Origin of the sequence: Lysobacter dokdonensis DS-58, assembly GCF_000770795.1 — a bacterium.
Taxonomy (GTDB): Bacteria; Pseudomonadota; Gammaproteobacteria; order Xanthomonadales; family Xanthomonadaceae; genus Noviluteimonas; species Noviluteimonas dokdonensis.
The window spans coordinates 113,255-196,534 of sequence record NZ_JRKJ01000006.1 but is presented as its reverse complement, the minus strand read 5'-3'; the positions used below and the strand labels follow the sequence as shown (position 1 = coordinate 196,534).

Annotated in this window: 81 protein-coding genes and 7 tRNA genes (1 of these 88 running past the window's edge); 39 read left to right on the top strand and 49 right to left on the bottom strand. The window is 67.6% G+C overall.

Annotated elements, in window-relative coordinates:
- From LF41_RS06520 to LF41_RS06475, 10 genes are all read right to left on the bottom strand, one after another.
- The coding region (locus LF41_RS06520; RefSeq protein ID WP_036167523.1) for a SurA N-terminal domain-containing protein at window positions 1-1,672 on the bottom strand (1,672 nt) is incomplete at its 3' end.
- 103 nt (window positions 1,673-1,775) lie between these two features.
- Window positions 1,776-1,852, bottom strand: a tRNA-Asp gene (locus LF41_RS06515).
- Between the two features lie 92 nt (window positions 1,853-1,944).
- Window positions 1,945-2,019: transfer RNA gene (locus tag LF41_RS06510), tRNA-Val, on the bottom strand.
- Between the two features lie 16 nt (window positions 2,020-2,035).
- Window positions 2,036-2,308: an HU family DNA-binding protein gene (locus tag LF41_RS06505; protein ID WP_036167520.1), complete on the bottom strand. Its 273-nt coding sequence runs from the start codon at window positions 2,306-2,308 to the stop codon at window positions 2,036-2,038.
- Between the two features lie 252 nt (window positions 2,309-2,560).
- On the bottom strand, window positions 2,561-4,987 hold the full coding sequence (gene lon / locus LF41_RS06500; RefSeq protein ID WP_052116196.1) for an endopeptidase La: 2,427 nt from the start codon (window positions 4,985-4,987) through the stop codon (window positions 2,561-2,563).
- Window positions 4,988-5,261: 274 nt separating this feature from the next.
- Window positions 5,262-6,548 (bottom strand): ATP-dependent Clp protease ATP-binding subunit ClpX, encoded by a 1,287-nt coding sequence (clpX, locus tag LF41_RS06495; protein WP_036167517.1) that lies wholly within the window; start codon window positions 6,546-6,548, stop codon window positions 5,262-5,264.
- Between the two features lie 115 nt (window positions 6,549-6,663).
- Window positions 6,664-7,290 carry an ATP-dependent Clp endopeptidase proteolytic subunit ClpP gene (gene clpP, locus LF41_RS06490; RefSeq protein ID WP_036167511.1) on the bottom strand — a complete coding sequence of 209 codons (627 nt, stop codon included), beginning with the start codon at window positions 7,288-7,290 and terminating at the stop codon, window positions 6,664-6,666.
- A gap of 35 nt (window positions 7,291-7,325) precedes the next feature.
- Window positions 7,326-8,621, bottom strand: coding sequence for a trigger factor (gene tig, locus LF41_RS06485; protein ID WP_036167508.1), 1,296 nt, complete (start codon window positions 8,619-8,621; stop codon window positions 7,326-7,328).
- A gap of 109 nt (window positions 8,622-8,730) precedes the next feature.
- A tRNA-Leu gene (locus LF41_RS06480) sits at window positions 8,731-8,812 on the bottom strand.
- A gap of 50 nt (window positions 8,813-8,862) precedes the next feature.
- On the bottom strand, window positions 8,863-9,186 hold the full coding sequence (locus tag LF41_RS06475) for a hypothetical protein (protein WP_036167505.1): 324 nt from the start codon (window positions 9,184-9,186) through the stop codon (window positions 8,863-8,865).
- 177 nt (window positions 9,187-9,363) lie between these two features.
- Between LF41_RS06475 and LF41_RS06470 the strand changes: the two genes are divergently transcribed.
- Window positions 9,364-9,660, top strand: a complete 297-nt coding sequence (locus tag LF41_RS06470; RefSeq protein WP_036167504.1) for a carboxypeptidase-like regulatory domain-containing protein — start codon at window positions 9,364-9,366, stop codon at window positions 9,658-9,660.
- Here the strand turns inward: LF41_RS06470 and LF41_RS06465 are convergent.
- From LF41_RS06465 to LF41_RS06440, 6 genes are all read right to left on the bottom strand, one after another.
- The gene (locus tag LF41_RS06465; protein ID WP_036167501.1) at window positions 9,653-10,165 is read right to left on the bottom strand and encodes a hypothetical protein; all 513 of its coding nucleotides are present in this window, start codon (window positions 10,163-10,165) and stop codon (window positions 9,653-9,655) included. The two genes, LF41_RS06470 and LF41_RS06465, sit on opposite strands and share 8 nt — an antisense overlap.
- Window positions 10,165-11,166, bottom strand: coding sequence for a hypothetical protein (locus LF41_RS06460; protein WP_036167498.1), 1,002 nt, complete (start codon window positions 11,164-11,166; stop codon window positions 10,165-10,167). The genes LF41_RS06465 and LF41_RS06460 overlap by 1 nt, the downstream gene beginning before the upstream one ends.
- A gap of 185 nt (window positions 11,167-11,351) precedes the next feature.
- Window positions 11,352-11,427: transfer RNA gene (locus LF41_RS06455), tRNA-Lys, on the bottom strand.
- Between the two features lie 41 nt (window positions 11,428-11,468).
- Window positions 11,469-11,545: transfer RNA gene (locus LF41_RS06450), tRNA-His, on the bottom strand.
- A gap of 128 nt (window positions 11,546-11,673) precedes the next feature.
- A tRNA-Arg gene (locus tag LF41_RS06445) sits at window positions 11,674-11,750 on the bottom strand.
- A gap of 8 nt (window positions 11,751-11,758) precedes the next feature.
- Window positions 11,759-11,835, bottom strand: a tRNA-Pro gene (locus LF41_RS06440).
- A gap of 114 nt (window positions 11,836-11,949) precedes the next feature.
- On the opposite strand from LF41_RS06440, the gene LF41_RS06435 reads away from it, so the two are divergent.
- Window positions 11,950-12,708 (top strand): Bax inhibitor-1/YccA family protein, encoded by a 759-nt coding sequence (locus LF41_RS06435; protein WP_036167494.1) that lies wholly within the window; start codon window positions 11,950-11,952, stop codon window positions 12,706-12,708.
- 69 nt (window positions 12,709-12,777) lie between these two features.
- Here the strand turns inward: LF41_RS06435 and LF41_RS06430 are convergent, their stop codons facing one another.
- From LF41_RS06430 to grxC, 3 genes are all read right to left on the bottom strand, one after another.
- Complete coding sequence (locus LF41_RS06430; protein ID WP_036167491.1) at window positions 12,778-13,806, bottom strand: isocitrate dehydrogenase; 1,029 nt, start codon at window positions 13,804-13,806, stop codon at window positions 12,778-12,780.
- Between the two features lie 103 nt (window positions 13,807-13,909).
- Window positions 13,910-14,302, bottom strand: coding sequence for a carboxymuconolactone decarboxylase family protein (locus tag LF41_RS06425; RefSeq protein ID WP_036167488.1), 393 nt, complete (start codon window positions 14,300-14,302; stop codon window positions 13,910-13,912).
- Entirely contained in the window at window positions 14,299-14,562 is a 264-nt protein-coding gene (gene grxC, locus LF41_RS06420) for a glutaredoxin 3 (protein WP_036167485.1), read from the bottom strand. The genes LF41_RS06425 and grxC overlap by 4 nt, the downstream gene beginning before the upstream one ends.
- 217 nt (window positions 14,563-14,779) lie before the next feature.
- Here grxC and LF41_RS06415 point away from each other — a divergent pair, with 217 nt between their 5' ends.
- The 5 genes from LF41_RS06415 to LF41_RS06395 all read left to right on the top strand — a co-directional run bounded on the left by LF41_RS06415 (window position 14,780) and on the right by LF41_RS06395 (window position 22,157).
- On the top strand, window positions 14,780-16,351 hold the full coding sequence (locus LF41_RS06415; protein ID WP_036167482.1) for a M48 family metalloprotease: 1,572 nt from the start codon (window positions 14,780-14,782) through the stop codon (window positions 16,349-16,351).
- 111 nt (window positions 16,352-16,462) lie between these two features.
- Window positions 16,463-17,152 carry a phosphate regulon transcriptional regulator PhoB gene (phoB, locus tag LF41_RS06410; protein WP_036167479.1) on the top strand — a complete coding sequence of 230 codons (690 nt, stop codon included), beginning with the start codon at window positions 16,463-16,465 and terminating at the stop codon, window positions 17,150-17,152.
- A gap of 9 nt (window positions 17,153-17,161) precedes the next feature.
- Window positions 17,162-18,541 carry a phosphate regulon sensor histidine kinase PhoR gene (gene phoR / locus LF41_RS06405; RefSeq protein WP_084073426.1) on the top strand — a complete coding sequence of 460 codons (1,380 nt, stop codon included), beginning with the start codon at window positions 17,162-17,164 and terminating at the stop codon, window positions 18,539-18,541.
- The gene (gene ppk1 / locus LF41_RS06400) at window positions 18,538-20,622 is read left to right on the top strand and encodes a polyphosphate kinase 1 (RefSeq protein WP_036167477.1); all 2,085 of its coding nucleotides are present in this window, start codon (window positions 18,538-18,540) and stop codon (window positions 20,620-20,622) included. Before phoR ends, ppk1 begins: the two co-directional genes overlap by 4 nt.
- A 92-nt stretch (window positions 20,623-20,714) precedes the next feature.
- Window positions 20,715-22,157: a Ppx/GppA phosphatase family protein gene (locus LF41_RS06395; RefSeq protein ID WP_084073434.1), complete on the top strand. Its 1,443-nt coding sequence runs from the start codon at window positions 20,715-20,717 to the stop codon at window positions 22,155-22,157.
- Here LF41_RS06395 and LF41_RS06390 read toward each other — a convergent pair.
- Genes LF41_RS06390 through LF41_RS06375 form a run of 4 tightly spaced genes read right to left on the bottom strand, consistent with a single transcriptional unit; the run spans window position 22,154 to window position 27,416 of the window.
- Window positions 22,154-24,226: a S9 family peptidase gene (locus tag LF41_RS06390; RefSeq protein WP_036167474.1), complete on the bottom strand. Its 2,073-nt coding sequence runs from the start codon at window positions 24,224-24,226 to the stop codon at window positions 22,154-22,156. The genes LF41_RS06395 and LF41_RS06390 overlap by 4 nt on opposite strands.
- A gap of 10 nt (window positions 24,227-24,236) precedes the next feature.
- Window positions 24,237-26,075, bottom strand: a complete 1,839-nt coding sequence (locus tag LF41_RS06385) for a hypothetical protein (RefSeq protein WP_152599915.1) — start codon at window positions 26,073-26,075, stop codon at window positions 24,237-24,239.
- A complete protein-coding gene (locus LF41_RS06380; RefSeq protein WP_036167471.1) occupies window positions 26,072-26,992 on the bottom strand; it encodes an ABC transporter ATP-binding protein in 921 nt (306 codons plus the stop codon). Before LF41_RS06380 ends, LF41_RS06385 begins: the two co-directional genes overlap by 4 nt.
- Window positions 26,993-27,005: 13 nt before the next feature.
- Window positions 27,006-27,416 carry a GntR family transcriptional regulator gene (locus LF41_RS06375; RefSeq protein WP_052116195.1) on the bottom strand — a complete coding sequence of 137 codons (411 nt, stop codon included), beginning with the start codon at window positions 27,414-27,416 and terminating at the stop codon, window positions 27,006-27,008.
- 153 nt (window positions 27,417-27,569) lie between these two features.
- Here LF41_RS06375 and LF41_RS06370 point away from each other — a divergent pair, with 153 nt between their 5' ends.
- The gene (locus tag LF41_RS06370) at window positions 27,570-28,721 is read left to right on the top strand and encodes a glycosyltransferase family 4 protein (protein WP_036167467.1); all 1,152 of its coding nucleotides are present in this window, start codon (window positions 27,570-27,572) and stop codon (window positions 28,719-28,721) included.
- Window positions 28,699-29,229: a phosphatase PAP2 family protein gene (locus tag LF41_RS06365; RefSeq protein WP_036167464.1), complete on the top strand. Its 531-nt coding sequence runs from the start codon at window positions 28,699-28,701 to the stop codon at window positions 29,227-29,229. The genes LF41_RS06370 and LF41_RS06365 overlap by 23 nt, the downstream gene beginning before the upstream one ends.
- Here the strand turns inward: LF41_RS06365 and creD are convergent.
- From creD to creB, 3 genes are all read right to left on the bottom strand, one after another.
- The gene (gene creD / locus LF41_RS06360) at window positions 29,226-30,563 is read right to left on the bottom strand and encodes a cell envelope integrity protein CreD (RefSeq protein WP_036167461.1); all 1,338 of its coding nucleotides are present in this window, start codon (window positions 30,561-30,563) and stop codon (window positions 29,226-29,228) included. The genes LF41_RS06365 and creD overlap by 4 nt on opposite strands.
- Before the next feature lie 87 nt (window positions 30,564-30,650).
- Window positions 30,651-32,063 carry a two-component system sensor histidine kinase CreC gene (gene creC, locus LF41_RS06355; protein WP_036167460.1) on the bottom strand — a complete coding sequence of 471 codons (1,413 nt, stop codon included), beginning with the start codon at window positions 32,061-32,063 and terminating at the stop codon, window positions 30,651-30,653.
- A gap of 7 nt (window positions 32,064-32,070) precedes the next feature.
- The gene (creB, locus tag LF41_RS06350; protein WP_084073424.1) at window positions 32,071-32,763 is read right to left on the bottom strand and encodes a two-component system response regulator CreB; all 693 of its coding nucleotides are present in this window, start codon (window positions 32,761-32,763) and stop codon (window positions 32,071-32,073) included.
- A 26-nt stretch (window positions 32,764-32,789) separates the two neighbouring features.
- Here creB and LF41_RS06345 point away from each other — a divergent pair, with 26 nt between their 5' ends.
- The gene (locus LF41_RS06345; RefSeq protein WP_036167457.1) at window positions 32,790-33,644 is read left to right on the top strand and encodes a 23S rRNA (adenine(2030)-N(6))-methyltransferase RlmJ; all 855 of its coding nucleotides are present in this window, start codon (window positions 32,790-32,792) and stop codon (window positions 33,642-33,644) included.
- A 6-nt stretch (window positions 33,645-33,650) separates the two neighbouring features.
- On the opposite strand, the gene LF41_RS06340 is transcribed toward LF41_RS06345, so the two are convergent.
- Window positions 33,651-34,598, bottom strand: a complete 948-nt coding sequence (locus tag LF41_RS06340) for a cation diffusion facilitator family transporter (RefSeq protein ID WP_036167454.1) — start codon at window positions 34,596-34,598, stop codon at window positions 33,651-33,653.
- A gap of 115 nt (window positions 34,599-34,713) precedes the next feature.
- On the opposite strand from LF41_RS06340, the gene LF41_RS06335 reads away from it, so the two are divergent.
- From LF41_RS06335 to LF41_RS16715, 6 genes are all read left to right on the top strand, one after another.
- Window positions 34,714-35,292: a GNAT family N-acetyltransferase gene (locus tag LF41_RS06335; protein ID WP_052116194.1), complete on the top strand. Its 579-nt coding sequence runs from the start codon at window positions 34,714-34,716 to the stop codon at window positions 35,290-35,292.
- A gap of 98 nt (window positions 35,293-35,390) precedes the next feature.
- Window positions 35,391-36,440 (top strand): class I SAM-dependent methyltransferase, encoded by a 1,050-nt coding sequence (locus LF41_RS06330; protein WP_036167451.1) that lies wholly within the window; start codon window positions 35,391-35,393, stop codon window positions 36,438-36,440.
- 76 nt (window positions 36,441-36,516) lie between these two features.
- On the top strand, window positions 36,517-40,023 hold the full coding sequence (gene mfd / locus LF41_RS06325) for a transcription-repair coupling factor (protein ID WP_036167448.1): 3,507 nt from the start codon (window positions 36,517-36,519) through the stop codon (window positions 40,021-40,023).
- A 39-nt stretch (window positions 40,024-40,062) separates the two neighbouring features.
- Window positions 40,063-40,494 (top strand): DUF3592 domain-containing protein, encoded by a 432-nt coding sequence (locus tag LF41_RS06320; protein WP_036167445.1) that lies wholly within the window; start codon window positions 40,063-40,065, stop codon window positions 40,492-40,494.
- A gap of 48 nt (window positions 40,495-40,542) precedes the next feature.
- Window positions 40,543-41,232 carry an endonuclease V gene (locus LF41_RS06315; RefSeq protein WP_036167442.1) on the top strand — a complete coding sequence of 230 codons (690 nt, stop codon included), beginning with the start codon at window positions 40,543-40,545 and terminating at the stop codon, window positions 41,230-41,232.
- A 124-nt stretch (window positions 41,233-41,356) separates the two neighbouring features.
- On the top strand, window positions 41,357-41,557 hold the full coding sequence (locus LF41_RS16715; RefSeq protein WP_152599914.1) for a hypothetical protein: 201 nt from the start codon (window positions 41,357-41,359) through the stop codon (window positions 41,555-41,557).
- A gap of 14 nt (window positions 41,558-41,571) precedes the next feature.
- On the opposite strand, the gene LF41_RS06310 is transcribed toward LF41_RS16715, so the two are convergent.
- The 5 genes from LF41_RS06310 to LF41_RS06290 form a co-directional block, all read right to left on the bottom strand.
- Window positions 41,572-42,021 (bottom strand): hypothetical protein, encoded by a 450-nt coding sequence (locus LF41_RS06310; RefSeq protein ID WP_152599913.1) that lies wholly within the window; start codon window positions 42,019-42,021, stop codon window positions 41,572-41,574.
- A 39-nt stretch (window positions 42,022-42,060) separates the two neighbouring features.
- Window positions 42,061-42,891 (bottom strand): hypothetical protein, encoded by an 831-nt coding sequence (locus tag LF41_RS06305; RefSeq protein WP_036167437.1) that lies wholly within the window; start codon window positions 42,889-42,891, stop codon window positions 42,061-42,063.
- Window positions 42,892-43,004: 113 nt separating this feature from the next.
- Window positions 43,005-43,865: a pirin family protein gene (locus LF41_RS06300; protein WP_036167434.1), complete on the bottom strand. Its 861-nt coding sequence runs from the start codon at window positions 43,863-43,865 to the stop codon at window positions 43,005-43,007.
- 9 nt (window positions 43,866-43,874) lie between these two features.
- Complete coding sequence (locus tag LF41_RS06295) at window positions 43,875-44,291, bottom strand: hypothetical protein (protein WP_036167432.1); 417 nt, start codon at window positions 44,289-44,291, stop codon at window positions 43,875-43,877.
- Window positions 44,292-44,364: 73 nt separating this feature from the next.
- Window positions 44,365-45,225, bottom strand: a complete 861-nt coding sequence (locus tag LF41_RS06290) for a pirin family protein (RefSeq protein WP_036167429.1) — start codon at window positions 45,223-45,225, stop codon at window positions 44,365-44,367.
- Window positions 45,226-45,365: 140 nt separating this feature from the next.
- Between LF41_RS06290 and LF41_RS06285 the strand changes: the two genes are divergently transcribed.
- From LF41_RS06285 to LF41_RS16085, 3 genes are all read left to right on the top strand, one after another.
- Window positions 45,366-47,108: a tetratricopeptide repeat protein gene (locus LF41_RS06285; RefSeq protein WP_036167426.1), complete on the top strand. Its 1,743-nt coding sequence runs from the start codon at window positions 45,366-45,368 to the stop codon at window positions 47,106-47,108.
- A gap of 93 nt (window positions 47,109-47,201) precedes the next feature.
- Complete coding sequence (locus LF41_RS06280) at window positions 47,202-47,684, top strand: hypothetical protein (protein ID WP_052116193.1); 483 nt, start codon at window positions 47,202-47,204, stop codon at window positions 47,682-47,684.
- A gap of 96 nt (window positions 47,685-47,780) precedes the next feature.
- Window positions 47,781-48,269: a hypothetical protein gene (locus tag LF41_RS16085; protein WP_052116192.1), complete on the top strand. Its 489-nt coding sequence runs from the start codon at window positions 47,781-47,783 to the stop codon at window positions 48,267-48,269.
- Here the strand turns inward: LF41_RS16085 and LF41_RS06270 are convergent.
- The 4 genes from LF41_RS06270 to LF41_RS06255 are packed head-to-tail and all read right to left on the bottom strand — an operon-like array spanning window position 48,263 to window position 52,046.
- The gene (locus LF41_RS06270) at window positions 48,263-48,844 is read right to left on the bottom strand and encodes a class I SAM-dependent methyltransferase (protein ID WP_036167424.1); all 582 of its coding nucleotides are present in this window, start codon (window positions 48,842-48,844) and stop codon (window positions 48,263-48,265) included. The two genes, LF41_RS16085 and LF41_RS06270, sit on opposite strands and share 7 nt — an antisense overlap.
- A gap of 7 nt (window positions 48,845-48,851) precedes the next feature.
- Window positions 48,852-51,008, bottom strand: coding sequence for a bifunctional 23S rRNA (guanine(2069)-N(7))-methyltransferase RlmK/23S rRNA (guanine(2445)-N(2))-methyltransferase RlmL (rlmKL, locus tag LF41_RS06265; RefSeq protein WP_036167421.1), 2,157 nt, complete (start codon window positions 51,006-51,008; stop codon window positions 48,852-48,854).
- Between the two features lies 1 nt (window position 51,009).
- Window positions 51,010-51,534, bottom strand: a complete 525-nt coding sequence (locus LF41_RS06260; protein WP_036167418.1) for an alpha/beta hydrolase — start codon at window positions 51,532-51,534, stop codon at window positions 51,010-51,012.
- Between the two features lie 8 nt (window positions 51,535-51,542).
- Entirely contained in the window at window positions 51,543-52,046 is a 504-nt protein-coding gene (locus tag LF41_RS06255; RefSeq protein WP_036167415.1) for an MOSC domain-containing protein, read from the bottom strand.
- Between the two features lie 55 nt (window positions 52,047-52,101).
- Between LF41_RS06255 and LF41_RS06250 the strand changes: the two genes are divergently transcribed.
- The 5 genes from LF41_RS06250 to LF41_RS06230 all read left to right on the top strand — a co-directional run bounded on the left by LF41_RS06250 (window position 52,102) and on the right by LF41_RS06230 (window position 56,409).
- A complete protein-coding gene (locus tag LF41_RS06250) occupies window positions 52,102-52,671 on the top strand; it encodes an N-acetylmuramoyl-L-alanine amidase (RefSeq protein WP_036167628.1) in 570 nt (189 codons plus the stop codon).
- Window positions 52,672-52,700: 29 nt separating this feature from the next.
- Window positions 52,701-53,585 carry an acyl-CoA thioesterase II gene (tesB, locus tag LF41_RS06245; protein ID WP_036167412.1) on the top strand — a complete coding sequence of 295 codons (885 nt, stop codon included), beginning with the start codon at window positions 52,701-52,703 and terminating at the stop codon, window positions 53,583-53,585.
- Window position 53,586: 1 nt separating this feature from the next.
- Window positions 53,587-54,420 (top strand): hypothetical protein, encoded by an 834-nt coding sequence (locus LF41_RS16710; protein WP_052116191.1) that lies wholly within the window; start codon window positions 53,587-53,589, stop codon window positions 54,418-54,420.
- A 34-nt stretch (window positions 54,421-54,454) separates the two neighbouring features.
- On the top strand, window positions 54,455-55,597 hold the full coding sequence (locus tag LF41_RS17105; RefSeq protein ID WP_052116190.1) for an RNA polymerase sigma factor: 1,143 nt from the start codon (window positions 54,455-54,457) through the stop codon (window positions 55,595-55,597).
- 71 nt (window positions 55,598-55,668) lie between these two features.
- Window positions 55,669-56,409 carry an arginyltransferase gene (locus tag LF41_RS06230; RefSeq protein WP_036167410.1) on the top strand — a complete coding sequence of 247 codons (741 nt, stop codon included), beginning with the start codon at window positions 55,669-55,671 and terminating at the stop codon, window positions 56,407-56,409.
- Here the strand turns inward: LF41_RS06230 and LF41_RS06225 are convergent.
- Complete coding sequence (locus LF41_RS06225; protein WP_036167407.1) at window positions 56,406-56,822, bottom strand: hypothetical protein; 417 nt, start codon at window positions 56,820-56,822, stop codon at window positions 56,406-56,408. The two genes, LF41_RS06230 and LF41_RS06225, sit on opposite strands and share 4 nt — an antisense overlap.
- Window positions 56,823-56,826: 4 nt before the next feature.
- Window positions 56,827-58,017, bottom strand: coding sequence for a formate-dependent phosphoribosylglycinamide formyltransferase (gene purT, locus LF41_RS06220; protein ID WP_036167404.1), 1,191 nt, complete (start codon window positions 58,015-58,017; stop codon window positions 56,827-56,829).
- Between the two features lie 65 nt (window positions 58,018-58,082).
- On the opposite strand from purT, the gene LF41_RS06215 reads away from it, so the two are divergent.
- The 7 genes from LF41_RS06215 (at window position 58,083) to LF41_RS06190 (ending at window position 62,379) form a co-directional block, all read left to right on the top strand.
- The gene (locus LF41_RS06215) at window positions 58,083-58,973 is read left to right on the top strand and encodes a hypothetical protein (RefSeq protein ID WP_036167401.1); all 891 of its coding nucleotides are present in this window, start codon (window positions 58,083-58,085) and stop codon (window positions 58,971-58,973) included.
- Window positions 58,974-59,063: 90 nt separating this feature from the next.
- Window positions 59,064-59,927: an SPFH domain-containing protein gene (locus LF41_RS06210; RefSeq protein ID WP_036167398.1), complete on the top strand. Its 864-nt coding sequence runs from the start codon at window positions 59,064-59,066 to the stop codon at window positions 59,925-59,927.
- Window positions 59,927-60,118, top strand: a complete 192-nt coding sequence (locus LF41_RS06205) for a type II toxin-antitoxin system antitoxin (RefSeq protein WP_036167395.1) — start codon at window positions 59,927-59,929, stop codon at window positions 60,116-60,118. Before LF41_RS06210 ends, LF41_RS06205 begins: the two co-directional genes overlap by 1 nt.
- Window positions 60,108-60,287, top strand: coding sequence for a DUF4177 domain-containing protein (locus LF41_RS06200; RefSeq protein WP_036167392.1), 180 nt, complete (start codon window positions 60,108-60,110; stop codon window positions 60,285-60,287). Before LF41_RS06205 ends, LF41_RS06200 begins: the two co-directional genes overlap by 11 nt.
- 11 nt (window positions 60,288-60,298) lie before the next feature.
- On the top strand, window positions 60,299-60,490 hold the full coding sequence (locus LF41_RS16700) for a hypothetical protein (RefSeq protein ID WP_152599911.1): 192 nt from the start codon (window positions 60,299-60,301) through the stop codon (window positions 60,488-60,490).
- Window positions 60,491-60,512: 22 nt separating this feature from the next.
- On the top strand, window positions 60,513-61,316 hold the full coding sequence (locus LF41_RS06195; RefSeq protein WP_036167390.1) for a M15 family metallopeptidase: 804 nt from the start codon (window positions 60,513-60,515) through the stop codon (window positions 61,314-61,316).
- On the top strand, window positions 61,306-62,379 hold the full coding sequence (locus tag LF41_RS06190) for an acyltransferase family protein (protein ID WP_036167387.1): 1,074 nt from the start codon (window positions 61,306-61,308) through the stop codon (window positions 62,377-62,379). Before LF41_RS06195 ends, LF41_RS06190 begins: the two co-directional genes overlap by 11 nt.
- A 14-nt stretch (window positions 62,380-62,393) precedes the next feature.
- Here LF41_RS06190 and LF41_RS06185 read toward each other — a convergent pair whose 3' ends face one another.
- From LF41_RS06185 to LF41_RS06165, 5 genes are all read right to left on the bottom strand, one after another.
- Window positions 62,394-63,080, bottom strand: coding sequence for a DNA-3-methyladenine glycosylase family protein (locus LF41_RS06185; protein WP_036167384.1), 687 nt, complete (start codon window positions 63,078-63,080; stop codon window positions 62,394-62,396).
- Window positions 63,081-63,090: 10 nt separating this feature from the next.
- Window positions 63,091-63,459, bottom strand: a complete 369-nt coding sequence (locus tag LF41_RS06180) for a DUF423 domain-containing protein (RefSeq protein WP_052116189.1) — start codon at window positions 63,457-63,459, stop codon at window positions 63,091-63,093.
- 85 nt (window positions 63,460-63,544) lie between these two features.
- Entirely contained in the window at window positions 63,545-64,618 is a 1,074-nt protein-coding gene (locus tag LF41_RS06175) for a polyketide cyclase (RefSeq protein ID WP_036167381.1), read from the bottom strand.
- A gap of 128 nt (window positions 64,619-64,746) precedes the next feature.
- Window positions 64,747-65,400 carry a response regulator gene (locus LF41_RS06170; protein WP_036167378.1) on the bottom strand — a complete coding sequence of 218 codons (654 nt, stop codon included), beginning with the start codon at window positions 65,398-65,400 and terminating at the stop codon, window positions 64,747-64,749.
- Window positions 65,397-66,665 (bottom strand): sensor histidine kinase, encoded by a 1,269-nt coding sequence (locus tag LF41_RS06165; protein WP_084073423.1) that lies wholly within the window; start codon window positions 66,663-66,665, stop codon window positions 65,397-65,399. The genes LF41_RS06170 and LF41_RS06165 overlap by 4 nt, the downstream gene beginning before the upstream one ends.
- A gap of 142 nt (window positions 66,666-66,807) precedes the next feature.
- Here LF41_RS06165 and LF41_RS06160 point away from each other — a divergent pair, with 142 nt between their 5' ends.
- Genes LF41_RS06160 through LF41_RS06140 form a run of 5 tightly spaced genes read left to right on the top strand, consistent with a single transcriptional unit; the run spans window position 66,808 to window position 69,793 of the window.
- Entirely contained in the window at window positions 66,808-67,410 is a 603-nt protein-coding gene (locus LF41_RS06160; RefSeq protein ID WP_036167375.1) for a GNAT family N-acetyltransferase, read from the top strand.
- On the top strand, window positions 67,407-68,180 hold the full coding sequence (gene minC, locus LF41_RS06155) for a septum site-determining protein MinC (RefSeq protein WP_036167608.1): 774 nt from the start codon (window positions 67,407-67,409) through the stop codon (window positions 68,178-68,180). Before LF41_RS06160 ends, minC begins: the two co-directional genes overlap by 4 nt.
- A gap of 43 nt (window positions 68,181-68,223) precedes the next feature.
- Window positions 68,224-69,033, top strand: coding sequence for a septum site-determining protein MinD (gene minD, locus LF41_RS06150; protein WP_036167373.1), 810 nt, complete (start codon window positions 68,224-68,226; stop codon window positions 69,031-69,033).
- 3 nt (window positions 69,034-69,036) lie between these two features.
- Window positions 69,037-69,300, top strand: coding sequence for a cell division topological specificity factor MinE (minE, locus tag LF41_RS06145; RefSeq protein WP_036167371.1), 264 nt, complete (start codon window positions 69,037-69,039; stop codon window positions 69,298-69,300).
- Between the two features lie 4 nt (window positions 69,301-69,304).
- On the top strand, window positions 69,305-69,793 hold the full coding sequence (locus tag LF41_RS06140) for a hypothetical protein (RefSeq protein WP_036167368.1): 489 nt from the start codon (window positions 69,305-69,307) through the stop codon (window positions 69,791-69,793).
- On the opposite strand, the gene LF41_RS06135 is transcribed toward LF41_RS06140, so the two are convergent.
- Both LF41_RS06135 and LF41_RS06130 read right to left on the bottom strand, forming a co-directional pair.
- Window positions 69,790-71,754, bottom strand: a complete 1,965-nt coding sequence (locus LF41_RS06135) for a M2 family metallopeptidase (protein ID WP_036167364.1) — start codon at window positions 71,752-71,754, stop codon at window positions 69,790-69,792. The two genes, LF41_RS06140 and LF41_RS06135, sit on opposite strands and share 4 nt — an antisense overlap.
- Window positions 71,755-71,834: 80 nt before the next feature.
- The gene (locus LF41_RS06130; RefSeq protein ID WP_036167361.1) at window positions 71,835-73,862 is read right to left on the bottom strand and encodes a protein-L-isoaspartate(D-aspartate) O-methyltransferase; all 2,028 of its coding nucleotides are present in this window, start codon (window positions 73,860-73,862) and stop codon (window positions 71,835-71,837) included.
- A 92-nt stretch (window positions 73,863-73,954) separates the two neighbouring features.
- On the opposite strand from LF41_RS06130, the gene LF41_RS06125 reads away from it, so the two are divergent.
- The 3 genes from LF41_RS06125 (at window position 73,955) to LF41_RS06115 (ending at window position 76,706) form a co-directional block, all read left to right on the top strand.
- On the top strand, window positions 73,955-75,055 hold the full coding sequence (locus LF41_RS06125; protein WP_036167358.1) for an aromatic ring-hydroxylating oxygenase subunit alpha: 1,101 nt from the start codon (window positions 73,955-73,957) through the stop codon (window positions 75,053-75,055).
- 95 nt (window positions 75,056-75,150) lie between these two features.
- Window positions 75,151-75,444, top strand: coding sequence for a hypothetical protein (locus LF41_RS06120; RefSeq protein ID WP_036167355.1), 294 nt, complete (start codon window positions 75,151-75,153; stop codon window positions 75,442-75,444).
- A gap of 41 nt (window positions 75,445-75,485) precedes the next feature.
- Complete coding sequence (locus LF41_RS06115; RefSeq protein WP_036167606.1) at window positions 75,486-76,706, top strand: multidrug effflux MFS transporter; 1,221 nt, start codon at window positions 75,486-75,488, stop codon at window positions 76,704-76,706.
- Here LF41_RS06115 and LF41_RS06110 read toward each other — a convergent pair.
- From LF41_RS06110 to LF41_RS06100, 4 genes are all read right to left on the bottom strand, one after another.
- The gene (locus LF41_RS06110; protein ID WP_036167352.1) at window positions 76,639-79,752 is read right to left on the bottom strand and encodes an efflux RND transporter permease subunit; all 3,114 of its coding nucleotides are present in this window, start codon (window positions 79,750-79,752) and stop codon (window positions 76,639-76,641) included. The genes LF41_RS06115 and LF41_RS06110 overlap by 68 nt on opposite strands.
- A complete protein-coding gene (locus LF41_RS06105) occupies window positions 79,749-80,843 on the bottom strand; it encodes an efflux RND transporter periplasmic adaptor subunit (RefSeq protein WP_036167349.1) in 1,095 nt (364 codons plus the stop codon). The genes LF41_RS06110 and LF41_RS06105 overlap by 4 nt, the downstream gene beginning before the upstream one ends.
- Window positions 80,844-80,862: 19 nt before the next feature.
- On the bottom strand, window positions 80,863-81,060 hold the full coding sequence (locus LF41_RS16695; RefSeq protein ID WP_152599910.1) for a hypothetical protein: 198 nt from the start codon (window positions 81,058-81,060) through the stop codon (window positions 80,863-80,865).
- An 87-nt stretch (window positions 81,061-81,147) separates the two neighbouring features.
- Window positions 81,148-83,280: the 3' portion of an AfsR/SARP family transcriptional regulator gene (locus tag LF41_RS06100; RefSeq protein WP_036167346.1), read on the bottom strand. It continues 1,029 nt past the right edge of the window; the window shows 2,133 of its 3,162 coding nt (coding positions 1,030-3,162); its start codon lies beyond the right edge, outside the window; the stop codon is at window positions 81,148-81,150.

The window sequence follows — 83,280 nt, the reverse complement described above, 5'->3', positions numbered from 1 at the left end:
GCATGGCCATCGGCGCCAGGCCGCGTTCGGCGGCGACGGCGGCCATCGGCGTGCCGGCCTTGAGCTTGGCGACCATCGCATCGGCGGCGGCTTGCGCGGCCTTCTGCGTGCGTTCGACGCGGATCGCCGCGACGACCTGGTCGCGCACCTGCGCGGCCGGCAATTCGCGCGCCGGCATGTGCTGCGTGACGCGCAGCATGACGACGTGGTCGGGGGCGATTTCGATCGTGTCGCTCACCAGCCCGTCCTGCGTGGCCGAGTCGGCGAACGCCGCGCGCTGCACCGCGCGATTCCCCGCGATGCCGGCGCCGCCGCCGCGCGGGAACGGCCCGAGCGTCTGCACGGGCAGGCCTACGGCCTTCGCCGCCGGTTCCAGCGCAGTGGGATTCTTGTTGACGATGTCGACAAGCTTGGTGCTGATGTCGTTGAACGCGCGTTCGCGATCGGCTTCGGCCTGTTCGGTCACCAGGCGCTCGCGCACCTGGTCGAAGTTCGCTTCCGTCGCGCCCTTCACTTCGCGCACCTGCACCACGTGCCAGCCGAACTGCGTGCGCACCGGGCCGGCGACCTGGCCGCCCTGCATCGCGAACACCGCATCTTCGAACGGCTTTTCCATCACGCCTTTGGCGACCCAGCCCAGATCGCCGCCCTGCGTCTTCGACATCGGATCGTCGGAGTTGGCGGTGGCGAGCTTGGCGAAATCGGCGCCCGGCGCCTTCGCTTGGGCGGCGAGCTTGTTCGCCTTCGCTTCGGCAGCCTGTTGCTGCGCGGGCGTCGCATCGGCGGCCACGGCGACGAGGATGTGCGAGACGAGGCGTTCGCCGCCGCCGCCGAGGCTACCCTTTTCCTTTTCGAAACGTTCGCGCAGCGCGGCTTCGCTGGCCGGCGGCACGGTGAGCGTCTTCGCGTCGATGTCGACGTATTCCACCGTCACCTGTTCCGGCGCGCGGTACTGGTTGCGGTGCGCGGCCCAGTACGCGTCGATTTCCTTGCCCGACACGGGGCCTGCGTCCGGCGCGGGCGCGGGCAACTGCACGAACGCCACGCTGCGCTCTTCGGAGAGCAGCTTGAGCAGGCGATCCATTTCCGAGTTGGTGACGAACGCCGAGTCGTTGAGCGCGCGCGGCAGCGTTTCGAGTTCCAGCCCGCTGCGCACTTCGTTCTCGAAGCCCTTCGCGCTCAGGCCTTGCGAGGCGAGCGCGATCTGGTAACGCTCCTTGCTGAACTTGCCGTCGACCTGGAAGGCCGGCAACTCGAGGATCGCCTTGCGGATCTGTCCGTCGCTGACCGACACGCCGGCGCGGCCGGCGGCCATCTTCATGACGCGCTGGTCGATCAGTTGTTCGAGGATCGCGCGCTTGTTCTCGACCGAGTCGAACGCGAGCGGATCGTAGTTCTCGCCCTGTTCCTGGCGCTGCTGCGCGCGGGCGTTCTCGAGTTGCAGGCGCCAGTCGCGCGAGGTGACTTCCTCGCTCGTCCACAGATAGGAGGCCGGCCAGAATTTCGGCGCGCCTTCCCACCACGTCGGCGGTGCTTCGACCTTCGCGACCCAATCGGGGTTCTGCTGCTGCATGTACGACTCCACGCCGAAGAAGGCGAAGGGAATCGTGAGCAGGCCGAGGATGACCGAAGCGATCCAGCCGGAGGTTTTCTCGCGGAGTTTCTGCAGCATTGGGCGGGTCGTGAGGATGCGTGAGCCGCGCAGTTTAGCCGCTTCGGGCGATTGCCGCAGAAAAACGAAAGCGCCCACTGGGGGCGCTTTCGATTCGAACAAATGGCGGAGTGGACGGGACTCGAACCCGCGACCTCCGGCGTGACAGGCCAGCATTCTAACCGACTGAACTACCACTCCGCGCTGAGCCCGAAATGATACATGGGCGATGTTCGCGCATGCAACACTTCGGCCGAACTTGTTTGCGAACTACATCATCGAGCGGCATCGGGTGGTGGGTGCTGAGGGGATCGAACCCCCGACCCTCTCCGTGTAAAGGAGACGCTCTACCGCTGAGCTAAGCACCCAATCCGACGATTCGAATCAGTTGACCGCGTCCTTCAGCGCCTTGCCGGCCTTGAACGCGGGGTTCATCGACGCGGCGACCTTGATCGTTTCGCCCGTACGCGGGTTGCGGCCTTCGCGCGCGGCGCGCTTGCGCACGGCGAACGTGCCGAAGCCCACGACGGTGACGGTGTCGCCCTTCTTCAGGGCCTTGGTGATCGCAGCGATGACGGCATCGACCGCGCGGCCGGCATCGGCCTTCGTCAGTTCGGAGCCTTCGGCGACGGCATCGATCAATTCGGCTTTATTCATTTGACTGGAACTCCCGGATGGAAACCGCGGATAGGGACCGGGGCAGGCCGATGCGCGCGCGGGTTGCGCGGGCGCATCCTGGCTGGCGTTCCCCGGTCGACGAGCCGCAATGCGTTCACGCATGGCGGCGGACGGCGTCGTTATACCAGTGGGGTATGCGGGGGGCAACCTGAAAACCGCGCAACTGCGCGGTTTCCGGGATGCGGCGATTGTCAATGGGCCCCGCGGGTCAGGTTGTACGGGGCCGTCCGTTCAGTGTGTGACGTCGTGCTGCTGCGCCGGCGGCGTCGCCGGCGGCACCACTTCGCCCTCGCCCGCCACGGGCGTGCCGGCCGCCTGCGGCGCCAGCGGGCGCTCCAGGGCGAGGTCGAGCACCTCGTCGATCCAGCGCACGGGCACGATCTTCATCCCGGTGGTCACCGCCTTGGGGATGTCCGCGAGATCCTTCCGGTTTTCTTCCGGAATGATCACGGTGCGGATGCCGCCACGCATCGCCGCCAGCAGCTTTTCCTTCAGGCCGCCGATGCCGAGCACCTTGCCGCGCAACGTGATTTCGCCGGTCATCGCGACATCGTGCTTGACCGGCACCTTCGTCAGCGTCGACACCAGCGCCGTCGCCATCGCGATGCCCGCGCTCGGGCCGTCCTTCGGCGTCGCGCCTTCGGGTACGTGCAGGTGGACGTCGTAGCGCGTCAGGAAGTCCAGGTCGATGCCGAAACGTTCGGTGCGCGCGCGCACGACCGACAACGCCGCGGCGGCCGATTCCTTCATGACGTCACCGAGCTGGCCGGTGAGGATCAATTGCCCCTTGCCCGGGACGAGCGTGGATTCGATCTGCAGCAGATCGCCGCCGACCTCGGTCCACGCCAGGCCCGTGACCAGGCCGATCTCGTTTTCCGCTTCCGCGCGGCCGTAGTCGAAGCGGCGCACGCCGAGATACTTGTCGAGGTTCTTGCCGGTGACGTTGACCGTGCTGGTCTTCTTCTTGGGGCCTGCGAGCGCGAGTTCCTTGACGACCTTGCGCGAGATCTTCGCGATTTCGCGTTCGAGGTTGCGCACGCCCGATTCGCGCGTGTAGTAGCGCACGATGTCGCGGATCGCGTTCTCGGAAATCTTCAGCTCCTCGCCCTTCAGGCCATTGGCCTTCAGTTGCTTGGGCACCAGGTAGCGCAGCGCGATGTTGAGTTTTTCTTCCTCGGTGTAGCCCGGGATGCGGATCACTTCCATGCGATCGAGCAACGGGCCCGGGATGTTGAGCGAGTTCGACGTCGCGACGAACATCACTTCCGACAGGTCGAGGTCGACTTCGAGGTAGTGGTCGTTGAACGCGTTGTTCTGCTCGGGATCGAGCACTTCGAGCAGCGCCGAGGACGGATCGCCGCGGAAGTCCATCGACATCTTGTCGATCTCGTCGAGGACGAACAGCGGGTTCTTGCTGCCGACCTTGTTGAGGTTCTGCACGATGCGGCCCGGCATCGAGCCGACATACGTGCGGCGATGCCCGCGGATTTCCGCTTCATCGCGCACCCCGCCGAGCGACATGCGCACGAACTTGCGGTTGGTCGCCTTCGCGATCGACTGGCCCAGCGAGGTCTTGCCGACGCCCGGCGGGCCGACGAGGCACAGGATCGGGCCGCGCAGCTTCTGCACGCGCGCCTGCACCGCGAGGTATTCCAGGATGCGTTCCTTGACGCGCTCCAGGCCGTAGTGGTCCTGGTCGAGCACGTCCTGGGCGACCTTGAGGTCCTTGCGCACCTTGGTCTTCTTCTTCCACGGCACGCCGAGCAGCCAATCGAGGTAGTTGCGCACGACGGCCGCTTCGGCCGACATCGGCGACATCTGCTTGAGCTTGCCCAGCTCGGCGCGCGCCTTGGCTTCCACGGCCTTCGGCATGCCCGCTTCGGCGACCTTGCGCGCGAGTTCGTCCAGGTCGTTGGGCTGGTCGTCGATCTCGCCCAGCTCCTTCTGGATCGCCTTCATCTGTTCGTTGAGGTAGTACTCGCGCTGGCTCTTCTCCATCTGCGACTTCACGCGGCCGCGGATGCGCTTTTCCAGCTGCTGCACGTCGATCTCGCCTTCGACCAGGCCGACCAGGAGTTCCAGGCGGCCGCCGATGTCCAGCGACTCCAGCAACTTCTGCTTGTCGGACATGCGCACGCCCAGGTGCGCGGAGATGGTGTCCGCAAGGCGGCTCGGATCGTCGATGCCGCTCAGCGTCTGCAGCAGTTCCGGCGGCAACTTGCGGTTGGTCTTGACGTACTGCTCGAACAGCGACATCAGCGAGCGCGCGATCGCTTCGACTTCGCGCGTTTCGCGTGCGGATTCGGATTCGACGACGGCGCCGGCGCCCTTCAGCGCGCCGTCGCGCTCCTCGACATCGGTGACACGCGCACGCGACAGGCCTTCGACCAGCACCTTGATCGTGCCGTCGGGCAACTTCAGCAACTGCAGCACCTGCGCGAGCGTGCCGATTTCGTGGAGGTCCTTCGCACCGGGCGCATCGGTGTCGGCGGACTTCTGCGCGACGAGGAGGATGCGCTTGTCGGTTTCCATCGCCTGGTCGAGGGCGCGGATGGATTTGTCGCGCCCGACGAACAAGGGGATGACCATGTGCGGAAACACCACGACATCGCGCAGCGGCAGCACCGGCAGGTCGAAGGTTTCGGCGGTCTGGGTCATGGGATCTCCGGCTGTGGAAACGCAAGGGATGGGATGGCGCGCGACCGTCCCCGGACGTTACCGGGGGGCGAGTCAACGCGGCGCGCAGTGCGCGTCATGGTTTCGGTTATGGGGCGCGGGGGACGGGGATGCAAGCGTCCGCTGGCGCATCCGTGACCACGTCCGAACGACTTCAGGGATGTCAACGGACGAACGGCGGCCGCACCCGTCCGATGGACGGGCGAGCTCATGCGTGGGTGGGAGGGACCGGCGGGTTCCACGCCGGTCCGGGGACTCATTCGGCGCCTGCGGCCTTGGGCGTGGCGGGCGGCGTCTGGTAGATCAGGTACGGTTCGGACTTGTGCTCGATGACCGACTCGTCGACCACGACCTTGCTGACGTTCTCCAGCGAGGGGAGCTCGTACATCGTGTCCAGTAGCACCGATTCGACGATGGTGCGCAAACCGCGCGCGCCGGTCTTGCGCTTGAGCGCCTTCCGGGCGATGGCAGTGAGCGCGTCGGGGCGGATTTCGAGTTCCACGCCTTCCATTTCGAACAGCTTGCGGAACTGCTTGCTGATCGCATTCTTCGGCTCGGTGAGGATCTTCACCAGCGCCGGCTCGTCGAGCTCCTCGAGCGTGGCGACCACCGGCAGGCGGCCGACGAACTCGGGGATCAGGCCGAACTTGATCAGGTCTTCGGGTTCCACTTCCGACAGGATCTTGCCGACGTCCTGCTTGCGCTCGGCGCTCTTGACCTTCGCGCCGAAGCCGATGCCGCCGGCTTCCGTCGAACGCTGCTGGATGATCTTGTCCAGGCCGGCGAACGCACCACCCACGATGAAGAGGATGTTGCGCGTGTCGACCTGCAGGAATTCCTGCTGCGGATGCTTGCGGCCGCCCTGGGGCGGCACGCTGGCCACCGTGCCTTCGATGAGCTTCAGCAGCGCCTGCTGCACGCCCTCGCCCGACACGTCGCGCGTGATCGACGGGTTTTCGCTCTTGCGCGAGATCTTGTCGATCTCGTCGATGTAGACGATGCCCTGCTGCGCCTTCTCGACGTCGTAGTCGCACTTCTGCAGGAGCTTCTGGATGATGTTCTCGACGTCCTCGCCGACGTAGCCGGCTTCGGTGAGCGTCGTGGCATCGGCGATGGTGAACGGCACGTTGAGCAGGCGCGCCAGCGTTTCGGCCAGCAGCGTCTTGCCCGAGCCCGTCGGACCGACCAGCAGGATGTTGGACTTCGCCAGTTCGACGTCGTCGTTCTTCTGCCGGCTCTCGATGCGCTTGTAGTGGTTGTACACGGCCACGGCGAGCGTCTTCTTCGCGCGCGACTGGCCGATGACGTACTGGTCCAGCACGTCCAGGATCTCGCGGGGCTTGGGCAGGTGGCTGCGGGCCGACTGCGCCTTCTCCTCGAGCTCCTCGCGGATGATGTCGTTGCAGAGCTCGACGCATTCATCGCAGATGAACACGCTCGGGCCCGCGATCAGCTTGCGGACCTCATGCTGGCTTTTCCCGCAGAACGAGCAATACAGGATCTTGTTGCTGTCGCCGGATCGGCCTTGACGGTCTTCGCTCATTCCCCACACCTGCTTAGGCCACACGGTAGCGGCCCGAGAATAGCATCCGGGGCCCGGTTGTCCACCGAGCCGCGGAGGCAGTTGATTGGTTCCACGATCAGGACGCTGACGCGGTTCACGCCGCCTGGATCGAATCGTCCGGCCGGCGTTCCAGCACCTGGTCCACCAGGCCGTATTCACGCGCGGCTTCGGCGCTCTTGAAGTTGTCGCGCTCGGTGTCCCGGGCGATGGTCTCGAGGGCCTGGCCCGTATGGCGGGAGAGGATCTCGTTCAGGCGCTGGCGCAGGGTCAGGATTTCGCGGGCATGGATGTCGATGTCCGTGGCCTGGCCCTGGAAGCCGCCGAGCGGCTGGTGGATCATCACGCGGGAGTTCGGCAACGCGTAACGCTTGCCCTTGGCGCCCGAGGCCAGCAGCAGCGCGCCCATCGAGGCGGCCTGGCCCACGCAGATGGTGCTCACGTCCGGCTTGATGTACTGCATGGTGTCGTAGATCGCCATGCCCGCCGTGACGATGCCGCCCGGCGAGTTGATGTACAGGCTGATGTCCTTCTCGGGGTTTTCGGCCTCGAGGAAGAGCATCTGCGCGACGATCACGTTGGCCACGTGGTCGTCGATGCCGCCCACGAGGAAGATCACCCGCTCCTTGAGCAAGCGCGAATAGATGTCGTACGCGCGCTCGCCGCGGCTGGTCTGTTCGACCACCATCGGCACGAGGTTCAGGGCTTTCGTTTCGAGGCTCATGGGGTTCCGGTTCTCGTTGTCGGGCGCCGCCCGCCTTACTGGCGGATGGCGTCCTGGAAGGATAGCGCCTGCTCCGTGTGCTTCGCGCGCTCGGCGATCCAATCGATCACCTGCTCTTCCATCACGCGGCTCTGCAGACCAGCCATGAGCTGGGGATCGTTGCGATACAACTCAATGACCTGCTCGGGCTCTTCGTAGGTGGATGCGATCAGGCGCATCGTCTCGTTCAGACGGCGCTGGTCGAGGCGAAGTTCATTGCGGCGGGCGATCTCGCCCACCAGCAGCGCGACCAGCACGCGCTTGCGCGCCGGTTCCATGAACTGCGACTGGTCCACGGCGACCTGCTGGCCCTGGCGGCGGGCCTGCTCGGCCATGCCGTTGGCCAGCGCGCGGGCTTCGTTTTCGACCAGGCGCGGCGGCATTTCGACGTGTTCGAACTTGGCGACGAGCTGCTCACCCACTTCCTTGCGCAGGCGCTGCATCAGCGCGCCCTTGAGCTCGCGCGCCAGGTTGCTGCGGATCTCGGCGCGGAACTGGTCCATTTCGCCCGACTTCACGCCGAAGCTGCGGATGAAACCGGCGTCGACTTCCGGCAGTTGCGGCTCGGAGACTTCCAGCGCCTTGACGGTGATGGAGACGGTCTTGCCGGCGAATTCGGCGATGCGCCATTCGGCCGGGAAGTCGACCTGCACGGTCTTCGTCTCACCGGGGGCCATGCCGATCACGGCGTCTTCGATTTCCTTGAGCATCGCGCCGGAACCGACGACGGTGCTGCCCTTCTCGGCGCCTTCCGGCGGACGGCGCACGCCGTCGACTTCGGAGAAGTTCTCCATCGTCACCAGGTCGTGTTCCTTCGCGGCGCGCTCGACCTTGTTCCAGCCCTGGCGCTGCATGCGCAGGTTGTCGATCATGCGGTCGATGTCGGCGTCTTCGACTTCCGCGGTGTGGCGGACGACTTCCAGCCCTTCGACATCGACGTCGCCGAAGTCCGGCACGATCTCGAACGTGGCGACGAACGCCAGTTCACCCTCGCCGGCGGCATCGCTGCTCGGCTCGATGCGCGGGTTGCCGGCCAGGCGGAGTTCGTTCTCGCGGATGGCGCCGTCGAAGCTTTCGCGCAGCATGCCGTCGAGGATTTCCTGCCGGACCTGGTCGCCGTAGCGCTGCTCGATGACCTTGGTCGGCACTTTGCCCGGGCGGAAGCCCTTGATGCGCGCGGTCCGCGCGATTTCCTTCAGGCGGCCACCGACCTGGGTGTCCACGCGCTCCGCCGGCAGGCGGAAGGTCAGGCGGCGTTCGAGGTTGCCGAGGGTTTCGACCGAGACTTGCATTGCTGGGAGCTCTTCTGATGGGTGGCAGGCCGGCCGCGGAGCGCGGCGGGCGGAACGGGGTAGTTTGGCCGAAAGCGGTCCGCGCCGCCACTCGGCGGCGTCCGGGGAATGCGAAAGGCGGGACTCGAACCCGCACGCCTTGCGGCGCTGGAACCTAAATCCAGTGCGTCTACCAATTCCGCCACTCTCGCGCCGGCGCATTGTGCCCGGCCGCGGCGGGGATGCGCCACGGCGGGCGCGGCTACTCGCGATGGACCTTGGCGCGGTAGGCGATGCCGTCGCGGAAATCGACCTGCAGGACCACCGGGGCGCCGGTGTCCTTGTCCAGGGCGACGTTCCAGGTGGAGGCCTCCTGCCCCAACGTCCGCCCGGGGCCCAGCATCTGGTTCACCTCGTGCCACTTCTTCCCGATCAGCAGCCGGCGGCCGATGAGGTCGGCGGTGAATGCGTTGCGCTCGAACTGGTCCACCTGCCGCCAGGCTTCCGGGGTGAACCGGCGCCCGTCGGACATGCAGGCGGCAAGCAGGAACATCAGGGGCAGGACGAGCAGGAAGCACCGGCGCATCGGGGGATCTCCGGAACGGCGCGCAATGCGCACATCCAATAGCCACGCAACCTACCGTTCCGGGCGGCCCTGTCCGTGTCGCGTGTCTCGGTGAGTGATGGTCACCGGTGACCTCCGGCACAGTTTCCGGACGAGATCGCCCGCCTACGCTCGGCACGTCCAACCGGAGGTTCGTGCATGTCGCGCAGTCGCTTGGCCGCCACGCTGGCGGTGGTGTTGTTCACGATGGCGTTTTTCGCCCACGCCCAAAGCCCGTCGGGCAGCATCAGCGGGAACGCGACGACCGGCGATGTCGTCGACATCAAGGGCGCCGACACCGGGTTCCACCGCGAATTGAAAATCGAGAAAGACGGCAAGTACTCGGTGCGGCAGGTGCCCGCCGGCAGCTACATCGTCACCGTCACGCGTCCGGATGGATCGCAGGTCGAATCGGTGATCGAAGTGCGCGTGGGATCGGCCGCACGCGTCAAATAGCGGGGCATCCGCGATTCAACCGCGCCACCAGGCCGCGGTTGGCTTCGCGCAACGCCAGTGCGAGCGCACCGGCCGATTCGGCGTCGGTGCCCCACCACGTCATGCTCGCGGGCTGGCCCCGGATGACGACGGGCTCCGCATTCCCGATCTTCGCCTCGTACACCGCGACCGGCACGTTCGTGACGCGGTTGGTGGCGATATACAGCTGCATCAGACGGATCGACACGTCGGGGCCTTCGCCGGCCTCCGACAAACCGATGGTGCGCAACTGATCGCGCACCATCCGCGCGGGATCTTCGATGACGAATGCGGTCCTGCCCATCGTCCCGAACCCGCTGTTCGCGGGGCGCGCGTCCACGACGTCCTTCAGCCGATACGGGCACTGCACCGCCATTTGCGCATCGAGGTTCAGCCGCGCCGGATCGACGGTCACCTTGCGCATCGGCATCGAGCCGCAGCCGGCGAAGGACAGCGCGACCACGAACGCGGCTGGAACCGCGCGCATTACTGGCTGCCACCTGCGGCGGCGGGCGACGCTGCGGGCGCTTCGACCGGCTGCGCATCGTTCGCGGCGGGCGCAGCGGGCACGGCGACGACCGCGGGTGCATCGGCTGCGGGCGCATCGACCGAGATCGGACCGGTGACGATCTGATACCCCTGGATCGTTTGCGCGAGCTTCTTGCCGGTGCGCGCCCAGACGAAATCGGGCTCGGACTTCAGCGTCATGCCGTGATAACGGCGGCCCTTGAGCGTGGTCTCCATGCCGCGGTTGGGCTGCTCCCACTGCGCGCGGCCCGCATCGGAGAAGTCGAACACGAGCATGTCGATCGACTGCGCGATGCCCTGGTCGAGCAACGCGGTGAGTGTCGGCTTGCCGAGATCGACCCACTGCTTCGCATTGGTCTCCGACGCCGCGTCGAGCGGCATGTTGAACTTGTACACGCGCGTGAACCGCACGAAGTCGCGGAACTTGCCGCGCGGCGAGACATCGCGCTCGATCACCTGCGCGGTGATGCTCACCGACAGCGTCGCCAGCGTGTTGTCCATCGCGTAACGCGGCGTCAGCACGAGCGCCTTCGCCGCGCGCGGCGCATTTTTCTCGGCGCGCTCGGCCAATGCGGCGGGCGACAGGAACAGGAACTGCGGCGCGTTCGACAAGCCCTCGGACGGCAGCTTCGCGCGCAGTTGCGCTTCCAGGCGCGCGTTGAAGTCGTAACCGATGAGCACGTCGCGGATGGGCGCGACCGTCGATTCAGCCTTCTTCGCCGCGGAATTCTCGATGGCCGACTCGACGACCGAACCGACCAGCGCACCGAGCAAACCGAACTGCATGCCCGCCGCGCCGGCATTGCTCTCGGGAACGTCGACCGCGATTTCCTGCTGCGGCTGCGACACCTCGACCACGAGATCGGGCGCGACCGGCTTGGTGATGAACGGAATGCCGCCGGCGAAAACGGCGAACGAAGACACGGCCAGGCCGAAGGCCAGGCAGACGCGAGCGAGCATCGATTTCCCCTGTGCGTGATTCGAGATTCGCGGACATCGCCGCGCGGGCTCCCCAGCCCGGCGGCGATCTTACGGCGTGAAGCGGGAAAGAAAAAAGGCAGCCACCGATAGTCACCGCCGCGCGGCTGCGAATCGGGATCGCGGGCAATAAAAAAGGCACCTGGGAAACCAGGTGCCTTCGTTATTGGTGGGCCGTCAAGGATTCGAACCTTGGACCTATTGATTAAGAGTCAACTGCTCTACCAACTGAGCTAACGGCCCGTGCGGCGCGCATTGTAAACGAAGCGAGTCGCGAAACGGAATGGGGTGGCTGAGGGGACTCGAACCCCCGACATCTGGAATCACAATCCAGTACTCTAACCAACTGAGCTACAGCCACCACAACGCACGCGATCCACTGCGAGCGGCCGGCTATTCTTCAGGATGCGGCGCAGGGTTGCAAGCCGCACGGACACTCCCAGTCATCTCCCCCGGCAAATCGCAGCGCGCCCGAGGCGCTGCGCGCTTTGGCGCGCCCGGCAGGAATCGAACCTGCAACCGCCGGCTTAGAAGGCCGGTGCTCTATCCGATTGAGCTACGGGCGCTTCGAAAGTGGTCGGGGTAGAGGGATTCGAACCCCCGACATCCTGCTCCCAAAGCAGGCGCGCTACCAGACTGCGCTATACCCCGGTGGTTCCGCCCCGGAAGGCCGGGGACGCGGGATTCTGGGAACGGCCGGCCCCGCCTGTCAACGCAAGCGTGTCGCGGTATGCTCGGCCTTCGTTCACACACGGGGAGAGATGCATGCTTCGCACGGGTAATCCGGCGCTCAAGGAATCCACGTTCCTCGACATCGGCAGCGGCACGGTCGTCACGCGCGACGGCCAGGCCATGACGCTCAACGGCACGGTCCACAAGACGGGCCTGCTCCTCCTGCTCGCCGTCCTGACCGGCGCCTTCGCCTGGAACAGCGCCGCGCCCACCGCGGAAGGCGTCTCGCCCAGCGCGCTCATCTTCCTGATCGGCGGCCTCGTGGGCGGCCTGGTGTTCTCGCTCGCGACCATCTTCAAGAACAACTGGGCGCCCGTCACCGCGCCGCTGTATGCGTTGTTCGAAGGCCTGTTCCTCGGCGCGATCTCCGCGTTCATGGAATTCCAGTATCCGGGCATCGTGCTGCAGGCGGTGATGCTGACGATGGGCACGCTGTTCGCGCTGCTCATGGCGTATCGCTCGGGCCTGATCCGCGCGACGGAGAACTTCAAGCTCGGCGTGGTCGCGGCCACCGGCGGCATCGCGCTGATCTACCTGGCGACGATCGTGCTGCGCCTGTTCGGCACCGACATCCCGTACATCCATGAGTCGGGCGTGATCGGCATCGGCTTCAGCCTGTTCGTCGTTGTCGTCGCCGCGCTGAACCTGGTGCTGGATTTCGACTTCATCGAGAAGGGCGTCGACGCCAGTGCGCCGAAGTACATGGAGTGGTACGCCGCGTTCGGCCTGATGCTCACGCTGGTGTGGCTGTACATCGAGTTCCTGCGCTTGCTCGCCAAATTGCGCGACTGAACGCACCTGCGCTCCAAACAAGAACGGCGCCTCGAAGGCGCCGTTCTTGTTTCATCCCGCAAAAGACGATTACGCAGCGGCGCGCTTTGCGATCGCCTTGGCGAACGACATCGTGTTGCCCTCGCCGCCCAGGTCCGGCGTCAGCGAATCCTTCGCTTCCAGCGTGGCGATGATCGCCTCGCGCAGCTTGGTCGCCTTGTCCGTCATGCCCAGGTGGTCGAGCATCTGCCCGGCCGCCAGCAGCAGCGCGCACGGATTGGCCACGCCCTTGCCCGCGATGTCAGGCGCCGAGCCGTGGACCGCTTCGAAGATGGCCGCATCGGTGCCGATGTTGGCGCCCGGCGCGAGGCCCAGGCCGCCGACGAGGCCGGCGCACAGGTCGGAAATGATGTCGCCGAACAAGTTGGTGGTCACGATGATGTCGAACTGCTCGGGCTTCATCACCAACTGCATGCAGCAGTTGTCGACGATCATCTCGTTGCACTGGATGTCGGGATATTCGGCGGCCACGGTGCGCGCGGTGCGCAGGAACAGGCCCGACGTCGACTTCAGGATGTTGGCCTTGTGCACCACGGTGACCTTCTTGCGTCCGGTGCGGCGCGCCAGCTCGAAGGCGTAGCGCACGATGCGCTCGGAACCGCGGCGCGTCACCTTCTGCGTCAGCACGGCGGTCTCGCCGTCTTCCGACAGCGCCTGGCCTTCGCCGATGTACGCGCCTTCGGTGTTCTCGCGCACGGTGACCAGGTCCACGCCCGTCGGGAAGCGCGACTTGGTGTTGGGGAAGCTCTTGGCCGGGCGCACGTTGGCGTAGAGGTCGAAGCGCTTGCGCAGCTCGACGTTGATCGAGCTGAAGCCCTCGCCGACCGGCGTGGTCAGCGGGCTCTTCAGCGCGATGCGGTTCTTGCGGATCGAGTCCATCGTCGCCGCCGGCAGCAGCTCGCCGACCTTCTCCAGCGCCGTCATGCCCGCGTCGGCGTACTCGTACTGCAGGCCGAGGTTCATCGCATCCAGGACGTGCAATGCCGCGTCCATGATTTCGGGGCCGATGCCGTCGCCCTTGAGGACGGTGATCGTGTGCTGCGCGGGGGTCTGCGTCATTGAGGCGTCCGGACGTGCGGACGGCACGCGGGCGCGTGCCGTCGGGTTTTGGGAGCCCGCAATTATGCCAGAGGCCGCCGGCGTTCCGTCCGGCCCCGTAGGGTCAGGCGTGGTCGTGGGCTGACGCGCCCGCCGCTTCCCCGGATTCGAGCTTGTCGAGGAAATCCACCGCGCGGCGCATGTGCGGGATCACGATGGAGCCGCCGACCACCAGCCCGACCGAGAAGGCCTCGAACATCTCGTCGCGGTTGACCCCCGCTTCGCGGCATTGCGCCACGTGGTAGCTGATGCAGTCGTCGCAGCGCAGGACCATCGAGGCCACCAGGCCCAGCAGCTCCTTGGTCTTCACGTCGAGCGCGCCAGCCTGGTAGGTCTGCGTGTCGAGCGCGAAGAACCGGCGGACGACCTGGTTGGGTTCGGCCAGGATCCGCTCGTTCATGCGCTTGCGGAACTCGGTGAATTCGCGGACGCGGTCCGCTTCGTCGCCGCCGCTCATGCGCCGGCCACCATCGGTTCGAACTTGCCCGCGCGGTGCAGCGCCATCATGTCGTCGTAGCCGCCGACGTGCGTCTCGCCAACGAAGATCTGCGGCACGGAGGTGCGGCGCGTGCGTTCGACCATCTTTTCGCGCTCGCCGGGCGCGGTGTCGATGCGCACTTCGGTCCACGCCAGGCCCTTGCTCTTCAGGAAATTCTTGGCCGCGACGCAGTACGGGCAGATCGCCGTGCTGTAGATGGTGATGATGGGATTGGTCATGAGGGGCTCCGGAACCTTGTGCGCCCCGGAAGGGTCGGAACGCGATGGTCGGAAATATGGGACGCGCCGGCCGGCATTTCCACCCCTTCGGGGGAACGCCGGTGCAACACTGCGTGCGCGTCCACGGTTCGAAGCGTGCTGAAATGAGTTAACCGGTGGTTCACCGGTCCCGTGCGAGGAAGCCTGCGTGAACTCCATTTTCCGATCCGCCCCGCGCATGGCCACCCTCGGCCTCGCCGCGTTGGCCACCCTCGCCCTCGCCGCGCCCCTGATGGCGCAGAACAAGTCGCGCCTGCCCGACATCGGTTCGTCCGCCGGCCAGGTGCTGGGCCCGGCGCAACAGGCCGAATACGGCGCGATGACGCTCAGCCAGCTGCGCCATTACGGCTACGTGCTGGACGATCCGTTGGTCGAAGAATGGCTGCAATCGGTCGGCCACCGCCTCGCCGCCAACAGCGACAAGCCGCGCCAATCCTTCACCTTCTTCATGTTGAAGGACCGGCAGATCAATGCGTTCGCCACGCTTGGCGGCTACGTCGGCACCAATGCCGGCCTGGTGCTTGCCGCCACGCGCGAAGACCAGGTCGCCAGCGTGCTGGGCCATGAAATCGCGCACGTCACGCAGGACCACGTGCTGCGCGGCGTGGAGCGCGCGCAGCGCGACAGCGTGCCGATCCTGCTCGCGATGCTCGGCGCGATCCTCGTGGCGCAGCAGGCGGGCGGCAATTCCAGCGACGACGCCTCGATGGCCGCGCTCTCGGCCGGCCAGGCGCTGATGTACCAGCGCCAGATCGACTACACGCGCGACAACGAAGCCGAGGCCGATCGTGTCGGCATGCAGACGCTCTCGCGCAGCGGCTACGACCCCAAGGCGATGGCCGAATTCTTCACCACGCTGCAAGGCTGGGTGCGCGCCAACCAGGGCGGCTCGCGCGAACGCACGCCCGATTACCTGCAGACGCACCCGATCACCGTCACGCGCATCAGCGAGGCGAAGGAGCGCGCGGCGACGATGAAGTCCTCCAGCAGTTTCGTCGCGCCCAGCGCCAGCAACCCGATGCTGCCGGGCAACCTCAAGCTGCCGCAGAACTCGCTCGGCGCCGCCGGCACCGGCCAGTTCGGCTGGGCGAAGGAACGCGTGCGCGTGCTCAGCGCCAACACGCCGGCCGAAGCCATCCGCGAATACGAGCAGATGCGCAACAAGGCCCCGCTCGACGACGCGCAGCAATATGGCCTCGCCCTCGCCCGCCTGCAGGCCGGCCAGCCCTCGGGCGCGATCACCGAACTCGCACCGCTGCTCGAAAAACGCCCCGGCGATACCTGGCTGCAACTGGCGATGGGCGAAGCCGAAGCGCGCGCGGGCAAGAAGGCGGAAGCCGACGCGCGTTTCCAGAAGCTCGTCGACCGGATGCCGCGCAACCGCCCGGTGGTGCTGACCTATGCGCAGATGCTGGGCGAACGCGGTGACGCGGCGTCGGGCAAGAAAGCGCAGGGAATCCTGCGCAACCTCGCCTCGATGGCCGGCGACGACCCGGTCTACCAGGAGACCTTCGCCCGCGCGAGCGACCTGGCCGGCGATCCCATCCGCGCCGGCGAAGCCCACGCCGAGGCCGAATACCTGAACGGCCGCCCGGAACGCGCGCTCATCCAGCTCGAAAACCTCAAGAAGCGCAGCGACCTGGACTATTACGCGCGCGCCCGCATCGACGCCCGCATCGCGCAGATCACCCCGACGGTGCTCGAACTGCACCGCCAGGGCGTCAAGGACGAGACGCTCAATCGGAACTAGGCAGGCGACACGGATGTGACGGTGTCACCCGACGGTCACAAAACCGTCGTCCAATGGCACCATGGCCCGCAGACGCGGGCGCCAAGGGGCGATCCCCCGCTCGCCAACCCCATGCTCAAGCGCATCCTCATCGTCGACGACGAACCGGCCATCCGCGACATGGTGGCCTTCGCCCTGCGCAAGGCCGAGTTCGACCCGGTGCACGCGGGCGATGCCCGCGAGGCGCAATCGGCCATCGCCGACAAGGTCCCCGACCTGATCCTGCTCGACTGGATGCTGCCCGGCACCAGCGGGCTCGAGCTCGCCCGTCGCTGGCGCAAGGAACTCCTGACCCGCGAAGTGCCGATCATCATGCTGACCGCGCGCGGCGAAGAGAACGACCGTGTCGGCGGCCTGGAAGCCGGCGTCGACGATTACGTCGTCAAACCTTTCTCCGCCCGCGAGCTGCTCGCGCGCATCCGCGCCGTCATGCGCCGCTCGCGCGAAGACGACGAAGACGGCAGCGTCAAAGTCGGCGGCCTGCGCATCGACGGCGCCGCGCATCGCGTGTTCGCCGACGACGCGCCCGTGCAGATCGGCCCCACCGAATACCGCCTTCTGCACTTCTTCATGACGCACCCCGAGCGCGTTTACACCCGATCGCAATTGCTCGACCACGTGTGGGGCGGCAGCGTGTACGTCGAGGAACGCACCGTCGACGTCCACATCCGGCGCCTGCGCAAGACGCTGGAACCGCACCAGCTCGACCCGATGGTGCAGACCGTCCGCGGCGCGGGCTACCGATTCTCCGCCGCGGTCTAGACTGGCGGCATGCCACCGCGCGCACGACAGACCTGGATCCGCACGCTCGGCCAGCTCGCCGCCGTCCTCGGCGGCGCAGTGGTCGTCGGCGTGCTCGTCGGCCACCCGTGGCCCGTCGTGACTTCTGCCGCGCTGGGCATCGTCGCGTGGCACTACACGCGATTGCACGGTGTCCTCTCGCGTCTGTCGAAAGGCAATCGCGTGCCGCCGCCCGACGGCGATGGCGTGTGGAACGAACTCGACCGCCTGCTGCATCGCAGCCAATCCGACGTGCGCGCGCGCAAGCGCCGCCTGGTCGCGATGCTGCGCGCGTATCGCGCCGCGGCGATGGCGCTGCCCGACGCGGTCGTCGTGATCGAACGCAACAGCCAGCGCGTGCAATGGTTCAATCCGGCGGCGACCACGTTGCTCGGCCTGCAGTACCCGCGCGATGCGGGCGCGCCACTCGGCGAGCGGTTGCACACGATGTCGCTTTCGCGCTGGCTCGCCGCCGGGCGCCATGCCGAACCGTTGTCCGACACCGCCTCGCCCGTCGATGCCACCACGCGCCTGAGCCTGCGCCTGATCCCGTATTCGGAAGAGTTGTGGCTGCTCGTCGCGCGCGACGTCACCAAGCTCATGCGCCTGGAACACATGCGCCGCGACTTCGTGGCCAATGTCTCCCACGAATTGCGCACGCCGCTGACCGTCGTGCACGGGTATCTCGATCTGCTCGATCCGGCCGACCAGCCCGAATGGGCGCCGATGCTCGCCGAAATGCAGCGCCAGTCGCAGCGCATGACGCAGCTCGTCGAAGACCTGCTCACGCTGTCGCGGCTCGAGGCGCAGGACGGCGTGGTCGATGATCCGGTGTCGATGGCCTCGATGCTCGCAACGCTCCGCCGCGAAGCCGAAGCGCTCAGCCAGGGCCGCCATCGCATCGTCATCGACGATCAGACGCTCGCGTCCAACACGCCCCTCGACCTGCGCGGTTCGACGAAGGAACTGCACAGCGCCTTCTCCAACCTCGTCAGCAACGCGGTGCGCTACACGCCCGCCGGGGGCACGATCACCGTGCGCTTCGCCCCCGACGGCGATGGCGCGGTGCTCGCGGTCAACGATACCGGCTACGGCATCCCCGCCGCGCACCTGCCCCGCATCACCGAACGCTTCTATCGCGTGTCCACGAGCCGCTCGCGCGAGAGCGGCGGTACGGGCCTGGGCCTGGCCATCGTGAAGCACGTGCTGAACCTGCACGGCGCGCGCCTGTCGATCGACAGCGAAGTCGGGCAAGGCAGCACGTTCGCGGGCCACTTCCCCGCCGATCGCGTGCTCCCGCGAGACGCCCACGACGGATTCGACGCCCCGGCTGAGGCAGAATCCATGGACGCCCCGTTGCAGAAGCCATGAACGCCGCCCTCGACACGCCGCAGGACCTCGACCCGCTCCGCGACCCCGCGATGTACTTCAATCGCGAGCTCTCGCAGCTCGACTTCAACTTCCGCGTGCTCGCGCAGGCGCGCGACCCGAGCGTGCCGCTGCTCGAACGCCTGCGTTACCTGTGCATCTCCTGCACCAACCTCGACGAGTTCTTCGAGATCCGCGCGGCCACCGTTCGACACGCGCAGGACTTCGGCGTGCCGCCCGGCCCGGACGGCATGGCGCCCGCGACGGTGCTGAAGGAAATCCACGCGCGCGCGCAGGACCTGGTCGACGCGCAATACCGCTGCTGGAACGAAGAACTGCGCCCGCAACTCAACGATGCCGGCGTCCGCATCGCGCCGCGCGATGCGTGGAGCGCCAAGCAGACGCGCTGGCTGCGCGACTACTTCCGCGACGAAATCCTGCCCGTGCTCTCGCCGCTGGGCCTCGACCCCGCGCATCCGTTCCCGAAGATCCTCAACAAGTCGCTGAACATCGTCGTCGTGCTCAAGGGCAAGGACGCGTTCGGCCGCGCCGGGCACCTGGCCATCGTGCGCGCGCCGCGTTCACTGCCGCGCATCATCCAGATCCCGCCGGAAGTCTCGGGCGGTCCGACGGACTTCGTGTTCCTCTCCGCGGTGCTCTCGGCGTTCGTCGACGAGTTGTTCCCCGGCATGGAAGTCAAGGGCGCGTACCAGTTCCGCGTCACGCGCAATTCCGAACTGATCGTCGACGAAGAGGAAGTCGAGAATCTGGCGCTGGCGTTGCGCGACGAACTCGTCGGCCGCGGCTACCTGCGCGCGATGCGCCTGGAGATCGCCGAACAGTGCCCGACCGAAATCGTGCGCTCGCTGTTGGTGAACTTCGACCTGCCCGAAAACGCGGTGTATCGCATCAACGGGCCGGTGAACCTCAACCGCGTGATCCAGGTGTACGACCTGGTGCAGCGCCCGGACCTGAAATACACGCCGTTCCAGCCGCGCAACCTGCGCGACATGGACGGGATGTTCGAGCGCGTCGCCGAGAGCGACGTGCTGCTGCACCATCCGTTCGATTCCTTCGCGCCCGTGCTGGAGCTGATCAAGCAGGCGGCCGAAGACCCCAACGTGCTCGCGATCAAGCAAACGCTGTATCGCGCGGGCAAGGATTCGCCGATCGTCGACCAGCTGGTGCAGGCCGCGCGCAACGGCAAGGACGTCACGGTCGTCGTCGAGCTGCGTGCACGCTTCGATGAAGAGGCCAACCTCGGTCTGGCCGATCGGTTGCAGGACGCGGGTGTGCAGGTCGTCTACGGCGTCGTCGGTTACAAGACGCACGCCAAGATGCTGCTCATCGTGCGTCGCGAAGGCCGCAAGCTGCGCCGTTATTCGCACCTCGGCACCGGCAACTACCACTCCGGCACCGCGCGCGCGTACACCGACTTCGGATTGATCACGGCCGACCCGGACATCGGCAACGACGTCGACCTGATCTTCCGCCAGCTCTCGGGCCTGGCGCCGGCGATCAAGCTCAAGCGCCTGCTGCAATCGCCCTTCACGCTGCACGCGGGCGTGCTGGCGCGCATCGATCGCGAAACGCGCCACGCGAAGGCCGGCAAGCCGGCACGCATCGTCGCCAAGATGAACGCGTTGAACGAGCCGCAGGTGATCCGCGCGCTCTACACCGCGTCGCAGGCGGGCGTGGAGATCGACCTGATCGTGCGCGGCGCCTGCGCGCTGCGCCCCGGCGTGCCGAGCGTGTCGGAGAACATCCGCGTGCGCTCGATCGTCGGCCGCTTCCTCGAACATCACCGCGTGTACTGGTTCGGCAACGACGGCGATCCGGAGTTGTTCTGCTCCAGCGCGGACTGGCTGGAACGCAACCTGCTGCGCCGCATCGAAACCGGCTTCCCGCTGCTCGACCCCGAACTCGCCGAGCGCGTACGCGAAGAAGCGCTGGTGAACTACCTGGCCGACAATTGGAACGCATGGTCGCTGGATGCCGACGGCCGCTACGAGCGCGTGCGTCCGGTCGGTGACGACATGCCGCATTCCGCGCAATCGTGGTTGCTGGCGAAACTCTGCTCGTGAACGAAGTCCTCGCCCGCCCCCGCGCCACCGCGTTGCCGTTGCGGGACGGCGACCTGCTCGCCGCCGTCGACCTGGGGTCCAACAGCTTCCACATGGTGGTCGCGCGTTACGTGCTCGGCCAGCTGCGCGTCGTCGACCGCATCCGCGACATGGTGCGGCTCGCCGAAGGTCTCGACGGCAAGGGGGGCCTCGACCCTGCCGTGATGCGCCGCGCGTTGGTGAGCCTGGAGAAGTTCGGACAGCGCCTGCGCGACATCCCGCCGCAGCGCGTGCGCGTGATCGCGACCAACACCGTGCGCCAACTCGCGATGCCGCAGGTGTTCCTGCTGCCGGCGGAAACGGCGCTGGGCCATGCGATCGAAGTGGTCTCGGGCCGCGAAGAAGCGCGCCTGGTGTACCTCGGCGTCGCGAACGCACAGCCGCCAAATCCGGGCGAGCTCCGCCTGGTCATCGACATCGGCGGCGGGTCCACCGAATGCATCATCGGCAGCGGGCTGGAGGCGATCGAACGCGAAAGCCTGCAGGCCGGTTGCGTCGCGAGTACGCGCCGCTTCTTCCCCGACGGCAAGTTGTCGCGCAAGCGCTGGAACAAGGCGCTGACGGAAGTCTCGGCGGAGTTCCAGCAATTCGCCACGACGTATCGTGCGTTGGGCTGGCAGGAAGCGCTCGGTTCGTCGGGCACCAACAAGGCCATCGGCGATATCTGCGCCGCGATGAAACTGACGAAGGGCGCCGTCACCTCGGCCGCGCTGCCGCAGGTACGCGATCGCCTGCTGCAGGCGCAGACGATCGACCAGATCGATCTGCCGGGATTGTCGAACGAACGAAAGCCGATCATCGCGGGCGGGCTGCTGGTGCTCGAAGCGGCGTTCGACGTGTTGGGCCTGGAGCGCATGGCGGTGAGCAAGGCCGCGCTGCGCGAAGGCGTGCTGTACGACATGCTTGGCCGCGGTGGTGCGGACGATCCGCGCGATGCGTCCGTCGCGGCGCTGATGCAGCGCTACGGCATCGACGTGGCGCAGGCGCACCGCGTGCAATCCACGGCGCTGCACCTGTTCGACCAGGTGGCCGGTGAATGGAACCTGCCGCCGGAAGCGCGCGCGATGCTCTCGCGCGCGGCCCTGTTGCACGAACTCGGCCTGGCCATCGCGCACAGCCAGTACCACGTGCATGGCGCCTACGTGCTCGAACACTCCGACATCGCGGGCTTCTCGCAACAGGAACAACGCGTGCTCGCCTCGCTGGTGCGCACGCATCGGCGCGGCATCCCGAAGTCGGCGTTCGACCAGATCCCCGACCGCCTGCTCGCGCGCACCAAGCGCAACGCCGCGCTCCTCCGCCTCGCCGTGCTGCTGCACCGCTCGCATGAAGCCGATGCGATTCCCCGCGCCGAGGCCGTCGCCAACGGCGACAACCTCCTGCTCACCCTCGACAAGCGCTGGCTGGACCAGCGTCCGCTCGCGCGCGAGGACATCGGCGGCGAACCGAAGGACGCCGCCGACCTGGGCGTGAACCTGAAGATCGGCGCGGACTAGTCGGCGAAGTTGCTTCCGCGCAGCCGCAGATCCTTCGCCAACGTCGCGCGCAACCCCGCATCCGGCGCCGCCGGCGCACCGCCGCCCAGGCGGCGATGCAGCATCCGTTCGATGAGATACAGATACGCCTCGCGCGTGCGTGGGTCGCTTACCGAATGGCGCGCGGCCTGATCGACCAGCAAGGTCACGTCCTTCCCGTGCGACTGCAACGCCGCGGCGTAATGCAGCACGCTGCGGATCGGCACGCGTTCGTCGTCGCCGCCTGCCAGCAGCAACACCGGCCGCGTGAGTCGCGACGCATGCAGGATCGGCGATTGCGCGCGCAACCGCGCGGAGACCTTCGGATCCGCGGGATCGAGGTCGAGCAAGCGCATGCTGGTCGACATCGGGATGCCGGGCGCCATCTGGTCGACCGTGCGCGAATACCAGCGCAGCACCCAGCCCAGGTCGGCGGGCGGCACCGCGGCCACGCCGACGCGGAACAACTCGGGCTGGAACGTCACGCCCAACAACGCCGAATATCCGCCGAACGACGCGCCGACGATCCCGGCGCGATTCGCATCGCCGATGCCTTGCGCAGCGAGGAAACGCACGCCTTCGACGATGTCCTGCTGCACGCGCCCATTGCCGAAGTCGCCCTTGCCCGCCCGCATGTAGCTGCGGCCGAAGCCGGTCGAACCGCGGAAGTTCGGCTCGTACACGACGTAGCCGCGGTTGGCGAGCATCTGCGACACGCTCGAGAACTCCGGGCCGAAGTGCGCGAACGGACCGCCATGCACGTGCGCGACGATGGGCGCGCGCGTCGGGTCGACGCCATGCGGCACCAGCACGTAGCCGTGGATCGGCATGCCGTCCGATGCGCGATACGTGAACGGGATCTTGCGCGCCATGGTCGACTCGGCGATGGCGGGCGCGGGCTTGTCGCGCCAGAACGTGCCGGGGTCGCCGAGCAGATCGCGGAACGCGCCGGTCGCCGGATCGTAGGCGTGCAGGCGCTCGCCCTTCATCGTCGCCGCGCGCTCGTGCACCAGCCAATGCGTGGCGCCGACATCGATGCGCACGTTGCGCTGCGGCCAGCGCGCTTCGATGCGCGCGACGTGGCGTTGCGCATCCGGCGTGAGGCCGTAGTTCGCGCCGACCATCGTGCGGTAACCCGCGATCACCGGCTGCTGCGTGCGCACATCGAGTGCGACGTCCTGCAAGTCGTCGCTGCCGCGCGGGTCGACGTGCACGGTCGTCAGTGTGTCGTCCGCTTCCAGGCGCGCGAGGCGGCGGAGGTCGGAGCCCACATCGGTCAACAGCGTCGCCGTGCGGCCGTCGGCCGACGCCGCGAGCAATGCGCAGCGTTGCAGATCGACGCAACGCAGCGCCGGCGTCGCCTTCCCGCCCTGCATGCGATAGACGGTGTACCGCGTCTCCTCGACCCGCGTGAAGAATGCCAGGCGGCCGCGCGCATCGAAGGCGACATCGACGATCTGCTTGCCCTCTTCGCGGATCAATGTTTCCTTGCCGTTCGTGTCGATGCGGAACACGCGCCAGCGTTTCGCCAGGCGCGAGACGACCGGCGGGCTTTCGAGCACGAGGATCGCCGCGGGCGTCACGGGATCGGCGCCGAGCGACGTGCGCGCCCAGCGTCCGCCGAGTTTCGCGATCGCGCGTGAGCCGCCCTGCCCGTCCACTGCCATCGCGAACACTTGTCGCGGCGATTCGAGGAACAACCAGCGGCCATCGCGCGACCACGCCAACGCTTCGGCATCAGTGTTCGGCAACATCCGCCGCGGCGCACCGCCCGCCATCGGCGCCACCCACAACGTGCGGTTGCGGCCTTCATCGCGCAGCCATGCCACGCGGCCGCCATCGGGCGAGAGCCACGCGCCCCGCAGGCTCGACGAGGCGAGGAACGCGACACGCGGCACCTGCGGTGCGCGCGGCTGCGCGCTTTCCGATGCGACGGCCGCACGCAACGCGCGCACGTCGCCCATGTCCTGCGCGTTCGCCGGTCCGCACATCGCCATCGCGAAGGCGAGCACCACCAGCCCGAACCGCGTCGGGGGCTTGATCATCGTCATGTCTGCGGCCTCAGGCGATGGCGGGCTGTGCGACGAATTCAGTCTCGTCGACGGTCTCGCGCTTCGGATACAGCAGCCACAGCGCCATCAGCGCCGGCAGGCTGATCAATCCGCACGCGACGATCCACGCGATCCGCGCAGGCGGCGACAACGCCGTCTGCCGCGTGCGCCACACCGCGCCGAGCAGCGAGAACAGCATCAGCACGCCGGCCACCACCTGGATCGCGAGCGGCACCGGCGGCGCGCGCTTCTCCAACGGCGCCATGCCGTCGGCGAACGCCGTCTTCGCGGCCTTCTGCACGGTGTAGACGACCGGCGACGGGAACCAGTTCTGGTAACGCCACGCGTCCACGTAGTCGGGCGTGATGTCGCGTCGCGCGACCGGATGCACGCCGCCCGATTCATCGACGCGCAGGACCACCTGGAACGGCAGCGCCCCTTCGGCGTTGTACGACGAGCGCACGAATGCGAACGACAGCAGCCAACCGTCGAGCAGCTCCATCGCGTCGATGCGTTGCAGATCGCCGGCGGCGGCCGGCAACGGCACGCGCTGGCGCGGGACGAGGACGCCGTCGTCGTTTTCGAGCTCACGCGCGTCGTAGAAATACAGCGCGCGATCGCTGAGCAGCGCGACATCGTCGCCCGCCTCCCCGAAACCCGCGAGGCGCTCGCCCTGCGGCAACCGCGCACGGGGCAAGACCAATCGCGCATCGGCGTCGTACTGGTAAACGGTGGAGCGGTCGAACAACACGTTCTTCGGCCCCGGCAACACCGGCGCGGGGAACGGCGCATCACCCGCGACGCCGAGCGCACCCGCCGGCCGGCGATCGACCAGGCTGTAGCCTTCGAAGCGCATCGTGTCGTGGCTGAAGACCCAGCGCACGCGGCGCTCTTCGTCGTCGAATTCCATCGGCGCCAGGTTCATCAGCTGCCCGCGCGCGGGCACGGTGCGCCAGTTCGGCCCGACCGAGAAGATCTCGGAGATCTTCGCCTGCTCGCGCCACAGCGCCGCTTCCGGATCGGTGCTGCCCGCCAGGCCCAGGCGGAAGACGTCCTTGCCTTCGGCGTTCTCGAGTTCCTTCTCGCCACCGGCCTGCGGCACTTCGAGGTTGTTCGGATGCGAACCCTGCGCAATCCACACGAACTCCACGCCGAACCCGACGAGCACCAGCGCGATCCACATCGCGATGTTGAGCGGCGCGCCGATGATGGCGATGCGCGCGAATCCGCGCGGCGCCGCGCTCAGGTCTGGCTTGAACGCGACCAGCACCATCGCGGCGAGCCATGCGAGCGCAAGCCCTTGCAACAACAACGCCCCAAGGCCCGTCGCTTCGGAGGCCGCGAACAGGCACAGGAACACGCCCGCGCAGAAACCGATGCGGCGATCGGCGAGCATCACGAAGCACCCCGCGAGATACCCGCACGTCGCGACCATCCACGCCGACACGATCAGCAGCACGTGGCGCGTGTCGACGACGCGCGGCGTCATCCATTCCTGCCAACCGGCGACCACGAGCGCGGGCAACAGGATGCCGATCGCGAGCAACACCGCACCCGCGCCGGTCAGCGCGACGGCGATCTTCCAGGGTGCGAGCGGACGATGCAGCAGGTTGAGCCACGTGTTCGGGCGTCGATACCCGCCCATCTGGTACAGGCCCAGCAACAGGCCCAATGCGCCGTAGGTGCACGCGAACACCTGGTAGACCATCTCCGGTTGCTGCGCAAGGTCCACCACGCGCGTGAGGAATCCGAGCACCACCAGTTGCACGGCCACGCATCCGGCGGCCCACCAGCGGAAGCGGAGCAATTCGGCTTTGAGCAGATCGATCATGAGTGCGTACCCGGTCATGCGTGCTGCGCCTGTGCGGGCGCGGCGTGGTTCTTGGCGAGGAAGCCGTTGACGGCGCGGTCGAGGCTCACCGGCATGCTCTGCACCGAGCGTGCACCGCTGGCCCGCAGGAACTCGGCGAAGTCGTCGTCCTGGTCGAGCACCAGGTAGTGGTGCAGGCCGTCGAGGCGTTGCAATTGCAGCAGGCCGGGGACCGTCTGCGGATCCGGGCCCTTGAACGGGATGTCCGCCACCCAGTGCGTCACGCGCGCGCAGAAATCGTCGGGCGCGGACATGTGCATCAAGCGACCGCGTTCGAGGATGATCAGGTTGTCGGCAACGCGCTCGATCTCCTCCATCTGGTGCGAGCAATAGATCACCGTGCAATCGTCGGTGGCGTTGCTGTACATCAGCGACTCGAGGAACGCGCGCTTGGCGACGACGTCCAGGCCGAGGGTGGGTTCGTCGAGCACCAGCAGTTCGGGCCCCTGCGCGAGTGCGAGCGCCAGGTTGAAACCGGCGCGTTCGCCGCGCGAGAGCTGCGCGACTTTCTGTTCGGGCAGCACGTGGTAGTGCCCGAGCACGCTCTGGAATGCCTGCTCGTTCCAGCGCTTGTACTGGCGGCGGTGCATGTCGATCACCGCGCTGATGCGCATCCAGCCCGGCAAGGTGTGTTCTTCGTTGACGAAGCCGATGCGGCCGCGGTCGTCGGGTGTCAGGCGCTGCGAATCGCGCCCGAGGATCTGCGCGCTGCCCGCCGTCGGCGGCAGGAAGCCGAGCAGGATGCGGAAGAGCGTGGACTTGCCGGCGCCGTTCGCGCCGACCACCGCGTGGATGCGGCCGCGCGGCACGCGCAGGTCGAGGTGGTCCAGTGCGAGCTTGCGCCCGTAGCGCTTGCTCAGCGCCTGCGTCTGGATGACGTAATCGTTCGAAGTCATGTCTTAGGTCCGGTCAGGCGGACTTGCGGGGCGCAAGCGCGAGAAATTCGTGGTGGAGGCGCGCCTGCACCTCGTCAGGCGCGAAGTCGAGCGCGATGACGTCGTGCAGGAAACGCTGGATCGCCTCGTCGAGCCGGCGGCTGCGCTCGGCATCGCTCAATCGCTGGCGCGGGGGCGCCACGTAAAGGCCGAGCCCCTGGCGCGACTCGACCCACCCTTCCGCGGTGAGCTCGGCATAGGCCTTGGCGACGGTGTTCGGGTTCACCGTCAGCTGCTGCGCCAGGCCGCGCACGCTCGGCAGCTGGTCGCCCGGCTCGAGTTCGGCCGTGGCGATCTTCATGCGCACGGCGTCGACGATCTGCTTGCTGATCGGCCGGGGGTCGCCGGTGGCGATCTGCAGCATCAGGGCCTGGGTGCGGGGCATCGAGGTGTCCTATCTGTACTGTGGCCACTAGTACAGTAGGAACAGTGGCGGGTGTCAAGCACTCCCCCGCCGAACGGCAGCGACGTCATCCCCGCGACGAGATGTCACCCGCCCGCAACCGCCGCGTCATGTCCGAAACACACCCTGCGCCCCATGCGCTACGCCATCGTCACCGAAACGTATCCGCCGGAAATCAACGGCGTCGCGCTGACCGTCGAAGGGTTGGCGCAGGGGCTGCGCGCACGCGGCCATTCGATCGATCTCGTACGTCCACGCCAATCCGGCGACGGGGACGCGCACCAGGACGCCCTCCTCGTCCACGGCTTCCCGCTCCCGCGTTACCCCGGCCTGCGTTTCGGCGCACCCGCACTCCGCACGCTTGCACGGCATTGGAACGCATGGCGGCCGGACGCCGTCTACATCGCCACGGAAGGTCCGCTGGGGTGGGCGGCGCGCAGGGTCGCGCGCCGCCTGCGCGTGCCGGTCGCCACTGGATTCCACACGCGCTTCGACCATTACATGCGCGATTACGGATTCGGCGTCCTCGAACCCATCGCGTTGCGCTGGATGCGCCGCTTCCACAACGCCGGCGATGCGACCCTCGTCGCCACGCGGCAGTTGCAGGACGAACTCGCACAACATCGCTTCGCCAATCCGATGCGCCTGGCGCGCGCGGTCGATGGCGCGCAATTCCATCCCGCCAAACGCGACGCCCGCTTGCGCGAATCGTGGGGCGCGGGCGACGGCACGCTCGTCGCGCTCCACGTCGGCCGCATCGCCGCGGAAAAGAACCTCGGGCTTGCGATCGCCGCCTTCCGCGCAATGCAGCGCGTGCGGTCTGGATCGAAGATGGTATTCGTCGGCGACGGCCCGTTGCGCGCATCGCTCGCGCAAGCCAACCCCGACATCGTGTTCGCCGGTTTGCGCCGTGGCGAAGACCTCGCGCGGCACTTCGCGAGCGGCGATGTGTTCCTGTTCCCGAGCCGCAGCGAAACCTTCGGCAACGTCACGCTCGAAGCGATGGCCAGCGGCGTGGCGACCATCGCCTTCGACTACGGCGCCGCGCGCGAACACCTGCGCCACGGTCAGAGCGGCCTGCGCGTGCCCGACGGCGATGCCGCCGCGTTCATCACCAGTGCAACGCAGCTCTCGGTAGACGACGTCGGGTTGCGCCGCATGCGCGTCGCCGCGCGCGCCGGCATCGAACACCTGCACCCCGACCAGGTCGCCGCGCAGTTCGACGCCCTGCTCCAGATGCTCGCCAACCGCAGGAGGATCGCCGATGCCCAGCTTGCCCCGGATTGATTCGGCCTGGTGCCTCAAGGCCAACCACTGGTGCGAACGTCGTGCCACGCGCGCGCTGTTCGCGACGATCAGCCGCCTCGGAGACGGCATCGCCTGGTACGCGCTGATGGCGGCGATGGTGATCGCCGATGGCTTCGATGGCCTCTTCGCCGCGGCGCATCTCGCGGTGACCGGCGCGATCGCGCTCGGCTTGTATGCGCTGCTTAAGCGCTGGACGAAACGCCCGCGCCCCTTCGCCTCAGATGCCCGCATCCATGCGTGGATCGCACCGCTCGACGAGTTCAGCTTCCCGTCGGGCCATACGTTGCACGCGGTGGCCTTCACCCTCGTCGCGCTGGCGCACTACCCGGTGCTCGCGTGGCTCCTCGTGCCGTTCGCATCGAGCATCGCCGTCTCGCGTGTCGTCCTCGGGTTGCATTACCCCAGCGACGTCCTGGCAGCGACGGCGATCGGCAGTGCGATCGCCTCGCTGTCCTTGTGGATCGTGCCGGGTGCAACGCTGTTCTAGCGTTGCAACGCGTACCAATCGACCTTGCGCGTCACCACCATGATCGTCGCGAGCACGACGAACAACAGCCCGGCGCCGAGCACGAGCGCGTTGTCCTCCGACACCAGCACGCCGTACAACGCGGCGTACAGCGTCGCGAGCATCACCGAGAACCCGAGTCCGCGCACGAGGCTGTGCAACACCGCGCTCAGGTAGAACCCGAGCAGCCCGATGCACGCGGCGGCCGAGGCGAGGTAGGCGGTACCGAACGGGACGTGTTCGCTCAGGCTCACCAGCAGCAGGAAGAAGATCGCCAGCGCCAGGCCGACGAGGCCGTACTGGATCGGGTGGATCGGCAGGCGCTTGATCAGCTCGAACATGAAGAAGCCGACGAACGTCAGCAGCACGAACAGGATCCCGTACTTCGTGGCGCGGTCGGCCAGCGTGTAGCTGTCCACCGCGTCGAACAAGGTCACGCCGACCGCGTCGATGCCTGCGGTGGACGTGTCCGCGCCGCGCATCGAGGCCAGTTGCAGCAGCTTCGCGGCGTCGTCGGTTTCCAGGAACGTCGTCTGCGCGCTGGTCGCCAGGGAGGAGATCTCCCAGTTCGCGCGGAAGCCCTTGTCGCTCACCGTGCGCGCGCGTGGCAGGAAGCTGCCGCCGAAGATCGGATCGGGCCAGGTCGACTTCAGCGAGAACCGGTTGTCGCGCGCGATCGGCACCAGCGCGAGCGCTTCGGTGCCACCGATCACCGCGTCGAACGTCAGATCCATCGCCAGCGCCTGCCCCGCGACGGGCGCATCCAACCGCGCGTGCACCCCGCCGATCGGCTCGCTTCCGAATCCTGCCTTCAGCGGCAACGCACGGCCCCCGAGCTTCAACGTCGGAGTGCCGACGAATCCGCGCACATCCGAGGCGCCGACACTCAGGAACGGCCGCCCGATGCGACGCGGACGCGCGCCATCGGCCGGGATCTGCGCGCGGATCGCCGCGATGGCATGCACGTCGAGCTCGTACACCGGCACGCGATACAGGCCGCGCTTGCGCGTGTCGGGTTTCATCGTGCCGTCCATCGAGAGCGTTTCGGGGAAGAATGTCCACGCCCCCGCGCGTTCCTTCAGCACCTTCCGCGTTCCTTGCGGTGTCACCTCGTCTTCTTCGACGAGCTCGGTGTACGGCACCACCAGCACCGGCCCGAGCAAGGCCTGCTTGCCCGCGCTGGTGGCGGCGACGTTCGCCACCGCCTGCGCGCGATAAGCCTCGCGCTCGCTGATCGTGCCGCGAATCAGCATCAAGGGAATCAACAGCAACAACATCAGGAAAAACACGACGACGGATTTGAAGGCGAGGCGCATGGCGGGTCCTTTCCGGCCAGGAAGACAGGCGCAGCCTCGCCCCGGCGCGTGCGGCGCCGATGGCGGATGTGTGTGGCGACGGTGAAGTCAGGCTTCGGGGAGTTCGAGCGTGGCGATGGCGCCGCCGTTCCGGAAGTTCTCGAGGGTCGCCCGCCCGCCGTGCAGCTTGGCGACTTCGGCGACGAAGCACAGGCCCAGGCCGCTGCTGCGGCTGCCGCCTTCCGGCCGCGGGAGCGAATAGAAGCGTTCGAACACGCGTGGCAAGGCGTAGTCGGGAACGCCGGGGCCGGCGTCGATGACGCGGACGTGGCACAGACCGTCTCCTCCGGAGACATCGACATTGACGATGCGCCCCTTCGGCGAAAACGACACGGCGTTGTCGAGCATGTTGACGATGGCCTGCCGCAACAGGAATGGATCGCCTTCCACGTAGCACAGGCCGCCGTGGTGCTGGATCTCCACGTCGCCTTTCGCGCAATGCGCGATCGCATCCTCGGCGACCGCGTTCAACTCCATGCGCTCGCGCACTTCCAGCTGCTGTTTGTGCTCGACCGCCGCCAACGCGAGCAACTTGTCGATCATCTGCGCGAGCCGCTCGCTCTGCGCGCGGATGGCCGCCGCGAAACGCTGCCGGTCGGCCTCCGCCATCGGCCCTTCCAGCAACTCCGCGCTGCCGCGGATCGCGGCCAGCGGGCTCTTCATCTCGTGCGTCAGCGTGTGGACGTATTGCTCGACGTATTGCTTGCCTTCCAGCCGCGTGCGCATCGTTTCGAGCGCCTGCCCCAGGTCGCCGAACTCGCCGGCGGCCTTCGGCGGGCTCGCGCGTTCGCCCGCCGTCACGGCGTGCGCGTAACGCTGCAACGCACCGAGCTGGCGCGCGAACCACCACGCCGTCGTCAGGCCGATCAGCAAGGCCACGCCCATCAGCAGCCAGCCCCACTTCATCACCTTGGCCTGGCTGCGCGCGATGAACGGTGCGAGCGTCTGGTTCGGCTTGGCGACTGTAAGCACGCCGACGATGCGCCCGTTCGCATCGCGCAAGGGCGCGGCGACGTGCATCACGGTGGAATTCGGATCGTCCGGATCGCTGCGCGTCGAACGCGCGCCGTACTTCCCGCGCAGCGTGAGATAGACGTCGTTCCAGCGCGAATAGTTCTTCCCGACATCGCGCCCCGCACTGTCGAACACCACGACGCCGCGCGCATCGGTGACGTAGATGCGCGTGGTCGCCGCACGCTTCGAAAAGCCCCAGATATCCGCGCCGAGATCACGCGCGCTCACCGCTTCCACGCGTTGCGCGAAGCGCCCATCGGCGATGTGCCCGGCGAGGAAATCGTCCGTGGCGATTTCCGCGAGCATGTTGGCCGTCTCGTTGAGCGTGTCCTCCATGGCCTGCCGCACGCCGGGCTTCACTTCGGCAACGAATACCCGCGCGAGCAGCAACGCCGCCAGCGCGACGATGGCGAAGTAACCGAGGAAGACGCGCAGTCCGATGCGCATGCCGGCCTCAGTGGTCGATCGAGTACCCGAGCCCGCGATGCGTGCGGATCGGGTCGACGGCGGGGTCGAACGCGTGCAGCTTGGCGCGCAGCGTCTTGACGTGCGTGTCCACCGTGCGGTCGCCGCTTTCCAGCGCATCGCCCCACACGCGATCCATCAATTGCCTGCGCGTGAGCACGGCGCCCGGGCGTTGCAACAGGGCCGCGAGCAGCCCGTATTCGTAGCGCGTCAGGTCGAGCCAGCGGCCGCGCCAGCTGATGCGGTGGCCTTGCGCATCGTGTGCGAACCCGTGGCCCGGTGCCGGTTCCGGATTCGTCGCCACGCGCCGCAGCACCGCGCGCACGCGCGCGACCAGCTCGCGCGGCGAGAAGGGCTTGGTGACGTAATCGTCGGCGCCGAGTTCGAAGCCGAGCACCCGTTCGGCCTCCGCCGCGTGCGCGGTGAGGAAGATCACGGGCAGGTCGCCGCTACGGCGCAGTTCGCGGCAGAGCGCAAAACCGCCGAGGTCCGGCAGGCCGACATCGAGGATGGCCAGCTCGAAGCGTCCGTCCTTCGACGCACGCAGCGCATCGCCCGCGGTCAGGCAATGGTGGACCTCGAACCCGTCCTCGCGCAGGGCGTAGGCGACGGTGTCGGCGATGGCGGCTTCGTCTTCGACCAGGAGCAGGGGCATGCGCGGAGCATAGCTGGCGGCCGTCATGGTGCGCACCCGTCATACTGCCCGCCATGAACTACCGCCACGCCTTCCACGCCGGCAACCATGCCGACGTGCTCAAGCACGTCGCCCTGCTCGCCCTGTGCGAGTCGCTGCGCGCCAAGCCCGCCGCGTGCTTCGCGCTCGACACGCACGCCGGGCGCGGGTTGTACAGCCTCGACGCGGCGGCCGCCCAGAAGACCGGCGAAGCCGAAGGCGGCGTCGCGAAGCTCAAACGCACGGGCGATGCCAACATCGCGCGCTACCTGTCGGCCATCGAGGCCTGCCGCGCCGCGCACGGCGCGCGGTCCTATCCCGGTTCCCCCTGGCTGCTCACGCACGCGCTGCGCGAACAGGACCGCATCGCCTGCTGCGAGCTGCAGCCCGACGAAGCGGCGATCCTCAACCACAACTTCCGCGACGACCCGCGCGTGATCGTGCATGCGCGCGACGGCTACGCGGCGATGAAGGCGTTGCTGCCCCCGCGGTCGGGCGAAACGCGGTTCGCGCGCGGGCTGGTGTTGATCGATCCGCCCTACGAGGCGCAGCTGGAGGAATTCGACCTGGCGATCGCCGCGCTGCGCGACGGCCTGCAACGCTGGCCGCAAGGGATGTTCGCGCTGTGGTATCCGATCAAGCTGCGGCGGTCGTTGCCGCCGTTCTACCGGCGCGCGGCGGCGATCGAAGCCAAATCGGCGCTGGTGATCGAGTTGCTGGTGCGGCCCGACGACTCGCCGCTGCGCATGAACGGCAGCGGGCTGCTGATCCTCAATGCGCCGTGGAAGTTCGACGTGCTGTTCAAGCCGACGCTCAACGCATTGCGCAACGCGATGCAGGAAAGCGGCGGCGGGAACGCGCACATGGAGTGGTTGCGCGCACCCGCCTGACGGCGCTTACGTCGTCGCGGGGCCGTAATCCTGATCGCCCGCCACCGCGCCCGACATCTCGGGTTCGAAGAAACTCCAGCGCACCTGCGGGAATTGCGCCTTCAGCGCCTTCTCGCAGGCGTTGATCGCGTCGACCAACTGGCGGGACGTCGGCTGCTCATGCATCTCCGCATGCACCGACACCATCATCTCGTTGCCCAGTTGCAGGGTGATCAGGCTGATCACGCGCGCGATTTCCGGGCGCCCTTCCAGCAACTTGCGGATGTCGGCCTGCACGTTGAGGTCCACGCTCTGCCCGATCAGCAGCGCCTTGACCTCCACCGCGACGAACACCGCCACGACGATCAGCAACGCGCCGATGGCGATCGTGCCGTAGGCATCCCACGTCGGGTCGCCGGTGATCACGGCCAGCATGACCGCGATGAGCGCGAACACCAGGCCGAACAACGCCGCGAGGTCTTCGCCGAAGATCACCACCAGTTCGGCCTGGCGGCTCTCGCGGAACCAGCGCCACAGCGAACGATCCCCGCGCGCCTTGTTGACTTCCTGCATGCACGCGCGCATCGACACGCCCTCGGCGATGATGCCGAACACCAGCACGCCGGCGGCCCATCCCCAGTTCGACAATTTGCCGGGGTTGTGCAGTTTGTGCACGCCTTCGTAGAGGCTGAACATGCCGCCCACCGAGAACAGCATCAGCGCGACCAGGAACGACCAGAAGTAGATCGCCTTGCCGTATCCGAGGGGGTAATCCTTGTTCGGCGGGCGCTTGGCCTGCTTCAGGCCCAGCAACAGCAGCAACTGGTTGCCGCAGTCGGCCAGCGAGTGGACGGTCTCGGCGATCATGGCGCTGGAGTTCGTCATGTACGCCGCGAAGCCCTTGGCGCAGGCGATGGCGAAATTGGCCCCGAGGGCGAAGAGGATCGCGCGGTTGGAGTCGCCGCTGCCGGCCATGGCGTTCCGTTACATGAATGGGAGAGCGCGCAAGGATAGCAATTGCGCGCGTGAGGCCCGGTGTTCGGCCCCCGTCTAGAGCTGGGCTTCACTTCGCCTCTGGCATAAGAGCTGAATGGCGGCCCGTAACCGACTTCCCCCGTGGCACGAGCAGATCCGGCTCAGCAATGGCCGAGAGGTGCTCATCCGTCCCATCCGGCCGGCCGATGCCGACCCGCTGCGGCAGGGCTTCGCCTTGCTCGAGCCCGACGAAATCCGCCAGCGCTTCCTGCACGCGGTGCGCGAGCTCACGCCGGAGATGGCCGACAAGCTCTCGCGCCCCGATGCCAAGCGCGAGTTCGCACTGGTGGCCGCAGAGCCCTTGCCGCCGGGTGAAGCGCTCGTCGGCGCGGTTGCGCGCGCATCGATCAACGACAACGGCCGCGAGGCTGAATTCGCGATCCTCGTGAGCCACTACATCGCCGGCATGGGCCTGGGCCGGCATCTGATGCGCCGTCTCGTGCGCTGGGCGAAAGGCCGTCGCCTCGAAAAATTGTGGGGCGACGTGCTGGAACACAACCAGCCGATGCTCGCGCTCGCACAGTCGCTCGGCTTCCGTCGCGAAGCCTCGCCGCATCCCGGCCTGGTGCGCATGGTGCTCGATCTGCAGCCCACGCGCGGCACGCACGTGCACGACGAACCGCAAGCGGCCTAGGCCGCAAAATCCGAATCATTGCGTTGATTGTCGTCGGGGAGCCGGCGACGGGCCGCTGTCGCATGTCTCCCACGGATGGGAACGATCGGATTCATTTCATGCCCATCGACGAACAACGACTCAACACGTTTCTCGGCAAGGCGGTCGGCGATCTCGGCGCCGCCATCTCTTCCACGCTCATGCTGGTCGGCGACCAACTGGGCTTCTACAAGGCGCTCGCGAAAGAAGCGCTGACACCGGCCGAACTCGCCAAACGCACCAACACGCACGAACGCTACGTGCGCGAATGGCTCGGCAACCAGGCCGCCGGCGGTTACGTCGACTACGACGCAGGCAGCGGCCGCTATCGCCTCAACGACGAACAGGCGCTGTGCCTGGCCGATCCGAACGGACCGGTCGATCTTCCCGGTGCGTACGGCCTCGTCGAAGACGCCTTCCACATGCTCGACCGCACCATGGACAACTTCCGCACCGGCAAGGGCCTGGAATGGGGCGAGCACCACAAGTGTCTGTTCACCGGCGTCGAGCGTTTCTTCCGCGCCGGCTACCACGCGCACCTATTGACCGAATGGATCCCGGCGATGGAAGGCGTGAAGGAGAAACTCGAACGCGGCGCACGCGTGGCGGATGTGGGCTGCGGCCATGGTGCGAGCACAACGCTGATGGCGAAGGCGTTCCCCAACTCGCAGTTCGTCGGCATCGACTATCACGCACCGTCCATCGACGTCGCACGGCAGCGCGCGAAGGAAATGGGCGTGGGCAACGCGAGCTTCGAAGCGGCGGACGCCACCGGTTATCGCGACGCGGGGTTCGACCTCGTCTGTTTCTTCGACTGCCTGCACGACATGGGCGACCCCGTGGGCGCGGCGAAACACGCGCACGATGCGCTCAAGCCCGACGGCCACGTGCTGCTGGTCGAACCGTGGGCGACCGACACCGTCGAGGGCAACCTCAACCCCGTCGGCCGCGTGTACTACGGCGCGTCCTCGCAGATCTGCGTGCCGGTGTCGCTGGCGCGCAACGGCCCGGCGCTCGGGGCGCAGGCCGGCGAATCTCGCCTGCGCGAGGTGATGAACGACGGCGGCTTCACGCGCTTCCGCCGCGCCACCGAAACGCCCTTCAACCTGGTCCTGGAAGCGCGGCCCTAACGCCCGGGTCCGCTAAACTTGCGCTCCCTCCGCTGGGCGCGAAACGCGCCCGGCGGTGCCAGCTATTTGCGAGCGCATGAACAAAGACGCCAGCGGCACCCACGACACCCTCCCCCTTCCCCGCGCGGGCCAGTCCCGCGCGTGGTGGCGCGCGTCCGCGTCGGCCTCGGCGCTGGCCTTCCACATCGCGCGCGCCGCGCGCGTGCACGACGGTCCCGTACTCGCCATCGCCAAGGACAACCACGGCGCGCACCAGCTGGAATCCGACCTGCGCACGCTGCTCGGCGATGACGCCTCCATCCCCGTGCTGCCCTTCCCCGATTGGGAAACGCTGCCGTACGACCAATTCAGCCCGCACGCCGACATCGTGTCGCAGCGCCTTGCTGCATTGCTGCGTTTGCCGACGCTCAAGCGTGGCATCGTCGTCGTGCCCGTGCAGACGCTGCTGCAGCGCGTGGCGCCGGTGCGCTACGTCATCGGCAATACCTTCGACGTGCGCGTGGGCCAGGTGCTCGACCTCGATGCGGAAAAGCGCCGTCTCGAAAGCGCTGGCTACCGCAACGTGCCGCAGGTCTTCGATCCGGGCGATTTCGCCGTGCGCGGCGGCTTGCTCGATGTCTACCCGATGGGCGCGCACGAGCCGTATCGCGTGGAGTTGTTCGACGAGCAGATCGATTCGATCCGCGCGTTCGATCCAGAATCGCAGCGCTCGCTCGACAAGGTCGATGCCGTGCAGCTTCTGCCCGGCCGCGAAGTGCCGCTCGACGACGAGTCGCGCAAGCGCGCGCTCGATGCCTTGCGCGATCGCTTCGACATCGACACGCGGCGCAGCGCGTTGTTCCAGGATCTGAAGGTCGGCCTGACGCCCGCCGGCATCGAGTACTACCTGCCGCTGTTCTTCGAGCCTTCGCGCAATGAAGGCGCGACGGCGACGCTGTTCGATTATCTCGGCGATCGCATGTTGCCCGTCGTCGGCGATGGTTCGATGGCGTGCGCCGATGCCTTCTGGACGCAGACCGCGGAGCGTTACGAACAACGCCGGCACGACATCGAACGCCCGCTGCTCCCGCCGAACGAGCTGTACCTCACGCCCGACCAATTGCGCGAAGCGCTCAACGCGCGGCCGCGCATCGATGTCGTCGGCGGCGCCGATGCCAAGGCCGAGAAGGCGCACGCCCTCGGCGACCAACCAGCTCCTGACGTCCCCGTCGCCGCACGCGAAGCCGGCGCCGGTGCGCTGCAATCGTTCCTCTCCACCTATCCGGGCCGCGTGCTGATCGCCGCCGATTCCGCCGGCCGCCGCGAAGCCCTGCTCGACGTGTTGCACGCCGCAGGCCTGAAGCCGGAGACAGTCTCCGACTGGCACGCGTTCCTGAAAAGCGACGTGCGCTTCGCCATCGCGGTCGCGCCACTGGAAGATGGCTTCGCGTTGGATGGCGATGTCATCGGCGGCACGCCGATCGCGCTGCTCACCGAACGCCAGCTCTTCCCCGAACGCGCCTCGCAACCGCGCCGCCGCAAGCGCGCAGGCCGCGAACCCGAACAGATCATCCGCGACCTCGGCGAACTCACCGAAGGCGCGCCGATCGTCCATGAAGACCACGGCGTCGGCCGCTATCGCGGGCTGATCACGCTGGAAGCCGGCGGCACGCCCGGCGAATACCTCGAAATCGAATACGCCAAGGGCGACCGCCTGTACGTGCCGGTCGCGCAACTCGACCGCATTTCGCGTTACTCCGGCGCCTCGCCGGAAACCGCGCCGCTGCACAACCTCGGCGGCGAGCAATGGACCAAGGCCAAGCGCAAGGCCGCGGAGAAGGTGCGCGACGTCGCCGCCGAACTGCTCGAAATCCAGGCCAAGCGCCAAGCGCGCGCGGGCATCGCGCTGGACCTGGATCGCGCGATGTACGAACCGTTCGCCGCGACCTTCCCGTTCGAAGAAACCCCCGACCAGCACGCCGCCATCGAAGCGGTGATCCGCGACCTCGCCTCGTCGCAACCGATGGATCGCGTGGTGTGCGGCGACGTGGGCTTCGGCAAGACCGAAGTCGCGGTGCGCGCGGCGTTCGTCGCCGCCGCCGCGGGCAAGCAGGTCGCGGTGTTGGTGCCGACGACGTTGCTCGCCGAACAGCACTACCGCAACTTCCGCGATCGCTTCGCCGATTGGCCACTGAAGGTGGAAGTGCTCTCGCGCTTCAAGAGTACGAAGGAGATCAAGGCCGAACTGGTGAAGCTGGCCGAAGGCAAGATCGACGTCATCGTCGGCACGCATCGCCTGTTGCAGAGCGACGTGCGGTTCAAGGACCTGGGCCTGGTCATCGTCGATGAAGAGCAGCGCTTCGGCGTGCGCCAGAAGGAAGCGCTGAAGGCGCTGCGCGCGAACGTCCACTTGCTCACGCTCACCGCCACACCAATCCCGCGCACGCTGAACATGGCGATGGCGGGCCTGCGCGATCTGTCGATCATCGCCACGCCGCCGGCGCATCGCCTCGCGGTGCAGACCTTCGTCACGCCGTGGGACCCGGCGTTGCTGCGCGAAGCGCACCAGCGCGAACTCGCGCGCGGCGGCCAGGTGTATTTCCTGCACAACGACGTGGAAACCATCGGCCGCATGCAGCGCGACCTGCAGGAACTGGTGCCCGAAGCGCGCATCGGCATCGCGCACGGCCAGATGCCGGAGCGCGAACTGGAACGCGTGATGTTCGATTTCCACAAGCAGCGCTTCAACGTGTTGTTGTGCACGACCATCGTCGAGTCGGGCATCGACATCCCGAACGCCAACACCATCATCATGAACCGCGCCGACAAGCTGGGCCTGGCGCAGATGCACCAGCTGCGCGGCCGCGTGGGCCGTTCGCACCATCGCGCGTATGCGTATCTGGTGGCGCCCGACAACCGCAGCATCACCGCCGATGCGCGCAAGCGCCTGGAAGCCATCGCGTCGATGGACGAGCTGGGCGCGGGCTTCACGCTCGCCACGCACGATCTCGAAATCCGCGGCGCCGGCGAGCTGCTTGGCGAAGACCAGAGCGGCCAGATGGCCGAAGTCGGTTTCAGCCTGTATACGGAACTGCTGGAGCGCGCGGTGCGCTCGATCAAGCAGGGCAAGCTGCCCGACGAAGACCCGAACTTCGAACATCGCGGCGCCGAAGTGGTGCTCAACGTGCCTGCGCTGATCCCCGACGATTACCTGCCCGACGTGCACGCGCGCCTGACGCTCTACAAACGCATCAGCAGCGCGCGCAACGCGGACGAGTTGCGCGATCTTCAAGTCGAGATGATCGACCGTTTCGGATTGCTTCCCGATGCCGCGAAGCACCTGTTCGCAATCGCCGAGATGAAATTGCAGGCCACGCGCATCGGCATCCGCAAGATCGACCTCGGGCCGGCGGGCGGGCGTCTGCAGTTCGAAGCCAAGCCCGACGTGGATCCGATGACCGTGATCCAGATGATCCAGAAGCAACCGCAGCATTACGCGATGGACGGGCCCGACAAGCTCCGCCTCAAGCTGGACTTGCCCGACGCCGCCGCCCGGGTGCAGGCTGCGCGGGGGTTGCTGACCGCGTTGCAGCGGGCGGCGTGAGCGAAGGGGATCAGGGGAGTGGAGTCTGTGAATGTCTGGATGCCGCTCATCATCCTGGGGCTGCTCGCGCTCGCCGCGCGCGAGGTGTGGCACCTTCGGCTCGGCTTCGCGTCGCTGCACTGGATGCATACGACCGGCACGTTGCAGCACATCTGGCAGGAGAGCGACATCGGCCCGGCGGACAGCGACGGCCGGCATTCGGTGTACGCGCACTACACCTACAGCGTGGATGGCCGCGCCTACGAGGGGCGGCGCCTGAGTTATCGGCCCATGGCGTTGGTGCCTTTCGCCGAGGCCATGGATCTGCTGTACGGGCTGCGCAAAGGGAGCGAGATCGACGTGTATTACGACCCGGCGCGGCCCGAGCGGGCCGTCATGATCCCGGGCACGGGGACCGGCAACATCGTGGGCCTGGCCACCCTCCTCGTGCTGGCCGTGCTGTGCGCCTGGGCCTGGGTGGCCCGGTTCTGACGGCCGCTTGGCCGGCGTCTTCGCACGCGGCCGGTATGCTCTGACCTCATGGCCCATTCCGACCCCAATCCGAACCCCCTCGACCCCTGGGACGGCAGCGTCGCGCACGCGCGCGCCATGCAGGACCTGATGGCCAAGCGCGTGCTGGCGCGCGACGGGTTCCGGTCCCCGCTCCGCGCAGTGGCCGGGTTCTCGACCGCGATGGAAGACGACGGCACGCGCACGCGCGCGGTGGCGGTGCTGGTCGATGCGGTGACGCTGGACCTGATCGACGCGCAAGTGGCGCATGTGTCGGCGTCGACGAAGTACGTGCCGGGGTTCCTCTCCTTCCAGGTGATGCCCGCGCTGCTGCGCGTGCTCGACATGCTTCCGCAGGCCCCGGACCTGGTGTTGTTCGACGGCGACGGCATCGCGAACCCGCAACGCTTCGGCATCGCCTCGCACTTCGGCGTGGTCACCGGGCTGCCGACGATCGGCATCGGCAACAAGCTCCTGCTCGGCACCGCGGCGGACCTGCAACAAGTGCGCGGCGCGTATACACCGCTGCGCGATTACGGCGAACAGATCGGCTGGGTGTTGCGCAGCCAGAAGGACGTGGCGCCGATCATCGTTTCGCCGGGGCATCGCGTCGCGATGGCATCGGCGGCGGATCTGGTGATGCGGTTCACCGCGGAGGAGCGCATGCCGGAGCCGGTGCAGATGGCGCAGCATCTTGGGGCGAGAGGCGTACGCGTCTGAGGCGTCCCCTTCGGAACGAAGGCTCGCCACGTGAGGCGGTGTGGTTCTGGTAGCGCACTCGGCGGCTGGCCGAGGTCCGCTATCGCGCAGGCACGCGCGATGTCCTCACTACCTGTCGCCGGGGATGCAGATCGGTTGCTGGTCGCGCACCGGCGTGCCGATGGATTGCGACGACGAAGCGGCGCAGCCCGACCTCGATGCGTGCGCGGCGGATCTCGCGCGCACGCATTCGGCGTTCCTCGCCGAGCATATCTGGCGGGAGCTAGGGACCTGCATGTCGGAGAAGGGGTGGCGTGTGGGAGACGGCGGGCAGCTCTTCATGTAGCGCGCGCCTCAATCTCAAAACTCCCAATGCCCGATGTACCTGGCGTGCAAAGTGCTTGCGCCGGGGCATGTCTTCATCACGACGACGCCGGGCGGGATCGGCTGCGCTGCCTCGAATGTGCCGATGGCAAGGACGTACTTGCCCATCAGCGCGCGTAGCTTCGGCGCTTCGGGCGTCAGCGCGTCCGGCAGTTCGATGTCGACCAGCGCGCAGGTGGAGTGATCCTGGTCGTCGCGCGTGGCGTAGAGCGCCCATCGGTTCTCGTTGCCGAAGGCCAGTTCGAAATATCCCAGGCCGATGACCGAAATCGTCTTGCCGTCATAGCGTTCGGGCGTCGCGATCAATTGGTACATCGTGACGTCGAGAACGTCCTCTCCCTGCGAAACGCCGCCCCCTCCCACCGCAGGCAAAGGTGTGTCGGCCGGCGTGGAAGCGCATGCGGCGAGCACGAATGCGCAAGCCATTGCCAGGCATGCCATCGAGATCCGAACCCCTGCCATCGCCTACGACTTCCGCATGAACGCGAACAACGCCACCAGCCCGGCGATCAACGCGACCGCCGCGCCGATGCCCAGCGTCCGCTTCCAATCGAAGTGCAGCGTCGATGCCGTCGGCACTGGCCCGGGGTTGGCGGCGACCACCGCTTGCACCCACGCGTGCAATGCGTCGCGCGACCACTGCAGGTCGTTTTCGTCGCCGTAGGCGTAGAGGAACAGCACCTTGCCGTGAACGTGGACCAGCGCCATCGAAGCGTTGACGGTGAAGCGGTCGGCGTGGCCGCCCACTTGCCGTGCATAGACCGAGCGCATCGAGAGTTCGAAGGCGCGCTCCGAGCTCGCATGCACGGGCATCGGCGTCATGCTTTCCATGGTGATGGCAGTCTGTGCGTCATTGATTTCCGACGCGACCCCATCGACGCGATGCATCTGCGCATTGACCTGCGATTGGATGGTGGCGGCTTGTTCCACCATCTGCTTCTCGACCATCGGGCGCAGCGTGGCGAAGTCGTCGCCCGAGACCGTCGCGCTTTCGATGGCGCGCATGATCTGCGCGTCGAAGTGCCGCGGCATTTCGTGGATGTCGCCGCGTTCGGCATCGGCCAGGTCTCCGTCGGAGAGCCAGGCGGCGATGAGGCGGTTGGTCGGCGTCACGGAGGCGTCGAGCAAACGATTCAGCGCGTCGTCGCGTGCCGGGACGGCGGTGTAGCCCGCCTGTGGTGCGGGCAACTCGATCGTCTTGCCGCCGACGGTGGCCTGCACTTGCGCAAAGGCGGGCGTGGCCGCCATCGCGAACAGGACGATGGCGATGCCGAGGCTTCGCTTGCCGTATTGCATCTGTTTGTCCCCTAGAAGTCCCGCCGTCGATTCTGGGGTACGGCTGGGGCTTCTCCAAGTCCAGGAGAGAGTGCGCGCCTGGATCCCCGCGTTCGCGGGGATGACGCGTCAGGTCAGCGCTCGGGCAGCGGGATGAACTCGGTTTCGCCTTCGATCTTGCCGAACTTGTCGTCCAGCCAATCCTGCTTGGCCTGGTCGATGCGCTCCTGCGACGAGGACACGAAGTTCCACCACATGTGGCGGGGGGCGTCGAGCGGTTCGCCGCCGAGCAGCATCGCCTTGACGTACCCCAGCGCGCGCACGCGGTGCTTCACGCCGCGGTCGAGGACAACGAGGTGTTGCTCGGGGATGTCGGCGCCGTCGAGTTGCAGTTTGCCTTCCAGCACGTACAACGCGCGTTCCACCGCGCGTGCGTCGACTTCGAATTCGGCGTCGGGCGCCATGTCGATGGCGACGTTGAACGTGTCGGTGAACACCGCCACCGGGGACTCTTCGCCGAACGCGCGGCCGGCGATCACGCGCAGCGTGACGCCGGGGCGCGTGATCAGCGGCAAGGCATCGGCGCCGTGGTGGTAGAACGCCGGGTCGGTTTCTTCGTGCGACTTCGGCAGCGCGATCCACGTTTGCATGCCGTGCACCGGGTGCGGCGCTTCGCGCGTGCCGGCGGGCGTGCGTTCGGAATGCGCGATGCCGCGGCCGGCGGTCATCCAGTTGACGTCGCCGGGGCGGATGTCCTGCACGTAGCCGAGCGTGTCGCGATGCGTGATCGTGCCGGCCCACAGGAACGTCACCGTCGCCAGCCCGATGTGCGGGTGCGGGCGCACGTCGATGCCGCGGCCGGGCTCGAAGATCGCCGGGCCCATGTGGTCGACGAACACGAACGGCCCCACGCTCCGCGCCTGGATGGACGGAACGGCGCGGCGGACCTGGAATCCGCCGAGGTCGTGGACGCGGGGGGGGACGATCGTGGTCATCTTTTCACCTTACTGCGCCTTGTCGACGCGAACGGTTACAACCGGGTTTTCGTTGAATTCCAGCGCTTCGACGGTGAGCCGCCACGCGCCCATGTTCTTCGACGGGGCTTCGGGCAGGTTCGCCTTCACCGTCGCCTGCGGACCACCGCCGGTGGCGAAGACGAACTCGATGTCGGCATCGCCGGCGCGGATGCAGCGTGCGTTCGGCGGGCAGCGCGAATCCTGCGTCACCGCGACGTATTGCAGCGTTGCGCCGTCGGGCAGCTTCACCGTTTCCTTCGGCGACAACGTTTCCGAACTGCCGGCGGTGATCGAACGCATCGTGCTCTCCTGCGAAGTCGTCGTGCCGCCGCCTGCGTTGGTGTTGCTGGCGCAGGCGGTGAAAGCGCAGGCCGCGACCAATGCGGCGAGGGTGGTGCGAATCATGGGCAAGCTCCCTTTGCGGATGGTGGCGCCGAGTTTTGGGGGCGAATCCTGAATGGCGGCGTCACGTAGCGCTCTAGAACTTGCCGCTCTGGAAGTCGACGAAGGCCTGCATGATTTCTTCCTTGGTGTTCATCACGAACGGGCCGTAACGCGCCACCGGTTCGCGCAGCGGGCGGCCCGCCACGAGGATGAAGCGCGCGCCCTGCCCGCCCGCGGTCGCGACCAGCGTTTCACCGCCGCCGAGCACCGCGAGTTCCTGCGAGGCCAGCTCGCGTGCGTCGTCGCCTTCGCCCACCGACGCGCCGCCTTCGAACACGTACGCGAACGCGTTGTGCCCTTCCGGCAGGACGTACGTCCACGCGGTATTCGGGGCGAGCGTGATGTCGAGGTACACCGGCGACGTGGCCGGCTGTTCGATCGGCCCGCGCACGTCGCCCACACTGCCGGCGATCACCTTCACCGACACGCCCGGCGCAGGCGTCGCCACCGGGATGCGATCCGGCGCGAACTCCTGGTACTGCGGCGCGTCCATCTTGTTGGCCTTCGGCAGGTTCACCCACAACTGGAACCCGCGCATGCGGCCTTCCTGCTGTTCGGGCATCTCGCTGTGCACGAGCCCGCGGCCCGCGGTCATCCACTGCACGCTGCCGGGCACCAGCAGACCCTCGTTGCCGTGGTTGTCGCGATGGCGCATGCGGCCGTCGAGCATGTAGGTCACTGTCTCGAAGCCGCGATGCGGGTGGTCGGGGAAACCGGCGAGGTAATCCTCCGGCTTGTCGGTGCCGAACTCGTCGAGCATCAGGAACGGGTCGAGCATGTCGAGCTGCGGCGTGCCGATGACGCGCGTGAGCTTCACGCCAGCGCCGTCGGACGCCGGCTGGCCGCGCAGCTTGCGGGCGACGCGGGCGTGGGACTGGGTAGCGGTGGTGGACATGGGCAGCTCCTGGTTGCGAAGCCGAAACGATGGCGCCGGAGCGCTCGCGAAGCCAGTGCCGTTCGTGGAACGCAGGGTTTGGCACGCCACCTGCTTCCGGCGGCGGCCCGTTTGCGCTGCTGCTTGCGTTTGCCTTCTTCATGTTGACCATCCGCCAGCTACGCAAGCGCAAGGTCGCGCAATGGGTGCTCGGGTACACGGCGGTCGCGTGGGCCTTGTTGCAGGGCGTCGGGCTGTTGTCGGACACCTATGGCTGGTCGGCGATCCCGATGCGCGTGGGCGTGGCGCTCGCGGTACTCGGGTTCTTCCTGACACTGGTCATCGCGTGGTTCCAGGGCGAGCGCGGGCAACAGCGGGTCACGCGGCTGGAGGTCGTGTTGATCGCGCTCGTCGTGATCGTCGGCGGCGCATGGTTGTGGCAGACGGTGCGCTCGACGGCGGATACGTCCGCGACGATGGCGAACACCGGCATCCCGACCATCGAGAACGATCCTTCGATCGCCGTGCTTCCCCTGGCCAACATGAGCGCCGACAAGGAGCAGCAATATTTCTCCGACGGCGTATCCGAGGAACTGCTCAACGTGTTGAACAAGGTGCCGGAGTTGCGCGTGATTGCGCGCACCTCGAGCTTCGCGTTCAAGGGCCAGGACCTGCCCATCCCGGAGATCGCGCGCCGCCTCAACGTGGCTTCGATCCTGCAGGGCAGCGTGCGCAAGGCGGGCGAACGCGTGCGCATCTCGGTGCAATTGGTGCGCGCCACCGACGGCGCGCAGCTGTGGACGGAAACCTACGACCGCAAGCTCGACGATATCTTCCAGGTGCAGGACGAGATCGCCGCGTCGGTCGTGGAGGAATTGAAGCTCAAGCTGCTGAAGGCGCCCACCGTCACGCCCGTGGATCCGCGCGTCTATGCGCTGGTCCTCCAGGCGCAGGCCCTGCTCGACCAGCAGAGCAAGGAAGGGCGCGCGCAGGCGCTGGTCGTCTTCAAGCAGGCGCTGTCGATCGCGCCGAACGAAGCGCGCGCATGGGCGGGCCTGGGGCGCGTGTACATCAACCAGTCCATCTACAGCGAGATGCCGCCGGCGGAAGCGGCGAAGCTCGCACGCGAAGCGCTGGACAAGGCGCTGCGCATCGACCCGCGCAACGTCATCGCAATCACCGGGCTGGCGCGCCTGGCCGCGGACTTCGACTTCAACGCGCAGGCCGCCGCCGACTACAACCGACGCGCGTTGCAGATCGAACCGAACAACCTCGTCGCCATCAACACGCTCGGCATCCTGCTCAGCAACGTGGGACGGTTCGACGAAGCGCTGCCGCTGTACGACTACCGCGTCGCGCACGATCCGGCGAACCCCACTGCCTACAACAACCGCGGCATCACCCGTTACTACGCGCGCCAGTGGGATTCAGCGATCGACGACTTCCGCACGGCCTTGCGGCTGAGTCCGGCGTTCGTCGGCGCACGCAACGGCATCGCGGTGTCGCTGCTGGTCGGGAAAGGCGACGCGGCCGGCGCGCTGCGCGAGATCGCGGGCGAACCGGACGAGGCGTCGCGGCTGCAGGTGCGCGCGCTGGCGCTCCATGCGCTCGGCCGCACGCGCGAGTCCAATGCGGCGCTGCAAGCGCTCATCAAGACGTACGGCGAACAACAGCCCACGCTGATCGCGCTGGCGTACAGCTATCGCGTCGATCGCGACGAAGCCTTCCGCTGGCTCGACGAAGCCGCGCGCATGCGCGACCCCGCCGCCACGTCGGTGGCGTTCGACGTGTTGAGCGACTCGCTGCGCGACGATCCGCGGTGGCTGCCGTTCCTGCGCAAGATCGGTTACGCGCCCGAACAACTCGCGGCCATCCGCATCGACGTGCCGAAGCCGGGAACATGACGCGCAAGGGTTAGCCTCCCCCGCCCGGAGGAGCCGGTGCGCGCGATTTCCACGTTCTCTCTAATTTGGAGGCCACTTCGGCCGGAGAACGAAATGCAGCACAAACATGCGCTCTGCCTGCTCGGCCTGACGGTGGTCGCGACAACGGCCATCGCCTTGGGTCGTCCCCAATTCCTCCGCGCGCCCAGCGCATCGCTCGGTTCGCCCAAAGTCATCGTGAAGTGGACGGAAGTCGGCCTGGGCAGCGTCGATACCGTGAGCTACGTGGCGAACGCAACGGCAGCCGCGCGTTACCAGTGCGTCAACCGCGGCAACAACTGCCCGGCTGCTTCGAACAAGCAGGACGTGCTGGCGAACGTTTCGGTGGGCGGCACCTTCTCCGTCGACAAGAACGGGCGGATTTCCGAATCGCTGATCATCCCGGCGCCGCCCGGCAGTTTGGTCTGTCCGGGCAACCAGGTCGTCGGCGTGGAATCGGTCGTCTTCACCGACATCCGTCTGACGGACGTGACCAATGGCGTGTCGTCGCCGACCAATCCTTCGTCGCTGAGCTACAACGCGCGCGTTTGCCCTTGAGTCGTGCGACGCGCCCGGCCGGGGCGGGTTAACCCCACCCGGTTGGGGGAGTCGCGCCGCGCGATTCCGTCGTTCTCCTTTGAAACGGAGGACGCCATGCAGACCCGATACAAGCTGTGCCTGCTCGCCCTGGTCGTCGTCGTGACGGCAGCGCCGGGCGGCCGCCCGCATTTCCTGCGCGCGCCCAGCGCGTCGCTCGGCTCGCCCAAGGTCATCGTCGATTGGACGGAAGTCGGCTTGGGCAACACCCAGAACGGCATCACGTACGTGGCGAGCGCCAAAGCGGGCGCCCATTTCCAGTGCGTCAAGCGCGGGCATGTGTGCCCGAAGCCCGGCGCCAAGGAAGAAGTGCTCAAGAACGTCTACGTCAGCGGCACGTTCACCATCGACAAGAACGGGCGGATCAGCAACACGCTCACCATCCCCGCGCCCGAAAGCTCGCTGGTGTGTCCGTATGGTCAGTCCGTGACGCTGGTATCCGTCGTGTTCACCAACATCACGCTGAAGGACACCACCAATGGCCTGACGGCTCCGGCCAATCCGTCGTCGCTGTCGTACAGCACGACCGGGTGTCCCGACTACTGACGCTCGTAGACGTACACCGTCGCTGGCGGCACGTTGCGCAGCACGAAGCCGTCGCGGCGCACCTTCAAGCGTAGCGCCTTCTGGACGGCATCGCTCACCGGCGCCTGCGCGCCGTAGGTGAACTGGATGAAGCGGCCGCCGCGGCGCAGGCACGCGAACGACGCCTCCAGGATGCGGCGCTGCAAGTCCTCGGGCATGTTGAGCAGGCCGAGGCTGGAGACGATCGCGTCGGCGCAGCCGCCGGACAGGAACCCGCAATGCGCGGCGATCCGTTGCAGGTCGGCCGCGTCGCCCTGCGCGACGTGCGCGCCGGGAAAACGCTTGCGCAAGTGGGCGGCGAGCGACTCGTTGAGTTCGAGGATCAGCAAGGCGTGGCGTTGGATGCCGTGCGCGATCAGCGCGCGCGTCATCGAACCCGTGCCGCCGCCCAGTTCGATCACGCGGTGCGCATCGTGCGGGAGTTCGTCGACCATCGCCTGCGCAAGGTCGCGGCCCGACGGCGCGACCGCGGCGGTCTGCAGCGGATTGCGCAACCACTGCCCGATGAACGCGAACCAGTCCGCGCGCGCGCTCATGCCGATCTCAACGTGCGTCCACGCCCAGGCGGCGCAAGCGCCAGCAGCGGTGGATGCGGGCGTCGCGTGCGAAGTCCGGCGGAATCGTCTCGCTGGTGATGTCTTCGATGGACGCGAACTCGGACAGCGCCTCTTCGTCCAGCTTGAAGCGGCGGTAGTTGTTCGAGAAGTAGAGCGAGCCGCCCGGCGCCAGGCGCATCAACGCGGCGCGCAGCATGCGGACGTGTTCGCGCTGCACGTCGAAGTCGGCGGCGCGCGCGGAGTTCGAAAAGGTCGGCGGGTCGCAGAAGATCAAATCGTAGTCGCCGCGGTCGGACAGCAACCATTGCATCGCGTCGGCCTGTACGAGGCGGTGACGGCCGCCGCCGATGCCGTTCTCCTGCAGGTTGTCCGACAACCATTGGAGGTAAGTGCCGCTGAGGTCGACGCTGGTGGTGCTCGATGCCCCACCCTGCGCGGCCTGCACCGTCGCCGCGCCCGTGTAGCAGAACAGGTTGAGGAAGCGCTTGTTGCGTGCCTCATGGGCGATGCGCAGCCGCAACGGGCGATGGTCGAGGAAGACGCCGGTGTCGAGGTAGTCGAACAGGTTCACGCGCAGGCGCGCATCGCCTTCCTTCACGACGAGGTATTCACCCCGGCGGTCGAAGCGACCGTACTTGCTGCCGCCCTTGCCGATACTGCGCGTCTTGAGCGCGATGCGTTCCTTCGGCAAACCGAAGACCTCGCGCGCGGCGGCGAGCAATTCGTTGAGGCGCTTGCGCGTGGTGGCTTCGGGAATCTCCGCTGGCGCGGCGTATTCCTGCACGTGCAGCCAGTGCTCGCGCGAATCGGCGGTCGTGTAGACATCGATGGCGGCGGCGTATTCCGGCAGGTCCGCGTCGTAGGCGCGGTAGTTGTCGATGCCGTCCTTCTCGCGCCAGGACTTGAGCTTCTTGAGGTTCTTGCGCAGGCGGTTGGCGACCATCTGCGCGCCTTCGCTCAACACCGGCGGCGGCGCGTCGACGTGCCGCTGCGGCGGTGCGATGGGGTCGCACACGATCAGCGTGCATTCGATCGCACCGTTGAAGAGCTGATAGCGCTTGTTCGCGCGCAGGCCGGTGGCGCGGGCGAGTTCGTCGTCGCCGCACAGCAGGCTTGCGCGCCATTCGGGCGTATTGCGGCGCAATGCATCGCCGAGTGCGCGATAGAGCGCGGGGTCGGCGGCCAGGCGTGCGTCGTACGGCGGATTGCACACGACGAGGCCGCGTGGCCCGAAGTCGGTCGCGCGCGTCAGTGTTTCGACCGGCGTCGGACGCAGGTCGAGCCCGTGCGTCACGCCGGCGGCCTGCGCGTTGCCGCGCGCGGCTTCGAGGATGCGTCCATCGGCATCGCTGCCGAAGAACGCGGGACGCAGTGCGAGCAAGCCGGCATCGCGGCGTTGCCGTGCATCGTCGACCAGCGATTGCCATGCGGCCTTGTCGAAGCCGTACCAGCGCGTCGGCGTCTGGGCGCCGTGGCGTTGCAGGCCCGGCGCCACGTCGGCCGCCATCAATGCGCCTTCGATCAGCAACGTGCCGCTGCCGCACATCGGATCGAGCAGCGCCGCGCCATCGCGATACAACGTCGGCCACTGCCCGCGCAGCAACACCGCCGCCGCGAGGTTTTCCTTCAACGGCGCTTCGCCCTGCGCGCGGCGCCAGCCGCGGCGATGCAACGGGCCCCCGCCGAGGTCGATCGACAAGGTCGCCTTGTTCTTGCGCACGACGAGGTTCAATCGGACGTCGGGGGATTCGATGTCGACATCCGGGCGCGCGCCGGTGCGCTGGCGCAGCACGTCGACCACCGCGTCCTTCACGCGTTGCGCGGCATAGCGCGCATGCGTGAGCGCTTCGCCGGACACGTGCGCATCCACCGCAAGCGTGTGGCCCGGGCCCAGGTGTTGTTCCCAATCGACGGCGGCGACACCGGCGTAGAGCGCGTGTTCGTCGGGACAATCAAATTCGGCGATCGGCCACAACACGCGGCTGGCCAGGCGCGACCACAGCACTGCGCGCTGCGCGTCGATCAGTTCACCTTCGACATTGGTGCCGGCCATCGTCGCGGTCGCGCGCGTGCATCCGAGCGCCAGCATTTCGTCGGCCAGCAGGTATTCCAGGCCCTTGCCGCAGCTTGCGAAGAACTTCATTTCAGAGTTTGCCCAGCAGTGCCGCGAAGGCGTCGGCACTGGCTTGTACGTGCGCGGAGAGGCGATGGGTGTCGTCGACCATCAGCAGGTTCGCGCGGCGCCCTTGCGCCCAGGCGATGACGTCGCGCGCGGGAATGAGTTCGTCGTCCCATCCGTGGATGATCGACGTAGGGATGCCGGCGGCGTCGAAGGGATGCGCGGCGTTCAAGGCGATCGGCGGCGCCATCAGGAACAGTCCGGCGACCGGCACCTGCAACGAAACGTGCCCCGAAATCCACGCGCCAAGACTGGAACCGGCGAGCACGAGCGGGCCGTTGGCCGCCGCGTCCTTCGCCAACCCCATCAGGCGCTGCACGCGTGCGGCGACATCGCCGAGGTCGCTGATGTCGCGCTTGGCGTCGAGGTCGGTGAAGTCCGGGCGTTCGTGCGTCCAGCCGAAGCGCTCGGCCACGTCGGCGAGCGCCGTGACTTTGGTGGCGTCGGGTCCGCTTTCGAACCCGTGCGACAAGATGCAATGACCGCGCATGACCGTCCTTAGTCTTCGATGGCCGATACGGCATCGCCGATGCGGAACATCCCGCCTTCGACGATGCGCGCGCACAAGCCGCCCATGTTGCGCATCGCATTGAAGCCGCCGGGGCCGAGCGCTTCTTCCATGCGCGAGCACGGGTCGCAGCTGTCGGTGCCTTCGAGGATCACATCGCCGATGCGGAAGCGCCGCCCCTTCAACGCGATCAGCGGGATGCCCGAGACAACGACGTTGCGACGGAGCAACACCGGCGAGACCGAATCATGGCCCGACAACGCCGCGATGGCCGGCAGGTGCTCGGCCTGGATCAGCGTGACGCCGCGCTTGCCGCTGCCGCCGGTGTAGCGGTCGCCGACCAGGCCCTTGCCGGTTTTCGCTTCCGCGGCATCGGCGGGGGCCATGGGGACGTCGCGCTTCGGGCGCAGGCCGATCCATTCCACGCGGCCGGCGCGCGGCAATGTCGCCATGAGGCGGCCGAGGGCGGATCCGGGCGGGGGAATGGCGGGCATGCGGCACGTGCGGGGGAGGCAACACGGCGATGCTAGCATCGCGGCCATGGTGCCCATGCCGCCGCCGGAGCTTCCGGTCGAATCCACGCCCCTGCCCTACGAAGCCCGTCTCGACGCGCGCCCGCGCGCGCAGATCGACCTCGTGGTCATCCATTGCACCGAACTGCCGGACCTGGCCACCGCGCGCGAGTACGGCGAGCGCGTGCTCTATGCCGACTCGGGCCAGGGCAACAGCGGGCACTTCTACATCGACCGCGACGGCGCCGTTCACATGTGGGTTGCGCCCGAACGCGTGGCGAACCACACGCGCGGCTACAACCCGCGGTCGATCGGCATCGAGCTGGTGAACACCGGGCGCTATCCGCGCTGGCTCGACGCGAACCACCAGGCGATGGACGAGCCGTATACGGAAGCGCAGATCGTCGCGCTCATCGCGTTGCTGAAGGTGTTGTCCGACGACTATCCGGCGCTGCAGTTCATCGCCGGGCATGAAGACCTCGACACGACGACGGTCGCGGCCGAAGACGACCCGGCGCAGACCGTGCGCCGCAAGCGCGATCCCGGGCCGTTGTTCCCGTGGGACCGCGTGCTGCGGCAGGTGCGATTGAAACGACTGGAGCCGTGATTCCAGCGGGCCGCCCCTATACTGCGGCCATGACCGCGCCCGTTTCCGAACTGATCGAACTGCTGTCCCTCGAACGCCTCGAGGACAACCTGTTCCGCGGCCAGAGCCGCGACATCGGCACCAAGTACGTCTTCGGCGGACAGGTGCTCGGGCAGGCGCTGTCCGCGGCGCAGGCCACGATGGATGCGGTGAAGGAGCCGCGCAGCGCGCATTCGCTGCATGCCTATTTCCTGCGCGCGGGCGACATCGAAGCGCCGATCGTGTACCTGGTCGACCGCACGCGCGATGGCGGCAGTTTTTCCGTGCGCCGCGTGACGGCGGTGCAGCACGGACAGCCGATCTTTTTCCTCGCCGCATCGTTCCAGCGCGAGGAAGGCGGCCAGGGCCAGCATCAACTCTCGATGCCCGAAGTGCCGATGCCCGAAGACATCGCCGCCACGACGGACCTGGCGCCCGAGCAACTCCAGAAGCTGCCGTCGAAAGTGCAGCGGTGGCTTTCGCGCCAGGGGCCGTTCGAATTCCGCCACGTGTATCCGCGCGACGAGTTGAATCCGCCCAAGCGCCCGCCGTTCCAGCACGTGTGGTTCCGATTGAGCGAACGCGTCGGCGATGCGCCGGAACTGCACCGTGCGTTGCTCGCGTACGCGTCGGATTTCCACCTGCTCGGCACGGCGACGTTCCCGCACGGCATCAGCTATTACCAGCCGAACGTGTTGATGGCCTCGCTCGATCACGCGCTGTGGTTCCATCGCCCGTTCCGCGCGGACGAATGGTTGCTGTATTCCATCGACAGCCCGAGCGCGCAGGACGGCCGCGGCCTGGCGCGCGGGCAGATCTACGACCGCCACGGCAAGCTCGTGGCGAGCACCGCGCAGGAAGGCCTGATCCGCGTGGCCAACGAGACGAAGGACTGACATGCGGCAGGTGTTCTCCAGTCCCCGCATCGCCAACGTCGAGGGCATCGCGAAGATGCTCGAGGCCGACGGCATCGAGGTGCGTATCACGCACGGGCGTTCGTACAAGAGCGGCTGGAGCGGTCGGCGCACGTACAAGGATTCCGAAACCGGAGGCCCGTTGCCTGCTGTGTGGGTGGTGCGGTCCGAAGACCAGCCGCGCGCGCGGCAGATCCTGCGCGAGGCCGGCTTGCTCGATTCCACGCGCGGCGGCAGCGACAGCTTCCTGCCCGACGCGGTCCTGCATGTCAGCGAACGCACCACGGCCACGCCGACCAAGCGTGCGTTCCGCTACAAGATCGGGTTGCTGATCGCGATCGTGCTGGCGGTGGCGCTGGCGTGGATCGCGGCGCATCGGGCAGGCAAGGCGCCGACGGCGGCCGCGCCGACGGCGAAGCCCGCTGCGACCGCGCCGGTCGCCGTGCAGACGGCGCCTGTCGATCCGGTGCCCGGCGCCTATCCGGTGGAAACACCACCCGCGCTCGCGACGATGCTCGCGGGCGTGGAGCTCGCGGCGGACGCACCGAAAATCGCGTGCCTGCAGATCGACGGGGCGGCCGCTTCGAAGGACGTCACCGCGGCCCTGCCCGCTTCGACCCAGCTCGATTGCACGGACACCACCGGCACGAAGTCGCTGGTGATCGACGTCCGGGGCTATCGCACGGATGGCTCGGGCACGGGTACGGTCGAGCTGGCGGTGACAAGCGCGGGGGCGCAGGCCACGCAGGTCCGCACGCTGCTGGTCCGCCGCACCGAGAACGAGTGGCGCGTGTTGCGCGTCCTCTCGGTCCGTTGAGTCACATCCGGCGCGCGGCGACGTCCTGATCGGCATGGACACGACAATCGACCAGCTGATCCGCCTGAACCTCCCCGCCGCCCGCGACGGGGACCGCGACGCCTACGGGCGCATCGTCGCCGCCTGCCAGAACACGATCACCGCGATCGCACTGGCGATCACGCGCGACGTGCCGAGCAGCGAGGACATCGCGCAGGACGCCTTCCTCAGCGCGTGGCAACACCTGCGCCGCCTGCACAACGCCGACAGTTTCCTGCCGTGGCTGCGGCAGATCACGCGCAACCTGGCGCGCGACCACCTGCGCGCGAAGGTGCGCGGGCCGTTCCAGGGCGACGACGTGGAAGCCGCGATCGCCGCGGCGGCGGATCCCGCGCCTTCGCCGATGCACGCGCTGATCGATGAAGAACAACATCGCGCCGCCGCCGACGTGATTTCCGCGTTGCCCGAGGACAGCCGCGAAACCTTGTTGCTGTTCTATCGCGAAGGCCAGAGTTCGAAACAGGTCGCGGCCTTGCTCGGGTTGTCGGACGCGGCGGTGCGCAAGCGCCTGTCGCGTGCGCGGCAACAGGTACGCGACGATCTGCTCGCACGCTTCGCCGAATTCGCGCAGGGCTCCGCACCTGCGGCGGCGTTCGCGACCATCGTGACGAGTGCACTCGTGGTCGCCAGCCCGCCCGCCGCGGCGGCGACGCTGATCGGCGGTGCGGGCCTCGGCGCCAAGACCCTGGGCCAGGTGCTGCTCGGCGCCGCGACCGGCATGGGCATCGGCCTGGCGGCGGCGAGCGCCAGCATCTTCTGGGGCTGGCGCAAGCAGATGCGCGAAGCGATGGATGCGCAAGAACGGCGCGAACTCACCCGTTCGGCCATCGTGAACGTCTTCGCGATCTTCGGTTACCTGGTCGCCATGTTGCTGACCACGACGTGGACGCGCGGTTGGGTCGTGGCGAGCGTGGCGACGTGCGTGTTCATGGGCATGGTGTTCTGGCAGACCGGCGTGGTGCAGCCGCGGGCGAAGGCGCGCCGGTTCGCGCAGGAAGCGCGCGTGGACCCGGAGGGCGCGGCCAAGCGCCGCCGCCGCGAGCGCATCCAGTGCCGCATCGGGCTGGTGGTCGGGTCCATCGGCGGGTTCGGCGGGCTGATCGCCGGGCTGGTGGCCTCCGGCCGCATTGCGTTCTGACGCGAGCCCCGGCACTTCGTCCGGCGAGGACGCGACGGCGCCTTCGCATTCGATGGGTTTATGCTCGGGCCATGGGCGCCAACAACACCCCGGACCAGGACGAGCTGCGCGTCTTCCACACCGGCGACCACGCGTGCGGCTACTGGCCCACGCGCATCGCGCGCGACCTCGTCCTCGACCCCCGCGACCCGCGCATGCCCAACCTGTATCCGTTGGCGCTGGGCTGGGGCTTCCGCCGTTCCGGCGACATCGTGTATCGCCCGCATTGCCAGGGGTGCCGCGCGTGCGTGGCGGTCCGCATTCCCGTGTCGCAGTTCGTGCCCAACCGCAGCCAGCGGCGGTGCCTGGCGCGCAACGCGAGCGTCGAGGCGCGCATCGTGCCGGCCGAACGCACCGAAGAACAATTGGCGTTGTACCAACGCTACCTGCGCGCGCGCCATCGCGGCGGCGGCATGGACGAACACGGCGGCATCGAGTTCGACCAGTTCCTGATCGGCAGTTGGTCGCACGGACGCTTCATGGAGTTGCGCGAGCGCACCGAAGGCAAGGGACCGGGGCGGTTGTTGTCGGTGGCGATCACCGATGTCGTCGAGAACGCACTGTCGGCGGTGTACACGTTCTTCGATCCGGATCTCGCTGATCGCGGGCTTGGCACGTTGTCGCTATTGCGGCAGATCCAGTGGGCGCAACGCGACAACCGCGCGCACCTGTACCTCGGCTACTGGATCGAGTCGCACGACAAGATGGATTACAAGCGCCGGTTCCGTCCGCTCGAAGCGTTCGACGGGCGGGCGTGGCACCCGATGGATTAGCCTTCGGGCGGCAGGTTCGAGGATTCGGCTTTCGTCGTGACCGCGGGCGCGTCACCCGATTGCGGGACGGCTTGCGTCGGTGCACTCGGTGCAGGCGCCTGTTCGGACACCGGCGGCAGCGAGGCCATCAATGCCGGCGCCACGCGCGGCGAGAAACCGAAGCCGGCTTCGCTGCGCGCGGAGACGACCATCTTCACCATCGAGCCCGGCACCATGAGTTCCAGCGCGACCGAACGGCCGTCGTTGGTCTGCGCCATGATCGTCATCTCGATCAGGCCGCCGCCGGTGTCGATCTCATGGCAGAGCACGTGTTCGCCGCCCGGGCCTTCGCGCAGGTACGGCTTGATCGCCTCCCCCAGCGCTTCGAGCGCCTGCGGGAAGAAGTAGACGACGTAGCCTTCGGATTCGTTCATCGCGTCATTGTTCCAGACGAATGGTGATGGCCGCGGCGGCGTCGCGCGCAAGGGCGCGGGCCTGATCGATATCACTGCCGCGCGCGAGCGTCACGCCAACGCGGCGGTGCCCTTCCACGCGCGGCTTGCCGAACAGGCGCAGCGCGGTATCGGGTTGCTGCAACGCGCCTTCGACGTTGTCGAACACGGGGATGCCGTGCCCCGTGGCGAGCATCGCGCAGGAGGCCGTCGGGCCGAGTTGGCGAATGACGGGAATCGGCAGGCCGAGGATCGCACGCGCATGCAGCGCGAATTCGCTCAGGTCCTGCGAGGCCAGCGTCACCAGGCCGGTGTCGTGCGGTCGCGGCGAGACTTCCGAGAACCACACCTGATCGCCCTTGATGAAGAGCTCGACGCCGAACACGCCCCAACCGCCGAGGTTGTCCGTCACCGCCTGCGCGACCTCCTGCGAACGACGCAGCGCCTGCGCCGACATCGCCTGCGGCTGCCAGCTTTCGCGATAGTCGCCGTCGCGCTGCAGGTGACCGATGGGATCGCAGAAACTCGTGCCGCCGGCATGGCGCACGGTGAGCAGCGTGATTTCGTATTCGAAGTCGATGAAGCCTTCGACGATGACCCGCCCTGCGCCGGCGCGCCCGCCGGTTTGCGCATACTCCCACGCCGCGTCGATGTCGGCGTCGGTGCGCACGAGGCTCTGCCCCTTGCCCGACGAGGACATCACCGGTTTGACGACACATGGCAACCCGACGGCGCGTACGGCGTCGCGATAATCGTCGAGCGTGTCGACGAAGCGATACGGCGACGTCGGCAGGCCGAGCGTTTCGGCGGCGAGGCGGCGGATGCCTTCGCGGTCCATCGTCAAGCGCGCGGCGCGCGCGGTGGGGATGATGCGCGGGCCGTTGCCTTCGGCTTCGATGTCGACCAGCGTCTGCGTGCTGATCGCTTCGATCTCGGGCACGACGATGTCCGGGCGTTCGCGCTCGATCAGCGCGCGCACCGCGGCGCCGTCGAGCATGTCGAGCACGTGGCGGCGATGCGCGACCTGCATCGCCGGTGCATTCGGATAGCGATCCGCGGCGATGACTTCCACGCCGAAGCGTTGCAGTTCGAGGGCGACTTCCTTGCCCAATTCGCCCGAGCCGAGCAGGAGCACGCGCGTGGCGTGCGGCGATGACGGTGTGCCGATGGTGGGCATCGTTCAGGGCCTGGTGGCGAAGGCGCGTAGTGTACCCGCGCCGGCCATGCCATCCTGCGCGCCTCATGCGCCCGATCCCTGCCCTCGCCGCCCTGGCCTGTTGCGCGCTGCTCGCCGCGTGCGAAGGCAGCAAGGTCCCGCAACCGAGGCTCACGGGCGTGATCCTCGATGGCGCGATCGACGAGACGAGCGGCCTTGCGTCCTCCACGCACCATGGCGATACGTTGTGGTTGTTGCAGGATGGCGGCAACGGGGCGTTCCTCCACGCGATCTCGCGACGCGGCTCGCGGATCGCCACCGTGCGCATCGCCGGTGCGCGCAACACCGATTGGGAAGACCTCGATTCGTTCGAATACCTGGACCGGCATTGGTTGTTGATCGCCGATACCGGCGACAACGGCGGCCTGCGCCGCACCGCGCAATTGCACGTGGTGGCCGAACCCGATCCGATCCGCGACGGCGCGACGTTGCGGCCGTCGTGGTCCATCGCCTTCCGCTGGCCCGACGGCCCGCGCGATTGCGAGGCCGTCGCGGTCGATGCGCGCGCTGGCGAAGTGCTGCTGATTTCGAAGAAGCGCAAACCCGCGCAGTTGTTTTCCGTGCCACTGCGGCCTGCGCGCGGGGTGGTCGTCGCGCGCCGCATCGGCACGCTGGCCGAAGCGCCTGCGCCGACGACGGGCGACGCGCGGCGCGATGCACTCGGCCGGCAGATCACCGGCGCCGATCTCTCGCCCGACGGCCGCACCCTCGCGGTCCTCACCTACGACCGGCTGCTGCTCTACACGCGCAGCCCCGGCGAACCGTGGGCGCGCGCCGTCGCGCGCATGCCCGCCGCGCAACCGCTGCCGTGGCTGCACCAGGCGGAGGCCATCGCCTGGGCACCCGACGGCAAGGGCCTGATCGCGACCGGCGAGTTCAGCCCGGCGCCCCTGGTCTGGTTGCCGGCGAGCCGCTGACCGCGCCATTCGTCGCCCGACCATTGCGGGTCTGATATCAAAGTGATATCAAATGAGCGCGCCCCAATCCCGGGGCTTGCGAGGCCTTCGATGAAAGAGAACCCCATCCGTTCCGCCGCGGGCATCCCCATGCTGCTCTTGCTGCTGGCGGTGCTGCTGGTCGGCGGTTTCCTGATGTTCAACGGCGTCCGCACGGCCGCCCCCGCCTGGATCATCGCGGGCATCCTCATCAACCTGCTCGCCTTCTTCTGCCTGTTCGGCCTGTACATGGTCGAGCCCAACCAGGCCGCGGTGCTGAGCCTGTTCGGCAAGTACGTGGGCACGGTCAAGGAGAACGGCCTGCGCTGGAACAACCCCTTCTTCGGCAAGAAGAAGGTCAGCCAGCGCGTCCGCAACTTCGAGAGCGGCAAGCTCAAGGTCAACGAGCTGGATGGCAGCCCGATCGAGATCGCCGCGGTGATCGTGTGGCAGGTCGTGGATTCGGCCGAAGCCGTCTACAACGTCGACGACTACGAAAGCTTCGTGCACATCCAGTCCGAGTCCGCGCTGCGTGCGATGGCCACCAGCTATCCCTACGACCAGCACGAGGAAGGCCAGTTCGCACTGCGCAGCCATGCCGCCGAGATCTCGCAGCACCTGGAGAAGGAGCTGTCCGAACGCCTCGCCGACGCCGGCGTGCAGGTGCTCAACGCGCGCATCAGCCACCTGGCCTACGCGCCGGAAATCGCGCAGGCGATGCTCCAGCGCCAGCAGGCCAACGCGATCATCGCCGCGCGCACGCGCATCGTCGCCGGCGCCGTGGGCATGGTCGAAATGGCGTTGGCCGAACTGCAGAAGAACGGCGTCGTGCACCTGGATGAAGAACGCAAGGCGCAGATGGTCAGCAACCTGCTGGTCGTGCTGTGCGGCGAACGCGCCACGCAGCCCATCGTCAACGCGGGCACGCTGTACTGATGGCTGAAAAGAAGGCCTATCCGCTGCGCATCAACGCGGACGTGCTGAACGCCGCGCAGCGGTGGGCCGACGACGAATTGCGCTCGCTCAACGCGCAGATCGAATACGTGCTGCGCGAAGCGCTGCGCAAGGCGGGGCGCCTCCCGGCGCCGCCGCCGACGGACGAAGAGGAACGCAACGATGGCCGGTGATCGCTGGAACTACCAGGTCGTGGAAGTGAAGCCCGGCTTCATGGGCCTCTCCCGCGAAGTTGTGCAGGAAAAGCTCGTGCAACTCGGCCTGCAGGGCTGGGAACTGGTGAGCGTGGTGCAGTCGCACCCGTTCAAGCCCGTGCAGATGTACCTCAAGAAACCCATGTGAGGAGGCGCGCCATGGCGACGTCGCATCGAGGGTATGTCACCGCTTCGGCGGTCGTGTTCACCGTGGTCGCGTTGGCGCAGGCCTGGCGCGCAGCGGTCGGTGCGCCGGTGGAGATCGGCGGACAGGCGATTCCGGTCGCGTTTTCTTGGATCGCCGCGGTGTTCGCCGGGGGCCTGGCGGCATGGGGCTGGCGCACCCGTTGACGGTGTCGGGTAACCTTGGCGGATGCGAGGCATCGCCCGAGTGTTGCTCAATACGCCGGACATCGAACTGTGGCCCGGCGGCCTGCTGCGCGCGCGCAGCAACCACGATGCGCGCCTCCTGGCGCGCGCCACGCGCGTGTTGCGACGCAAGCGCGACGGCCGCTATCTCGCGGCGGAACTGCCCGAAGGCCTGATGCCGCTGGTGCCTTCGCTCCATCGCGAGGCAGGCATCGAAACGGCGCTGGATCTGCTCGAAGCCTTCTCGCCGCACACGCGATGGGGCATCGAACGTGTTTATGAACTGCCCCTCGCTCGCCTGCACGAACGCCTCGACCAGCTCGGCATCGAGGAAGGCGACTATGCCGGCCGCACGGGGTTGGAGTTGGTCGCCGAACCCGACCGCCTCGACTTCGCCGGCTTCGACATGTTCCGCCGTCCGCTGTGGCTGCTGCCCGGCGCTGCGCGCGCGTGGCTGCACATGCAGGGCGACGCCTTGCGCGCGGGCGTCGTACTGGATTCGATCAGCGGCTATCGCTCGCACGATTACCAACTCGGCATCTTCGAGCGGAAACTCGCGCGCGGGCAGTCCGTCGACGAGATCCTCAACGTCAATGCCGCGCCCGGTTTCAGCGAACACCACGGCGGGCGCGCGCTCGACATCGGCACGACGGACGAGCCGCCGGCGGAAGAATCGTTCGAGAAGACGCGCGCATTCGAATGGCTGCAGGCGAACGCCGAAGGCCACGGTTTCGCGTTGAGCTATCCGCGCGACAACCCGCACGGCATCGTCTACGAGCCGTGGCACTGGTGCTGGCGTGGGGTTTGATCCGCGGCGCGCGCCGACGGTCGGCGCGGCCTGGGACGCGGGGCGCAATCATTTCAACCTGATCCGCCTCGTCGCCGCATGGATGGTGATCTACGGCCACGCATGGGCGATCACCGGCGCGCCAGGCGGCGACGTGCTGGCGCACCTGACGGGGTTCAAGTTCGCCGGCGGCATCGCGGTGGATATGTTCTTCGTGATCAGCGGGTTCCTGATCGCGGCGAGTTTGTCGCGAAACACGGTCCGCGGTTATCTCACGTCGCGCGCCTTGCGCTTGTTGCCGGGATTGGCGGTGTGCGTGGGGCTGACGACGTTCGTGATGGGCGGCTTGCTCACGACGGCGCCCGATTTCTGGACGACGGGCTGGGCGTATCAGTACGCGCTGTCCAACGCCACGCTGTGGCAGGCGCTGTACGACTTGCCGGGCGTGTTCAAGGACCTGCCGCGCACTGCGGTCAACGGCTCGCTGTGGACGCTGCCCATCGAAGGGCGGTTGTATCTCGCGTTGCTCGTGCTGGGCGTCGTCGGGTTGTTGCAGGCGCGACGCTACGTGTTCGTGTGGGCCGCGCTGATGAGCGGCGTGTGCGGCGCGTTGCTCGCGGGCGTCGTATTTCCAGAGCATCGCGTGAACCTGATCTGGTGCGCGTTGTTCTTCGCGACGGGCACGCTGTGCTGGGTGTATCGCGAACGCGTGCGGCTGACATGGGTGGTCGTCGTCGCCCTGCTCGTGTGCGCGGCCGCGCTGCGCGGGACGCAATGGTTCGCCGTGCCCTACTTCGCCCTTGTCGTGTACGGCACGTTGTGGCTCGCCTTCCTGCCGCACGCGCCGCGGCTGGCGCACCATGATTTCTCGTACGGCTTGTATCTCTACGGCTGGCCGGCGGCGCAACTCGTGCAGACGTATTCACCCGGCGCGCCGATGCACAACGTGCTGTGGGCGAGCGTGCTGGCGTTCGCGTGCGCGGTGGCGAGCTGGTTCCTCGTCGAGCGTCCCGCGCTGCGGTTGAAGCGGCGCTTCGGCACGCGCTCGCCGATCGAATCCCCGGCTCGCGCGACGAACGCCTGATCGGGCAGCGCGGCTCAGCCCTGCGAGCGCTTCACCGGTTTGGCGTCCTTCGCCTTCGGCGCATTGGCCATGTCGGCGATGCGCCACAGGTACAAGCTCGCGTAGGTGCGGTACGGGCCCCACTTTTCGCCGCGCGCCATGAGCACTTTCGGCGCCGGCATTTCTTCCAGCTTGTCGATCGCCTGCGCGCCCTTGCGGATGCCGAGGTCGTCGACGGGCAGCACGTCGGGGCGGCCGAGGCGGAACATCAGCATCATCTCCACCGTCCAGCGCCCGATGCCACGGACCGGCACGAGCGCGGCGATGATCGCGTCCTCGTCCATCGTCGCCATCTGCCTGAGCGTGGGGATTTCGCCGCGTTCCTCGCGCAGCGCGAGGTCGCGCAGCGCGAGCGATTTGTTGCCCGACACGCCGCACGCGCGCAACGCGGCATCGTCGATGCGCGCGAGCGTGTCGCAGTGGAAGCGGTCGCTGGCGATTGCGGTTTCGACGCGGCCGACGATCGTCGCCGCGGCCTTGCCGCTCAACTGTTGGTAGAGGATCGCGCGCGCCAGTGCGTCGACGGGGTCGAAGGGCTTGCGCCAGCGCGGATCGGCTTCGATCGGGCCGATCTTCTCCATCCATTTCCCGAGCTTGCGGTCGCGCTTGGTCAGGTGCGTCCAGGCCGCGTCGGTGTCGAATCCCCTCGTGCGTCGCGCCATCGTGTCTCCTTCAGCGTCGCAGGCAATGCAGGGCGAACAGGATCCACCCCGCGATCGCGATCATGCCGCCGAGCGGCGCGAATGTCGTGGGCCATCCGGCCACCGCGGCGCCGACGAGGCTGCCGGCGAAGAGCACCACCGATGCGAGCAACGCGAGCAATGCGGTGGCGCCGACCCAATGCGCGCCGTGGCGCGCGAGCGCGGCCAGCGCGACGCCGTGACCGAAGGCGAAGCACGTGGCGATGATCAATTGCTCGCGTGCATGCGGTTGCAGCGTGGCGTGCATCGCGTAGGCGGAGAGCGCGACGGCGCAGGCGGCGAAGAGCGCGCCGGAGAAACCGGTGAGGCGGATCAACAACGTGCGGTCGCCGGTGCGCATGCAGCTCCTCCAAAAGACGAACGCCGCACGGGGCGGCGTTCGTCGTGGTTCCGGACCCCCGCCTTCGCGGGGATGGCGGCTGAAATTACTTCAGCTGCCAGTAAAGCTGGTAGTGGCCTTCGTCGGTGAAGCCCTGGTCCACGCCATTGGTCCACGCTTCGAACGGGCGACCCGTCGTTTCGTAACCGTGCGTCATCGTCCAGGCGCGCAGCGAGTCGCGGACCTTGGCGAGGTTGATCATGTGGCCGGTGAAGCCGGCGGTGGCGTAGCGCGCGGGCGTGGTGCGCACGAACTGCACCTGCTGCTCCAGCTTCGGCGCCGGGATTTCCGTGGCCGGGCCGGTCTCGCCCTTCTTGCGCACCGGCATGGCGGTGTCGAAGGAATAGGCGTCGGCGGCGAACTCGGTGGTGATCACGCGCAGCGGGCCGGCGGCTTCGAGACCGTTGGCGTCCATGACCTTGCGGATCCACTGGACGTTGGCGTTGATCGCCAGCTGGATCTTGTCGGGGTCGCGTTCGACGGTAGCCGGGGCGAAGAGCAGGTTCTCCGCCGGGACGTCGACGACCTTCGGCAGGTCCGCCTGGTCCTTGCGGCCGAAGTCGGCGTTGTAGTCGTAGTTGGGAACGCTGGCGAGCGTGTTGGTCAGCTTGCCCAGGCCCAGCTTGATGTCGTCGCCGACCGAACGGATGTACAGGCCCGAGTAACGGCCCATCAGGTCGAAGCCGTAGTCGACGTCGTAGGTCTGCGTGATTTCGACGTTGCGGTTGTTGCGGCCCGTCGGCTTCAGCGTGAACTTGGTCTTCTTGTCGGTGCCGCGCGAGCTGTCGACGATGTCGTATTCGATCAGGCTGGGCTCGCTCTTGGTGAGCGTCCACTTGCCCGTGCCGACCTGCTTGTTGTTGGAGGTGTATTCGAAGCCGGCGCCGACGCCCGAATCCGGACCGAAGAACTTCCAGTCCATGCGGGGGTCGCGCAGCGCGAGGGTGTTCCATTCCTTGAAGCGGCGCGGGCTCGTGAGCGTGTCGCGCACGATCACCATCTTGCGATTCGTCTCGATGCTTTCGGACACGTGGCGCGAAGACGGCAACGCGATGCCGACGACGACGAACAGCACGGCGACGATCGCCAGGGAAATCAGGATCTCGATCAAACGGGTCATTCGGAAGGTCTCCAGACCGGGCCGCCGCCGGGCGGCCCGCACAGACCGGCGATCCTAGCAGGAGAGCGGGTGTACCTGCGAGCCACCGGCGCGCACGACCGGCGCGCCGCGCCGGGCCGTGCCATCCATCACACCAATTGCAGTTCGAACGCCTTCAGCACCGCACGGGTGCGGTCGCGCACGCCGAGCTTGGACAGGATGTTGGACACGTGGTTCTTGATCGTGCCCTCGGCCACGCCCAGCGAATTGGCGATCTCCTTGTTGGAAAAGCCGCTGGCCATCAGGCGCAGGATCTCGGTCTCGCGGTCCGTGAGGGGGTCCGGCCGGTCGAGGCTGACGAAGTCGTTGCGCATGTGCTCCAGGCCCGACAAAAGCCGCTGTGTCACGGCCGGTTGCACGAGCGAGCCGCCTTCGGAGACGGTCTTGATTGCGCCGACGAGCTGCTCCAGCGTCACGTCCTTCAGCAGGTAGCCCTTGGCGCCGGCCTTCAGCCCTGCCAGGACCAGCTGGTCGTCATCGAAAGTCGTGAGGATGATGGTCGGCGGAAGGGCATTGGCGCGGCCCAGCGCCTGCAGGGCTTCCAGGCCCGACATCACGGGCATGCGCATGTCCATGAGGACCACGTCGGGCTGGACCTGCGGGATGAGTTCGACGGCCTGGCGCCCGTCCCCGGCCTCGGCGACGACTTCCATCCCCGGGGCGAGGGCCAGCAACGAACGGATGCCCTGCCGCACGAGGGTCTGGTCGTCGACCAGGCAGATGCGGATGGTGGCGGTGTTCATGACGCGGTGGCTCCTTCGGGGGTGGTCTCGCCCGGCGCGGGCGGGGTTTGCGTGGGATTGGACACTTCGGCGGGCGCGATGTTGCCCAGCGGCGCGCCCAGCGTGGTCACCGGCAGGGCCAGCCGCAGCCGGAACCCGGAACCGTTGCCCGAGTCGACCTGCAACTCGCCGCCGTGCTGCGCCAGGCGCTCGCGCATGCCGCGCAGGCCGTTGCCGGGCACGAGCGATTCGGCGCCCGTGCCATCGTCGCGCGCATCGATGAGGATGCCGCCGTCGATCCGGCGCGCATCGATCCACAGATTGCGCGCGCCGGCGTGGCGCACGGCGTTGGTGATGATTTCCTGCGTGCAGCGCAGCAGCACGTGCGCGCGCTCGGGATCGTCGAGCGTGAGCGGCTCCTCGATGTCCATGTGGATCGCGAGCGAAGGCACGTTTTCCGCCAGTGGCCGCAGCGCGGCGCCCAGGTCGATCGCCCCGCCCTCGCGCAGCTGGCTCACCGCTTCGCGCACGTCGGTCAGCAACAGGCGCGCGAGCGTGTGCGCCTGCTGCACGTGTTCCTTCACCCGTCCGTCGGACAGATGGCCCGCGACTTCGAGGTTCAGGCTCAGCGCGGTGAGGTGGTGCCCGAGCAGGTCGTGCAGCTCGCGCGAGATGCGCGTGCGCTCGTTGACGCGCGCGCTTTCGGCGAGCAATGCGCGTGTCGCGCGCAATTCGGAATTCAGCCGTCGTTGCTCTTCGCGCGCCTGCGCCTGTTGCCGCGCGACCAGGCTGGTGACGAACACGAATCCGGAGAAGCCGGCGTACAACACCGACTGCATCAGCGCTTCGAGCAGCGGGAAGTTCAGGCCGTGCACGAACACCGGCACCACCGCGAGCTGGCTCAGGACCAGCCACGCCACGCCCAGCGGCAAGGGCAACAGCCACGGCAGCACGCACGCGGCCACCATCAACAGCACGCTGCCCAGGCCGCTCTCGTTCCAGTAGCTCACGCCCACCGCGGCCAGGGTGAGGACGAGCAGCAGCGCGAAGTCGCCCACGGTGCGCCGCCGCACGCCCAGGCCGCGCGTCAGCCACGCATAGCTGACGCCGAAGGCGAAGTACGACACCCAGCCCTGCCACGGCATCGGGCGCAGCGCGAGTTGTTCCTCCGCGCCCTCGCCGATGAGCGGCACGAGCCAGGAATAGACGAGGGGCAGGCTGACGACGGCCCAGGTGAACAGGCCGGCGTAGCGCAGGAGGCGGTCATGGCCGAATCGGGCGAACATGCCCAATCCTAGCCCTCCGGGGCAATCGGTGCGGGAGGCCAGAAGTCATGCCCCCGCCGCCGGATCGCGTGCGATAATCCGCGCCAGCGCCGGGGACAGCGCGTCCCTCCCGCCGTACGACCCAGGAAGACCGGAGCCGCCGATGTCGATTGTTGTCCGCGACGTGCGAGAGCACGAGCTGGATTCCGTCCTTGCCCTCAACAACGCCGCCGGCCCCGCCATCCTGCCGCTCGACGCGGCAACGCTCCGCAGCTCCTTCGATTCCGCCGAATACTTCCGCGTCGCCGAGCGCGACGGGACGATCGCCGGCTTCCTCGTCGGGTTCGGTTCGGACAGCGGTCACGTGGGCGACAACTTCGCGTGGTTCCGCGCACGCACGCCGGCGTTCTTCTACATCGACCGCATCGTCGTGGCCTCGCGCCGCCGCGGCGGCGGCGTGGGCCGCGCGCTGTACGCCGACGTGCAGAGCTATGCCGAACTCCGCCATCCGCACCTGTGCTGCGAAGTGCTGCTGGAACCGGGCACCGACCACGCCCTGCTCTTCCACGGCAGCTTCGGCTTCCGCGAAGTCGGCCAGAACGTCATGCACAACGGCCACCGCGCCGCGATGCTCATGAAGGAGCTGTGCAGCTACGCGTGGGTGCGCGAAACCTACGGCGACGCCCTGCCCGACGCGCCCTGGATGCCGATGCCGCGCGCGCAGTCGCGCATGCTCGCGCACCGCCCCACCGGGACGTGCGCGTGAGCACGGCCATCGATTACGAACAGGCAGGCGAACTCAAGATCGGCCAGGTCGGCATCGCCAACCTGCGCGTGCGCACGCTCGACGTCGCGCAACTCGCGGCTGAAATGCGCGATCGCGTGCAGCGCGCGCCCAAGCTGTTCGCGCGCGCCGCGGTGATCCTGGATTTCGGCGGCCTGTCGAAGACCCCCGACGTGGACACGGCGCGCAAGCTCGTCGCCGGCCTGCGCGAGGCCGGCGTGCTGCCGGTGGCGCTGGCCTACGGCACGCGCGAGATCGAAGAACTCGCCGCCGCGCTCGAACTCCCGCTGCTCGCCAAGTTCCGCGCGCAATACGAGCGCACCGGCGATGCACCGGCCGAACCCGCCGCGCCCGCGCCGCGCGCGTCGTCGAAGACGGCGCCCGAACCGCCGCCCGCGCCCGCCGTGTCGCAACAAGGCGCCGCACCGGGCATGATGCAAGCCGCGCCCGTGCGCAGCGGCCAGCAGGTGTACGCGGAGAACAGCGACCTCACCGTGCTCGCCACAGTCGGCGCAGGCGCGGAAGTGATCGCGGACGGCTCCATCCACATCTACGGTGCATTGCGCGGTCGCGCGCTCGCCGGCGCGCAGGGCAACGAGAAGGCGCGGATCTTCTGCCGCGAGTTCCACGCCGAGCTCGTCGCCGTGGCCGGCCACTACAAGGTGCTGGAAGACATTCCGAAGGACCTGCGCGGCAAGGCGGTGCAGGTGTGGCTCGAGCAGGGGCAGCTCCGCATCGCGGCGCTGGACTGAAACCTTAGAACAACAACAATAAATTTCAGAGGGAGGACATCACTTGGCCGAAATCATCGTAGTCACCTCCGGCAAGGGCGGCGTGGGCAAGACCACGACCAGCGCGAGCCTGGCGTGCGGTCTGGCGAGGCAAGGCAAGAAAGTCGCCGTCATCGACTTCGACGTCGGCCTGCGCAACCTCGACCTGATCATGGGTTGCGAGCGCCGCGTGGTGTACGACTTCGTCAACGTGATCCACGGCGAGGCCTCGCTCAAGCAGGCGCTGATCAAGGACAAGCGGTTCGACACCCTCTTCGTGCTGGCCGCGTCCCAGACGCGCGACAAGGATGCGCTGGCGAAGGAAGGCGTCGAAAAGGTTCTCAACGACCTCGCCGAAGACGGTTTCGATTACATCGTTTGCGACTCGCCGGCCGGCATCGAGAAGGGCGCGTTCCTCGCGATGTACTTCGCCGACCAGGCCATCGTCGTGGTCAATCCGGAAGTCTCCTCGGTGCGCGACTCCGACCGCATCCTCGGCCTGCTGGCGTCCAAGACGCGCAGGGCGGAGAACGGCGAGCGCGTGAAGGAATTCCTGCTGCTCACCCGTTACAGCCCTTCGCGCGTGGAAACCGGCGAGATGTTGTCGATCACCGACGTCGAGGAAGTCCTCGGCCTCAAGACGATCGGCGTCATCCCGGAATCGGGCGACGTGCTCAATGCATCGAACAAGGGCGAGCCGGTCATCCTCGACCTCGAATCCAACGCGGGCCAGGCCTACGACGATGCCGTCGCGCGCCTGATGGGCCAGGAGCGGCCCATGCGTTTCACCACCGCCGAGAAGAAGGGATTCTTCAGCAAGCTGTTCGGGGGCTGACGCATGTCGATCTTCGATTTCCTGAAGCCCAAGAAGAACACCGCCGCCGTCGCGAAGGACCGCCTGCGCATCATCATCGCGCAGGAACGCAGCGCCTCCGGCGGCCCCGATTACTTGCCCCTCCTGCGTCGCGAGTTGCTCGAGGTGATCCGCAAGTACGTCAACGTCGACGCGGATGCAGTGAAGGTCGACGTGGTCAAGGACGGCGAGCACGACGTGCTGGACATCTCGGTCGCGTTGCCGGAGGAGCGCGCGGCGGTGGGCTGACGCGATGTCGGTGCTGACGCTGGCCGACATCGACCACGGGCACGTCGCCGCCCTGCTCGGCGCGTACGGGTTGCAACTCGTGCACGTCGACGATGGCGAACCGATTCCCGGCAGTTACTGGGGCGAGCCCGAAGCCGGGCTCGTCGGCGCGACCGTGTTCGCACGCGCCGACACGCCGGTGCATTCATTGCTGCACGAAGCCGCGCATCTGATCGTGTTGCCGCCCGAGAAGCGGGCGTTGGTGCATACCGACGCCACCGATTCGATCGCCGAAGAGGACGCCGTCTGCGTCCTGCAATCGCTGCTCGGCGATGCGATCCCCGGCGTCGGCGCCGCCCGCGTGTTCGCCGACATGGACGCGTGGGGCTACACGTTCCGCCTGGGCTCGGCCCGCGCGTACGTCGAACAGGACGCGACCGAAGCCTGGGACTGGCTCGCCCGCCGCGGGTTGGTCGACGCCGAATCGAAATCCCTCGTCGACCCGGCGATTTAACCCTTCGCCGACGGCGACGCGTTCCACCCGCAGGTCTTGCCTTCGTTCTGCTTCTTCAGCCAATCCTGCAACGGCGCGAAGTATTCGAGCACGGGGGCGGCGTCCATCTTGTCGCTGCCGGTCATTTCCTTGAGCGTGGCCTGCCACGGCTGGCTCGCGCCGCGCGCGAGCATCGCCTGGAATTTCTGCCCGGCGGCCTTGTTGCCGTAGAAGCTGCACCCGTGCAGCGGACCCTTGTAGCCGGCGGTGTCGCACAGCGCCTTGTAGAACTGGAACTGCAGGATCTTCGACAGGAAGTAGCGCGTGTACGGCGTGTTGGCCGGCACGTGGTACTTCGCGCCCGCGTCGAAGAACTCCTCGCCGCGCGGCGCGGCGGGCGCGACGCCCTGGTACTTCGCCTTCAGGTCCCACCACGTCTTGTTGTACTGGTCGGGCTTGATCGAACCATCGAACACGCCCCAGCGCCAACGGTCGATCATCAACCCGAACGGCAGGAACGACACGTTCGCCAACGCCATGCGCATCTGCGCGTTGATCAACGCCTGGTCGCTCTGCTGCTGCTCGTCGACCAGCCCGATCGAATGCAGGTACTGGGGCGTCATCGCCAGCACGATCGTGTCGCCGATCGCTTCATGGAACCCATCGTGCGCGCCGCTCTGGAACAACGGCGGCAGGTTCTTGTACGCGGTGTAGTAATAGACGTGCCCGAGCTCGTGGTAGATCGTCGTGAAATCTTCTTCGTTCGGCTTGATGCACATCTTCGTGCGCACATCGTCGGCCATGTCCATCGGCCACGCACTCGCATGGCACACGACATCGCGATCGCGCGGCTTGATGAACTGCGAGCGCTCCCAGTACGTCGCCGGCAACTTCGGCATGCCGAGCGAGTCGTAGAAATCCTCCGCGCGCTCGGTCATGTGCTTGGCCGTGGCGAGCTGCCCGGTGTAGCGCATGTCGGCGAGCTGCTCGGCGGTCGGGGAACCGTTGTGCTGCGCGAGCGCGAGGTTGTAATCCTGCGTCGCCATTTCCTGCAGGTTCGCCGTGACGTTGAGGTCGCCGCCGTCGGGATACGGCTGCAGGATGTCCCACAGGTTGCTCCAATCCTGCTGCCACATGTTGCCCATCAGGTGCGCGGGCAGCATGCCGCCGGCGACTTCGCCGCGCTCGCCGTACTTCGCGTCGAGCTGCGTGCGCGCGTAGCAATGCAACTGGTCGTACAACGGCTTGACCTGGCCCCAAAGGCGATCGGTGTCGGCCGCGAATTGCGCGGGCGTCATGTCGTAACCCGAACGCCACAGCTCGCCGGTGTCGGCGTACCCCATGTCGCGCGCGCCGATGTTCGACAGCTCGACGAACTTGACGTAGTCGGCCTTGATCGGCTGCGCGACGGTGTGCCAGCCCTGCCATGCGTCGAGTTGTTCGTCGTAATCGCGGCTGCTGCGCAGCACGTCCTCCAGCTCGCCCAGGTTGCGGCACGACTTCGACGTTCCGGTGGTCTTGCAGTACGTGCCCTTGCCGTACATGCCTTCCATCTTCGTCGCGACTTTCGTCAGCGCTTCGAGTTGCGCCGGATCCTTCGGCGGGGGCAGGTCGGCCTGCAGCTTCAGCAACTGGATCGCGCGCGCGGTCTGCGGCGAGAGTTGCTGGCCTTCGTACTTGCGCGATTGTTCGATCCAGCCCAACAGGCGCGTGAGGTTGCGCTCCTCGGCCTTGGATGCCACCAGCTCGCTGTCGACGGTGATGTCGGTCTGCGACAGCCACTGCGCGGCCGACAGCTCCGCGTAGTTCTTTTTCATCTCCGCGTTGACGCGCGCGACGAACTGGTCGGCGGTCTCCCCTTCCGGCGCCGGGCTCACCACGCCGGTATGGGTCGGTGCGGGCTCGGCGGGCTTCTTGCAGCCGGCGAGCGCGAGCACGCCGGCGGACACGGCGACGGCGAGCAGGAGGTGGCGTGGCTTCACGGGGCGGTCCTGGGTCGGGCGCCGGGCGGGCGCGAGGAACGGCAGGCTAGCAAAGCGGCCGTCGTCCCGTCATGCGCGCGCTACAGGCCGAAGGGGTATGTCTCCGGCACGGCGTCCGTCGCATGCCGGTCGGCGCCCAATGGGCGCACAGCGCGCGTTTCGTCGAACCACACCCAGGCGTCGAACTGTGCCGGCAACACCGCCTGCGCGTAGTGGCTGAAACGCTCGGTCTCGGGCCGGTAAACCACGCCGATGAAACGCTCCAGCCGCGGCTTGTCGAGTGCCTCGCGCAGCGGGCCATGCACGCCCTCGCGCAAGTCGAGGAGGAAACGCAGCACACGCGCGCCCTCGCGCACCGAGTCGTGGCACTGTGCCTCATAGCTGTCGGCGAGCGACGGGCGCACGCTCATGACCTGCATGGGCGCGTCCCAATCCGAAGCGGCCGCCACGGTGCCGGTATGCGTGCCGAACCCGATCGTCGACGCCGCGCTGCCCCAGCGCTTCTTGCACAACTGCCCGAGGTTGAACTCGCCCCGCATGCCCATTTCGGTGAACCGCGCATCGCCGATGTGCGAGTTGTGCGCCCACACCACCGCGCGCGATTGCGGCCCGCCCGCATCGAGCAATTGCTGCAGCGTGTCGAACATGTGCTGGTCGCGCTGGTTCCAGGATTGCGCGGCGCCTTCGTACATCGTGCGGTAGTACTTCTCCGCGTTGCGCACCAGGCGCGCGTTCTGCGTGGCGTCGAACCATTCGGTCGCCTCGCCCGGCCCGTCGTCGGCGATGTACTCCCGGTGCTTGTCGAGCAGCGCCATCAGCGTCTTCATCACCGCCGGCTCGCACAGCGCGTGCCCCGCGCGCACGGACATGCGCCCGTATTCGGCTGGGTCGCGGGTCCACGGCGTGAGGCAGGCGTAGCGCTCGCGGGCCGCGTGCGCGGCGTCGGGGTCGACGTCGTCGAGGTAATCGATCACCGCGCGCATGGAGGCGCCCATGCTGTACAGGTCCAGGCCGAACAACCCCGCGCGGTCGCCCATCGCACGATCGGCGTTGAAGCGATGCAACCATTGCACCACGGATTCGAATTCGCGATTGCGCCACATCCACGTCGGGAAGCGCTGGAACGGCTTCTCCGCGTTCTCGCGCGGCGGGCGATGCCGCACGTAACGGTCCAGCGTAGCCATGTCGGGCCAATCGGCTTCGGCCGCGACGATGCGGAACCCGTGATGCTCGACCAGCCGCCGCGTGATCGCCGCACGCGCGCGGTAGAACTCCGACGTGCCATGACTCGCTTCGCCGAGCAGCACGACCCGCGCATCCGCGAAGCGGTCGAACAGCGCGCCGAACGCAGGATCGTCGAGGTTCGGCAACGGCTCGGCGGCCTTCGCGATCTTTTTCGGCAAGGTCGTCACGGGCGCGTCGTCGCGGTCGCGCGGCGTCGGCATCGGCCGCGATCCATCCTCGGCCCATCCGTAGGTGCCGATCAGCGGCACGAACGCGACATCGTCGAAGTCCTGCTGCTCGAAGCGGAACTCGCCCGTCCGGATCACGCGCACCAACCGCTGGTGATGCAACGTGCGTCCCACGGGCATCACCAGGCGCCCGCCGATCGCAAGTTGCTGCTTCAGCACTTCGGGGACGTCGGGGCCGCCGGCCGCGGCGAGGATCGCGTCGAACGGCGCCACTTCCGGCCATCCGCGCGTGCCATCGCCGGTGCGCACTTCGATGTTGCCGTAGTGCAGTGAGTCGAACCGGCCGCGCGCCAGGGCGGTCAATTGCGCGTGGCGCTCGATCGTGTAGACGCGCGCCGCGATCTGCGCCATCACCGCCGCCGCATAACCGGATCCCGCGCCGATTTCCAAAACGCGATCCCCGGGAGCGACACGCGCGATCTCGATCATCCGCGCGACGATGTAGGGCTGCGAAATCGTCTGCCCCGCCGCGATGGGCAACGGGCCGTCTTCGTAGGCGTAATCGCGCATCGAATCGTCGACGAACCGCTCGCGCGGAACCGTGCGCATCGCGTCGAGCAGGCCGGCGTCGTCGATGCCGCGCGCAGCGATCTGGTGGCGCACCATGGAGTCGCGTTGGAAGCCGAAATCGGGCATGCGCTCACACGCAGTTCGCAGTCCACGACAACCTAACGAACGCAGGGTCGAAGCGGCGTGACCCGCCCCATCCGCCGGCGTATCCTCGCTGGATGGACAAGACCACGCTCCAGGCCCCGCCCCCGCCGGCCGATCTCGCCCCGCAGCCGCTCGACCACGCCACCGCCCTGCCCGCGCGCTTCTATGCCGATCCGGCGTATGTCGCCGTCGACCGCGCATTGATCTTCGACCGCGGCTGGCAGCTGATCGCGCACGTGTGTCAGTTGCGCAACACCGGCGATCACGCGATCGGCAACTTCGCCGGTTTGCCGGTCGTCGCCGTGCGCGGCGCCGACGGCGTGATCCGCGTATTCCACAACGTGTGCCGGCATCGCGCGGGTCCGCTCGCGCAATGCGACGGCCTGGGTGCGAAGGCATTGCGCTGCCGCTACCACGGCTGGACGTACACGCTCGACGGCACGTTGCGTTCGGCGCCGGAAATGGGCGATGCGCCGGACTTCAACGTCTCCGACATCAAGTTGCCGCAACTTGCGGTGCGCGTGTGGCAGGGGCTGGTGTTCGCGTGCGTGGATGCGGCGCGCGCGCCGGACTTCGATGCGTTCGTCGACGGCATCGATGCGCGCATCGGCGACGATCGCGGGCTCGAACACTACGGCCACCATCATCGCGTGGCGTACGACGTCGGGTGCAACTGGAAGGTCTACATCGACAATTACCTGGAGGGCTACCACGTCCCCCACGTGCACCCCGGCCTCAACAAGTTGCTCGACTACCGCAGCTACGTCACGCAGACCGCGCGCTGGTATTCGTTCCAGTGGAGTCCGCTGGAAAGCGGCGACGAGCTCTACGGCAACGGCGATGCGCTGTATTACTGGATGTGGCCCAACACGATGCTCAACATCGTGCCCGGCCGCCTGCAGACCAATCGCGTGATCCCGCTGGGCGTGGACAAGTGTCGCGTCGAATTCGATTTCTACTACGCGATGGACGACAGCGCGCAGGGCATCGCGCGCCGCGCGGCGGACCTGAGCTTCAGCGACGAAGTCCAGGTCGAAGACCTGACCATCTGCGAGGACGTCCAGCGCGGGTTGTCGTCGGGCTCCTACGTCGCCGGCCGCCTGAATCCGTTGCGCGAGAACGCCGTGCACCATTTCCACGAACTGCTGCGCGCCACGTACCGCGACGGGAAATGAGCGTTCCGCGTCCGTCACGGCCGTGACGGACGTTCATGTCGCGGCAGACGGGTCGTTCGTAGAATGCGCGGCGTGTTCCACAAGGGGTGTCCTCCATGCGCCTGACCGTCCTCGCCACCGCCGTTTCCGCCGTCCTGCTGCTCGCCCCCGCGGTGCACGCACAGGACGCCCGCAAATCTTTCACGGCCCAGGGCCCCAGCGAGAAGGCCGCGTGCGACGCCGCCAACAAGCAGGCGCGCGACTGGACCAGGCAGGGCAAGTCGCAGGGCCGCTCGCGCGAACTGCTGGATGACGGCAAGTGCACCTGCGCTGCCGCGGGCGATGCGCAGTCGTGCACGCTGGACGTCGCCGTTCGCGACGAGCAGCACGAGGAAGAAGAGGAACGCTGATCGTGGATGCAGCGCCAGGGAAGGCGATCTCGACGCGGCGCCTGGCGCTCCTGCTGGGCGGGCTGGCCATGTTCGGCCCGTTCTCGATCGACACGATCTTCCCCGCGTTCCCGCAGATGGGCGCGCAGCTGGCGGCCGACAAGCTCGCGATGCAGCAAACCATCGCGGTCTACCTCATCGCCTATGCGCTCATGAGCCTGGTGCATGGGCCGTTGTCCGATGCGATCGGGCGGCGGCGCGTCATCCTCGTCGGGCTGGTCGTTTTCGCCGGCGCGTCGGCGGGCTGCGCGTTGTCGATGGATCTGACCACGCTGCTGTGGTTCCGCGCGTTGCAGGGCCTGAGCGCGGGCGTCGGGCTGATCGTCGGCCGCGCGGTGATCCGCGATGTGCTGCACGGCAACGACGCGCAGCGTCTGATGAGCCAGGTCTCGATGATCTTCGGCATCGCGCCGGCGATCGCACCCGTGATCGGCGGCTGGATCCTCGGCTGGTCGGCGTGGCCGGTGATCTTCTGGTTCCTCGTCGCGTTCTCGGTGGTGCTGTGGTTCGCCACCCTCGTGTTCCTGCCGGAAACGCATCCGAAGCCCGCGCGATTGCCGTTGCGCGGTTCTTCGCTGTTGCGCGATTACGTCGCGATCTTCCTCAACCCGCGCTTCCAGCGCCTTGCGGCGGCGGGCACGTTCAACTTCGGCGCGCTGTTCCTGTACATCGCCTCGGCGCCGGCGTTCGTGCTGGACTTGCTGCACCTCGACGAGCGCAGCTTCGCGTGGTTCTTCGTCCCGATGATCGGCGGCATGATGCTCGGCGCGTTCACCTCCGGTCGCATCGCGGGCAAGGTCGACGGCGCGACGCAGGTGCGCATCGGCTTCGCCTGCTGCGGCCTGGCGGCCGCGCTCAACATCGCCTACAACCTCATCGTCGCCGCGCCCACGGTGCCGTGGGCCGTCTTGCCGATGATGCTCAACTCCTTCGGCATCGCGCTGGTGTTCCCGATCCTCACGCTCGCCATCCTCGACATGTATCCGCGCCAGCGCGGTAGCGCATCGTCGCTGCAGGCGTTCACCGGCCTGGTGTCGAACGCGGTGATCGCCGGCGTGCTCTCGCCGCTCCTGAGCCACCACGCCTTGCACCTGGCGCTCGGCGCGGCCGCGTTCTCGTTGCTTGGCTGGGCCATCTGGCGATGGGAGCGCAGCGTCAATGCGCGGATGCCGGACTGCGCGCCGAACCAGGTCGGTGAGCTGGAGCCGACGGAGCGGTTGTAGGCCGCACCTTGTAAGCCCACGCGTACAACGTCGGCAGCACGATCAGCGTCAGCAGCGTGGCCACCGACAACCCGCCCATGATCGCCCACGCCATCGGTCCCCAGAACGTCGAGCGCGTCAGCGGGATCATCGCCAGCACCGCGGCCAGTGCGGTCAGCACGATCGGGCGGAAGCGGCGCAAGGTCGAACCGACCACGGCATCCCACGGTGCGATGCCCTGCGCGAGGTCCTGGTCGATCTGGTCGATCAGGATCACCGAGTTGCGCATGATCATGCCCGCCAGCGCGATGGTGCCGAGCAACGCCACGAATCCGAACGGAACGCGGAAGATCGCCAGGATCAACGCCACGCCGATCATCCCGAGCGGCGCGGTCGCCACCACGAGCGCGGTCTTCTTCATGTCCTGCAACTGCATCATCAGCAACACGAGGATGAGCGCGATCGCCAGCGGCACCACGGCGGCGATCGATTTCTCGCTGTCCTCGCTGGATTCGGCCGCGCCGCCCACTTCGATGCGATAGCCAAGCGGCAACGCATCGGCGATGGCCTTCACCGCCGGCCACGTGCGCTTGGAAACGTCGGGCGCTTCGGCGCCGGCGACGTCCGCGCGCACCGTGACGGTCGGAATGCGGTTGCGGCGCCACAGGATGCTGGTTTCGCTGCCCAGTTCGATGCGCGCCACTTGCGAGAGCGCCACGTACTTTCCGTCGCGGGTGTAGAGCTTCGCATCCTTGATGTTGTCCAGGTCCGTGCGCTCGGCGCCCTCCAGGCGCGTGACGACGTCGATCAGGCGGTCACCCTCGCGATACTGCGTCGTGGCGTGGCCCGACAGGGAGTTCTGCGTCGTGTCGGCGATCTGCTTGGACGACACGCCGAGCGCGCGCGCCTTGTCCTGGTCGACCACCAGCCGCACCGTCTGCAGGCGCTCGCCCATGTCGGAGTTGACGTCGCGGATCGCCGGATCCCTGCGCAGCGCGGCCTGCACCTGCGCGACCACCGCGGTGAGCTTCTCCGGATCCGGGCCCGATACGCGCAGCTTGATCGGATAACCGACCGGCGGGCCGTTCTCCAGGCGCGACACACGGCCGCGCACGTTGGAGAAGCCCGCCTTGAACAAGCCTTCGATGCGCGCGTAGACACGCTCGCGCGCCTCCTCGCCCTTGGTCATCACCATGACCTGGCCGAAGTTGGTGTTCGGCAACTGCACGTCGAGCGGCAGGTAGAAGCGCGGGCTGCCCATGCCGATGTAACCGGTGACGGCTTCGACGTCGGGGTCGTTGCGCAATTCCTTTTCGAGACGCGAGACGGCTTCGTTGGTCGCCTCGATGCTCGCCGCTTCCGGCAACCACAGGTCGACCATCAATTCGGGGCGGCTGGAGGCGGGGAAGAACTGCTGCGGCACCGTCTGGAACAAGGCCATCGCGCCGATGAACATCGCCACCGTCCACCCGAGCACGAGGCCGCGGCGGCGCAGGCAGGCTTCGAGCACCCGACGGAACACGCCGTAGAAGCCGCGCGTGGTGTCGATGTCGTGCGCATGCGCATGCGCTCCGTCGACCTTGCGCTCGGGCAACAACTTGTACCCGAGCCACGGCGTGAACAGCACCGCCACGAGCCACGACAGGATCAGCGCAATGCCCACGACCTGGAAGATCGAGATCGTGTACTCGCCCGCGCTCGACTTCGCCATGCCGACCGGCAGGAAGCCCGCGGCGGTGATCAGCGTGCCGGTGAGCATCGGGAACGCGGTGGCGGTGTAGGCGAAGCTCGCCGCACGCACGCGGTCCCAGCCCTGCTCCAGTTTCAACGCCATCATTTCCACCGCGATGATCGCATCGTCGACGAGCAGTCCGAGCGCGATGATCAGCGCGCCGAGCGAAATGCGCTGCAGGTCGATGCCGAGGAAGTACATCGCCAGGAACGTCATCGCCAGCACGAGCGGGATCGACAGCGCCACCACGATGCCGGTGCGCCAGCCCAGCGACAGGAAGCTCACCGCGAGCACGATGAGGATCGCCTCGGCCAGGCTCTTGGTGAACTCGTGCACCGACTCGTGCACGACCTTCGGCTGGTTGGACACGGCGTGGATTTCCACGCCGACCGGCAGGGCCGCCTGCACGCGCGCGACCGCGGCGTCGAGGTCGCGGCCCATGCGGATCACGTCGCCGCCTTCGCGCATCGCGATGGCCAGGCCGATGGCGTCCTTGCCGTCGAAATGCATCTTCGTTTCGACCGGGTCGGTGTAGCCGCGATACACGCGCGCGATGTCGCCCAGGCGCACGGTGCGGCCGTTGGCGTCGAGGCCGATGTCCTCGATCGCTTCGACCGAATCGAACTCGCCGGTGATCTTCAGCGCCACGCGCTGGCGGCCGGCCTGCACCACGCCGGCCGGCACCATTGCATTGGTCGCGCGCAGAGTGTCTTCCACGATCTGCGGATTCAGCCCGATCGACGCGAGCTTCGCCGAGGAGGTCTCGACGAAGATCTTCTCGTCCTGCACACCGATGTATTGCACCTTGCTGACGTCGGGCACGCGCAGGAACTCGTCGCGCGCCTGGTCGACGAAGCGGCGCAGCTCCGCGTACGAGAAGCCGTCGCTGGTGAAGGCATACAGGTTCCCGAACGTATCGCCGAATTCGTCGTTGAACATCGGCCCTTGCACGCCTTCGGGGAACTCATGCTCGATGTCCGCGAGTTTCTTGCGCACCTGGTACCAGACATCCGGGACCTTCGATGCGGGCAGTTCGTCTCGCAGCGCGACGGTGATCTGGGTAAAGCCGGGCTTGGAGAAGCTGGAGAGATAGTCGACTTCGGCCACTTCCTGCAGCTTGCGCTCGATGCGGTCGGTGACCTGCTGGGCCATCGCATCGGCGCCCGCGCCCGGCCACTTCGCCTGCACGACCATCGCCTTGACGGTGAAGTTCGGGTCTTCCATCTGCCCGAGGTGGCGCCACGCGAAGATGCCGCCGGCGCCGAACAACAACATCAGGAACAACACGAATTGCGGATGCGCGAGCGCCCAGCGCGACAGATTGAAATCTTTCACGAAGCGACATCCGTGCGGACCTTCTGTCCGGCGTGCAGCAGGTTGACGCCCGCGGTGACGACGATCTCGCCGTCGCGCAGGCCGTGGCTGACGAGGACGCCGTCGTCCTGCGTGTGCGAGAGCGTCACGGCGCGCAACGCGACGCACCCGGTCTTCGGGTCGACGATCCACACATGCGGCTTGCCGCTGGCGTCGTAGAGCGCGGTGAGCGGGAGGCGGCGCAGCGTGCCGGTGGTCGGCAGCGCCACGTGCAGTTTCGCGGTCATGCCCAGGCGGATGGCCTTGTCCGCGCCGACGACGGTGATCTTCGCGCTGTAGGTGCGCGTGACCGCGTCGGCGTCGGGTGCGAGCTCGCGCAGCTTGCCTGCGTAGCGATGGCCGGGATCGGCCCACAGTTCGACGGAGAGCGCGCGAGCGGTGCGCAGTTCGTCGATGCGCGATTCGGGAATGCTGACGATCAGTTCGCGTTCGCCGTCTTCGGCCACGCGCGCGACCACCTGGCCGGCGGAAACGACCTGCCCGGATTCGGCTTCGATGCTCGTGACCACGCCGCCGACGGTCGAGCGCAACGTCGTGTAGCTGGCCTGGTTCGCGACGACGCCGTTGTTGGCTTCGGCGGCGCGCAGGGCTTCCTGCGCGGTCTGCAGGTTCATGCGCGCCTTGTCGAGTTCCGAGCGCGACACGTATTGCATCGAGGAGAGCTGCGAGAAGCGCGCGTAATCGTTCTTCGCTTGTTCGTACTGGCTGCGCGCGGACGCAACCTGGCTGCGCGAGGCGTTGGCGTTGAGCGCGGCGTCCGTGGGATCGAGGCGGAACAGCACCGCACCCTTCGCGACCGTGTCGCCGACTTCGATCGCCCGCGACTGGATGCGCCCGCCGACCATGAAGCCGAGCGCCGCTTCCCGGCGTGCGCGGATCTCACCGGAGTACATCGCGTCGGAGGCGTCGTCGGAGGCGCCCACGCGCAGCGTGCGCACGGGGCGCGGATCTTCGGCCGCGGGCACTTCGGCATGCGAGCAGGCAGCGAGCATCACGACGGCCAATGCAGCCGGCAGCAAACGAACGACGGGCGAACGGGCGAAACGGCGCATGGCGGGATCCGTGGGGGATTCAATCGGCGGGAGGAAGAGATGGCGCGTCCTTGCGCCCAAGGGAGCGTCGGGCCCCGCGCAATGCGTCCCACAGCTCGGCGATGGAGTGGAACGGCCGGGAACGGCCGGTCTTCACGTCCTCGACGACGCCGTCGATCCCCGCGCGCCCATGGCGGCGGTAGATGCGGACGACGAACGAGCGGATGGGAGCGGTCAAAGCGGGACTCCGTGGAGAACACGGACAGGGTCCCGCGGCGGCGCTGATTTATTGCCTACGGATCGCGGATCCGGGAATCGGCAACGACTAACGCATCAGTTGCTGGTACAGGCGCTCACTGCTCTGCGAGGGCTGGAGGCCCAGCGTGATGGACAGAATCTGGCGCAATCGCTGGTAGGCGGCGATGGCTTCGCTGCGGCGGCCGCTGCGGTCGTAGCAGCGCATGAGGCCCTGGTAGAACGATTCGATGGCGGGGTCGGCGTCGATGCCGCGCATGTACAGGGCGATGGCGGCCGTGTCGTCGCCGGCCGTTTCGAGGCGCTCGGCCTGGCGCGCAAGGGCATGGATGAAGCGGCCGCGCAGGCGTTCGCGCGTGGCGACGGGCCACGCCTCACCCTCGTCTTCGAGGAGGAACGCGCCACCGTAGAGTTCGAGCGCACGGTTCAGCGGCAGCGCCTCGGCGACGCCGTCGTGCCGGTGTGCCGCTTCATCCGCGGCCGCGAGCGACCGGTCGAAGGCGAACACGTCCACCCACATGCGTTGCGGATCGAGCGAAACGCGCCCGCCCTTCTGCACGATCGCCGCAGGATCGCCGAGCAACGCGCGCAGGCGCAGGACAGTGGCATCGAGCGCGCGTGCGCCGGCGTCACCTTCCTCGTCGGGCCACAGCGCATCGAGCAGCCGTTGCTCCGACACGCTGCGCCCGCCCAACGCGATGATGGCCTTCAGCAACGCGAGCGTCTTCTTCGGGATCTTGCGGGAGAACGCGAGCGGCTGGCCTTCGCGCAACACTTCGAAGCGGCCGAGCGTGCGTACTTCGAATTGCCACGGCCAGCGCGGCGGGTCGGCGTCGGGGGCGCGCAACACGTACTCGCGGATCGCGCGGCGCGCGTCGCCTTCCGCGATGCCCAACTGCAACGCCGCGCCGTAGACCTCCGACAACAACGTCGGATGCATGCGCAGCATGAACTGGCCGTGGTGCGCATTGAGGCCGGAAACGCTGCGTTCGATCAACGGGCGCGCGGCGGCAAGGCCATGGCGACGCAGCGCGACCCACGCTTCGACCGCCTCGATGCCATGGACGTGGTGCTGCAGGCACGTCCCTTCGAGCAGGGCGCGCGATTCATCGAGGATCGGCGCCAGATCGACGTCGGGATCGGCCTCGAACTCCGCGATCGCCAGCAGCAACCGTCCGCCGAAACGCAGCCACACCGGGCCGTAGGCATCCATTCCCGCAACCATCTCGCGCGCGATGGTCACCGCGGTCGCGTGCTCGCCGCGCAACACCGCGACCCAGGTGCGGATCGCGCCGTCCAGCGCACGATCGAGCTTGCGCGAGTAATTCCAGTACGCCGCGCCCTTCACGCGCTCGGCCTCGGCGGTATCGGCATCGCCCGCGCACAACGCGACGATCGCGCGGCCCAGGTGGATGAAGATGCGCAGGGGCGGCAGCATCAGTGCGTTTTCGTTCGCAATCGCCTGCGCTTCGTCGTACAGCTTCAGGGCTTCGACATCGTCGCCCTGCTTGTCGCGGAAGTGCGCCAGTTGCAGCAGCCACAACGCGCGGTAGCTCGGCGTCAGTGTCGGGTCGGCGACCCACGGCGCGGCCATCGCGGCGATGCGCTCGGTTTCGTCGAACTCGCCGTTGATCTGATGGTGGGCGAGCATCAGCGTCGCGGCATCCACGCGCGGGTTCACGGGAATGTCGTCGCGTTGCAGCAAGGCGCGCAGGCGCGCGACGACCGCTTCGGTGAGGTCCGCGCGCGGGCGCTGGAAACTCAACGCGAACAACAACGCGGCGTTGACCCGCAGTTCCGCGGCCGCGGCGGGGTACGGCGGCGGGTTCTCCAGGCGCGGCAGCAATTCGTCGATCCACTGGTCGACCTGCCCATGATCGAACTCCAGGTAATGCGTGGCGAGGATCGCGCCGATCGACAGGATGCGGCCCATCGGCTCTTCGTCGCCGAAGCGCGCGAACGCCGCTTCGAACCGTGCGCGCGCCTGCAACGCGGCGAACGGCGACATCGCCACGCCATGCCACAACGCCATCCAGGGCGAAGCGTCCTGCGCCTGCGGTGGCAACACGTCGAACCAGGCCTTCAACGTCGCGACGCGCCCTTGCTCCAGCAACATCGGCGCGAACCGCAGCGTCAGTTGCGCCGCCGTCGCCCAATCCTGCGCGGCGGCGGCGATGTCGAAGGCGGCCTCGACCTGCTCGGC

Excerpts from the sequence above, each read along its gene's own strand:
- LF41_RS06120 (WP_036167355.1), top strand. The coding sequence starts at position 75,151 with ATGCGCCTGACCGTCCTCGCCACCGCCGTTTCCGCCGTCCTGCTGCTC.
- LF41_RS17105 (WP_052116190.1), top strand. The coding sequence starts at position 54,455 with ATGGACACGACAATCGACCAGCTGATCCGCCTGAACCTCCCCGCCGCC.
- LF41_RS06385 (WP_152599915.1), bottom strand. The coding sequence starts at position 26,075 with ATGACCGGGTACGCACTCATGATCGATCTGCTCAAAGCCGAATTGCTC.
- LF41_RS06470 (WP_036167504.1), top strand. The coding sequence starts at position 9,364 with ATGTCGCGCAGTCGCTTGGCCGCCACGCTGGCGGTGGTGTTGTTCACG.
- LF41_RS06270 (WP_036167424.1), bottom strand. The coding sequence starts at position 48,844 with ATGAGCGCGCGCGCGGACTGGTTCGCGTTCATCGGGCAGTGGTTGCGC.
- LF41_RS06370 (WP_036167467.1), top strand. The coding sequence starts at position 27,570 with ATGCGCTACGCCATCGTCACCGAAACGTATCCGCCGGAAATCAACGGC.
- lon (WP_052116196.1), bottom strand. The coding sequence starts at position 4,987 with ATGACCCAGACCGCCGAAACCTTCGACCTGCCGGTGCTGCCGCTGCGC.
- LF41_RS06375 (WP_052116195.1), bottom strand. The coding sequence starts at position 27,416 with ATGCCCCGCACCCAGGCCCTGATGCTGCAGATCGCCACCGGCGACCCC.
- LF41_RS16710 (WP_052116191.1), top strand. The coding sequence starts at position 53,587 with ATGCGGCAGGTGTTCTCCAGTCCCCGCATCGCCAACGTCGAGGGCATC.
- LF41_RS06255 (WP_036167415.1), bottom strand. The coding sequence starts at position 52,046 with ATGCCCGCCATTCCCCCGCCCGGATCCGCCCTCGGCCGCCTCATGGCG.
- LF41_RS06475 (WP_036167505.1), bottom strand. The coding sequence starts at position 9,186 with ATGCGCCGGTGCTTCCTGCTCGTCCTGCCCCTGATGTTCCTGCTTGCC.
- LF41_RS06395 (WP_084073434.1), top strand. The coding sequence starts at position 20,715 with ATGGTGGTCGCGCGTTACGTGCTCGGCCAGCTGCGCGTCGTCGACCGC.
- LF41_RS06415 (WP_036167482.1), top strand. The coding sequence starts at position 14,780 with ATGGCCACCCTCGGCCTCGCCGCGTTGGCCACCCTCGCCCTCGCCGCG.
- LF41_RS06320 (WP_036167445.1), top strand. The coding sequence starts at position 40,063 with ATGCCGCTCATCATCCTGGGGCTGCTCGCGCTCGCCGCGCGCGAGGTG.
- LF41_RS06295 (WP_036167432.1), bottom strand. The coding sequence starts at position 44,291 with ATGATTCGCACCACCCTCGCCGCATTGGTCGCGGCCTGCGCTTTCACC.
- LF41_RS06175 (WP_036167381.1), bottom strand. The coding sequence starts at position 64,618 with ATGACCCGTTTGATCGAGATCCTGATTTCCCTGGCGATCGTCGCCGTG.
- LF41_RS06260 (WP_036167418.1), bottom strand. The coding sequence starts at position 51,534 with ATGCGCGGTCATTGCATCTTGTCGCACGGGTTCGAAAGCGGACCCGAC.
- LF41_RS06210 (WP_036167398.1), top strand. The coding sequence starts at position 59,064 with ATGAAAGAGAACCCCATCCGTTCCGCCGCGGGCATCCCCATGCTGCTC.
- rlmKL (WP_036167421.1), bottom strand. The coding sequence starts at position 51,008 with ATGAAGTTCTTCGCAAGCTGCGGCAAGGGCCTGGAATACCTGCTGGCC.
- phoB (WP_036167479.1), top strand. The coding sequence starts at position 16,463 with ATGCTCAAGCGCATCCTCATCGTCGACGACGAACCGGCCATCCGCGAC.
- LF41_RS06345 (WP_036167457.1), top strand. The coding sequence starts at position 32,790 with ATGAACTACCGCCACGCCTTCCACGCCGGCAACCATGCCGACGTGCTC.
- LF41_RS06280 (WP_052116193.1), top strand. The coding sequence starts at position 47,202 with ATGCAGCACAAACATGCGCTCTGCCTGCTCGGCCTGACGGTGGTCGCG.
- grxC (WP_036167485.1), bottom strand. The coding sequence starts at position 14,562 with ATGACCAATCCCATCATCACCATCTACAGCACGGCGATCTGCCCGTAC.
- LF41_RS06300 (WP_036167434.1), bottom strand. The coding sequence starts at position 43,865 with ATGACCACGATCGTCCCCCCCCGCGTCCACGACCTCGGCGGATTCCAG.
- LF41_RS06310 (WP_152599913.1), bottom strand. The coding sequence starts at position 42,021 with ATGGCTTGCGCATTCGTGCTCGCCGCATGCGCTTCCACGCCGGCCGAC.
- LF41_RS06365 (WP_036167464.1), top strand. The coding sequence starts at position 28,699 with ATGCCCAGCTTGCCCCGGATTGATTCGGCCTGGTGCCTCAAGGCCAAC.
- LF41_RS06160 (WP_036167375.1), top strand. The coding sequence starts at position 66,808 with ATGTCGATTGTTGTCCGCGACGTGCGAGAGCACGAGCTGGATTCCGTC.
- LF41_RS06435 (WP_036167494.1), top strand. The coding sequence starts at position 11,950 with ATGCTTCGCACGGGTAATCCGGCGCTCAAGGAATCCACGTTCCTCGAC.
- LF41_RS06250 (WP_036167628.1), top strand. The coding sequence starts at position 52,102 with ATGCCGCCGCCGGAGCTTCCGGTCGAATCCACGCCCCTGCCCTACGAA.
- tesB (WP_036167412.1), top strand. The coding sequence starts at position 52,701 with ATGACCGCGCCCGTTTCCGAACTGATCGAACTGCTGTCCCTCGAACGC.
- clpP (WP_036167511.1), bottom strand. The coding sequence starts at position 7,290 with ATGAGCCTCGAAACGAAAGCCCTGAACCTCGTGCCGATGGTGGTCGAA.
- LF41_RS06315 (WP_036167442.1), top strand. The coding sequence starts at position 40,543 with ATGGCCCATTCCGACCCCAATCCGAACCCCCTCGACCCCTGGGACGGC.
- LF41_RS06465 (WP_036167501.1), bottom strand. The coding sequence starts at position 10,165 with ATGCGCGCGGTTCCAGCCGCGTTCGTGGTCGCGCTGTCCTTCGCCGGC.
- LF41_RS06380 (WP_036167471.1), bottom strand. The coding sequence starts at position 26,992 with ATGACTTCGAACGATTACGTCATCCAGACGCAGGCGCTGAGCAAGCGC.
- creC (WP_036167460.1), bottom strand. The coding sequence starts at position 32,063 with ATGCGCATCGGACTGCGCGTCTTCCTCGGTTACTTCGCCATCGTCGCG.
- LF41_RS16700 (WP_152599911.1), top strand. The coding sequence starts at position 60,299 with ATGGCGACGTCGCATCGAGGGTATGTCACCGCTTCGGCGGTCGTGTTC.
- LF41_RS16085 (WP_052116192.1), top strand. The coding sequence starts at position 47,781 with ATGCAGACCCGATACAAGCTGTGCCTGCTCGCCCTGGTCGTCGTCGTG.
- LF41_RS06460 (WP_036167498.1), bottom strand. The coding sequence starts at position 11,166 with ATGCTCGCTCGCGTCTGCCTGGCCTTCGGCCTGGCCGTGTCTTCGTTC.
- mfd (WP_036167448.1), top strand. The coding sequence starts at position 36,517 with ATGAACAAAGACGCCAGCGGCACCCACGACACCCTCCCCCTTCCCCGC.
- ppk1 (WP_036167477.1), top strand. The coding sequence starts at position 18,538 with ATGAACGCCGCCCTCGACACGCCGCAGGACCTCGACCCGCTCCGCGAC.
- LF41_RS16715 (WP_152599914.1), top strand. The coding sequence starts at position 41,357 with ATGCAGATCGGTTGCTGGTCGCGCACCGGCGTGCCGATGGATTGCGAC.
- creB (WP_084073424.1), bottom strand. The coding sequence starts at position 32,763 with ATGACGGCCGCCAGCTATGCTCCGCGCATGCCCCTGCTCCTGGTCGAA.
- LF41_RS06165 (WP_084073423.1), bottom strand. The coding sequence starts at position 66,665 with ATGTTCGCCCGATTCGGCCATGACCGCCTCCTGCGCTACGCCGGCCTG.
- LF41_RS06195 (WP_036167390.1), top strand. The coding sequence starts at position 60,513 with ATGCGAGGCATCGCCCGAGTGTTGCTCAATACGCCGGACATCGAACTG.
- LF41_RS06340 (WP_036167454.1), bottom strand. The coding sequence starts at position 34,598 with ATGGCCGGCAGCGGCGACTCCAACCGCGCGATCCTCTTCGCCCTCGGG.
- LF41_RS06430 (WP_036167491.1), bottom strand. The coding sequence starts at position 13,806 with ATGACGCAGACCCCCGCGCAGCACACGATCACCGTCCTCAAGGGCGAC.
- LF41_RS06200 (WP_036167392.1), top strand. The coding sequence starts at position 60,108 with ATGGCCGGTGATCGCTGGAACTACCAGGTCGTGGAAGTGAAGCCCGGC.
- LF41_RS06105 (WP_036167349.1), bottom strand. The coding sequence starts at position 80,843 with ATGCGCCGTTTCGCCCGTTCGCCCGTCGTTCGTTTGCTGCCGGCTGCA.
- LF41_RS06305 (WP_036167437.1), bottom strand. The coding sequence starts at position 42,891 with ATGCAATACGGCAAGCGAAGCCTCGGCATCGCCATCGTCCTGTTCGCG.
- tig (WP_036167508.1), bottom strand. The coding sequence starts at position 8,621 with ATGCAAGTCTCGGTCGAAACCCTCGGCAACCTCGAACGCCGCCTGACC.
- minE (WP_036167371.1), top strand. The coding sequence starts at position 69,037 with ATGTCGATCTTCGATTTCCTGAAGCCCAAGAAGAACACCGCCGCCGTC.
- LF41_RS06130 (WP_036167361.1), bottom strand. The coding sequence starts at position 73,862 with ATGCCCGATTTCGGCTTCCAACGCGACTCCATGGTGCGCCACCAGATC.
- LF41_RS06125 (WP_036167358.1), top strand. The coding sequence starts at position 73,955 with ATGGACAAGACCACGCTCCAGGCCCCGCCCCCGCCGGCCGATCTCGCC.
- LF41_RS06290 (WP_036167429.1), bottom strand. The coding sequence starts at position 45,225 with ATGTCCACCACCGCTACCCAGTCCCACGCCCGCGTCGCCCGCAAGCTG.
- phoR (WP_084073426.1), top strand. The coding sequence starts at position 17,162 with ATGCCACCGCGCGCACGACAGACCTGGATCCGCACGCTCGGCCAGCTC.
- LF41_RS06205 (WP_036167395.1), top strand. The coding sequence starts at position 59,927 with ATGGCTGAAAAGAAGGCCTATCCGCTGCGCATCAACGCGGACGTGCTG.
- LF41_RS06335 (WP_052116194.1), top strand. The coding sequence starts at position 34,714 with ATGGCGGCCCGTAACCGACTTCCCCCGTGGCACGAGCAGATCCGGCTC.
- LF41_RS06230 (WP_036167410.1), top strand. The coding sequence starts at position 55,669 with ATGGGCGCCAACAACACCCCGGACCAGGACGAGCTGCGCGTCTTCCAC.
- LF41_RS06170 (WP_036167378.1), bottom strand. The coding sequence starts at position 65,400 with ATGAACACCGCCACCATCCGCATCTGCCTGGTCGACGACCAGACCCTC.
- LF41_RS06215 (WP_036167401.1), top strand. The coding sequence starts at position 58,083 with ATGCGCCCGATCCCTGCCCTCGCCGCCCTGGCCTGTTGCGCGCTGCTC.
- LF41_RS06180 (WP_052116189.1), bottom strand. The coding sequence starts at position 63,459 with ATGCGCACCGGCGACCGCACGTTGTTGATCCGCCTCACCGGTTTCTCC.
- LF41_RS06285 (WP_036167426.1), top strand. The coding sequence starts at position 45,366 with ATGTTGACCATCCGCCAGCTACGCAAGCGCAAGGTCGCGCAATGGGTG.
- LF41_RS06390 (WP_036167474.1), bottom strand. The coding sequence starts at position 24,226 with ATGACGATGATCAAGCCCCCGACGCGGTTCGGGCTGGTGGTGCTCGCC.
- LF41_RS06225 (WP_036167407.1), bottom strand. The coding sequence starts at position 56,822 with ATGAACGAATCCGAAGGCTACGTCGTCTACTTCTTCCCGCAGGCGCTC.
- purT (WP_036167404.1), bottom strand. The coding sequence starts at position 58,017 with ATGCCCACCATCGGCACACCGTCATCGCCGCACGCCACGCGCGTGCTC.
- LF41_RS06330 (WP_036167451.1), top strand. The coding sequence starts at position 35,391 with ATGCCCATCGACGAACAACGACTCAACACGTTTCTCGGCAAGGCGGTC.
- LF41_RS06425 (WP_036167488.1), bottom strand. The coding sequence starts at position 14,302 with ATGAGCGGCGGCGACGAAGCGGACCGCGTCCGCGAATTCACCGAGTTC.
- clpX (WP_036167517.1), bottom strand. The coding sequence starts at position 6,548 with ATGAGCGAAGACCGTCAAGGCCGATCCGGCGACAGCAACAAGATCCTG.
- LF41_RS06185 (WP_036167384.1), bottom strand. The coding sequence starts at position 63,080 with ATGGCGCGACGCACGAGGGGATTCGACACCGACGCGGCCTGGACGCAC.
- LF41_RS06140 (WP_036167368.1), top strand. The coding sequence starts at position 69,305 with ATGTCGGTGCTGACGCTGGCCGACATCGACCACGGGCACGTCGCCGCC.
- LF41_RS06505 (WP_036167520.1), bottom strand. The coding sequence starts at position 2,308 with ATGAATAAAGCCGAATTGATCGATGCCGTCGCCGAAGGCTCCGAACTG.
- creD (WP_036167461.1), bottom strand. The coding sequence starts at position 30,563 with ATGCGCCTCGCCTTCAAATCCGTCGTCGTGTTTTTCCTGATGTTGTTG.